The 113,661-nt window shown below is 36.3% G+C and carries 132 protein-coding genes, 2 pseudogenes, 2 riboswitches and 1 other annotated feature (1 of these 137 only partly in view); of the genes and pseudogenes, 96 read left to right on the top strand and 38 right to left on the bottom strand.

What is annotated here, in order from left to right; genetic code table 11:
• The coding region (locus tag MKO96_RS09665) for an RNA-guided endonuclease TnpB family protein (protein ID WP_240587395.1) at positions 1–446 on the bottom strand (446 nt) is incomplete at its 3' end.
• A gap of 260 nt (positions 447–706) precedes the next feature.
• On the opposite strand from MKO96_RS09665, the gene MKO96_RS09670 reads away from it, so the two are divergent.
• Complete coding sequence (locus MKO96_RS09670) at positions 707–907, top strand: YqzE family protein (RefSeq protein WP_000106081.1); 201 nt, start codon at positions 707–709, stop codon at positions 905–907.
• Between the two features lie 67 nt (positions 908–974).
• Here MKO96_RS09670 and MKO96_RS09675 read toward each other — a convergent pair whose 3' ends face one another.
• Both MKO96_RS09675 and MKO96_RS09680 read right to left on the bottom strand, forming a co-directional pair.
• Positions 975–1,607 carry a VC0807 family protein gene (locus MKO96_RS09675; protein WP_001073110.1) on the bottom strand — a complete coding sequence of 211 codons (633 nt, stop codon included), beginning with the start codon at positions 1,605–1,607 and terminating at the stop codon, positions 975–977.
• 140 nt (positions 1,608–1,747) lie between these two features.
• Positions 1,748–1,864: a GTP pyrophosphokinase gene (locus tag MKO96_RS09680; protein ID WP_083322864.1), complete on the bottom strand. Its 117-nt coding sequence runs from the start codon at positions 1,862–1,864 to the stop codon at positions 1,748–1,750.
• 73 nt (positions 1,865–1,937) lie between these two features.
• Between MKO96_RS09680 and MKO96_RS09685 the strand changes: the two genes are divergently transcribed.
• Complete coding sequence (locus MKO96_RS09685; RefSeq protein ID WP_000032702.1) at positions 1,938–2,165, top strand: hypothetical protein; 228 nt, start codon at positions 1,938–1,940, stop codon at positions 2,163–2,165.
• 96 nt (positions 2,166–2,261) lie between these two features.
• Positions 2,262–2,393 (top strand): hypothetical protein, encoded by a 132-nt coding sequence (locus MKO96_RS29370; protein ID WP_000064668.1) that lies wholly within the window; start codon positions 2,262–2,264, stop codon positions 2,391–2,393.
• 37 nt (positions 2,394–2,430) lie between these two features.
• Here MKO96_RS29370 and MKO96_RS09690 read toward each other — a convergent pair whose 3' ends face one another.
• Both MKO96_RS09690 and MKO96_RS09695 read right to left on the bottom strand, forming a co-directional pair.
• Positions 2,431–3,225, bottom strand: coding sequence for a YqhG family protein (locus tag MKO96_RS09690; protein ID WP_098208621.1), 795 nt, complete (start codon positions 3,223–3,225; stop codon positions 2,431–2,433).
• Positions 3,212–4,894, bottom strand: a complete 1,683-nt coding sequence (locus MKO96_RS09695; protein ID WP_240587396.1) for a DEAD/DEAH box helicase — start codon at positions 4,892–4,894, stop codon at positions 3,212–3,214. The genes MKO96_RS09690 and MKO96_RS09695 overlap by 14 nt, the downstream gene beginning before the upstream one ends.
• Before the next feature lie 392 nt (positions 4,895–5,286).
• Here MKO96_RS09695 and gcvT point away from each other — a divergent pair, with 392 nt between their 5' ends.
• From gcvT to MKO96_RS09755, 12 genes are all read left to right on the top strand, one after another.
• Positions 5,287–6,387: a glycine cleavage system aminomethyltransferase GcvT gene (gene gcvT / locus MKO96_RS09700; protein ID WP_240587397.1), complete on the top strand. Its 1,101-nt coding sequence runs from the start codon at positions 5,287–5,289 to the stop codon at positions 6,385–6,387.
• 20 nt (positions 6,388–6,407) lie between these two features.
• The gene (gene gcvPA / locus MKO96_RS09705) at positions 6,408–7,751 is read left to right on the top strand and encodes an aminomethyl-transferring glycine dehydrogenase subunit 1 (protein ID WP_000903245.1); all 1,344 of its coding nucleotides are present in this window, start codon (positions 6,408–6,410) and stop codon (positions 7,749–7,751) included.
• Complete coding sequence (gene gcvPB, locus MKO96_RS09710) at positions 7,748–9,223, top strand: aminomethyl-transferring glycine dehydrogenase subunit 2 (protein ID WP_000795689.1); 1,476 nt, start codon at positions 7,748–7,750, stop codon at positions 9,221–9,223. Before gcvPA ends, gcvPB begins: the two co-directional genes overlap by 4 nt.
• 293 nt (positions 9,224–9,516) lie before the next feature.
• On the top strand, positions 9,517–9,720 hold the full coding sequence (locus tag MKO96_RS09715) for a DUF3929 family protein (protein ID WP_000639158.1): 204 nt from the start codon (positions 9,517–9,519) through the stop codon (positions 9,718–9,720).
• 70 nt (positions 9,721–9,790) lie between these two features.
• Positions 9,791–9,982 (top strand): hypothetical protein, encoded by a 192-nt coding sequence (locus tag MKO96_RS09720; protein WP_240587398.1) that lies wholly within the window; start codon positions 9,791–9,793, stop codon positions 9,980–9,982.
• Positions 9,983–10,098: 116 nt separating this feature from the next.
• On the top strand, positions 10,099–10,473 hold the full coding sequence (locus MKO96_RS09725) for a GntR family transcriptional regulator (protein WP_240587399.1): 375 nt from the start codon (positions 10,099–10,101) through the stop codon (positions 10,471–10,473).
• Between the two features lie 3 nt (positions 10,474–10,476).
• Positions 10,477–11,349, top strand: coding sequence for an ABC transporter ATP-binding protein (locus MKO96_RS09730; protein ID WP_240587400.1), 873 nt, complete (start codon positions 10,477–10,479; stop codon positions 11,347–11,349).
• Positions 11,330–11,998, top strand: coding sequence for an ABC-2 transporter permease (locus tag MKO96_RS09735; RefSeq protein WP_240587401.1), 669 nt, complete (start codon positions 11,330–11,332; stop codon positions 11,996–11,998). The genes MKO96_RS09730 and MKO96_RS09735 overlap by 20 nt, the downstream gene beginning before the upstream one ends.
• A 14-nt stretch (positions 11,999–12,012) precedes the next feature.
• On the top strand, positions 12,013–12,645 hold the full coding sequence (locus MKO96_RS09740) for an ABC-2 transporter permease (protein WP_240587402.1): 633 nt from the start codon (positions 12,013–12,015) through the stop codon (positions 12,643–12,645).
• Between the two features lie 31 nt (positions 12,646–12,676).
• Positions 12,677–13,300 carry an ABC-2 transporter permease gene (locus MKO96_RS09745; RefSeq protein WP_240587403.1) on the top strand — a complete coding sequence of 208 codons (624 nt, stop codon included), beginning with the start codon at positions 12,677–12,679 and terminating at the stop codon, positions 13,298–13,300.
• A 17-nt stretch (positions 13,301–13,317) separates the two neighbouring features.
• On the top strand, positions 13,318–13,911 hold the full coding sequence (locus tag MKO96_RS09750; protein WP_240587404.1) for an ABC-2 transporter permease: 594 nt from the start codon (positions 13,318–13,320) through the stop codon (positions 13,909–13,911).
• A 249-nt stretch (positions 13,912–14,160) separates the two neighbouring features.
• Complete coding sequence (locus MKO96_RS09755) at positions 14,161–14,346, top strand: hypothetical protein (RefSeq protein WP_048531110.1); 186 nt, start codon at positions 14,161–14,163, stop codon at positions 14,344–14,346.
• Positions 14,347–14,362: 16 nt separating this feature from the next.
• On the opposite strand, the gene MKO96_RS09760 is transcribed toward MKO96_RS09755, so the two are convergent.
• From MKO96_RS09760 to MKO96_RS09780, 5 genes are all read right to left on the bottom strand, one after another.
• The gene (locus tag MKO96_RS09760) at positions 14,363–14,620 is read right to left on the bottom strand and encodes a DUF3975 family protein (RefSeq protein ID WP_240587405.1); all 258 of its coding nucleotides are present in this window, start codon (positions 14,618–14,620) and stop codon (positions 14,363–14,365) included.
• Positions 14,621–14,635: 15 nt separating this feature from the next.
• Entirely contained in the window at positions 14,636–14,950 is a 315-nt protein-coding gene (locus MKO96_RS09765; RefSeq protein WP_046956356.1) for a DMT family transporter, read from the bottom strand.
• Between the two features lies 1 nt (position 14,951).
• Positions 14,952–15,284 carry a DMT family transporter gene (locus MKO96_RS09770; RefSeq protein WP_000312344.1) on the bottom strand — a complete coding sequence of 111 codons (333 nt, stop codon included), beginning with the start codon at positions 15,282–15,284 and terminating at the stop codon, positions 14,952–14,954.
• 71 nt (positions 15,285–15,355) lie between these two features.
• A complete protein-coding gene (locus tag MKO96_RS09775; protein ID WP_002107720.1) occupies positions 15,356–15,937 on the bottom strand; it encodes a TetR/AcrR family transcriptional regulator in 582 nt (193 codons plus the stop codon).
• A 98-nt stretch (positions 15,938–16,035) separates the two neighbouring features.
• Complete coding sequence (locus MKO96_RS09780; RefSeq protein WP_087981885.1) at positions 16,036–17,013, bottom strand: LacI family DNA-binding transcriptional regulator; 978 nt, start codon at positions 17,011–17,013, stop codon at positions 16,036–16,038.
• Positions 17,014–17,333: 320 nt separating this feature from the next.
• On the opposite strand from MKO96_RS09780, the gene MKO96_RS09785 reads away from it, so the two are divergent.
• A complete protein-coding gene (locus tag MKO96_RS09785; protein WP_240587575.1) occupies positions 17,334–17,870 on the top strand; it encodes a DNA polymerase III subunit delta in 537 nt (178 codons plus the stop codon).
• 39 nt (positions 17,871–17,909) lie between these two features.
• Here the strand turns inward: MKO96_RS09785 and MKO96_RS09790 are convergent, their stop codons facing one another.
• The gene (locus MKO96_RS09790; protein WP_000108656.1) at positions 17,910–18,293 is read right to left on the bottom strand and encodes a rhodanese-like domain-containing protein; all 384 of its coding nucleotides are present in this window, start codon (positions 18,291–18,293) and stop codon (positions 17,910–17,912) included.
• Between the two features lie 171 nt (positions 18,294–18,464).
• Between MKO96_RS09790 and MKO96_RS09795 the strand changes: the two genes are divergently transcribed.
• Positions 18,465–19,301 (top strand): lipoate--protein ligase family protein, encoded by an 837-nt coding sequence (locus MKO96_RS09795; protein ID WP_000514071.1) that lies wholly within the window; start codon positions 18,465–18,467, stop codon positions 19,299–19,301.
• A 27-nt stretch (positions 19,302–19,328) separates the two neighbouring features.
• On the opposite strand, the gene MKO96_RS09800 is transcribed toward MKO96_RS09795, so the two are convergent.
• The 4 genes from MKO96_RS09800 to MKO96_RS09815 all read right to left on the bottom strand — a co-directional run bounded on the left by MKO96_RS09800 (position 19,329) and on the right by MKO96_RS09815 (position 22,053).
• Entirely contained in the window at positions 19,329–20,168 is an 840-nt protein-coding gene (locus MKO96_RS09800) for a hypothetical protein (RefSeq protein WP_240587406.1), read from the bottom strand.
• Positions 20,169–20,367: 199 nt separating this feature from the next.
• Positions 20,368–21,036 (bottom strand): DUF1129 family protein, encoded by a 669-nt coding sequence (locus tag MKO96_RS09805; RefSeq protein WP_240587407.1) that lies wholly within the window; start codon positions 21,034–21,036, stop codon positions 20,368–20,370.
• 7 nt (positions 21,037–21,043) lie between these two features.
• Positions 21,044–21,730, bottom strand: a complete 687-nt coding sequence (locus MKO96_RS09810) for a DUF1129 family protein (protein WP_240587408.1) — start codon at positions 21,728–21,730, stop codon at positions 21,044–21,046.
• Between the two features lie 5 nt (positions 21,731–21,735).
• Positions 21,736–22,053, bottom strand: a complete 318-nt coding sequence (locus MKO96_RS09815; protein WP_000556083.1) for a PadR family transcriptional regulator — start codon at positions 22,051–22,053, stop codon at positions 21,736–21,738.
• 156 nt (positions 22,054–22,209) lie between these two features.
• Here MKO96_RS09815 and splB point away from each other — a divergent pair, with 156 nt between their 5' ends.
• The 3 genes from splB (at position 22,210) to MKO96_RS09830 (ending at position 24,525) form a co-directional block, all read left to right on the top strand.
• Positions 22,210–23,235, top strand: coding sequence for a spore photoproduct lyase (splB, locus tag MKO96_RS09820; RefSeq protein ID WP_240587409.1), 1,026 nt, complete (start codon positions 22,210–22,212; stop codon positions 23,233–23,235).
• A gap of 144 nt (positions 23,236–23,379) precedes the next feature.
• Positions 23,380–23,808, top strand: coding sequence for a transcriptional regulator MntR (mntR, locus tag MKO96_RS09825; RefSeq protein WP_001143071.1), 429 nt, complete (start codon positions 23,380–23,382; stop codon positions 23,806–23,808).
• Between the two features lie 54 nt (positions 23,809–23,862).
• Positions 23,863–24,525, top strand: coding sequence for an HAD family hydrolase (locus MKO96_RS09830; RefSeq protein ID WP_240587410.1), 663 nt, complete (start codon positions 23,863–23,865; stop codon positions 24,523–24,525).
• Here the strand turns inward: MKO96_RS09830 and MKO96_RS09835 are convergent.
• Complete coding sequence (locus MKO96_RS09835; RefSeq protein ID WP_001014467.1) at positions 24,522–24,923, bottom strand: SA1362 family protein; 402 nt, start codon at positions 24,921–24,923, stop codon at positions 24,522–24,524. The two genes, MKO96_RS09830 and MKO96_RS09835, sit on opposite strands and share 4 nt — an antisense overlap.
• Before the next feature lie 79 nt (positions 24,924–25,002).
• On the bottom strand, positions 25,003–25,923 hold the full coding sequence (locus MKO96_RS09840) for a DUF1385 domain-containing protein (RefSeq protein ID WP_000807116.1): 921 nt from the start codon (positions 25,921–25,923) through the stop codon (positions 25,003–25,005).
• A 244-nt stretch (positions 25,924–26,167) separates the two neighbouring features.
• Between MKO96_RS09840 and MKO96_RS09845 the strand changes: the two genes are divergently transcribed.
• From MKO96_RS09845 to efp, 4 genes are read left to right on the top strand one after another with little or no spacing between them, the layout of a single operon-like run.
• Positions 26,168–26,656, top strand: coding sequence for a YqhR family membrane protein (locus MKO96_RS09845; RefSeq protein WP_240587411.1), 489 nt, complete (start codon positions 26,168–26,170; stop codon positions 26,654–26,656).
• A 52-nt stretch (positions 26,657–26,708) separates the two neighbouring features.
• The gene (aroQ, locus tag MKO96_RS09850) at positions 26,709–27,149 is read left to right on the top strand and encodes a type II 3-dehydroquinate dehydratase (RefSeq protein ID WP_087981872.1); all 441 of its coding nucleotides are present in this window, start codon (positions 26,709–26,711) and stop codon (positions 27,147–27,149) included.
• A 4-nt stretch (positions 27,150–27,153) separates the two neighbouring features.
• Complete coding sequence (pepQ, locus tag MKO96_RS09855; RefSeq protein ID WP_240587412.1) at positions 27,154–28,215, top strand: Xaa-Pro dipeptidase; 1,062 nt, start codon at positions 27,154–27,156, stop codon at positions 28,213–28,215.
• A gap of 21 nt (positions 28,216–28,236) precedes the next feature.
• Positions 28,237–28,794: an elongation factor P gene (efp, locus tag MKO96_RS09860; RefSeq protein ID WP_000626521.1), complete on the top strand. Its 558-nt coding sequence runs from the start codon at positions 28,237–28,239 to the stop codon at positions 28,792–28,794.
• A 35-nt stretch (positions 28,795–28,829) separates the two neighbouring features.
• On the opposite strand, the pseudogene MKO96_RS09865 reads toward efp, so the two are convergent.
• Positions 28,830–29,149 (bottom strand): annotated as a pseudogene (locus MKO96_RS09865) (hypothetical protein).
• A gap of 292 nt (positions 29,150–29,441) precedes the next feature.
• Between MKO96_RS09865 and MKO96_RS09870 the strand changes: the two are divergent.
• The 9 genes from MKO96_RS09870 to MKO96_RS09910 are packed head-to-tail and all read left to right on the top strand — an operon-like array spanning position 29,442 to position 34,963.
• The gene (locus MKO96_RS09870) at positions 29,442–29,723 is read left to right on the top strand and encodes a YqhV family protein (RefSeq protein WP_000816054.1); all 282 of its coding nucleotides are present in this window, start codon (positions 29,442–29,444) and stop codon (positions 29,721–29,723) included.
• Positions 29,724–29,750: 27 nt separating this feature from the next.
• Positions 29,751–30,677 (top strand): stage III sporulation protein AA, encoded by a 927-nt coding sequence (spoIIIAA, locus tag MKO96_RS09875; protein ID WP_240587413.1) that lies wholly within the window; start codon positions 29,751–29,753, stop codon positions 30,675–30,677.
• The gene (gene spoIIIAB, locus MKO96_RS09880) at positions 30,671–31,186 is read left to right on the top strand and encodes a stage III sporulation protein SpoIIIAB (RefSeq protein WP_240587414.1); all 516 of its coding nucleotides are present in this window, start codon (positions 30,671–30,673) and stop codon (positions 31,184–31,186) included. The genes spoIIIAA and spoIIIAB overlap by 7 nt, the downstream gene beginning before the upstream one ends.
• Positions 31,187–31,200: 14 nt before the next feature.
• Positions 31,201–31,404, top strand: a complete 204-nt coding sequence (gene spoIIIAC / locus MKO96_RS09885; protein ID WP_000020914.1) for a stage III sporulation protein AC — start codon at positions 31,201–31,203, stop codon at positions 31,402–31,404.
• 14 nt (positions 31,405–31,418) lie between these two features.
• Positions 31,419–31,811 carry a stage III sporulation protein AD gene (gene spoIIIAD / locus MKO96_RS09890; protein WP_240587415.1) on the top strand — a complete coding sequence of 131 codons (393 nt, stop codon included), beginning with the start codon at positions 31,419–31,421 and terminating at the stop codon, positions 31,809–31,811.
• A 10-nt stretch (positions 31,812–31,821) separates the two neighbouring features.
• Entirely contained in the window at positions 31,822–32,994 is a 1,173-nt protein-coding gene (gene spoIIIAE, locus MKO96_RS09895; protein ID WP_000943696.1) for a stage III sporulation protein AE, read from the top strand.
• Positions 32,995–33,006: 12 nt separating this feature from the next.
• Positions 33,007–33,639: a stage III sporulation protein AF gene (spoIIIAF, locus tag MKO96_RS09900; protein ID WP_240587416.1), complete on the top strand. Its 633-nt coding sequence runs from the start codon at positions 33,007–33,009 to the stop codon at positions 33,637–33,639.
• A complete protein-coding gene (gene spoIIIAG, locus MKO96_RS09905) occupies positions 33,629–34,291 on the top strand; it encodes a stage III sporulation protein AG (RefSeq protein ID WP_240587417.1) in 663 nt (220 codons plus the stop codon). The genes spoIIIAF and spoIIIAG overlap by 11 nt, the downstream gene beginning before the upstream one ends.
• 15 nt (positions 34,292–34,306) lie before the next feature.
• Complete coding sequence (locus MKO96_RS09910; RefSeq protein WP_016086323.1) at positions 34,307–34,963, top strand: SpoIIIAH-like family protein; 657 nt, start codon at positions 34,307–34,309, stop codon at positions 34,961–34,963.
• An 86-nt stretch (positions 34,964–35,049) separates the two neighbouring features.
• Here the strand turns inward: MKO96_RS09910 and MKO96_RS09915 are convergent, their stop codons facing one another.
• On the bottom strand, positions 35,050–35,244 hold the full coding sequence (locus tag MKO96_RS09915; RefSeq protein WP_240587418.1) for a DNA recombination protein RecO: 195 nt from the start codon (positions 35,242–35,244) through the stop codon (positions 35,050–35,052).
• Positions 35,245–35,713: 469 nt separating this feature from the next.
• On the opposite strand from MKO96_RS09915, the gene accB reads away from it, so the two are divergent.
• The 15 genes and pseudogenes from accB (at position 35,714) to MKO96_RS09990 (ending at position 51,110) form a co-directional block, all read left to right on the top strand.
• Positions 35,714–36,202: an acetyl-CoA carboxylase biotin carboxyl carrier protein gene (gene accB, locus MKO96_RS09920; RefSeq protein ID WP_097808956.1), complete on the top strand. Its 489-nt coding sequence runs from the start codon at positions 35,714–35,716 to the stop codon at positions 36,200–36,202.
• 16 nt (positions 36,203–36,218) lie between these two features.
• Positions 36,219–37,571 carry an acetyl-CoA carboxylase biotin carboxylase subunit gene (gene accC, locus MKO96_RS09925; protein WP_000592872.1) on the top strand — a complete coding sequence of 451 codons (1,353 nt, stop codon included), beginning with the start codon at positions 36,219–36,221 and terminating at the stop codon, positions 37,569–37,571.
• Positions 37,572–37,593: 22 nt separating this feature from the next.
• Positions 37,594–37,986 (top strand): Asp23/Gls24 family envelope stress response protein, encoded by a 393-nt coding sequence (locus tag MKO96_RS09930; protein ID WP_000807630.1) that lies wholly within the window; start codon positions 37,594–37,596, stop codon positions 37,984–37,986.
• A gap of 347 nt (positions 37,987–38,333) precedes the next feature.
• Positions 38,334–38,726 (top strand): N utilization substance protein NusB, encoded by a 393-nt coding sequence (nusB, locus tag MKO96_RS09935; protein ID WP_000830249.1) that lies wholly within the window; start codon positions 38,334–38,336, stop codon positions 38,724–38,726.
• A 23-nt stretch (positions 38,727–38,749) separates the two neighbouring features.
• Entirely contained in the window at positions 38,750–39,610 is an 861-nt protein-coding gene (gene folD / locus MKO96_RS09940) for a bifunctional methylenetetrahydrofolate dehydrogenase/methenyltetrahydrofolate cyclohydrolase FolD (RefSeq protein ID WP_087981864.1), read from the top strand.
• A 26-nt stretch (positions 39,611–39,636) separates the two neighbouring features.
• The gene (gene xseA / locus MKO96_RS09945) at positions 39,637–40,995 is read left to right on the top strand and encodes an exodeoxyribonuclease VII large subunit (protein WP_240587419.1); all 1,359 of its coding nucleotides are present in this window, start codon (positions 39,637–39,639) and stop codon (positions 40,993–40,995) included.
• Positions 40,985–41,215: an exodeoxyribonuclease VII small subunit gene (gene xseB / locus MKO96_RS09950; protein ID WP_000428423.1), complete on the top strand. Its 231-nt coding sequence runs from the start codon at positions 40,985–40,987 to the stop codon at positions 41,213–41,215. Before xseA ends, xseB begins: the two co-directional genes overlap by 11 nt.
• A complete protein-coding gene (gene ispA, locus MKO96_RS09955; protein WP_087981860.1) occupies positions 41,215–42,105 on the top strand; it encodes a (2E,6E)-farnesyl diphosphate synthase in 891 nt (296 codons plus the stop codon). The genes xseB and ispA overlap by 1 nt, the downstream gene beginning before the upstream one ends.
• 302 nt (positions 42,106–42,407) lie before the next feature.
• Positions 42,408–44,300 carry a 1-deoxy-D-xylulose-5-phosphate synthase gene (dxs, locus tag MKO96_RS09960; RefSeq protein ID WP_046956368.1) on the top strand — a complete coding sequence of 631 codons (1,893 nt, stop codon included), beginning with the start codon at positions 42,408–42,410 and terminating at the stop codon, positions 44,298–44,300.
• Positions 44,301–44,303: 3 nt separating this feature from the next.
• Complete coding sequence (locus MKO96_RS09965; protein ID WP_001274751.1) at positions 44,304–45,143, top strand: TlyA family RNA methyltransferase; 840 nt, start codon at positions 44,304–44,306, stop codon at positions 45,141–45,143.
• Between the two features lie 142 nt (positions 45,144–45,285).
• Entirely contained in the window at positions 45,286–45,735 is a 450-nt protein-coding gene (gene argR / locus MKO96_RS09970; RefSeq protein ID WP_001032581.1) for an arginine repressor ArgR, read from the top strand.
• A gap of 267 nt (positions 45,736–46,002) precedes the next feature.
• Positions 46,003–47,742 (top strand): DNA repair protein RecN, encoded by a 1,740-nt coding sequence (gene recN, locus MKO96_RS09975; RefSeq protein WP_240587420.1) that lies wholly within the window; start codon positions 46,003–46,005, stop codon positions 47,740–47,742.
• A 118-nt stretch (positions 47,743–47,860) separates the two neighbouring features.
• Positions 47,861–49,159: a SpoIVB peptidase gene (spoIVB, locus tag MKO96_RS09980; RefSeq protein ID WP_240587421.1), complete on the top strand. Its 1,299-nt coding sequence runs from the start codon at positions 47,861–47,863 to the stop codon at positions 49,157–49,159.
• A gap of 287 nt (positions 49,160–49,446) precedes the next feature.
• Positions 49,447–50,241, top strand: coding sequence for a sporulation transcription factor Spo0A (gene spo0A / locus MKO96_RS09985; RefSeq protein WP_033656399.1), 795 nt, complete (start codon positions 49,447–49,449; stop codon positions 50,239–50,241).
• Positions 50,242–50,541: 300 nt separating this feature from the next.
• Positions 50,542–51,110, top strand: a pseudogene (locus tag MKO96_RS09990) (PRK06770 family protein).
• A 238-nt stretch (positions 51,111–51,348) separates the two neighbouring features.
• On the opposite strand, the gene MKO96_RS09995 reads toward MKO96_RS09990, so the two are convergent.
• Positions 51,349–51,495 (bottom strand): YycC family protein, encoded by a 147-nt coding sequence (locus tag MKO96_RS09995; protein WP_001247671.1) that lies wholly within the window; start codon positions 51,493–51,495, stop codon positions 51,349–51,351.
• Positions 51,496–51,545: 50 nt separating this feature from the next.
• On the opposite strand from MKO96_RS09995, the gene MKO96_RS10000 reads away from it, so the two are divergent.
• Positions 51,546–52,274, top strand: coding sequence for a glycerophosphodiester phosphodiesterase (locus tag MKO96_RS10000; protein WP_087981851.1), 729 nt, complete (start codon positions 51,546–51,548; stop codon positions 52,272–52,274).
• 48 nt (positions 52,275–52,322) lie between these two features.
• On the opposite strand, the gene MKO96_RS10005 is transcribed toward MKO96_RS10000, so the two are convergent.
• Complete coding sequence (locus MKO96_RS10005) at positions 52,323–52,556, bottom strand: DUF2627 domain-containing protein (protein ID WP_240587422.1); 234 nt, start codon at positions 52,554–52,556, stop codon at positions 52,323–52,325.
• Positions 52,557–52,692: 136 nt separating this feature from the next.
• On the opposite strand from MKO96_RS10005, the gene MKO96_RS10010 reads away from it, so the two are divergent.
• The 19 genes from MKO96_RS10010 to MKO96_RS10100 all read left to right on the top strand — a co-directional run bounded on the left by MKO96_RS10010 (position 52,693) and on the right by MKO96_RS10100 (position 71,384).
• Positions 52,693–54,765: a sigma-54 interaction domain-containing protein gene (locus tag MKO96_RS10010; RefSeq protein WP_087981850.1), complete on the top strand. Its 2,073-nt coding sequence runs from the start codon at positions 52,693–52,695 to the stop codon at positions 54,763–54,765.
• Between the two features lie 195 nt (positions 54,766–54,960).
• Positions 54,961–55,860, top strand: coding sequence for a phosphate butyryltransferase (gene yqiS / locus MKO96_RS10015; protein ID WP_088048131.1), 900 nt, complete (start codon positions 54,961–54,963; stop codon positions 55,858–55,860).
• A 34-nt stretch (positions 55,861–55,894) separates the two neighbouring features.
• Positions 55,895–56,995 carry a leucine dehydrogenase gene (locus MKO96_RS10020; RefSeq protein WP_000171359.1) on the top strand — a complete coding sequence of 367 codons (1,101 nt, stop codon included), beginning with the start codon at positions 55,895–55,897 and terminating at the stop codon, positions 56,993–56,995.
• Between the two features lie 87 nt (positions 56,996–57,082).
• On the top strand, positions 57,083–58,186 hold the full coding sequence (gene buk, locus MKO96_RS10025) for a butyrate kinase (RefSeq protein ID WP_060632217.1): 1,104 nt from the start codon (positions 57,083–57,085) through the stop codon (positions 58,184–58,186).
• Positions 58,187–58,190: 4 nt separating this feature from the next.
• Complete coding sequence (lpdA, locus tag MKO96_RS10030) at positions 58,191–59,612, top strand: dihydrolipoyl dehydrogenase (protein WP_000090438.1); 1,422 nt, start codon at positions 58,191–58,193, stop codon at positions 59,610–59,612.
• Positions 59,613–59,639: 27 nt separating this feature from the next.
• A complete protein-coding gene (gene bfmBAA / locus MKO96_RS10035) occupies positions 59,640–60,641 on the top strand; it encodes a 3-methyl-2-oxobutanoate dehydrogenase subunit alpha (RefSeq protein WP_000852549.1) in 1,002 nt (333 codons plus the stop codon).
• Between the two features lie 13 nt (positions 60,642–60,654).
• The gene (gene bfmBAB, locus MKO96_RS10040; protein WP_000290073.1) at positions 60,655–61,638 is read left to right on the top strand and encodes a 3-methyl-2-oxobutanoate dehydrogenase subunit beta; all 984 of its coding nucleotides are present in this window, start codon (positions 60,655–60,657) and stop codon (positions 61,636–61,638) included.
• A 15-nt stretch (positions 61,639–61,653) separates the two neighbouring features.
• Positions 61,654–62,970, top strand: coding sequence for a dihydrolipoamide acetyltransferase family protein (locus MKO96_RS10045; protein ID WP_000257676.1), 1,317 nt, complete (start codon positions 61,654–61,656; stop codon positions 62,968–62,970).
• 340 nt (positions 62,971–63,310) lie between these two features.
• Positions 63,311–64,489: an FtsW/RodA/SpoVE family cell cycle protein gene (locus MKO96_RS10050; RefSeq protein ID WP_087981842.1), complete on the top strand. Its 1,179-nt coding sequence runs from the start codon at positions 63,311–63,313 to the stop codon at positions 64,487–64,489.
• A gap of 107 nt (positions 64,490–64,596) precedes the next feature.
• Positions 64,597–65,301, top strand: a complete 705-nt coding sequence (locus MKO96_RS10055; RefSeq protein WP_240587423.1) for a DUF421 domain-containing protein — start codon at positions 64,597–64,599, stop codon at positions 65,299–65,301.
• Between the two features lie 69 nt (positions 65,302–65,370).
• Positions 65,371–65,835 carry an NUDIX hydrolase gene (locus MKO96_RS10060; protein WP_098274540.1) on the top strand — a complete coding sequence of 155 codons (465 nt, stop codon included), beginning with the start codon at positions 65,371–65,373 and terminating at the stop codon, positions 65,833–65,835.
• A 122-nt stretch (positions 65,836–65,957) separates the two neighbouring features.
• On the top strand, positions 65,958–66,365 hold the full coding sequence (locus tag MKO96_RS10065; protein ID WP_002073035.1) for a YjdF family protein: 408 nt from the start codon (positions 65,958–65,960) through the stop codon (positions 66,363–66,365).
• 143 nt (positions 66,366–66,508) lie between these two features.
• Complete coding sequence (locus MKO96_RS10070) at positions 66,509–66,922, top strand: BrxA/BrxB family bacilliredoxin (RefSeq protein WP_002008492.1); 414 nt, start codon at positions 66,509–66,511, stop codon at positions 66,920–66,922.
• Between the two features lie 253 nt (positions 66,923–67,175).
• Complete coding sequence (locus MKO96_RS10075; RefSeq protein ID WP_000735475.1) at positions 67,176–67,955, top strand: transporter substrate-binding domain-containing protein; 780 nt, start codon at positions 67,176–67,178, stop codon at positions 67,953–67,955.
• A 36-nt stretch (positions 67,956–67,991) separates the two neighbouring features.
• Entirely contained in the window at positions 67,992–68,651 is a 660-nt protein-coding gene (locus tag MKO96_RS10080; protein WP_001046922.1) for an amino acid ABC transporter permease, read from the top strand.
• On the top strand, positions 68,644–69,366 hold the full coding sequence (locus MKO96_RS10085; protein ID WP_000590214.1) for an amino acid ABC transporter ATP-binding protein: 723 nt from the start codon (positions 68,644–68,646) through the stop codon (positions 69,364–69,366). The genes MKO96_RS10080 and MKO96_RS10085 overlap by 8 nt, the downstream gene beginning before the upstream one ends.
• Before the next feature lie 100 nt (positions 69,367–69,466).
• Positions 69,467–70,435: an aromatic acid exporter family protein gene (locus MKO96_RS10090; protein WP_240587424.1), complete on the top strand. Its 969-nt coding sequence runs from the start codon at positions 69,467–69,469 to the stop codon at positions 70,433–70,435.
• 15 nt (positions 70,436–70,450) lie between these two features.
• Positions 70,451–71,011, top strand: a complete 561-nt coding sequence (locus tag MKO96_RS10095; protein ID WP_120341528.1) for a L,D-transpeptidase — start codon at positions 70,451–70,453, stop codon at positions 71,009–71,011.
• A gap of 133 nt (positions 71,012–71,144) precedes the next feature.
• Positions 71,145–71,384 (top strand): DUF3894 domain-containing protein, encoded by a 240-nt coding sequence (locus MKO96_RS10100; RefSeq protein ID WP_000281162.1) that lies wholly within the window; start codon positions 71,145–71,147, stop codon positions 71,382–71,384.
• A 77-nt stretch (positions 71,385–71,461) separates the two neighbouring features.
• Here MKO96_RS10100 and prli42 read toward each other — a convergent pair whose 3' ends face one another.
• On the bottom strand, positions 71,462–71,554 hold the full coding sequence (gene prli42, locus MKO96_RS10105; protein WP_000549040.1) for a stressosome-associated protein Prli42: 93 nt from the start codon (positions 71,552–71,554) through the stop codon (positions 71,462–71,464).
• 189 nt (positions 71,555–71,743) lie between these two features.
• Here prli42 and MKO96_RS10110 point away from each other — a divergent pair, with 189 nt between their 5' ends.
• Both MKO96_RS10110 and MKO96_RS10115 read left to right on the top strand, forming a co-directional pair.
• Positions 71,744–72,289 (top strand): GNAT family N-acetyltransferase, encoded by a 546-nt coding sequence (locus MKO96_RS10110; RefSeq protein WP_141525341.1) that lies wholly within the window; start codon positions 71,744–71,746, stop codon positions 72,287–72,289.
• Positions 72,290–72,416: 127 nt separating this feature from the next.
• Positions 72,417–73,535: a tripeptidase T gene (locus MKO96_RS10115; protein ID WP_000609806.1), complete on the top strand. Its 1,119-nt coding sequence runs from the start codon at positions 72,417–72,419 to the stop codon at positions 73,533–73,535.
• 44 nt (positions 73,536–73,579) lie between these two features.
• Here the strand turns inward: MKO96_RS10115 and MKO96_RS10120 are convergent, their stop codons facing one another.
• Positions 73,580–73,780 carry a hypothetical protein gene (locus MKO96_RS10120; protein WP_046957503.1) on the bottom strand — a complete coding sequence of 67 codons (201 nt, stop codon included), beginning with the start codon at positions 73,778–73,780 and terminating at the stop codon, positions 73,580–73,582.
• A 143-nt stretch (positions 73,781–73,923) separates the two neighbouring features.
• On the opposite strand from MKO96_RS10120, the gene MKO96_RS10125 reads away from it, so the two are divergent.
• Positions 73,924–75,162 carry a DNA polymerase IV gene (locus MKO96_RS10125; protein ID WP_240587425.1) on the top strand — a complete coding sequence of 413 codons (1,239 nt, stop codon included), beginning with the start codon at positions 73,924–73,926 and terminating at the stop codon, positions 75,160–75,162.
• A 41-nt stretch (positions 75,163–75,203) separates the two neighbouring features.
• On the opposite strand, the gene MKO96_RS10130 is transcribed toward MKO96_RS10125, so the two are convergent.
• The 3 genes from MKO96_RS10130 to MKO96_RS10140 all read right to left on the bottom strand — a co-directional run bounded on the left by MKO96_RS10130 (position 75,204) and on the right by MKO96_RS10140 (position 79,656).
• Positions 75,204–75,905: an MgtC/SapB family protein gene (locus MKO96_RS10130; protein ID WP_141530040.1), complete on the bottom strand. Its 702-nt coding sequence runs from the start codon at positions 75,903–75,905 to the stop codon at positions 75,204–75,206.
• A 111-nt stretch (positions 75,906–76,016) separates the two neighbouring features.
• Positions 76,017–78,722, bottom strand: a complete 2,706-nt coding sequence (mgtA, locus tag MKO96_RS10135; RefSeq protein WP_240587426.1) for a magnesium-translocating P-type ATPase — start codon at positions 78,720–78,722, stop codon at positions 76,017–76,019.
• Between the two features lie 328 nt (positions 78,723–79,050).
• Positions 79,051–79,218, bottom strand: a riboswitch (M-box (ykoK) riboswitch).
• 186 nt (positions 79,219–79,404) lie between these two features.
• Positions 79,405–79,656: a DUF3932 family protein gene (locus MKO96_RS10140; RefSeq protein WP_000656495.1), complete on the bottom strand. Its 252-nt coding sequence runs from the start codon at positions 79,654–79,656 to the stop codon at positions 79,405–79,407.
• 189 nt (positions 79,657–79,845) lie between these two features.
• On the opposite strand from MKO96_RS10140, the gene rnz reads away from it, so the two are divergent.
• The 4 genes from rnz to sdaAA all read left to right on the top strand — a co-directional run bounded on the left by rnz (position 79,846) and on the right by sdaAA (position 83,070).
• Positions 79,846–80,769: a ribonuclease Z gene (rnz, locus tag MKO96_RS10145; RefSeq protein WP_098274546.1), complete on the top strand. Its 924-nt coding sequence runs from the start codon at positions 79,846–79,848 to the stop codon at positions 80,767–80,769.
• 561 nt (positions 80,770–81,330) lie between these two features.
• The gene (locus MKO96_RS29585) at positions 81,331–81,468 is read left to right on the top strand and encodes a hypothetical protein (protein WP_483298322.1); all 138 of its coding nucleotides are present in this window, start codon (positions 81,331–81,333) and stop codon (positions 81,466–81,468) included.
• Between the two features lie 45 nt (positions 81,469–81,513).
• Complete coding sequence (sdaAB, locus tag MKO96_RS10155) at positions 81,514–82,173, top strand: L-serine ammonia-lyase, iron-sulfur-dependent subunit beta (RefSeq protein WP_087981826.1); 660 nt, start codon at positions 81,514–81,516, stop codon at positions 82,171–82,173.
• An 18-nt stretch (positions 82,174–82,191) separates the two neighbouring features.
• Complete coding sequence (gene sdaAA, locus MKO96_RS10160) at positions 82,192–83,070, top strand: L-serine ammonia-lyase, iron-sulfur-dependent, subunit alpha (protein WP_087981824.1); 879 nt, start codon at positions 82,192–82,194, stop codon at positions 83,068–83,070.
• A 52-nt stretch (positions 83,071–83,122) separates the two neighbouring features.
• Here sdaAA and proI read toward each other — a convergent pair whose 3' ends face one another.
• Positions 83,123–83,962, bottom strand: a complete 840-nt coding sequence (proI, locus tag MKO96_RS10165; protein ID WP_240587427.1) for a pyrroline-5-carboxylate reductase ProI — start codon at positions 83,960–83,962, stop codon at positions 83,123–83,125.
• 165 nt (positions 83,963–84,127) lie between these two features.
• Here proI and MKO96_RS10170 point away from each other — a divergent pair, with 165 nt between their 5' ends.
• Both MKO96_RS10170 and MKO96_RS10175 read left to right on the top strand, forming a co-directional pair.
• A complete protein-coding gene (locus MKO96_RS10170; RefSeq protein WP_064474854.1) occupies positions 84,128–85,081 on the top strand; it encodes an MBL fold metallo-hydrolase in 954 nt (317 codons plus the stop codon).
• A 9-nt stretch (positions 85,082–85,090) separates the two neighbouring features.
• Complete coding sequence (locus MKO96_RS10175) at positions 85,091–85,885, top strand: SDR family oxidoreductase (RefSeq protein ID WP_087981819.1); 795 nt, start codon at positions 85,091–85,093, stop codon at positions 85,883–85,885.
• A gap of 29 nt (positions 85,886–85,914) precedes the next feature.
• On the opposite strand, the gene MKO96_RS10180 is transcribed toward MKO96_RS10175, so the two are convergent.
• The gene (locus MKO96_RS10180; protein ID WP_087981818.1) at positions 85,915–86,100 is read right to left on the bottom strand and encodes a YqzH family protein; all 186 of its coding nucleotides are present in this window, start codon (positions 86,098–86,100) and stop codon (positions 85,915–85,917) included.
• A gap of 224 nt (positions 86,101–86,324) precedes the next feature.
• Here MKO96_RS10180 and argC point away from each other — a divergent pair, with 224 nt between their 5' ends.
• From argC to MKO96_RS10215, 7 genes are all read left to right on the top strand, one after another.
• Positions 86,325–87,362 (top strand): N-acetyl-gamma-glutamyl-phosphate reductase, encoded by a 1,038-nt coding sequence (gene argC, locus MKO96_RS10185; protein ID WP_240587428.1) that lies wholly within the window; start codon positions 86,325–86,327, stop codon positions 87,360–87,362.
• Between the two features lie 10 nt (positions 87,363–87,372).
• Entirely contained in the window at positions 87,373–88,596 is a 1,224-nt protein-coding gene (gene argJ, locus MKO96_RS10190; protein ID WP_240587429.1) for a bifunctional glutamate N-acetyltransferase/amino-acid acetyltransferase ArgJ, read from the top strand.
• 11 nt (positions 88,597–88,607) lie between these two features.
• On the top strand, positions 88,608–89,375 hold the full coding sequence (argB, locus tag MKO96_RS10195) for an acetylglutamate kinase (protein WP_240587430.1): 768 nt from the start codon (positions 88,608–88,610) through the stop codon (positions 89,373–89,375).
• Positions 89,372–90,532 carry an acetylornithine transaminase gene (locus tag MKO96_RS10200; protein WP_240587431.1) on the top strand — a complete coding sequence of 387 codons (1,161 nt, stop codon included), beginning with the start codon at positions 89,372–89,374 and terminating at the stop codon, positions 90,530–90,532. Before argB ends, MKO96_RS10200 begins: the two co-directional genes overlap by 4 nt.
• Before the next feature lie 12 nt (positions 90,533–90,544).
• Positions 90,545–91,495, top strand: a complete 951-nt coding sequence (gene argF, locus MKO96_RS10205; RefSeq protein WP_240587432.1) for an ornithine carbamoyltransferase — start codon at positions 90,545–90,547, stop codon at positions 91,493–91,495.
• Between the two features lie 179 nt (positions 91,496–91,674).
• The gene (locus MKO96_RS10210; protein ID WP_087982726.1) at positions 91,675–92,235 is read left to right on the top strand and encodes a DUF2062 domain-containing protein; all 561 of its coding nucleotides are present in this window, start codon (positions 91,675–91,677) and stop codon (positions 92,233–92,235) included.
• Positions 92,236–92,293: 58 nt separating this feature from the next.
• Positions 92,294–92,503 (top strand): hypothetical protein, encoded by a 210-nt coding sequence (locus MKO96_RS10215; protein WP_240587433.1) that lies wholly within the window; start codon positions 92,294–92,296, stop codon positions 92,501–92,503.
• Positions 92,504–92,527: 24 nt separating this feature from the next.
• Here the strand turns inward: MKO96_RS10215 and MKO96_RS10220 are convergent, their stop codons facing one another.
• Together MKO96_RS10220 and MKO96_RS10225 are read right to left on the bottom strand one after the other, a co-directional pair.
• On the bottom strand, positions 92,528–92,974 hold the full coding sequence (locus tag MKO96_RS10220; RefSeq protein ID WP_087981810.1) for a MarR family winged helix-turn-helix transcriptional regulator: 447 nt from the start codon (positions 92,972–92,974) through the stop codon (positions 92,528–92,530).
• Between the two features lie 72 nt (positions 92,975–93,046).
• Complete coding sequence (locus tag MKO96_RS10225; RefSeq protein ID WP_087981809.1) at positions 93,047–93,826, bottom strand: GDSL-type esterase/lipase family protein; 780 nt, start codon at positions 93,824–93,826, stop codon at positions 93,047–93,049.
• Positions 93,827–94,188: 362 nt separating this feature from the next.
• Here MKO96_RS10225 and cpdB point away from each other — a divergent pair, with 362 nt between their 5' ends.
• Complete coding sequence (gene cpdB, locus MKO96_RS10230; RefSeq protein ID WP_240587434.1) at positions 94,189–96,510, top strand: bifunctional 2',3'-cyclic-nucleotide 2'-phosphodiesterase/3'-nucleotidase; 2,322 nt, start codon at positions 94,189–94,191, stop codon at positions 96,508–96,510.
• A gap of 48 nt (positions 96,511–96,558) precedes the next feature.
• Here cpdB and nhaC read toward each other — a convergent pair whose 3' ends face one another.
• Positions 96,559–97,932 carry a Na+/H+ antiporter NhaC gene (nhaC, locus tag MKO96_RS10235; protein ID WP_097993698.1) on the bottom strand — a complete coding sequence of 458 codons (1,374 nt, stop codon included), beginning with the start codon at positions 97,930–97,932 and terminating at the stop codon, positions 96,559–96,561.
• Positions 97,933–98,209: 277 nt separating this feature from the next.
• Positions 98,210–98,430 (bottom strand) — a binding site (T-box leader).
• Positions 98,431–98,572: 142 nt separating this feature from the next.
• Between nhaC and MKO96_RS10240 the strand changes: the two genes are divergently transcribed.
• From MKO96_RS10240 to MKO96_RS10275, 8 genes are all read left to right on the top strand, one after another.
• On the top strand, positions 98,573–98,929 hold the full coding sequence (locus MKO96_RS10240) for a hypothetical protein (RefSeq protein ID WP_141474862.1): 357 nt from the start codon (positions 98,573–98,575) through the stop codon (positions 98,927–98,929).
• Positions 98,930–99,051: 122 nt separating this feature from the next.
• Positions 99,052–100,440, top strand: a complete 1,389-nt coding sequence (gene bioA / locus MKO96_RS10245) for an adenosylmethionine--8-amino-7-oxononanoate transaminase (RefSeq protein ID WP_097993695.1) — start codon at positions 99,052–99,054, stop codon at positions 100,438–100,440.
• On the top strand, positions 100,440–101,132 hold the full coding sequence (gene bioD, locus MKO96_RS10250; protein WP_097915900.1) for an ATP-dependent dethiobiotin synthetase BioD: 693 nt from the start codon (positions 100,440–100,442) through the stop codon (positions 101,130–101,132). The genes bioA and bioD overlap by 1 nt, the downstream gene beginning before the upstream one ends.
• Before the next feature lies 1 nt (position 101,133).
• Positions 101,134–102,321: an 8-amino-7-oxononanoate synthase gene (bioF, locus tag MKO96_RS10255; protein ID WP_097915902.1), complete on the top strand. Its 1,188-nt coding sequence runs from the start codon at positions 101,134–101,136 to the stop codon at positions 102,319–102,321.
• Positions 102,318–103,058, top strand: a complete 741-nt coding sequence (locus MKO96_RS10260; protein WP_097915904.1) for an alpha/beta fold hydrolase — start codon at positions 102,318–102,320, stop codon at positions 103,056–103,058. The genes bioF and MKO96_RS10260 overlap by 4 nt, the downstream gene beginning before the upstream one ends.
• Positions 103,024–103,833, top strand: a complete 810-nt coding sequence (gene bioC, locus MKO96_RS10265; RefSeq protein ID WP_088059602.1) for a malonyl-ACP O-methyltransferase BioC — start codon at positions 103,024–103,026, stop codon at positions 103,831–103,833. Before MKO96_RS10260 ends, bioC begins: the two co-directional genes overlap by 35 nt.
• A 1-nt stretch (position 103,834) precedes the next feature.
• Complete coding sequence (bioB, locus tag MKO96_RS10270; RefSeq protein WP_097915906.1) at positions 103,835–104,833, top strand: biotin synthase; 999 nt, start codon at positions 103,835–103,837, stop codon at positions 104,831–104,833.
• A 181-nt stretch (positions 104,834–105,014) separates the two neighbouring features.
• Positions 105,015–105,335, top strand: coding sequence for a hypothetical protein (locus MKO96_RS10275; RefSeq protein WP_000549786.1), 321 nt, complete (start codon positions 105,015–105,017; stop codon positions 105,333–105,335).
• Between the two features lie 29 nt (positions 105,336–105,364).
• Here MKO96_RS10275 and ribH read toward each other — a convergent pair whose 3' ends face one another.
• The 5 genes from ribH to MKO96_RS10300 form a co-directional block, all read right to left on the bottom strand.
• Complete coding sequence (ribH, locus tag MKO96_RS10280) at positions 105,365–105,826, bottom strand: 6,7-dimethyl-8-ribityllumazine synthase (RefSeq protein ID WP_000230900.1); 462 nt, start codon at positions 105,824–105,826, stop codon at positions 105,365–105,367.
• An 18-nt stretch (positions 105,827–105,844) separates the two neighbouring features.
• Positions 105,845–107,038, bottom strand: a complete 1,194-nt coding sequence (gene ribBA, locus MKO96_RS10285; protein ID WP_240587435.1) for a bifunctional 3,4-dihydroxy-2-butanone 4-phosphate synthase/GTP cyclohydrolase II — start codon at positions 107,036–107,038, stop codon at positions 105,845–105,847.
• A gap of 12 nt (positions 107,039–107,050) precedes the next feature.
• Positions 107,051–107,695, bottom strand: coding sequence for a riboflavin synthase subunit alpha (gene ribE / locus MKO96_RS10290; RefSeq protein WP_098092728.1), 645 nt, complete (start codon positions 107,693–107,695; stop codon positions 107,051–107,053).
• Positions 107,677–108,789: a bifunctional diaminohydroxyphosphoribosylaminopyrimidine deaminase/5-amino-6-(5-phosphoribosylamino)uracil reductase RibD gene (gene ribD, locus MKO96_RS10295; RefSeq protein ID WP_240587436.1), complete on the bottom strand. Its 1,113-nt coding sequence runs from the start codon at positions 108,787–108,789 to the stop codon at positions 107,677–107,679. Before ribD ends, ribE begins: the two co-directional genes overlap by 19 nt.
• Positions 108,790–109,098: 309 nt before the next feature.
• Positions 109,099–109,242: riboswitch (FMN riboswitch) on the bottom strand.
• Between the two features lie 189 nt (positions 109,243–109,431).
• Complete coding sequence (locus tag MKO96_RS10300) at positions 109,432–109,638, bottom strand: CDGSH iron-sulfur domain-containing protein (RefSeq protein ID WP_001151582.1); 207 nt, start codon at positions 109,636–109,638, stop codon at positions 109,432–109,434.
• Between the two features lie 287 nt (positions 109,639–109,925).
• On the opposite strand from MKO96_RS10300, the gene MKO96_RS10305 reads away from it, so the two are divergent.
• Positions 109,926–110,171, top strand: a complete 246-nt coding sequence (locus tag MKO96_RS10305) for a DUF2552 family protein (RefSeq protein ID WP_000360793.1) — start codon at positions 109,926–109,928, stop codon at positions 110,169–110,171.
• 10 nt (positions 110,172–110,181) lie between these two features.
• Here MKO96_RS10305 and MKO96_RS10310 read toward each other — a convergent pair whose 3' ends face one another.
• On the bottom strand, positions 110,182–111,105 hold the full coding sequence (locus tag MKO96_RS10310) for an alpha/beta hydrolase (RefSeq protein ID WP_240587437.1): 924 nt from the start codon (positions 111,103–111,105) through the stop codon (positions 110,182–110,184).
• 81 nt (positions 111,106–111,186) lie between these two features.
• Here MKO96_RS10310 and MKO96_RS10315 point away from each other — a divergent pair, with 81 nt between their 5' ends.
• A complete protein-coding gene (locus MKO96_RS10315) occupies positions 111,187–111,669 on the top strand; it encodes a GNAT family N-acetyltransferase (RefSeq protein ID WP_240587438.1) in 483 nt (160 codons plus the stop codon).
• 99 nt (positions 111,670–111,768) lie between these two features.
• Complete coding sequence (locus MKO96_RS10320; RefSeq protein ID WP_240587439.1) at positions 111,769–112,632, top strand: LacI family DNA-binding transcriptional regulator; 864 nt, start codon at positions 111,769–111,771, stop codon at positions 112,630–112,632.
• Positions 112,633–112,655: 23 nt separating this feature from the next.
• Here the strand turns inward: MKO96_RS10320 and MKO96_RS10325 are convergent, their stop codons facing one another.
• Positions 112,656–113,661: the 3' portion of a Na+/H+ antiporter family protein gene (locus tag MKO96_RS10325; RefSeq protein ID WP_240587440.1), read on the bottom strand. It continues 314 nt past the right edge of the window; the window shows 1,006 of its 1,320 coding nt (coding positions 315–1,320); its start codon lies off the right edge, out of view — the gene reads right to left on this strand; it ends in the stop codon at positions 112,656–112,658.

The raw sequence follows: 113,661 nt of genomic DNA on the forward strand, positions 1-113,661 counted from the left end.
GCATTTAAAATACGTCCCTTTACTTCACGACTTTTGGCAAATCGAACAAGACCTAGTTTCGGCAATTTCATTTTGTTCCCCACAACAGCGATGTTTTCATTTGTTTGTTTTGTGGTATAAGATTGTACGTTGTTCTTTTTAGATTTGAAACGCGGGGCGCTGTTTTGTTTTTTAAAAAAGCGCGTATAAGCATCCGCAAGGTTGCGAACAGACGATTGAATAGCAATACTATCCACTTCTTTTAGCCAAACAAATTCTTTCTTCATGGCAGGAAGTTTGGCAGAGCATGTACCATATGTCAAACCTTTTCCTGTTTCTTTGTATGCATTATCCCATAGAGATAGGAAGTGATTGAATACAAAACGAGAACAACCAATCGTTTTATTGATCAGGATCGCTTGTGCTTTATTTGGATAGATACGAAATTTATACGCTTTATTGATCATCCTTCGTTTCACCTCCATTTCGATATATGTCTATTATACAACAAACATACATTCGATTGATAGTGAAGTGATTATGACAAATTGTCCGGTAACACTTTACATATGTCGAACAATTAAGATGAATTGCCATCTCTTGTTCGATGCCAATTCATCTCCCACCTACTCGCTGGGCTACGTCCTTCACGCTCCTTGAGGAAGGAGTCTTCTTGGCTAAATTGATAAAAAAGTGGACATACTAATCAAGTAGAGGTGATGATAATATGTCTACTAATGATTATGTTCGCTTTGTGACACAGCAGTTTGTGTCGTATATGGATGCTCCAAAAGAAGATCGTAAACAAAAGAAAGAACAACGCCGTGCTGAAAAAGAGCCATTTATGAATAAGTGGTTTGGTGTTATGCCGCTTAGTGCTGCTTTGTTTTATCGAAACGTAAAAAATAAAAGAAAAAAATCAAGTTAACGATTTCGTAATATGTGTAGCGAAATGAAAATCCCCTAGTAGTATGATGCTACTAGGGGATTTTCATTTACTGCACGGATTCTTTTTCTTCTGTAACGGCATGTATTTTATTGTTTACCCAAACAAATCCAATTCCGATACAAATGGAAATGCCCCACCCAACAGCGGTCATAATTGCTCTCATTTCACCATAGCCATCTACACCGAAAACAGAGATGAAATAAATTTTTAAGAAGCTTTTTAATATGAATTGTAGGCCGAAAAATAGCGTTAAGTATTGTAGTGCTGGATAGATACGACTATCACGATACAGTTCACGACTTTTATCACGGTCATGGCCTTGCAATGCGGCAATATCTGCTGCGAAATATAACATAAGTGGTTTTTTTATAAAAATTGTACATATGACGATAATACCGAGTACGATGTGATAATACGCATCGTTCCACAACATTCGTTCAGCTGATCCAGATAATAGGTCTACTGTTGTATTAGAAATGAGTGTAATTAAAATAAAGAACCCTGTCACGTTAAACTGTTTTTCTTTTTTAAAGGTATACAGTGTATAAATAATCCCTGGAACAGAGGAAAGTAACATCGCGTAATAAGGATCGATATAAGGTTTTGCAAATTTCCAAATGAGGAATGGGATTACGAGATAAAAGACAAGATCTAATATAGCTTTTTTATTTTGATTCATATAAATCCTCCTTAAGTCATACATATATTTTATAATATAATTTCTGAAAATTGTATAAGGTTTAATGGGAAAAGAAAAAATATATTACTTTTTGAGGGATTAGTAGATTAAAAAAATTGCCCCTAGCGTAGTAAGTTTTTTTAGTATATAATAAAGGAAACGCTTTCATTTTTGGTTTGTTCACAAAATGGACGGAAAATCACATATTTACTATTGATATGTTGCTTTATAATGAAACTAATTAAATATACATGCATACAATATTGTGAAATAAATAACATAAATAATCTATATAAATGTAAACGTTATCAAAATAGAGAGGTGGAGACAATGAGTAAATTTTTCTTCAATCATAATCCAGCAACAGTAGAGGATGGAAGGCTTGTTAAGTATGCTGAAATTATTTATGGAGAAGGTGGCCGTTCTGTATTAGAAAATTTAATGGTGAAGGCATCTATCAGATTGCGTGATCGTTATCCGAATAAATCTGACGAGCAGATCTCGAACCTAGTAAATAAAGGCATCCATGATATGTTTCAAAAATACGTGAGTGAGTAAGAGTAGCCAATGGCTGCTCTTATTTTTTTGTATAAGGATTGTATCTCTTGCTGAAAATAAGGGGGTATTTTGAAAGATATAAAAAGGGGTGAAAAGATGAGCAATGGAATTGGCCGTTCAAAAGAAAATCTTCCAACTGATGCAAATCATGTGAGTGCAAAGGATCGTGCGTATCAAAAACGTATGGCAAAGCAAAAACAACAAGAGCGTAATGAAGATAGAGAGTAACTCAAAATAAAGCTCCTTCTAAAACAGAAGGGGCTTTTTAAGAAAGAAAATGATTCGCGGTAACATAAAAGAGTCCGCCGTTAATAATTTGCACTGTAATGCGGGGTTCATATTGTTCTTGCAAGGCTTGTTTTTCAATTTCATAGCTTTCAGGAAGTTCATCACTTTCTTCATAAAAACGATTTAAAAGGTCTAAATCGTGATTCCAGCGCACTCTTGCTTCTTTCGCCCACGTATGGTCATCTTCTGCAATTATATTCTTTAAAGCATCCTCTATACGTTGTAAACCGCTTTGCGGTTTAATGATAGGCGAGAGCGTAAAACAAAAGTCAGGTATTTTTGGTGTAAGTTTAATTTTAGCTAATGTTTCATGAAAGTTTGCAATCATTGTGCCAGAAATGAGATGAATACCAATAGAGTGAAGAATGTCTTTTTTTCGATCACATTGATAGGAAACTTTAATATTTACACCGAGCCAAGGATGGAGTGGTGTATGCGTTGCCCCGCTATGCCGTACTTCCTCATATAAACGTATGTAAGAGCCTAATTCTTTTGTCGTTTGGAAAATTTGATGAAGACGTGGTGAACCGTAGTGAATAAGCTCACCATCGCTTTCTTCACTTTCTGGATTTGTAAGAAGAGTAAGGCGCATCGGATTCGGTACGCCTCCTGTTTTCTCAAGATAGTGCCAATAAAAAGGGCGATTCATTAATAATTTATCCATCTCAATTGTTAACTGTACGTCTAATAGATGAGGGGAGCGCTGCAAAATTTCACAGTTATTCGCCTCGAAAAAATTGTATAAGTAATTATGAATTTCATGTTGCTGCATAGCCTTGCACCTCAGCTTCATTTCGTTTCGCGAAGTCGATAATAGATGTTAAGTTTTCCATCTTAATTCGGATTTCTCCTTCGCTTTTTGACTGCGCAAATATTTCTTGAATATGCGCGTCGATGTTTTTCATATTAATTCTCGTTAAAATTTCATCTAGTTCACCGATAACACGCTCGAATAAATTGATTTTTTCGTATAACAATTTCAAAATATGTTCTTCAACAGTATGCTTTGTAGCTAAGTTATAAATATGAACATCATTCTTTTGACCAAGACGGTGAATACGTCCGATTCTTTGCTCAAGGCGCATTGGGTTCCATGGTAAATCGTAATTGATCATATGGCTACAAAATTGTAAGTTAATTCCTTCACCACCAGCTTCCGTTGCGATTAACACTTGAGCACGGTTTTGGAAAAGCTCCTTCATCCAATCTTTTTTCCCGCGTTTAAACCCACCGCGGAATGGTACGGAAGAGATACCATGTTGTTGTAAAAACCATTGTAAATACATTTGCGAAGCTCTGTATTCCGTGAAGATGATGACCTTATCGTCAATTTCTTTTATAAGCTCTAGAGCTTTATTCGCTTTTGAGTTAAAAGGAATATGATTAATTTTGTCCATTAGCACATCAATATGCGGGTCTTTTATGTAATGTTCATTTTCCTTCTGTCGTTTTTCTACATGTTTTTTTAATGAATAGTAGACAGCCTCACGACTACTACACGCTTCCCGTTTTAAAGTTAACGATGAGAAAGCGGATGTGAAGGCGTCTTGTCCTCGCCAATTTTCAATCCCGTTATATAAAGCTTGCTCTTCTTCATTAAACTCAACGAAAATTGTACGTACATGTCTCTTTGGCCAATCAATTCCGGTATTATGACGTCGATTTCGGACCATCACTTTGTTAATAAGAGCTTTTAAATCTTCATCAGATTCGGCTGAACGATTTTTTGAAGCGTAATATTCTTCAAAGTTGGATTGATTGCCTAAATGTCCTGGCTTTAATAAAGAAACGAGGTTGAAAATTTCATCAATCTTATTTTGAACAGGCGTAGCAGTTAATAATAAACAAAATTTCTTTTTTAATCGCTGTGCAAATTCATAGTTTTTTGTTTTATTATTTTTAAGTTTATGTGCTTCATCGATAATAATAAGGTCATATTCTAAGTTCAAAACGATATCACGATGCGGTGAACGTTTTGCAGTATCAATTGATGATACAATCACATCGGCTTGTTCCCACGAGTAGCTTTTCTTTTGGGCTATAGCTGGAATAAAAAACTTTGTATTTAATTCGTATGCCCATTGTGATACGAGAGAGGCAGGGACGAGTATAAGTACTTTTTTCACAAGGCCGCGGACCATATATTCTTTTAAAATAAGCCCAGCTTCAATTGTTTTCCCAAGTCCCACTTCATCTGCTAGTATCGCTTTACCATTCATTTGTTCAATAACATTTTGAGCGACTTCTAATTGATGCGGAAGTGGTGTGAAATGAGATAAATGTTTCGGTGCTTGTAATCCATCGAAAGTAGGAACAAGTAATGATTTTTCTGTTTTATAAGCTAAATGATATAAATCCCAGTTTGTCCAAGGACCATCTTCGTTAATTCTATTTAAAAAATTGTTTTGCCACGTTCGATCTACGGAAATATCGACATTCATTACGACTCTCCCACCTTCTATAAACTAAAGTAATTATTAGAAAAATCTTTATTATATAAGCCTTGTAATAAGGCGCTATTACACATACTGAAAGTTAAAGAATAGGCAAAGATAAAGGGCTAAATTTTGAAAGTTGTATTTAATAAGATTAAGAATGAAAAATTCTAAATTATTTTTTATGCTAGAATATTGATGAAATATAGCGAATGATGTTAGGATAATGGTGTGAAATGTGTGGAATCTTTCGTATTTTATCCAAGAAAGTGATTTTTTATTTACGCTTTCATAAAAAAATATAATGAGATTCCGTATATCCTATCTTTTCAGAGTGAAAATGTTTAGATATGGCGAGCAACTTTTATTGATTTGTCAAAGCATAAGGGGGAGAGAGCATGATTACATTACAACGTACACCGTTATTTGATGTATACGCGAAGTATGGTGGAAAAACAATCGACTTCGGTGGTTGGGAATTACCAGTTCAATTTTCAAGCATTAAAGAAGAACATGAAGCTGTACGTACGGCTGCAGGTTTGTTCGATGTGTCTCATATGGGAGAAGTTGAGATAAAAGGTGTAGATAGTTTAGCATTTTTACAACGTGTTGTTACAAATGACGTTTCTACTTTAAAGGTAGGAGGCGCACAATATACAGCTATGTGCTACGAAAATGGTGGTACAGTAGATGATTTATTAATCTACAAACGTGGTGAAGAAGACTATTTATTAGTAATCAATGCATCAAATATCGAGAAAGATTACGAATGGTTAGCTAGCCATGTAATTGGCGATGCGACAGTAGTCAATGTTTCTAGTGAAGTTGCACAGCTTGCAATTCAAGGTCCAAAAGCAGAAGGCATTTTACAAAAAGTTGTGTCAGAAGATTTGAAAGAAATTAAGTTCTTTAAATTTAAAAACGATATTCTTGTAGATGGAATTCCAGCACTTGTATCTCGTACAGGTTACACAGGTGAAGATGGATTTGAAATTTACTGTAAGAGTGAAGATGCTGCAAAACTTTGGGAGAAACTTCTTGAAGTTGGAGCAGAAGAAGGCTTAAAAGCATGTGGTTTAGGTGCTCGTGATACACTTCGCTTCGAAGCAACATTACCACTTTATGGTCAAGAATTATCAAAAGATATTACACCGATTGAAGTTGGCATTGGCTTTGCGGTAAAACCAAATAAAGAAGCAGACTTCTTTGGAAAAGAAACGTTAAAAGAGCAAAAAGAAAACGGTGCGCCTCGTAAGTTAGTTGGCATCGAAGTAATCGAACGTGGAATTCCTCGTACACATTACCCTGTATTTATTGGAGAAGAAAAAATCGGGGAAGTAACGAGTGGTACACAATCTCCAACGTTAAAGAAAAGCATTGGTTTAGCACTAATTGATGTAAAATACGCAGCAGTTGATACAGAAGTAGAAATTGAAATTCGTAATAAACGCGTCAAAGCAGTAGTTGTTCCAACACCATTTTATAAACGTTCAAAGTAACGGGGAGAGGGGTAGATTTCATGTTGCATCGTTATCTTCCAATGACAGAAGAAGACAAAAAAGAAATGTTACAAACGATCGGCGTTCAAACGATCGATGAGTTATTCTCTGATATTCCAGAGAGTGTTCGTTTTAAAGGGGATTTAAAAATTAAAGAAGCAAAATCAGAGCCAGAGCTTTTAAAAGAGTTAACTCAAATGGCTAGTAAAAATGCTAACTTAAAAGAGTACGCTTCTTTCTTAGGAGCAGGCGTATATGATCATTACGCTCCAGTAATTGTAGATCACGTTATCTCTCGCTCAGAATTTTATACAGCTTACACACCATACCAACCAGAAATTTCACAGGGGGAATTACAAGCAATCTTTGAATTCCAAACAATGATTTGTGAATTAACAGGAATGGATGTAGCAAACTCTTCTATGTACGACGGAGGTACAGCTTTAGCTGAAGCGGCGATGCTAGCAGCTGGCCATACTCGCAAAAAGAAAATTCTTGTATCTAGTGCAGTTCATCCAGAATCAAGAGCAGTACTTGAAACGTATGCAAAAGGTCAACATCTTGAAGTTGTTGAAATTAATCATAAAGATGGTGTAACAGATTTAGACGTATTACAAAGTGAAGTAGATGATACAGTTGCTTGTGTAATCGTTCAATATCCAAACTTCTTCGGACAAGTTGAAAAATTAGCTGATATTGAAAAAATCGTTCATCAACAAAAATCATTATTTATCGTTTCTTCAAATCCATTATCATTAGGCGCATTAACACCACCAGGGAAATTTGGTGCTGATATTGTAATCGGTGATGCACAACCATTTGGTATTCCAACGCAGTTTGGTGGACCACACTGTGGTTACTTTGCAACAACGAAAGCATTTATGCGTAAAATTCCAGGACGTCTTGTTGGACAAACTGTAGATTCAGATGGTAAACGTGGGTTTGTATTAACGTTACAAGCACGTGAACAGCATATTCGCCGTGACAAAGCGACGTCTAACATTTGTTCAAATCAAGCGTTAAATGCATTAGCGGCATCAGTTGCAATGACCGCACTTGGTAAACAAGGTGTGAAAGAAATGGCACGTCAAAATATTTCTAAAGCACAATATGCAAAACGTCAATTTGAAGCGCAAGGCTTCACAGTTACATTTGCTGGACCATTCTTCAATGAGTTTGTTGTAGATTGCAAGCGTCCAGTGAAAGAAGTAAACGATGCATTATTACAAAAGAATATTATCGGCGGTTACGATCTAGGCCGTGATTATAAAGAGCATGAGAACCATATGCTTGTAGCAGTAACTGAGCTTCGTACAAAAGAGGAAATTGACACACTTGTAAACGAAATGGGGGCTATCCAATGAAGAACCAAGACCAAGCACTTATCTTTGAAGTGAGTAAAGAAGGACGCATAGGATATAGCCTACCAAAATTAGATGTAGAAGAAGTGAAACTAGAAGATGTGTTTGAGAGCGATTATATTCGAGTAGAAGATGCTGAGCTACCAGAAGTATCTGAACTTGACATTATGCGCCACTATACAGCACTTTCAAACCGTAACCACGGTGTTGATTCTGGATTCTATCCACTTGGATCTTGTACGATGAAATATAATCCGAAAATTAATGAGAATGTAGCTCGTTTCGCAGGATTTGCAAATATTCATCCATTACAAGATGAAAAGACAGTACAAGGTGCAATGGAATTAATGTACGACTTACAAGAGCATTTAATTGAAATTACAGGTATGGATACCGTTACATTACAGCCAGCAGCTGGTGCACACGGAGAATGGACAGGCTTAATGTTAATTCGTGCATACCATGAAGCAAATGGTGACTTTAACCGTACGAAAGTAATTGTTCCTGACTCTGCTCACGGAACGAATCCAGCATCTGCAACTGTAGCTGGTTTTGAAACAATTACAGTAAAATCAAATGAACATGGTCTTGTTGACTTAGAAGATTTAAAACGTGTTGTAAACGAAGAAACAGCAGCACTTATGTTAACAAATCCTAATACATTAGGTCTATTCGAAGAAAATATTTTAGAAATGGCAGAAATCGTCCATAACGCAGGCGGTAAATTATACTATGATGGTGCAAACTTAAATGCGGTATTAAGCCAAGCGCGCCCAGGAGATATGGGATTTGACGTTGTGCATTTAAACCTTCATAAAACATTTACAGGTCCTCACGGCGGCGGTGGCCCAGGTTCGGGTCCAGTAGGTGTGAAAGCTGATTTAATTCCGTACTTACCAAAACCAATTTTAGAGAAAACGGAAAATGGCTATCACTTTAACTATGATCGTCCAGAAGCAATTGGGCGCGTAAAACCATTCTATGGTAACTTCGGAATTAACGTTCGTGCATACACATATATTCGTTCTATGGGTCCAGATGGACTACGTGCAGTAACGGAGTATGCGGTATTAAATGCGAACTATATGATGAGAAGATTAGCACCATTTTATGATCTTCCATTCGATAGACATTGTAAGCATGAGTTTGTATTATCAGGTCGTCGTCAAAAGAAACTTGGTGTACGTACATTAGATATCGCAAAACGCCTGCTTGATTTCGGTTACCATCCACCAACAATTTACTTCCCATTAAATGTGGAAGAATGTATTATGATTGAGCCGACAGAAACAGAATCAAAAGAAACATTAGATGGTTTCATTGATAAGATGATTCAAATTGCTAAAGAAGTAGAAGAAAATCCAGAAGTTGTACAAGAAGCGCCACATACAACGGTAATTAAACGTTTGGATGAAACATTGGCTGCACGTAAACCAGTTTTACGTTATGAAAAGCTAGCTCCTGTACAAGTTTGATTAGCATAACAAAGGAAGAACTCGCTATATGCGGGTTCTTTTTTTTGTATGGAGAATTTGTGCAGAATTAGTGAATAAAATGTTAAAAGTTTATATTTTTTGTTTCATAATGGCGTAAAGAAGCAGTTTCATAGGTGATTTTGTTGAAAAAGTCGGTTTGATAAAAGTATTTATTTTTGTTAGAATTTTATTGAAATTAAGAAGATGTAATGAGATAGAAATGACTCATTTTTATGTATATGTGAAAAAACGAGCAAGATGGGGGTGGAAATGTGGGATATCGGTGTTATAGAATGATATACCATTTAGAAAACGGAAAAACGATTAAAGATGTAAAAGAATTTTGTTATCGAGATCAAGGAAAAGTATTAGAAAGAGTAGCACATCGTGTAATGGATAATAGAGAAGTGACGGCAATTGATAAGAAAGGAACAATCATTTCAATAGCATGTGAGGACATTGTAAAGGTGGAACTTGATTACATAACAGAAAGTTAACCTTGAGTCATATCGAATTATTCGATACAATATACTGTTGAATGGTGACGAGAGAAGAGAGGAGTTTATTATGGGTAGTACAAGACACTTTTATATGTTTATCTTAGCGTTTGTTCTTGTTGTAGCATTAACGATTTATTTAATTATTGATAGCACTTGGTACAATACAGTTCATCCGGCGTTCCTTCTGTTTATGTATGTAGGAATTGCGGTAGTGAGTTTTGGAATGAGAGATGAGATGTTAGATCGCTTTGAAAAGTGATACATATATGAAAGACCAACAGGAAAATGTTGGTCTTTTTTTCTTGCCAAAAATAGGATGTCGTGTATATACTGTATATATAAGATATACACAGTATATACACACTGGAGGAAAACATGAATATTATTATTTCGAATTCTTCCCAAGACCCTATTTATGTGCAAATAAGAAAACAATTAAGCCAGCTTATTTTAAATGGTGGTTTAAAGGGCGGAGACCAATTACCGTCTATTCGTAGCTTAGCGAAGGAATTACAAATTAGTGTAATTACAACGAAGCGTGCGTACGAGGAGCTTGAAAAAGAAGGATATATAGAAACTGTTGCTGGGAAGGGGACTTATGTTTCACGTAAAAATAATGAAATACTAAAAGAACAAAGGCTACATCTATTGGAAAGTAAAGCGGAAGAGATTGTAAATGAAAGTAAAGCGTTGCAGCTTTCACTTGAAGATTTACAGCAGATGATTGCGTGTTTATATGAGGGGGAATAAGAGATGTTAGAGCTAAAAAACGTTTGTAAAAGTTATCAAGATTTTGCAGTGAAAAATATAAGTTTTACATTACCACGAGGATATATTATGGGATTTGTTGGACCAAATGGAGCCGGGAAAAGTACGACGATCAAAATGATTATGAATTTAATTAGAAAAGATAGTGGCGATATAAAAATTTTTGGTAAAGACAATAAGAAATCCGAGAAGGAAATAAAACAAAATATTGGTTTTGTATATGATGAAAATCATTACTATGAAGATTTAACGTGTGAACAAATGAAACGTATTATTGCACCGTTATATAAAAAGTGGGACGAAGAGCAATACAAATCGTATATGCACAGATTACAAGTTCCGAAGTATAAAAAAATTAAAGAACTCTCAAAAGGGATGAAAATGAAATTTGCGATTGCCATTGCACTTTCACATCACGCGGAGTGTATCATTATGGATGAACCGACAGCAGGGTTAGATCCAGTTGTTCGAAGTGAATTACTTGATATGTTGCAAGAAATTGTAATGGAGGATGAAGTATCCGTATTATTCTCAACGCACATTACAACAGACTTAGAACGCATCGCAGATTATATTACGTTCATCAATGATGGAGAAATTATATTTACTGGTGAGAAAGATGAACTAATGGAGCACTACATAATTGTAAAAGGAAGTAATGATTTATTAGACCGAGAAGGAAAAGAGCTATTGGTTGGATTACGAAAAAATAAATTTGGTTTCGAAGGTTTAGCGAAGGATAAACAAGCAATTATCGATTGGTTTGGAAATGAGGTTGTACTAGAAAAGCCTACATTAGATGATATTATCGTTTACACCGCGAAAGGGAGAGGTGCTTATGCGTCAGCTCGTATATAAAGATTTGTTCTTTTTTCGGGTAACGTGGTTAGTGAATTTTGTTATGCCCCTTGTGTTATTTATGTTAGATCCAAGTGGTGAAGGGTTATTTCCGATGAGTTGTCTATTTATAACACTTTCTTCGGTTATGACGTTAATCTTTATGGATGAAAGGAATAAAAGTGACATTATTATAAATAGTTTACCGGTAAATCGAAAGGATATCGTCATTGCTAGATATATTTCCTGTGCAATATTCATTGTAGGTGGCATGCTCTCTACGATGTTAGTTGTTTTTCTTATAAGAGGCATTGTGGTCATTGGTGATATCGGTGCCTATCATCCTAATTTATACATTGAAATTCCATGGTATGAAGTAATAAATGGAGCTATTTACGCCTTGTTTTTTGTTGTGATACTTTTCCCTAGTTATTACGGTACAAAATCGAAGGTAGTAAGAAGTATAGTATCAGCAGCATCAATGGGAGTGGGTGTAATTTTTTGGATGTTTATTAGTGATGGGCTGAATGAAACAGCACCTTCATTCATTGAGTGGATTATGAATCCTATGCATATTGGTGTATTTATAGTTGGATTCATAACATTAGTTAGTATTTATATCGCTTCTATGTTTCTTACAATTAAAATTTATGAAACGCGTGATTTATAGAGAGGGGAATTCATATGCAACAGTTGATTTTGAAGGAGTTTTTCTTACAGAAGAAGATGTTTCCTTTCTATTTTTTAATACCTATTTTATCTGTTTTTAGAAATTCCGTAGAACCGATGGGGATTGCAATAGGATTATTTATAACATGTAGTACGATTATATATATTTCTTTTTATTATGACGAGAAAAGTAAAATAGAAAAAGTGTTAGTGAGTTTGCCGATAATGAGAAAAGAGATAGTTATAGCTAAATATATTTCAAGCACATTATTTATTATAGTCGGTTTGAGCATAACTTCTATAGTCGTAATATTAGGAAATATTTTGTTGAACAGAGATATAGTTATTCCTGGATATGCAATATTTTCAGCAATAGTAGCAACTTTGATTTATTGTGTAGTAACGATACCTACTAATTACATTGGAGGATATAAAGCTATTACTGTCTTGAATGTGATTATGATTTTTCCTTTAATGGGTATGATTGGCCTTATGTGCAATATTTTTGGTGATGAAATAATTATGTTAAAAGTACTCCACTCTCAAGAGGCTACACTAGCAATGAGTTTTCTTGGTATCGGAGTGTTAGTAAGTATAGTCATATCAATGTTTCTCTCAATGAAAATGTTTCAGGAGGCAGAGTTATAGAAGGGACATTTTCATATTAGGAGGGTAAAGCATGATCAAGCAACTAGTTTTAAAAGATATGATGTTGCAAAGAAAGTTAGGATTTGTTGGTTTTATATGCTTGCTTTTCCTTTTAATTGTTGATTTTGGTAGCGAAAATTTTCTTATGACGCTTAGTATAACTATACCTATCCTTGGAACAATTTGGTCGACGAGTTATGAGGCTAGAAATAAGAGTGAAAAGATATTAAATAGTTTACCACTTCAACGTAAGGAAATTGTCATAGCAAAGTACATATTTGTAAGTATTTTAGTTGTTTTAGGTGTGATTTTCTCACTTTTGGTTGGTCTAATTCAGTTGCAAAATGAACATATAACTGGATTTATGCTGTGGGGAGCAATTCTCGGCGGAATAACGGGAGGATTGGTTTATAGCATGATCGTACTTCCAATTGAATTTTCGGTAGAATATGGCAGTTCGAAACAGGCTGCTTATTTTATGGGAATTATAGTTGGTGGATTAAGTGGAGTGATTGTAAGTAGTGTATGGTTAGATGTAGAGAATGCTTGGAGCACGAGTTTAGTCGTAAATGTTTGTTTTATAGCTGGGCTGCTTCTTTTATATATCATATCTATGTTATTTTCAATTAATTTGTATAGTGAGCGTGATTTGTAGGGGAGAGGAGAATAGTTTTGAAACAATTAATTTTAAAGGATTTTATTATTCAATGGAAATTTTTAATGTGGTACATACTATATCCTATTCTCTTTTATATGGCCTTCAAAGATACGGAAAATGTATTCATAATTATGTCGGTTATTTTTACAGTTATGGCAACGATAAAAACGTTTGAAGCCGATGGGAAAAATGAGAGTGAATTAATAGTAAATAGTTTACCGATATTGAAAAAAGAAATTGTATTTGCAAAATATGTCGTATCGATTATTATTCTTTTCATAAGCGTATCAATTGGTTGTTTTACGGTGGGGATGAAGAATGGGACTAATATATTTGAATTTATTGAAACGACAATGGTTGCTAGTATTAGCTTTATTTTAGTGTATTTAAGTTTGGTTTTACCGCTATCGTTTTGGCTAGGGTATAAGAAAACTATTTTTATTACGATAGTAATATTCATGGCAACGATTGTTGTTTTAGAAGCTTTGTTTCAAATCAACCTAGAACAAATTCAACTATATAACAGCGTGTTATTCGTTAGTTCAATATGCATGTTCATAGCATCTGTCTTCGTTTCAGTGAAATTGTATGAGAAGAGAGAATTTTAAAAGGTGCCCTATAAAAGGCACCTTCTTCAATAACGACAATATGAAAGTAAGAGTTTATAAACAGAGAGGCTATTCGGTACAACATCTTTTGGAGTATGTAATATAAAGCTGAAAACGATAACGAGAATGAGAAAGAGGAAAAATAAAAATAGGATCTGCTTATGTATAGAATTTTGCATATTATCCACTCCTTTTTTAGGTAGTATGTCCAAAAGAAAGGAGGGTATGAAAAATTTTAGGGGGAGAATGATGAACAAAAGAAAATGGTTATATAGAATAGGGATATTTTTATTTTCAATCGGTCTCATATTAGCAAATTTTTATTCAGATATACCATCGCCATTTCCTAATTTGCATAAGGGAATTGGTATAAGTATTGTCATAGTTGGTCTTCTTTGTCTTATCACATCAAACTTCTACAGAAAGTCTGAATGAATATAAAAAAGGACAGTTACTCTTTTTCAGAAGTACTGTCCTTTTTAAATAATGTATTCCATAGTTTGGCGATACTCCATATAATGACGATTGCAATGGAGGCAATAACTGACCAAACAATAGATGCAATTTCAAGTGCCATGTTAGGAAGAAATGTAAGAATGGATACGACTCTATGAAACAACCATTCTATTATATGAAAACTGATTTGCAATAGAATGACGATCCCGAGTGTAATCCATGCTAACATTTGTTTTCCTTTTTCTTTCCACATGACATTCACCTCACGTTAGCTTAATAGTTTTAAGCCAACAGCGCCACATAGAATGCAGCTTAAGAAGGCAAGACGACGCCAATCCGCTGATTCACGGAAAATAAGAATACCTAGAAGTGCACTTCCGGCAGTTCCGATTCCAGTCCAAATCGCGTAAGCAGTTCCCATCGGTAATGTGTTCATCGCGAGAGATAAGAAGAAGAAGCTTACGCCGAAGTTAGCGATTAAAATAACTTTTGGTGCCCAGCCTTTCTTTTCAGTGGCTACTTTCATAAAGAGTACACCAATAATTTCACAAATACCAGCTAGAATTAAAAATAACCAAGCCATTTTATGCGGCCTCCTTCGCTTCTTTTTCTTCTGTTACTCGTTTTAGCCCAATTACTCCGAAGAAGATTAAACCGATTAATAAAACTTTTACAATAGAGAAAGGTTCTCCGAAGACGAAAATTTCTGTAAGAACGATCCCACCAGCTCCAATTCCTGTAAAGACTGCGTATACAGTGCCGACAGGTAAATCTTTATAAGCTCTAAATAATAAGACGAAACTAATTGTAATTAATAACGCAACACCAGCCCATTCAAGTGGTGCCTCCGCTTTTTTAAGTCCAATGACCCAAAAGATTTCAATAATGCCAGCTATGATTACATAAATCCATGCCATATGTCATTTCTCCTTCCTACCAGTCGTTAGGTAAAGGGCTTAAAAACGACGCATTGCAAAGGAGCAATCCGTCAGTTTGAAAGACCTCGCCAAAATACTTGCCAAGAGGCGTTTAAACGAGTCTCAAAGCGATTTAAACCTGCAAATAGTAGTTCAACCATAAGTCCGTCCAGTAAGCATAGAAAAGCTTCTAGAGCGTCTTTTACTTCAATGTTATGCAGTTCACTTTGCTCGTTTGCCTGTTTAAATATAGGGAATAAAAGTTTTCCGACGTTTTCAATGTGAGCATTCGCTTTTTCGATAATTTGTACGCGGAATGCATCAGGCGGAAAATAGGAAGTTCGTAACCAAAACATTGATTCTTCACTTTCACCAAATCGTTTTGCGTAGCCCTTTAGTAACTGTAAGAGCAATTCTTCAGTAGACGAATTTGAAAACTTTTCGATATCGTCTGTGAAGCTCTGTAAATCTTTTTGAAGAGCGGATTCTAAGCATATAAAATATAGCTCTTCTTTTCCTTTAAAGTGTGCGTAAATCGATGGTTTTTTAATCCCGACTTCTTGAGCAATATTTGCCAATGAAGTTCCTTCATAGCCGTAGCGTGCGAAATGAGAAAGTGCTACAGCTTTAATGCGGTTTGCTGTCATTTTCATCCCCTACCTACCGTTCGTTAGGTTCATTATATGAGATGGAAAATATAAAGTCAATAGGTGAAGAGCTGAAAAAGAGCGCTATAGGTAACGCTCTTTTTTCAGACAGTATCTCGCTCAATTAAATGGAATGAAAGCTCTTCTGCGTTCCCGGCAATTTGCTCGCTTTGGATTTGTTTATGGAATAAAGAAAAAGCATGTGAGCCCATTGTAAGGCCGGGATGCTCAATTGTTGAAATTTCTAACGCCTTTGAAATTTCATGATTATCAAATCCAAGGATAGCAAGTTCTTCAGGGACTCGAATTCCATGTTTTCGCGCCTCTGTTAATAAACCAGCTGCAACTTGATCGTTCGCTGTAAAAATAGCGGTTGGGCGATTTTTCATGTTTAAAATGCGATGAAGTATTTTTGCACCATCCTGCATCGTATAGCATTGATGAAAAATCCAATCTGGATGTACCGTTTTACCTTCGTTATGAAGCGTATCAGCAAATGCTTTTTCGCGCTCCATAGAATTTGCACTCGTTTTTCTTGCTAAACAGATTCCAATTTTTTCATGGCCTTTACTGAGTAAATAGGCAGTGCCGAGACGGAAGCCTTCATAGTGATCTACGTAGACGGATGAAATGAGGGGATGCTTCATCTTTTCACATGAAATAATAGGGGCAAATTTTGCGAAAGGTTCAATTTGTTCCCAAGAACTCGTTCGAGAGCAAATAATCATTCCATCGAATTGTTTCATTTTCATCATTTCAAGAACACGAATCTCTTCGAGGCTATCGTAATTTGTTTGACATAAATTAATGTGATATCCAGCTGCTAACGCTTCGTTTCCGATTCCTTCAATAATGGTACTGAAGTATGGAAGATTAATGAAGGGGAGCATAACCCCGATTGTATATGTTTTTCCCTTTATTAAATGAATAGCATTTATATTTTTGGCATAGTTCAATTCTTCAACAGCATCTAGAACACGCTTACGTTTTTCTTCTTTTACGTAAGGGTGATTATTAAGGACGCGGGAAACAGTTGATATGGATACACCAGCGGTTTTTGCAATTTGTTTTATATTGGCCATATGTATCACCTCTTTCTCTTATTATAAGGGGAAAATAATAAGAATGAAAAAATCTTGACCTGAAAAGCTTTTCACAAACTATGTTATAAACATGACCTCTGTTATTCGCGTAACCTTTTTATTTGGGCGTGAGAATGATGGGGGGCTTTTTTGCGTCTATAATAGAGTTTTTGTCAAAATGTGTGAGAATAACGTAGAAAGTTTTCAAAGGGGGAGTTTGTTAATGAAGCGAATATGAATAGCATATAAACGCTTCATTCGTAAAGATAGCGGTATGAAGAAAGGGCGGAAACAAATTGAAAAAAAGAATCATTTGTTTCGTGTTTTCTAGTCTAGTACTAAGTTCATGTTCGTTTCAGCAAACGATGCAAGAAGAAAAAAATTTTGTGGGAACAACAGGGGGAGTGATGGATCGTGTTACGGATCCTATGCCGCTAAACGAGCTTCCGAAATATTTTCCAGTGAAATTTAAAGTTCCGGCGTTTTTACCGTATGACATTACGAGTGATGTGAAGGGGGAAGTCAGAACGATTGGGAAAAAGAACGCTGTCTTAATGATTAAATATAAACAGCGGGAGCCAGGTAGAAATGAGTATATTGAGTTAAATGTTGCGAACTTTCCTTATAGTTTTCCGGATCTCGTGGAAGAGAAGCGATTTCAAGAACAAATGAAATTGAATAGTGGAGCATTCGCTTATTTTAAAAATAAGGATGACTCTGGGCGAGGAGATGAATTTGCTACGCTTATTTGGAAAGAGAAAGGACTTGAATATCAGCTGCTGTATCGTAATGCACAAGAGAATGATAAAGATGTGATTAAGCAAAATTTATTATACATTGCGAATAATATGGAATGAAAAAACTAGCTGAATGATTCAGCTAGTTTTTGTATGTTATTATTTCTTTTTAATTTTTCCAGTCCACGTTTTGAATCCACCTTGTAATTGGTAGAAATCTTTGTAGCCTTGTTTTTTTAAGTATTGAGCTGCACGACCAGTACGGAATCCGCTTTGGCAGTATAAGTAAACTGGTTGATCTTTGCGAAGTTCTTTATGACGAAGGCGAATTTGTGATAACGGAATGTTACGTGCGCCTAAAATATGTCCTGCAGTATATTCGTCTGCTTCGCGAATATCGATAAGCTGTGCTTTACGGTAGCCAGCGCGAAACTCTTCTTCTGAAAGTGTTTTAATTAATTTTCTCTGATAGAAATACATCCATACAGTGTAGCCGATGAACGCTACGATTACGGCTAATAAAATAATCCAAGTTGTTGACACGATTCTATCGCTCCCTTTTTTCTTATCCTACTTTCAATATTATAATGACCGTATGTATTTATGCAACAGATTCATTTGCATAATAAGAAGAAATTTCGTATTCTTTCACAAATTTTGTCGAATTTGGTAGACTAGAGAATGTGAAAAATAATTGGTTATATGAGGTGCAGGATGGGAAAAGAAAAATGGTGTTATATTAACTCTGGTCAATGTTCGCCGGCATTTAATATGGCGTTAGATGAATGTTTATTAAATTGGCAAAGTGAAAAGAAAATGCCACCAACCATTCGTTTTTATGAATGGGAAGTACCAACATTAACAGTTGGGTATTTCCAGCGTGTTGAAAAAGATATTAATATGGATGTAGTTAACGAAAAGAAATATGGATTCGTTCGTCGTCAAACAGGCGGCAGGGGTGTACTACATGATAAAGAATTAACGTACAGTGTTATTGTGTCTGAAGATCATCCAAATATGCCAAAAACAGTTACAGAAGCGTATCGTATTATTTCGCAAGGTTTATTAGACGGTTTTAAGGCATTAGGATTAGAAGCATATTATGCAGTTCCAAAAACAGAAGCAGACCGTGAAAATTTAAAAAATCCACGTTCAGGCGTATGCTTTGATGCACCGTCTTGGTATGAAATTGTAGTAGAAGGAAGAAAAATCGCAGGTAGTGCTCAAACACGTCAAAAAGGTGTGATTTTACAGCACGGATCGATTCCGTTAGAAATAGATTTAGATGAATTATACGATCTGTTTTTATTCCCGAATGAACGTGTAAAAGAGCGTATGAAGAGTATGTTCTCTTCTAAAGCGGTAGCCATTAATGAATTAACAGACCGTACGTTTACAATCGAACAGTTAATTAAAGCGTTTGAGGTTGGGTTTGAAAAAGGATTAGATGTAGAGCTTGTTCCGTATGAATTAACAGAAGAACAGTTACATGAAGTGCAAACATTAGCAAAAGAGAAGTATGAAAGTAAGGAATGGAATTATAAAAAATAAGAGGTGGCAATTGCCACCTCTTATTTTTTATAGTAAATTAAGTACTTTTTCTACTTTGATTCCTTTATCTTGTAAAGAACGAAGGCGATTTACAACGTCCATAATTTCTTTGTCAAATGTAACGCTAATACCTTGGCTTTGTAGTTCTTTTTTTAAGCTTTCAATAGAATCATCTATGTCGATGCCAAGCTCGTAATCTTGACAAACTTCAATTGTCTTTTTCACGAGTTTCACATAATTTTCTTGTAGTTTTGTATTTGTTTCAGTCAAAGCAGGTTGCTTCGGTTTTGCAGGAGCGACCGGTGCTGTCTCTTGCTTTGTAACTGGAGTTGGTACTGCTTTTTTCATAGGTGCTGGAGTAGATAATTCCACAGCTGCTCCTACACTTACTGGCTTCGGTGTTGGTACCGGAGTAGGTTTAGGTGTTGCAGGTGTTTCTACTCGCGTAACAGGTTTTGGAGCAGGTGTAACTGCTTTTGGAGCTTCTACAACTACTTCTTTTTTCGGAGTAGGTTCTACAACTGTTTCTTCTTGCTCAGCAGCTTCTTTATTTTCTTTGCTCCACATAACGCGTTCAACTTCTAGAGAAACATTGTTTTTGTTCATCGCTGTTAATGTAACTTTACCAACTTCAGCGTTTCCAGTGAAATCAACAATTTTATAAATAACACTCTTGTTCCAATCCACGTTTCCGCTCAAAAATAATTCTTCGTTACATTTCGGCGTTAAGCCCTCGATTTTAATTTCTGCGTTTACACCGTTTTCACTATATACCATAATTAGCGAAGCATTTACATCTTCGTCTGCTAACATTAGTTCACGTACCATTTTGCCGGTGCGTACTTGCGTTTTCTTCTTAACTGACATCTAATTTCTCCTCTCAAAAATTCAGTAATATAAAAAAATCGTATAACGAAAAATAATTGCTCACGAAGATTTATGATACCGATAATAAAAGCATCACGTCAACAATTAACTTTAATTATTTTGCATTTTTCTTATTTTCTTTATGAAATTTTTCAATTTGTAAAATTAGACAGAAGAAAAACAGCCTTTTGAAAGGCTGTTAAAATTTAGATGTTTTATATAAAAATTTGTACAAAATATAAAAAGAAAGTGTAATAAGAGCACCTTGCCAAATAGATAAATTATAAAATAAGTACGGTTTCGTTTTAAAAAATACGTTTGAAAAAACTGATAAGACAAAAGGTACGAATATTGATAATAAGAGAATTGCTTTTTGTTTCCAGGAAACCAGTATTGTAAAAGAAAAACGTCTAAACAAGGAAAAAGTTATGAAAGTACCAATTGTTAAAACGATAGCAGATAATATTGTTCCAGGAATACTAAATGGAATTCCTGAAGTGTTTGTATCTGAAAATAGTTTTTGCATAAGAGTAGTGAATGTATCGTATCCAATTTGAATAGCTAATAATAAACTAACTGCAAATCCAATAACGGCAGCTTGTTGGAGAGAATTTTGATGTTCTGAAGAGCTAATCAATTCATCGCAGTAAGTTTTTAAATCTTCTCCGAAAATATCATGTGCATTTTTCCCGTTTTTTTGCGCTTCTAAAAGATGATCCAATATTTCTAAAAGTAATTCCTCCATTTGCTTTTGCGGGACGCTAGTAAGGCGTAAATAAATAAGCATATCACCATAAGCAGCTTCGTTTTCAGCTGTTAATAACTTTCTTTTTTCATTGTTTAACTTAATCAATTCTTTTTCAGTCATCGTATCGTCACTCCTTTTTAAAGGCTAAATATTCTTTTTTGAAGAAGATTTTGTATAGTGCATAGCAAGAGATGGCAAGTAAAGTGCCGATCCAAGGTGAGATTTGTAATGTAGTATAGGGCTGTTTAATAAATAAAAAGGAAATACCGATTAATAGTATCCATAGGCTATGGCGTATTAAAAAACTGCCTATATGCCTCCAAATAGTTGTTTTGTTTTTAAATAAATCAATGTTAATAAAGTCGAAAACAAAACGTATGATGAGATGTATGGACAGTATAAATGCAAGCAGATAAATGAAATCAATGTGTACAAATTTAAAACGTGTTTCATTTGAAAATAAGGGTAATACCAATGCAATTACGGAAGAAACAGCAAAGTATATCGCTAAAAGATAACTAGTTATAAATAAAGGAATCGATAATTGTTCCCATAAACTTTGCTTCGGTAGAGCTGCAATTATTTCATCACAGTATGCCTGTAAATCGTCGCCAAAAATATCATAAGCATTTTTTTCTTCTTGTTGGGCTTCAATGAGGTGATCTAGAATTTCAATTAGCAGTTCTTCCGCTTGGTATTCGGGCACTTTAGCTAAGCGAATGTATATTAACATGTCGCTATAGGCGTTTTCATTTTCCGTAGTTAATAATTTACGCTTTTGGTTATTTAGTTCGATTAAATCTTTCGCCTTCATTCCTATCACTCCCCTTGTAATAAGTTGTTTACGGTTGTTGAAACCATTCCCCAGCTTTGTTTAAATTCTTCAAGTTGTTCTAATCCTTTATCGGTTACGTGATAATATTTACGTTTCGGACCGAGTGAGGAGGCTTTTAACGTTCCTTCAATCAATTTTTCTTTTTGCATACGTAACAATAATGGATATATGCTTCCTTCGCTTACGAATGTAAATCCGTGTTTATTTAATTTTGTACTCAGTTCATATCCGTACACTTCTTCTTGTGAAATGATGTATAAGATGCAACCTTCGAGCACACCTTTTAACATTTGGCTGTGCATGATTTCACCACCTTTTACTCAGGTAACTTGCGTTGCAAGGTAGCTGTTATCCAAATTATAACATCCAGTAACTTGCAACGCAAGTTACTGAAGTGGAAAACTTTAATGAGTGTTAATTTTTCATCGTTTCCCATACTAACGAGAGGAGGGGAAACGATGAAACCATTTATGCCAAAACTCGTTTACTTTGAACCGAAGGCACTCGAATATCCGCTTGGAAAAGAGCTGTATGAGAAGTTTACGAAGATGGGATTAGAAATTCGTGAAACGACATCCCATAATCAAATTAGAAATTTGCCAGGTGAAAATGATTTACAAAAGTATCGTAATGCAAAGGCAACACTTGTCGTTGGGGTGAGGAAAACATTAAAGTTTGATACTTCAAAACCGTCAGCTGAATATGCAATCCCGCTTGCAACGGGGTGTATGGGACATTGTCATTATTGCTATTTGCAAACGACACTTGGGAGTAAGCCTTACGTTCGCGTGTATGTCAATCTTGATGAAATATTTGAGAAGGCAAAGCAGTATATGGATGAAAGAGCACCAGAAATAACAAGGTTTGAAGCGGCTTGTACATCGGATATCGTTGGAATTGATCATTTAACACATGCATTAAAGCGGGCGATTGAATTCATTGGAGAAAGTGAGTATGGGCGTTTACGTTTCGTTACGAAATATTCGCACGTTGATCATTTGTTAGATGCAAAACATAATGGGAAAACTCGTTTTCGATTTAGTATTAATTCAAGGTATGTAATTAAAAATTTTGAGCCGGGGACGTCACCGTTTGAAGAACGCATTGAGGCGGCTCGTAAAGTAGCAGGAGCTAATTATCCACTTGGCTTTATAGTTGCGCCACTTTATATGCATGAAGGATGGGAGGAAGGATACCGTGAACTATTTGAGCGACTATACAATGCACTAAAAGATTTGTCGATACCGAATTTAACATTTGAATTAATTCAACATCGCTTTACAAAACCGGCAAAAAAGGTCATTCAAGAGCGTTATCCGAGTACGAAGCTTGAAATGGATGAGGAGAAGCGCAAATATAAATGGGGACGATATGGCATCGGGAAATACGTATATAAAAAAGATGATGCAGAAGTATTGGAAGAAACGATTAGAGGATATATTCATCACTTTTTTTCTAACGCAGAAATTCAATATTTTACATGAAAAGAACTTGTATTGGAATGCAAGTTCTTTTTTCTTTTAAATATTTAGGCTTGTTTTCAACTTGTCACGTTATTCTTTCTGGTGTATCATTTTATTGATTGCTTCGTACGGAATGAGCAAAATGAAATTGGATGGAGGAAACCGATGCCTACCCCTAGTATGGAAGATTATATTGAACAAATTTATTTGTTGATTGATGAAAAGGGTTATGCCCGCGTATCTGATATTGCTGAAGCGCTGAGTGTACATCCATCCTCTGTAACAAAAATGGTGCAAAAATTAGACAAAGATGAATATCTAATTTATGAAAAATATAGAGGGCTTGTATTAACATCAAAAGGTAAAAAAATCGGAGAACGTCTCGTATACCGTCATGACTTGCTAGAGCAATTTATGCGTATTATCGGTTTGGATGAAAGTAAAATTTACAATGATGTAGAAGGAATTGAACATCATTTAAGTTGGGAAGCAATTGACCGCATTGGTGATCTAGTGCAATATTTTGAACAAGATGAGGTTCGAGTGGAAACACTTCGTGGCGTTCAAAAAGCAAATGAAGAGAAAAGTAATTAAGGGGGAACGTATGTCGTTTCCTTTTTTATTTCAACCGAAAAGGATGTGGAAATTATGAAAGCAATTATTTTTGATTTTGATGGATTAATTGTGGACACAGAAACAATATGGTTTCACTCTTTCAGAGACGCTGTTCGTGAGTACGGTGGGGAGTTACCTTTAGCGGAGTTTGCGAAATGTATTGGAACGACAGACGATGTGCTTTACGCATATTTAAATGAGCAATTAAAAGAGAAGTTTAACAAGGATGCATTAAAAGAAAAAGTGAAAACTTTACATAAAGAGAAAATGAAAATACCAGAAGCTCGTGACGGGGTAAAAGAATATTTAGAGGAAGCGAAAGAAATGGGATTGAAAATCGCATTAGCTTCCAGTTCATCTAGAGAATGGGTTACTTCTTTTTTGGAAGAGCTACAAATTCGAGATTATTTTGAAGTCATTAAAACAAGGGAAGATGTTGAGAAGGTAAAACCGGACCCAGCACTTTATCGAATTGCGATAGAAGATTTAGGAATTGATCCGTCTGAAGCTGTTGTATTTGAAGACTCGTTAAACGGATTAAAAGCAGCGATTGCAGCAGGATTAAAGTGCGTTGTTGTACCTAATGATGTGACACGGAATTTACCATTTGAAAATCATCACCTTCGAATTGAAAGTATGAAAGATAAAAGTCTGAAAGAAGTACTGCAAAATGTAAAAAAAGACCGTATTTCCTAAAAGGAAGCACGGTCTTTCTTTTTGTTTTTTTTGCCTTCAATGACAGTTAAATGAGATTGTTTTCTTTTTCGCTTCAAAGTGGAAGGAGCGCCTTTCTTACCTTTGTCATTAGAAGCGTTTGATTTTAAGAAAGAATTGCTTAGGGGTGCTACATTTTGTTTCCCATGTTTGCGGTTCGATTGTTTCGCTGCACGCTTATAAGAGCTTTGCGAATTTGCAGAACCACTAGAATTTGTAAACATCTTGTATAGCAAATAAAAGATACCGACAACAAGTAACATGTACCCGATATTTCTTAATACACCCATTGGATTTGTAATGACAGATGAAACAAGGCCGAATATTGCTAATCCGATAATAAGCATAACTATAGCGAATGTAAACGAACGACCGTTCATAAGGGACACCTCCTAAAAACATATATTAAAATTAGTATATTAACGATGAGGAAAGGAGTTGAACACCAATTTTAAATAATTATTGTTTGTTTTCTAAACGTAATAATTCTTCAAACGATGCAATGGCTACTTCCACTTGATCATCTGTTGGTTCTTTCGTTGTTAATAGTTGCAGCCATAATCCGGGATATCCAAGTATGCGTAATACTGGAATATCGCGTAATCGATTTGTAAATTGTAACACTTCAAAAGAAATGCCGAGAACGACTGGAATTAATAAAATTCGGTTTACGACTCTGGCCCAAAGTGGATCTGTAGGGACAAGGAAATAAACAAACATTCCAATAATGACTGTAAATATAATAAAGCTACTGCCACAGCGATAATGAAGGCGAGTTTGTTTTTGAACATTTTCTACAGTCATTGGAAGATTATTCTCATAGGCATTAATTACTTTATGCTCCGCACCATGGTACTGAAATACCCGCTTAATAAGTGGGGTTAAAGAAATAAAGTATATATAGCTCAATAATAGCATGAGCTTAATGACACTTTCGACAATGATTTGCCCTGTATGAGAAGGGAAAATCGGTCTCGTTAATTCAGCTAGTAGTGCAGGAACTGCTGTGAAAATGACTTTACCGAATATGAAAGATAAAACGCCAACTGCTGCAACTCCTAATACCATCGTTAATTTCGATTGTTCTTCTTTGTTATTTGCAATTTGTTCGTCTTCTTCTGGGTGGACATCAAATCGTTCTGAAGCAAAGTTTAAATGTTTTGCTCCATTCGCACTTGCATCCACAATAGCGGCAATCCCTCGTAAAAATGGAATTTTTTTCAGGATAGATAATGCTTTATTACGAACGCGTGGTAATCGATAAAATTCAATCGATTTATCTTTACGACGAACCGCTGTAACAGTATATTCTCTACCGCCAAACATAACTCCTTCTATGACTGCTTGCCCGCCATATATTTGTTTTGACTCTTCTGCCATGTTAACACCAACCTGTATTTGTTTCTCTCTTATGTAGAAAAAGAGGCAATTGTCATACTGGGTTCTGTCATTTTGAAATAAGACAATCACCGAGTTTCCTTTATTTTATCGACAAATACAAGTATATGACAAGGAAAAATGTTACGAGAGTCGGACATTTCTTATTCTTTTTATAGACAAATTTCGCAGTATTTAAACATGGTTCAAAATAGTTTCGGGCATACTATTGAGTGGAGGTGTCGATGTGAGTCAAGAACAATTAGGAACAAGGAATTTTGTACAAATTGGTTTATTTGGTGGAATCTTTTGGGGGGGGATATGGTATTTCCTTCATATATTTTCATTTACGGAAGCGGGACCGAACTATTTACTTTTACCATTTGCCTTTGGAAGCTGGAAAGAAGGGGTATGGGGAAATGTGTCAGGAATTGTTTGTATGGGACTACTTTCGATTTTAATTGCCTTTTTGTATAAAGCGTTTTTGGCAAAGTTTGAAGGGATTATTGCAGGGATGATTTATGGGCTATTTTGGTGGGCGTTACTGTTTTTCGGAATGGGATTAATAGCGCCTGCTATTAAAAGTGCACTCCATTTACCGAAAGAAACAATTGTGACGACGATATGCATTTTTATATTGTATGGTGTGTTTATAGCATACTCTGTTTCCTACGCAGTCAATACGAATAAAGCTGAGCGAGAAGGGGAAGAGAAGACGAACTATTCAAATAAGTAACTCCTATGTTAAAATGTTGTATAGATATTTAATATTAAGGAGTTTTAAGCATATGAAAAAGGTACTCCTCGTAAACGGTCCTAACCTAAATCGCCTCGGTGTCAGGGAGGTAAATGTATATGGAAAGGGCACGCTAGCGACACTTGAAGCAGATATGAAGCAAGAAGCAGAAACAATGGGAGTGGAGTTAGAATGTTTCCAATCGAATCATGAAGGTGCGATTATCGATCGTATTCATGAGGCGGAAGATATATATGAAGGGATCATTTTAAATCCTGGAGCATTTACGCATTATAGCTATGCGATTCGAGATGCAATTGCGAGCATTTCGATTCCTGTTATTGAAGTACATATTTCTAACATTCACCAGCGTGAGTCGTTCCGTCACGAATCTGTGACGGCAGCTGTTTGTACGGGACAAATTGTTGGATTTGGTTTTTATGGCTATAAGTTAGCGTTATTTGCATTAATGGAGAAATTGAGGGAGGCATAAAGTAATGGAGAAAATCGAAAGAGTAAGAAGCGCATTTGATCAGGCTGGTATTGACGGTATTTTGTTAACAAATGAACATAGTCGTAGATATATGGCGAACTTCACAGGAACAGCTGGTGTTGTACTGATTTCGAAAAATCGTGCTCAATTTATTACAGATTTCCGCTATGTAGAGCAGGCTAGTAAACAAGCGGTTGGATACGAGATTGTACAGCATGCAGGATTAATCATTGATGAAGTTGCAAAGCAAGTGAAGGAACTGGGAATTCAAAAGCTTGGCTTTGAGCAAGATACTCTTACATATAGTTCTTATTCAGCACATAAAGAAGCGATCGATGCTGAATTTATCCCAACTTCTGGGCTTGTAGAAAAGTTACGCTTGATAAAGACTGATTCAGAGATTAAGATATTAAAGGAAGCTGCACAGATTGCAGATGCTGCCTTTGAACATATTCTATCATTCATTCGCCCGGGAGTATCTGAAATTGAAGTGTCAAATGAACTTGAATTTTTCATGAGAAAACAAGGAGCAACATCTTCTTCGTTTGATATTATCGTTGCTTCAGGTCTTCGTTCGGCATTACCGCACGGCGTGGCATCTGAAAAAGTGATAGAAACAGGAGATTTCGTTACATTAGACTTCGGCGCTTATTACAAAGGATATTGTTCTGATATTACTCGTACGATTGCAGTTGGTGAACCATCTGATAAATTGAAAGAAATTTATAATATCGTTTTAGAAGCACAATTACGTGGTGTGAACGGTATTAAAGCTGGTTTAACAGGCCGTGAAGCGGATGCGTTAACGCGCGATTACATAACGGAAAAAGGATATGGTGAATACTTCGGACACTCTACTGGTCATGGAATCGGTCTTGAAATCCATGAAGCACCAGGTTTAGCGTTCCGTTCTGATACAGTACTTGAACCAGGAATGGCTGTAACAGTAGAACCAGGTATTTATATTCCAGGTATTGGCGGCGTACGTATTGAAGATGATATCATTGTAACAAGTGAAGGTAATGAAGTAATTACGAAATCACCAAAAGAACTTATTATTTTGTAATATACAGGAGGATTTTTTTACATGATTTCAGTAAACGATTTTCGTACAGGTTTAACAATTTCAGTGGACAATGCCCTTTGGCAAGTAATGGATTTCCAACACGTAAAGCCAGGTAAAGGTGCTGCATTTGTTCGCTCTAAACTACGTAACCTTCGCACAGGATCTGTTCAAGAGAAAACATTCCGTGCAGGTGAAAAAGTAGAAAAAGCACACATCGAAAACCGTCGTATGCAATACTTATACGCGAGCGGTGAGTCTCACGTATTTATGGATAACGGAACTTACGAGCAAATCGAACTTGGTGAAAACCAAATCGAGCGCGAACTTAAATTCCTAAAAGAAAACATGGAAGTATCTATTATGACATACCAAGATGAAGTACTTGGTGTTGAACTTCCGAACACGGTTGAATTAAAAGTGTCAGAAACAGAGCCTGGTATTAAAGGCGATACAGCTTCTAACGTAACAAAACCAGCTACATTAGAAACTGGTCTTGTTGTACAAGTACCAATCTTCATTAACGAAGGCGAAATGCTTATCATCAACACTGGTGAAGGTAAATACGTTTCTCGTGCATAGTAGAAAAGCACTCGTGATTATCACGAGTGCTTTTTTTATAGGAAATAGGGTAGATAGTAAATAGCAGTGATAATAAAACTAACTAAAACAAGTGAAAGAGTACCCGCCATATATGGAGTGAAAATAATTTGAAATGGTTTTATTTCGCCAGTCTCAACGCCAGTCAGTGTTTTACTGATTGCGTGATCTGTAATGTTGTTTCTATGAGTATTCATAATAATTAACCACATAATTGCAAATATCGCTAAACCTCCAAGGAAAAAGGTCTCCATAAATGACCAACCGACCAATTTTGAAAAAGATAAATAAGAGCTAATTCTACTACAATTGTTAAACTAATTTTTAATACCTTCATATTTTCCCCCCTCATTTTGCACATATAGTCAATTTTTTTAAAATGGGCGATACGATATGTAGTACACGAGATGACGTTAGTTCTATCTCTCATGCTGCATCGTTTATACTCCCTATCACCATTAAATATACCATAATACCCCATTGGATAATGCGAATATTCGGACTACGGATAGACGATAGAGAAATATTATGTTTTTACTTCTGAAATAGACAACCCCTGCATATGGTTGTACAAATATATTCTTTTTTGGAATGTAGCAATAGTAACCGTTATGGGAGAAGGTGGGAGAATGAAACAGTGGCTAGCGGCAATGGAAACATCCGTGCTTGTAATGGGGTTACTTCGGTTGTTTTCAGGTAGCGCGGAAATATTCGCCGCTTTGCTTATGCTTTATGTGAATGATGCGAAGAAAGCATTGTTTATAAATGGTATGTTGGCGTTTGTTGGACCGACCGTATTAATTTTAACAATGACAATAGGCATAGCGAGTGTGGCAAGTGAGATTTCTTTCTTGAAACTCTTTTTTCTAGCGCTTGGAATTGGCTGCATTTTTATCGCGTTGTTGAAATAGTAAGTCGAGTATAGTGGGGAGAAGCTGATGAAAGAAGTATTAGAAGTTTTACCGAAAACGATGAAGCATCTAGTGGAAAGTTGTAAGCAATATGATGCTCTAGAGGAAATTCGTGTTCGAATTGGAAGACCGCTAGAGTGTATTGCTCATGGCGAAGTGTTTTTTTATGACTATATCGTTACAGCAGAGGATGCTATTTACTTATTGAATAAGTTAAGTCAATTCTCAATTTATACGATGGAAGAGGAATTAAAACGTGGGTATGTGACACTTCGAGGAGGACATAGAATCGGTTTAGCGGGAAAAGTTATTACAGAAAAAAGCGCAGTGAAAATGATTCGAGATGTCTCTTCGTTTAATATTCGTATTGCACGTCAAAAAATAGGAATTGCTGAACCACTTTTGCCGTATTTGTATGAGTCAAGATGGTTAAACACGATGGTAATTGGCCCGCCGCAAACGGGGAAAACAACACTTTTAAGAGATGTAGCACGTTGTATGAGTCAAGGTGTAAGTGCTTCGAAAATACCTTCTTGTAAAGTCGGGATTGTAGATGAACGGTCAGAAATTGCAGGTTGTGTGAAGGGCATCCCGCAATATGACTTTGGCACACGAGTAGATGTGTTAGACGCATGTCCAAAAGCTGAAGGAATGATGATGATGATTCGTTCTATGAGTCCAGATATTTTGATTGTAGATGAAATTGGGCGTAAAGAAGATAGTGAAGCAATTATGGAGGCGGTGCATGCAGGGGTTCAGCTGTTTATAAGCGCACATGGATTTTCTTATGATGATGTTGTGAAACGCCCATCACTAAAGGCGGTGCTGGAGCTCGGCATATTTGATAGGTTTGTGGAGCTATCAAAAGCAAGAGGGCCAGGAACAGTTATGCAAGTGAAAGATAAATATGGAAAATCGGTATTACCTCATAGAAAGGCGCAAAGCGTATGGTGAAAATATTTGGTGCAGTGTTAATCGTTGCGGTCAGCACCTTTTTCGGATTTTCATACGCTAAAAAATACAGTGAGAGACCAAGGCAACTTAGATTATTAAAAGCGGCACTTCAATCATTAGAGGCAGAAATTATGTATGGGCACACACCTTTGTCTGAGGCTGCCGAGCGATTAGTGAAACAAATGCCGAAGCCGTTAAATTGGATATTTCAAAGTTTCGCTAGAAGGCTAGAAAGCGGAGAACAAACAGTAAGAGAAGCTTGGATAGATAGTTTGAAAGAAAATTGGAAGCTAACAGCATTTCAAAAAACTGAGTACGAGATTTTGCAGCAATTTGGTGAAACACTTGGACAACATGATCGTGAATCACAACAAAAACATATTCGTTTATGCATTACACATTTAGAGAGAGAAGAAGAAGAAGCGAAAGCATTACAACTGCAATACGAAAAAATGATCAAGAGCTTAGGGGTACTAGCGGGGCTACTTATCGTAATTTTACTGCTATAGGAGGGAGAAAGGCGATGTCCATTGATGTTGGATTAATATTTCAAATCGCCGGAATCGGCATTGTTTTAGCTTTCATTCATACCGTACTAAAAGAATTAAAGCGAGAGGATATTGCAAATTGGGTTATCCTTGTCGGTTTTGTCGTTATTTTATTTCATGTGGCATTTTTAATTAATACGCTATTTGACAAGATTAAGAGTGTCTTTCTCTTCCAGTAAAGGAGGCGGTTCGAATGGAAATTATACAAATTGTCGGATTAGGCCTCGTTGCTACGTTTTTAGCAGCTGTATTGAATCAGCATAAATCTAGCATTACGTCGTTATTTATTGTGTTCGTAGGTAGCGTGATGTTTCTTCTTTTAATTGATCAAATTCACTCTATTTTACAAATGATTGAGAGGGTAGCGAGTGAAGCGAAAGTTAGCAATGTATATGTAGAAACGTTGCTAAAAATTATTGGGATTGCTTATATTGCTGAGTTTGGAGCACAAATTACAAAAGATGCAGGGCAGGGAGCAATCGCTTCAAAAATAGAATTAGCTGGAAAAATCTTAATTTTAGTAATGGCGATTCCCATTTTGACGGTTGTCATTGAAACTATTCTCGGATTTTTACCGACGGGATAAGGGGGAGTGAATGTTGAGGGGGTTTGGAGCTAAGCTGCTATTTGCTTGCTTCCTTTTCTTTTCTTTACCGGTTGTTGTACAAGCTTCTCCTGTAGAAACAAACGTCGTTGATCAACAATTGGATAAGCTCGGAATTGAAGATGTGAAGCAATTTTGGGACGGGCTTGTTACAAAATATGGAGGTTATTTACCAGAGAGTCAAAAAGGTAGCTTTATGGAGTTTGTAAAGGGAGAAAAAGAAATTTCTATAAAAGAGTGGATGCTAGGTTTATTAAAGTATCTATTTCACGAGCTTGTTGCAAATGGGAAGCTGCTAGGAACGCTCATTATGCTTACAATTTTTAGTGCATTGTTGCAATCACTGCAATCTGCATTTTCAAAGAGTAGTGTAAGTAAAATTGCGGATGCAGTTGTATATATGGTACTTATTATTTTCGCTTTAAATAGTTTTTATGTCGTTATGACATATGCAAGAGAAACGATACAAACAATGGTAGATTTCATATTAGCGCTATTGCCAATCTTGCTTGCACTCATAGCAACTGGAGGTGGTGTTGTATCTGTATCATTTTTTCATCCGATTATCATCTTTTTAATGAACACGAGCGGGCTTTTGATGAATTATATCGTTCTACCACTTTTATTACTTGCAACGATATTAAGTATTGTAAGTACGATGAGTGATCAATATAAAGTTACGAAATTGTCCAAGCTTTTGCAAAACGTTAGCGTTGGGATTATCGGTATTTTTTTAACGATTTTTTTAGGGGTATTATCTGTACAAGGAACAGCGACAGCTGTTGCTGATGGAATCGCTGTGAAAACTGCTAAATTTGTAACAGGGAACTTTATTCCCGTAGTAGGAAGAATGTTTACAGAGGCGGCGGATACTGTTATTAGTGCATCGGGATTATTAAAAAACACAGTCGGAATTATCGGGCTCGTCATTCTATGCTTAATTGTTGCTTTTCCAGCGATTCAAATTTTTTGTATCGCGTTTATTTATAAATTCGCAGCAGCAGTATTACAGCCAGTTGGCAGCGGAGCAATTATTCAATGTTTAGATATTATCGGGCGAAGCATCATTTATGTATTTGCTTGCTTAGCTATCGTATCATTTATGTTCTTTTTAAGTATTACAATTATTATTGCTGCGGGGAACATTACACTTATGATGCGGTAGGAGGTGAAGGGTATGCAATTTGTTACAGAGTGGATTAGAAATATTATCGTATTTTTACTCTTAGCGACAATGCTTCATCTTATTCTTCCAAATTCAAATTTGCAAAAGTACGTTAAATTCGTTGTAAGTCTATTATTAGTTGTTTTAATCTTAACGCCCCTTTTTAAACTACTGCAAACAGATGTGAATGAAGTAATCGCAAATTTTAATGAAGAGAAGTACGTAGCAGAAGGATCTGTAAAAAATTCAATAGATTCGAAGAAAAAAGAAATACAAGCTCTAACACGTGCATATAGTTTAGAAGAGATGGCTACCAAAATGAAAAAAGAAGTAGGAAAAGAATTCGAGAAAAAGTATGGTATGACAGTCTCTGAAATACAAATAGTCGCAGCGGAAAGTACAGCGGAAGTAAAGTCAGCAAAAGATATTCAAACTGTTGTTGTGACGTTGAAAGAAAAAGAACGTGGTAAAAATGATGCAATCGAAACAGTAAAACCAGTTGAAATTAACACGAAGGAACCTCCGAAAAAAGTAGAAGAAACGAATGTGGAAATGAAAGATTTCTTTTCAAGCAGGTGGCAACTAGAGAATAAACAAATCCAAGTTCAAATGGAAGGGAGGACAGGTAGAGTAAATGGACAATAAAGATAAAAATTCGAAGTTCTCATTTTTTCGAAACTTATTGAATGGGGATGAAAAAGAACGCAATGAGAAGGGAAAAAAGGTAACACCTAAGTTTTTACTTGTCCTACTCATACTTGGGATTTTGCTTATGTTTTCTAGTAGTCTTTTTTCAAGTAAAAAGGAAGAAGTACCTGTATTTAAAGAACAAAAAACTCAAAACCAAGAAAAAGACGTACCAACTTTTGGACAAAAAAATAACGATAGTATGTCAAATGTAGAAAAGTATGAAAAAGCGTATGAACAAGAATTAAAAGCAGCCTTAGAAGAAATAGCGGGAGTAAAAAATGTAACGATTAAAGTAAATTTAGATTCATCTGAAGAAAAAATATTAGAAAAAAATACAGTGAAACGTTCACAAACAACAGGTGAAACAGATAAGACAGGTGGTAAGAGGGAAGTAGAAGATGAGTCTCTTGATGAAAAGACAGTCATTATACGTGAAGGTGATAAAGAAACTCCCGTTGTTTTACGAACAGAGAAACCGAAAGTACGAGGTGTTCTTGTCGTAGCAAAGGGAGTGGATAATATACAAGTTAAAGCGATGGTAAAAGAAGCTGTAATACGACTGCTAGATGTACCAGCCCATCGTGTTTCAGTTTCGCCGAAAAATTGATAGGGAGGAAATAAAGTGTTAAAAAAACAAACGGTTTGGCTATTAACGATGTTAAGTTTAGTTGTTGTACTATCTGTTTATTACGTAACAACTCCTGACAAGATGAATACAGCATCGCCGGCAACAGGTGAAAAGATTGGACAAGAAAAACAAGGTACTGATAAAGCAGTAACAAATGAAGCACCGAAAGAAACGCCAAAAAAAGAAAATACAAGCAAGGAAACATCAAATAAAGAAACAAATAAAGAAACAGACAAAAAAGAGAGTGCTAACAAAGAAACAAGTAAAAAAGATGCTAACGTAACAGTTCAATCAAGTGATGAAAATTTCACAGCGTTACGTATGCAAATGGAAGATCAGCTAAGTGAACAAAAATCAAGATTACAAGAAGTGATGAATTCAGCAAAATCTTCAGCAACAGAAAAGAGTAAAGCGAAAGATAATTTTGATGCAATTACTACAATGGAAACGAAGCAAGAATTACTTGAGACAGTGATTAAGTCTCAAGGAGGATATAAAGATGCCCTTGTAAGAGCTGATGGAACAGACATTAGAGTAACTGTGAAAGCAGCAAAGCATTCACAAAAAGAAGCGAATAAAATTATACAGCTTGTAAGAAGTGAAGGCGGATCAAAAGATGTAGGTGTGAAATTTGATCCACCAACAAAATAAAAACTAATAATTCGCGAGGAAATCCTTCGCGGATTATTAGTTTTTACGAATCGGATTGTTTGAAAATAATTATAGAAAAAAAGCTATCATTTTCGATAGCTTTTTTCTGTTTCGTCTTTGTAGTTGTTTTTACTATGTTCAACTTGGAAGGGAGAAATACGTTGTGAGTAAAAGATTAGCGGTTCATGGTAACGATGATTGCTTTTTCCGGATTTGACGTGGATGAAGAGAACGAATGCCCAGACCATTACGGCAGGTAAGAAGAGAATGAGCCATATCATGTGTCCACACCTCGATACGATATATTTTCTACACTTTGAACATACTATTCTTATATGAAGGAATGATGAACGGTGTGTAAACAAAAAAATAATATTTGGTAAAAATATGTTGTTGACTATAGATGAGCTGAAGAGTGGAGCGGTAATGATCTGTTTATTGTGTAGCATTTTGAAAAAGTAAGGAATGTTTTTTAGGAAGTGGTCTTGCCAATTTTGTGTGAAACTTGGTATTATTACTAGGTAATAAATTTTTATTGAAATAATATTTTTACAGGAGTTTCGATTTATTATAAAGAAATATAAATTGGAATGTTTAAAAAATTTATCGTAAGATGGAAATAGCAATTATTTCTATTAGTAAATGAAATGCATTTTCTAATAGAGTACATCGTATTTTTACAGTCAATCTAGTTTTAGTGACGATAATCTGTAAAAACGGGACAAACAAGAGTATGGGAGTGGATTTTACATGTTTAAAATTCAAGAAGTTCGTGAATTAATTAAATTAATTGATAGCTCTAATATTGATGAATTTGAATACAAAAAAGATGGTACGACAATCAAAATGAAAAAGCGTGGCAACGAAGTTGTTGCGGTGCAAGCACCTGTAGCAAAACAAGTCGTGCAACCAGTAGCACCTGTTGAAGTTGAAACAACGGTAGCGGCAGCACAAGTGGAAGTACCAAAACAAGAAGAGCAAAAAGTGGCTCAAAATGAAAACCTACATAAAATTACATCACCGATGGTAGGTACATTCTATTCTTCATCTTCGCCTGATACACCTGCATATGTAAGTGTAGGAGACAGAGTATCGAAAGATTCTATCGTATGCATTGTCGAGGCTATGAAGTTATTTAACGAAATCGATGCAGATGTAGATGGTGAAATTGTTGAGATTCTTGTTAATAATGGACAGCTTGTTGAGTATGGACAACCGCTATTTCTTGTAAAAGCGTAATAAGGGAGTCTTTGTGATGATAAAAAAAGTATTAATAGCCAATCGTGGGGAAATTGCTGTACGAATTATTCGTGCTTGTAAAGAAATGGATATTGAAACGGTCGCAATTTATTCAGAAGCAGATAAAGAGTCACTTCACGTACAAATTGCCGATGAGGCGTATTGTGTAGGGCCAACGATTTCGAAAGAAAGCTATTTAAATTTGACGAACATTATTAGTGTTGCGAAGTTAACAGGCTGTGATGCTATTCATCCGGGATACGGATTTTTAGCAGAGAATGCAGATTTTGCAGAGCTATGCCGTGAATGTAACTTGATTTTTATCGGTCCAAGTCCAGAAGCTATTTCAAAGATGGGCACAAAAGACGTTGCTCGTGATACAATGAAAGAAGCAGGGGTTCCGATTGTACCAGGTTCACAAGGGATTATTAAAAATACCGAAGAAGCGATCGAGCTTGCTAATCAAATTGGATATCCAGTTATTATTAAAGCGACTGCAGGTGGCGGTGGAAAAGGTATTCGTGTTGCACGCCATGAAGAAGAGCTTGTAAAAGGAATTCAAATTACACAGCAAGAAGCTAGTACCGCTTTTGGGAACCCTGGTGTATACTTAGAAAAGTACGTTGAAGATTTCCGCCATGTTGAGATTCAAATAATGGCAGATACACATGGAAATGCCATTCATTTAGGAGAGCGTGATTGTACAATTCAGCGCCGCTTGCAAAAATTACTAGAAGAAAGTCCGTCACCTGCACTTGATGAAAATGTTCGCAAGCAGATGGGTGATGCGGCAGTTAAAGCGGCGGTAGCGGTTGATTATACAGGTGCTGGTACGGTTGAGTTTATTTATGAATATAGAACGAAAAGCTTTTATTTCATGGAGATGAATACGAGAATTCAAGTTGAACATCCAGTTACCGAAATGGTAACAGGGATGGATTTAATTAAAGAACAAATTCGTGTTGCTTCTGGAGAAAAGTTATCGTTACAGCAAGAAGAAGTACAATTTAATGGTTGGGCAATTGAATGCCGAATTAATGCGGAAAACCCTGCCAAAAAATTTATGCCATCTCCAGGTAAAGTAGAAATGTACTTGCCACCAGGCGGATTTGGTATTCGCGTCGATTCAGCTGTATATCCGGGATATTCAATCCCACCTTTCTATGATTCGATGGTTGCTAAATTAATTGTTCACGGAAAAACACGTGAAGAGGCAATTGCAAAAATGAAGCGTGCACTCAGTGAGTTTGTCATTGAAGGCGTACATACAACAATTCCGTTCCATTTGCAATTGCTAGATCATCCTGATTTTGTAAAAGGTGAGTTTAATACGAAATTTTTGGAAGAGCATGAACTTGTGACGCAGTGATACATTAAAGGAGGTTTTTTTCATGGCTGAACATATGTTAGATATGGGTCAAGATACAACTCTTGGTAAAGTAGAAATTGCACCAGAAGTAATTGAAGTAATCGCAGGTATTGCAGCTGCTGAGGTAGAAGGTGTAGCGGCAATGCGTGGCAATTTTGCTACAGATGTTGTTGAGAAGTTAGGTAAGAAAAATCATGGTAAAGGTGTAAAGGTTGAGTTAGCAAACGAAGATATTATCGTTGACCTTTATGTTGTGATGTATTTTGGCGTAGCAATTCCAGTTGTTGCACAAAAGATTCAAGACAACATCCGCCAGGCACTCTTTACAATGACAGGGCTTGAGCCAAAAGAAGTGAATGTTCACATCGTTGGCGTAACATTCGAAACACAGAAAACAGAAATCGAACCAGTGTAAGAATGAAAAAGGTGCCTAGTAACATAGGCATCTTTTTTATCGTTTCATTTCTTCACAAATTAAAATCCTCTAATTATTATACTATTTCAAAAAATAAGAAATCAAAAAGAAGATGTTTCGTTTTTCCAAAAAACGTACATTGTGATAAGATATGGAACTTGAAGTTAATCTTTTTATTATTTTTCAGCCTTGTAACCCGTGTGTGAAACGATAAATTGTGTTATTATCATTGTATTATAAGGTTGGAAAATCAATGAAAACTGTAAGAGTAAGTGAATTGACGGCTTATAAATTATAATAATATAACAAAGCATAAGGAAAGACTTGAAGCATAAAGGAGAGTTACAATGAAACGTAGGACGGCTAGAGAAAGAGCTATGCAAGCATTATACCAAATGGATATTACAGGTGAATTAGAACCGAAAGTAGCGGTGGAAAACACGCTAGATGAAGGTGAAGAAACAAATGAGTTTCTAGAATCACTTGTAGTAGGTTTTGTAGAAAATAAAGAAGTAATTGATGAAGCGATTCGTCAAAACTTAAAAAAATGGAAGCTGGAGCGTATTAGTATTGTTGATCGCAGTATTTTACGTGTAGCTGTGTATGAAATGAAATACATGGAAGAAATTCCACACAACGTAACAATTAACGAAGCGATTGAAATTGCTAAAACATTTGGGGATGAGGAATCTCGTCGTTTTATTAACGGCGTTTTATCTAATATAAAAGATACACTGTAATTTCTTTAAGGGGGAATCTTAAAATGGTAGCAGTAATCATCAAAGGAAATGAAGTTGCGGAGAAAAAACGAGCACAATTAACAGAAGAAGTTGTGAAGTTGAAAGAGCAAGGGATTGTACCAGGATTAGCAGTTATTCTAGTTGGAGAAGATCCAGCATCTCGTTCTTATGTAAAAGGAAAAGAAAAGGGCTGTGAACAAGTAGGAATCTATTCAGAGCTAATTGAATTTCCTGAAACAATTACTGAGGAGCGTTTGCTTGCTGAAATCGATCGCTTAAATGCCGATGACCGCATTAATGGCATATTAGTGCAATTACCTTTACCAAAACATATTGAAGAAAAAGCTATCATTGAAAGAATTTCACCAGAAAAAGATGTAGATGGATTTCACCCAATCAGCGTGGGACGTATGATGACGGGACAAGATACATTCCTTCCATGTACACCGCACGGTATTGTAGAATTAGTAAAAGAAACAAATCTTGATATCTCGGGAAAACATGTCGTAGTAATTGGAAGAAGTAATATTGTCGGCAAGCCAGTGGGACAATTGTTCTTAAATGAAAATGCAACTGTCACATACTGTCATTCTAAGACGCAAAATATGAAAGAGTTATCGAAGTTAGCTGATATTTTAATCGTAGCAGTTGGACGACCAAAGATGATAACAGCTGATTATATAAAAGAAGGAGCGGTTGTAATCGACGTTGGTGTAAATCGTTTAGAAACAGGCAAACTTTGTGGTGATGTTGATTTTGACAACGTGTTAGATGTTGCGGGTTACATTACACCTGTGCCAAAAGGCGTTGGTCCAATGACGATCACAATGCTTCTTCATAATACTGTTGAATCTGCTAAACGTGCAGGTGTCGTTTGTAAATAATTTGAGTCGGCTATGAGGAGAGAGAAATGGAAAAACAATATTTAACCGTTACAGCGTTAACACGCTATATAAAAACAAAAATAGAATATGATCCGCATTTGCAGTCTGTTTGGTTAAAAGGTGAAATTTCCAACTTTAAAAATCATAGTCGTGGCCACATGTACTTTACATTGAAAGATGAAAATGCAAGAATCGCAGCGGTTATGTTTGCGGGTCATAATCGTAATATTAAATTCAGACCTGAAAATGGGATGAAGGTACTTGTGAAAGGGAAAATTTCCGTTTACGAGGCGAGTGGTTCTTATCAAATTTATATTCAAGACATGCAGCCTGACGGAGTCGGAAACCTGCATTTAGCTTACGAACAATTAAAGGTTCGTTTAGAGGAAGAAGGTTTGTTTTCTCAAGTTTATAAAAAAACAATTCCTCCTTATGCTAAAACAATAGGTGTGATTACGTCGCCAACAGGGGCAGCGATTCGTGATGTTATAACAACAATTAAACGTCGTTATCCAATTGGAAATGTTATTGTGTTTCCGGTACTTGTACAGGGGGAGTCAGCAGCTCCCTCAATCGTACAAGCGATTCGTACAGCGAATGAAATGGGAGAGATAGATGTCCTAATCGTTGGGCGAGGGGGAGGCTCTATTGAAGAGTTATGGGCTTTCAATGAAGAAATGGTAGCGAGGGCAATCTTTAAGAGTGAGATCCCTATTATTTCGGCAGTAGGCCATGAAACGGACTTTACAATCGCGGATTTTGTTGCCGATTTACGTGCGCCAACACCGACTGCAGCAGCTGAGCTGGCAGCACCTAACATTATAGAGTTACAAGAAAAGGTATTACAAAGAACTCTAAGATTGCAAAGAGCAATGAGAGAGTTAGTACATAAAAAAGAAGAAAAACTACAAGTATTGCAAAAATCGTATGCGTTCCGTTATCCAAGACAAGTATATGAGCAAAAAGAAGAGCAATTAGATAGAGCGTTAGAACAGCTTGTTTTAGCGAAAGAGCGCTATATGGATAAAAAGGTAAATCAGTTAAAACAGCTTTCATTTTATTTAGAGAAGCACCACCCAGCTCAAAAAATTATGCAAACGAAGGTAGCGGTTGAAACATTGCAAAAGCAATTGCAACGTGAAATGCAAACATTACTTCAAACGAAAGAATTTGCCTTTGTAAGAGCTGCTCAAAAACTTGAAGCGTTAAGTCCGCTTAAAGTAATGATGAGAGGGTACGGGCTTGTATATGATGAAGAGAAGCAAGTGTTAAAAAGTGTGAGAGATGTCAGCCTTGGAGATGCTGTTTCAGTTCAATTACAAGATGGAATACTAGATTGTAGCGTATCAGGCATAGAGGAGCGTGAATTGAATAATGGAAAATAAATTAAGCTTTGAAGAGGCAATTTCGCAACTTGAGCACCTCGTTTCTAAGCTAGAGCAAGGTGACGTACCTTTAGAAGAAGCAATTTCTTATTTTAAAGAGGGTATGGAATTATCTAAGCTTTGTGATGAGAAGTTGAAGAACGTACAAGAACAAATGGCAGTTATTCTTGGGGAAGATGGAGAGCTTGAACCGTTTACTGCTTTAGGAGATGAAGCATAGTGACTATTGCTTTTGATACTTTTTTGAAAGAAAGTAAAACTTTCGTAGAAGAGAAGCTTGTAAGCTATGCAAATGAATTACAATGTCCAAATGTACTTCGTGAAGCGATGGCATATTCTTTGGAAGCGGGTGGAAAGCGTCTCCGCCCGTTACTTTTATTTGCGACATTACAAGCGTTTGGTAAAGACAGAAATCTTGGAATAGGTGCAGCTTGTGCTCTTGAAATGATACATACATACTCGTTAGTTCATGATGATTTACCTTGTATGGATGATGATGATTTAAGAAGAGGGAAGCCCACAAATCATAAAGTATTCGGTGAAGCGATGGCAGTTTTAGCAGGCGATGGTTTGTTGACGTATGCTTTTCAAGTTATTATGGCATATGAACAAAAGGAAATCTCTGCTGAAAAAAAAGTAAGACTTGTACTTGAGCTTGCAAAAGCGGCAGGACCAGAAGGAATGGTTGGCGGGCAAGTGGCAGATATGGAAGCTGAAGGGAAACAACTTACGATTGATGAGTTGGAGTATATTCATAAGCATAAGACTGGGAAACTACTTGAATTTGCTGTACTTGCAGGGTCGATACTTTCTGATGCCACAGAAGAACAAGAAGAAAAGTTACTTGCGTTTGCAAAATATATCGGCCTAGCTTTCCAAATTCGAGATGATATTTTAGATGTGGAAGGAACCGAAGAAGAGATTGGAAAACCGATTGGTAGTGATGTTTCCAACGAAAAGAGCACATATACGACGTTATTTACTGTAGATAGAGCAAAGGATATTTTAGAAGAAACAATTGCAAAAGCAAAAGGTGCTATTGGTTCCTTGCAATTACAAGATGAATATTTACTATCTATTTGCGATTTGATTGCAAAACGTAATAACTAATATAACAGCGTTTCCATTTGTTGAGTCATTCATCATTTTATGATATAAATGTAGGAAAAGGTTTTTCTTTTCTTGTTATTGGCAAAAATATATGTAGATTACATTGCCGTTATCACTTCGTGTTAGCGGCTATTTTTTTCATCGCCTAAAGAAATATGGTTTATAATAGGATTAGGGCGCAATAGACTGGTTAATTGCAGGACAAGGTGAAAAATAAAAAAAGATAATTTCTTGTTTTGTGTAAATGTTTTTTATAATATTTGACATGTTGACAGATTATGAAATGAAAGTGAGTGATCCATGTGGATCTAACGCAAATTCAAAACCCTAGTTTTTTGAAAGATATGTCTATCGGTGAACTAGAGGGATTGAGTGAGGATATTCGTAAGTTTTTAATTGAAGAGCTCTCTCAAACAGGTGGACATATTGCACCAAATTTAGGTGTAGTAGAACTCACAATTGCTCTGCATAAATTATTTGATAGTCCGAAAGATAAATTTTTATGGGACGTAGGACATCAATCCTATGTACATAAAATTTTAACAGGACGTGCAAAGGAATTCGGTACATTAAGGCAATATCAAGGTCTATGTGGTTTCCCAAAACGTTGCGAGAGTGAGCACGATGTATGGGAAACTGGCCATAGCTCGACATCATTATCAGCTGCAATGGGAATGGCTCTAGCACGTGATTTAAAGAAAACGAAAGAATATGTTATACCAATCATTGGAGATGGTGCTCTAACAGGCGGAATGGCTTTAGAGGCATTGAACCATATTGGACATGAAAAAACAGACATGATTGTTATTTTGAATGATAATGAAATGTCAATTGCACCAAACGTTGGTGCGCTTCATAATGTACTTGGACGTCTACGTACCGCAGGGAAATACCATTGGGTAAAAGATGAACTAGAGTATATATTAAAGAAAATCCCAGCAGTCGGTGGGAAAGTTGCTGCGACAGCAGAGAAAATAAAAGATAGTCTTAAATATTTACTAGTATCCGGTGTCTTTTTCGAAGAATTAGGCTTTACATATTTAGGCCCAGTTGATGGGCATGATTATGAAAAGTTATTCGAAACGTTGCAATATGCAAAGAAAACAAAAGGCCCAGTGCTCGTTCATGTTATTACGAAAAAAGGAAAAGGTTATAAACCAGCTGAGAGTGATGTTATTGGAACTTGGCATGGAACAGGACCTTATAAAATTGAATCAGGTGACTTCGTTAAACCGAAAGAAGTTGCACCAGCATGGAGTGCTGTTGTTAGTGATACAGTACTTAAGCTAGCGAGAACGGATGAGCGTATCGTTGCAATTACACCTGCAATGCCTGTTGGATCGAAACTTGAGAAATTCCAAAAAGAATTCCCAGATCGTATGATTGATGTAGGTATTGCAGAACAGCATGCTACAACAATGGCAGCGGGTATGGCAACGCAAGGAATGAAGCCATTCTTAGCGATTTATTCAACATTTTTACAAAGAGCATATGATCAAGTTGTTCATGATATATGCCGCCAAAATTTAAATGTCTTCATCGGAATCGATCGCTCTGGTTTAGTAGGAGCAGATGGTGAAACGCATCAAGGTGTATTTGACATCTCATTCTTACGTCATTTGCCGAATATGGTACTTATGATGCCGAAAGATGAAAATGAAGGGCAACATTTAGTATATACGGCGATGCAATATGAAGATGGACCAATCGCATTACGTTATGCGCGCGGTAATGGACTTGGTGTTCATATGGATGAAGAATTAAAGGCGATTCCAATCGGTACTTGGGAAACGTTAAAAGAAGGTACACAAGCGGCTATTTTAACATTTGGTACGACAATACCAATGGCAATGGAAGCAGCTGAGCGTCTTGAAAAGGCTGGAGTTTCAGTGAAAGTAGTGAACGCTCGCTTTATTAAACCGATGGATGAAGCATATTTACATGATCTCTTAGGGAAAAATATACCGATTTTAACGATTGAAGAAGCTTGCTTAATTGGTGGTTTTGGAACGGGAGTAGTTGAATTTGCGTCTGAGAACGGGTACCATAGTGCGTTAATTGAACGAATGGGTATTCCAGACCGTTTCATAGAGCACGGTAGTGTAACAAAATTATTGGAAGAAATTGGTTTAACGACAGATGCTGTTGTAGACCGTATTCATACAATGATTCCATCAAAACAAAAAAGGGCGTAACAAATGAGTGCAAAAAAAGAAAGAGTAGATGTACTATTAGTAGAGCGAGGACTTATAGAAACACGTGAAAAAGCAAAACGCGCCGTTATGGCCGGACTTGTATATGCGAATGAGATGAGACTTGATAAGCCAGGAGAGAAGATCCCACAAGATACAGAGATTACGGTGAAGGGACAAGTTATGCCGTATGTAAGCCGTGGTGGTTATAAACTTGAAAAGGCATTGGAGACATTTCACCTGGATTTACAAGATAAAGTTATGATAGATATTGGTTCATCAACTGGTGGCTTTACAGATTGTGCGCTTCAAAACGGAGCGAAATTATCTTATGCATTAGATGTAGGATACAATCAACTTGCGTGGAAATTGCGTCAAGATGAGCGTGTTGTCGTAATGGAACGGACAAACTTCCGTTACGTGACACCAGCAGACTTAGAACGTGGTTTACCGCAATTTGCTAGTATAGATGTTTCGTTTATATCATTAAAGCTTATACTGCCGGTTTTAAAAACAATGCTTATGCCTAATGGGGATGTAGCAGCGTTAATTAAACCACAGTTTGAAGCTGGAAGAGAGCAAGTTGGGAAAAAAGGTATCGTTCGTGATCGAAAAGTACATGAGGCTGTCGTAGAAATGATTGTCGACTTTGCTATAAAAGAAGGATACGACGTAGAAGGTTTAACATTCTCACCAATTACGGGCGGGGATGGTAATATTGAATTTTTAATTCACCTGAAATGGCATGGTGAACGTGAGAATGGCGAAAATCATTCTCCAGTTTCTGTTGAGCAAGTAGTTACAGAGGCGCATGATGTCCTAAAACAAAAAGGAAAAGGGGAATAACATATGTTGTTCCTCTTTTTGTTGTAATTGTATAATGATTGTAAAAACAATTGTGTACAAGCAACGAATTATAAGTTAACATAAATAAGTGAAGTATACCAATGTTTAAACTATGGTAAGAGATAGTGTGAGGTGCAAATGTATGAATAAAGGTCAGCGCCATATTAAAATCAGGGAAATTATTGCGAACAAAGAAATTGAAACACAAGATGAATTAGTTGATATTTTACGTAATGAGGGATTTAATGTAACGCAAGCAACAGTATCGCGCGATATTAAAGAACTGCACTTAGTGAAAGTGCCATTACATGATGGGCGCTATAAATATAGCTTGCCAGCAGATCAACGATTTAACCCGTTACAAAAATTAAAACGCAATCTAGTGGATTCATTTGTAAAATTAGACACGGCAGGACATATGCTTGTGCTAAAAACACTGCCTGGTAACGCTCATTCACTTGGAGCACTTATTGATCATTTAGAGTGGGATGAGATCATCGGAACCATCTGTGGTGATGATACTTGCTTAATTATTTGCCGTACACCTGAAGATACAGGTGTTGTCTCTGATCGTTTCTTAAATATGTTGTAAAAAAAAATCTTGTTTGCTTTCCTCTGTAAAGTGGAAAGTGAACAGGATTTTTTTATTGGTTAAAAATGTGAATTCTTAATTGTAATATAATATTTTCTTTGCATAAAATTAGAAAATAGGTGGATTGACCCGTAAAACGAATGTTTGGTACAATGGAGCGGTTAGAACAGTAATTTATACATACAAACATATAAGTATGACTATTTGAATGAAGAACTGAGAAAAGCCCTTAATAGGGGATTAGTTTATAACGAGGTGAATGGGGCATTGTTATCGGAATTATCGATTAGAAACTTTGCTATTATTGAGGCATTAAATATTTCTTTTCAAAAAGGGTTAACGGTTTTAAGTGGTGAAACAGGGGCCGGAAAATCGATTATTATTGATGCGATTAGTTTACTTGTAGGTGGCCGTGGTTCAGCGGAATTTGTTCGATACGGAACAGAAAAAGCTGAGATAGAAGGGCTATTTTATGTAGAAGATGATAAGCATCCGTGTATTGAAAAGGCAGAAGAGCTGGATATAGAAATAGAAGACGGCATGATTATTTTGAAGCGTGATATCGCTGCGAACGGAAAAAGTGTATGTCGTGTAAATGGGAAACTGGTCACCCTTAGTATATTAAAGGAAATTGGAAAAACACTTGTTGATATTCATGGGCAGCACGAAACGCAAGATTTAATGAATGAAGAGCGTCATATGTTTATGCTTGATCATTTTGATGGAGATCGCATTGTTAAACAATTGGGTATATATCAAAATGTATACGCTGACTATGAGAAATTAAAAAAACAGTTAAAATCGTTAAGTGAAAATGAACAACAAATGGCGCATCGCTTAGATTTAATTCAATTCCAGCATGAAGAAATCAGTAAGGCGGATTTAAAGATGGATGAAGAAATTGAATTAACTGAAGAACGATTGCAAATTTCTAATTTCGAAAAAATTTACAAAGCATTAGGCGATGCATATCGCTCGTTAAGTGCTGACGGACAAGGGTTAGATAATGTACGAAGCGCAATGGGACAAATGGAGAGTATTACACATTTAGATGAAGTGTATCAAGAAAATCATGATTCAATTGCAAATAGCTACTACTTATTAGAAGAAGTTGCATATCAACTTAGAGAAAAGCTCGATATGATGGAATATGATCCGAAGCGTTTAGACGAAATTGAAACGCGTTTAAATGAAATTCGTATGCTAAAGAGAAAATATGGAAATACTGTAGAAGAGATTTTAGCGTATGCTGATAAAATTGAACAAGAAATTTTTACGATTGAAAATAAAGACGTTCATATTGAAACGACGAAGAAGCAATTAAAGGAATTAGAAAGTGTTATTCTGCAAGAAGCAACTTCGTTAAGTAATATGCGTCATGAGCTTGCGGAGCATCTTACAAATGCCATTCATCAGGAATTAAAAGAATTATATATGGAGAAAACAAAATTTGAAGTGAGAATCATGAAGAGAGAAGGAAATGCTGAAGAGCCTCTTGTTGAGGGTGCCCCAGTAAGACTTACGGCGGATGGCTACGATCTTGTGGAATTTTATATTTCAACAAATCCAGGTGAGCCGCTAAAACCACTTTCAAAGGTCGCTTCTGGCGGAGAGTTATCTCGTATTATTTTAGCTTTAAAAAGCATTTTTTCTAAGCACCAAGGTGTTGCATCTGTTATTTTTGATGAAGTGGATACTGGTGTAAGTGGTCGAGTTGCACAGGCTATTGCGGAAAAAATTTATCGAGTATCAGTAAACTCGCAAGTACTTTGTATTACGCACTTACCTCAAGTAGCTTCAATGGCGGATTCACATTTATTTATTCGAAAACAAGTAGCGAATGATCGGACAATTACATCAGTTACCGTTTTAACTATGGAGGATAAAGTAACAGAAATAGCTCGAATGATTTCTGGTGTGGAAATTACAGATTTAACGACAGAACATGCGAAAGAATTACTTACGCAAGCGCATCATTTTAAACAGACAGCAGAGGCTATCCAGTAATGGATAGCTTTTTTTCTCAAATAATGATTTCTTAATTCTTCCGGTTATAAATAAAGCACTGCAAGGAGAGATTAAAAAGTGTAGCCAAGAGGCTGAATGTGGGGTAGGAGCGAGGAGAGTGAACAAATTGAGATTAGAAAGATTTCGCAAAATAATAGGTCTTTGCCTCCTTGTTTCTTTAGTTTTTATTGGGTGTTTTAAACCGCTTCGGACATTTATTTCATCCCCGAAGCAACTTGTTGTTTTTGAAGGGCAACAATCAGAAATAGCTTCATTACCAGTTTTTCAAGCTTCATCTACAGATCATCATGTGTTTACAGTAAGTTCCAATGAACAAAAACAAGGACTTATGGTAAATCCTCATCAAAATGGTGAAGCAGATATGGTGTTTCAGCTTGCTGGTTTTCCAGTGAAAAAAGTAAATGTGAAAGTATTGAAAGATTTTAAAGTTATTCCAGGTGGACAATCAATTGGTGTGAAGTTAAATACAAAAGGGGTACTTGTTGTAGGCCATCATTTAATTCAAACTGAAAAAGGGAAAGTATCTCCTGGTGAAACAGCTGGTGTGCAAATTGGAGATATGATTACTGAAATTAATGGTAAAACAATTGAAAGAATGAGTGATGTAGCACCATTTATTCATAATAGTGGTGAAACGGGTGAACCGCTTAATCTTGTTTTGTTAAGAGATGGAAAACATATCCGCACTAAGTTAACACCACAAAAAGACAGTGGAGAATCGTCTTATCGCATTGGTTTATATATTCGTGATTCGGCAGCTGGAATCGGAACAATGACATTTGTGCATCCTGATTCTATGAAATATGGGGCACTTGGTCATGTCATTTCTGATAACGATACGAAAAAGCCGATTCAAGTCGAAGATGGACAAATTATGCGTTCGACAGTTACATCAATTGAAAGAGGTAGTCATGGGAATCCAGGAGAGAAATTAGCGAGGTTCTCACCAGATCGTGAAGTGATTGGTAATATTACAATAAATAGTCCATTTGGTATATTCGGGGAATTAAATACAAATATACCAAATGGCGTAATGGATAAAGCGATGCCGATTGCACTATCTCATCAAGTGAAAGAGGGACCGGCAAAAATATTAACAGTTATTGATAAAGATAAAGTGGAAGCGTTTGATATTGAAGTTGTAAGTACAGTACCGCAAAAGTTTCCAGCGACAAAAGGCATGGTAATAAAAGTAACAGACAAACGTTTATTAGCGAAAACGGGTGGTATCGTACAAGGCATGAGCGGAAGCCCAATTGTGCAAAACGGGAAAGTAATTGGTGCTGTTACACATGTATTCGTAAATGATCCAACATCAGGATATGGTGTTCATATTGAATGGATGTTACATGAGGCTGGAATTAACATTTATGAACAAGAAAGAAAAGCGAGCTAATTATTAATTAGCTCGCTTTTCTGTTGAAAAATTCGTTGAAATTTTGTAAAAGCTCCGCAAGAGGTGTTTTTTGTTGTAAAATAAAAGAAAAGGGTTGAACGTTTCGTTGTATTTCTATGATGGAATGTGTTGCGAAAGGGAATAAATGAACGATAAACATATTTTTTTGTGATTTTATCGGAAAGTAACAAACTTTAAAAGGGAATTTTCACACAATTGTCGAACAATTCATGTAGCCTAGAAGGATACACATGTCGGAGAATCGATTCGGTAAGGGAGGAAAAGCTGTGGAGAAAATTAAAGTATGTCTTGTGGATGATAATAAAGAATTAGTATCAATGCTAGAGAGTTACGTAGCTGCTCAAGATGATATGGAAGTAATCGGTACTGCTTATAATGGTCAAGAGTGTTTAAATTTATTAAATGATAAGCAGCCGGATGTACTTGTTTTAGACATTATTATGCCACATTTAGATGGTTTAGCTGTACTGGAGAAAATGCGACATATTGAAAGGCTAAGACAGCCTAGCGTAATTATGTTGACAGCATTTGGACAAGAAGATGTGACGAAAAAAGCAGTTGACTTAGGTGCTTCATATTTCATATTAAAACCATTTGATATGGAGAATTTAACGAGTCATATTCGTCAAGTGAGCGGTAAGGCGAACGCTACCATTAAACGTCCACTTCCATCTTTCCGTTCAGCAACTACAATAGATGGAAAACCGAAAAACTTAGACGCGAGCATTACGAGTATCATTCATGAAATCGGTGTGCCTGCTCATATTAAAGGGTATATGTACTTAAGGGAAGCAATCTCTATGGTGTACAATGATATTGAATTACTTGGATCTATTACGAAAGTATTGTATCCAGATATCGCGAAGAAATATAATACAACAGCAAGCCGAGTCGAGCGTGCGATCCGTCACGCAATTGAAGTAGCATGGAGTCGTGGGAATATTGATTCTATTTCGTCCTTATTCGGTTATACAGTATCCATGTCAAAAGCAAAACCTACGAATTCCGAGTTCATCGCAATGGTTGCGGATAAGCTAAGACTTGAACATAAGGCTAGCTGAGAGTAAAGATAGTAAGGGATTTAGGTTTTAGTAAGGCTTAATTATTCTTTAAATTTATACTCGATATTAAATGTAAAACCAATGAACTTTTTATTTAATGACCAATGAATTTTAGAATTCGTTGGTCTTTTTATTTTGCTGAGAAAAAGAGGGGGAAGTAATATCAATTTTATCGAAATTATTTGGATAGATGAAAATGGCTTGTTTGATATTGTAGAAATAAACCCTGTTTTTAGTAATATTACATATAAGTGAGTTTTTTATAAGACAATTAAATAGGTATGGATAGGGAGAAGGGGAATGAAAAATAAAATATTAACTTGGCTAGGAATAGTAGCAGCTATGGGAGTCCTTGCTGTTGCAGTTACATTTACATTTGGAATGTTAGAACTTGCCGATAATCCAGTAGATAAAGAAGTGAATGCTCAAATAGATAAAAAAGAAGATCCAACGATAGTAGGTAGAGAGGTAGATGGAGTCTTTGTTGATGTGTATGTTACTGAAAATTCTACTGAAAGCGAAGTTATTACAGTGATGCATCACATGACTCATCAAAAAGTAGTGGCAGAACGAAAATCAGAATCCATTCCAATGATTCAAAATAATGCTGAAAAATTAAAAAAATCATAAATAAGAGTAGCTTTGCGAAAAAAAATGAGCTTTTAGAGATTGCTGATAGATGGGCGAAAAAAGATTTTGGTCAAATTGTAGAAGATCACAATTATTTCTCGGATGCCCAAGAAGGTAGCACTTGTAAAGCCACTAGAGCGATGGATGCGGTAGAAGAGCAATATTATATTTTAACTACATTCGGGGAGGAAAAAGCGAAAGAACTATACGATTCAGGAGATGCTCCGCACGTTCAATAAAAAATAATATGAAGGGCTTCTAGTTTTATTATTACCTTGCTTTAAGGGCGCAATGGGTACTTGTGAATAAATATTTTTCTTTCTTTATGAATTGTAACAAAAAAGAAGATATATCATCATTATTAAATGATGAAGTGAAGGCCAAATCGCATCGTAGTACATCTGTTAAAGGATTTTAGCAGGGAAGTCATCCGTGATATAATAGAAATAATAAAAAGCCCTGCAAAACAGGACTGTATTATTCTTCGTCTTTATTTTGTTTTTCTAATTCAACTAACTTTTGAATTAAAATGTGCTGCGGCATATGCATAAGTTGTTCAAGTGGAACACCTAATGCTTTTGATAGGCGGACTGCAGTGTCTGGAGAAATTTGTAATGGTCTCATAGAAGTACCTCCTTTTTCGTATAGTATAGCATAAGATTGGGGGAGTGAGGATGACTCTTATATTTGCACATCGTGGTGCAGCGGGAACGTACCCAGAAAATACAATGATTTCATTTGAAGCAGCTGAATCTTTTAGAGCAGATGGAATTGAGCTCGATGTTCAATTAACGAAAGATGGAAAAGTTGTCGTCATTCATGATGAAACAGTGGACCGGACAACAAATGGAAAAGGTGCGGTTCGTAATTATTTATATGAGGATTTATGTAAATTAGATGCGAGCTATAAATTCGGTGATAAAGTAGGTTTTTGTAAAATACCTCTTTTAGAAGAGGTGTTAGAATGGATTGATAAAACAGAGTTGCTACTTAATATTGAACTTAAAAATAATAAAATTCCATACAGAGGTTTAGAGGAAGAAGTTATAACGTTTGTACGGAAATATAATCTAGAAGATCGTGTTATATTTTCCTCATTTAATCACTACAGTATGAAAAGGTGTCATATGATGGCTCCTGATATTCAAACAGCGATTTTATATCGCGAAGGTTTGCATAGTCCATGGGCATATGCGAAAAAAATGGGCGCTACAGCAGTGCACCCTAATTATCGTTATCTTCAAGATGCTGTTGCTGAATTAACGATGGAAAGTGGTGTAGAGGTTCGGCCCTATACAATAAATGAAGAAACGCTTATGCGTAAATATTTTGATATGAATATTTCGGCGATTATTACTGATTACCCCGAAACAGCAAGAATGTTATTGCCAATAAAAAAATGAGACCGCGTGTAACGGTCTCATTTTTTATTTATAAATAGTGGGACCTTCCTACCTTCTAAAGCGAGCTTGTACTTTATTTCGTTTACGGTCTCGGTGTAAGACGAAGCCTCCGAAGATATAAAACCCAAGCCCGAAGCAGAGAGCGCCAATTAAAAATTGTAACCACAGTATAGAGAGTGGAGGGAATAGAATCCCGAATACAGTATCTCTCATTAACTTAATGCCAAACACAGCTAATGAAACAGGGATGAGTGCTAATGATAGAGCAAGGTAACGCTGCATATAAACGCTCCTTTTCGGATTATTTTGTTTATTTCAATGATGTTATATGAAAAGGGGGTTTGTCAAGAGGGGGCTGAACGAGTAAGATAAGGGTGTGAAAAATTTTGCAGAGATACTTCGAGAGGAAGTGTAATATATGAAACAAAAAGTTTTAATTGTTGGTGCAGGTGAAGGTGGCAGTACACTGCTGAATCTGTTGCAAAGTTCGAATATATTTCAAATTATAGGGATTATTGATATAAATCCGATAGCGAAGGGATTACAAATGGCTAAGGAATACGGGGTTACGATTGGAGAGAGTGTAACGCCGTTTCTTTCTATGCATATTGATGTAATGTTTGATATGACGGGTGATGATGATTTACATAAAGTTTTATTAAAGAAAAAGCATAAAGATACTCTTCTTATACCGGGTGACATTGCGAAAATTGTTACGAGATTAGCGCATGAGAAGGAAGGTTTAATTGGAAAGTTAGAAGAACAGACGCAGCAAGGGGATTTAATTTTAAATTCTACGCATGACGGTATGATTGTGATTGATCGAGAGGGACAAGTACGCCTATTTAATAAAAGTGCAGAGCGTATTATCGGATATAAAAAAGAAGATGCGGTAGGGAAATATATTTTAGAAGTTATTCCGACTAGTAAGTTGCTTCGTATTATACGTACGAAACAAATAGAAGTAAATTATGAACTGACATTAGAGAATGAAAAGAAAATTATTACAACTCGTATTCCAATATTAAAAGAGGGAGGAGAGGTACAAGGGGCATTTGCGATTTTTAAAGATATAACAGAGGTTGTAGATCTTGCGGAAGAAGTTACAGATTTAAAGGAGATTCAAACGTTACTTGAGGCGATTATCAACTCGTCTGAGGAAGCAATTTCGGTCGTGGATGAAAAGGGAAGAGGGTTAGTAATTAACCCTGCGTATACGAAATTAACAGGTTTAACAGAAGAGGACATTATTGGGAAACCGGCTACAACTGATATTGTAGAAGGTGAAAGTATGCATATGAAAGTACTTCGAACGCGTAGGGCGGTACGCGGAATACATATGAAGATTGGACAAAAGAAGCGTGATGTAATTGTAAACGTAGCGCCAGTTATAGTGGATGGGATATTGAAAGGAAGCGTTGGTGTAATTCGTGACGTATCAGAAATTCAAAAGTTAACAAATGAATTGAATAGGGCAAGGCAAATTATTCGAACGTTAGAAGCGAAATATTCATTTGATGACATTGTCGGAAATTCAGATGAAACAACGGCTGCTATTGAGCAGGCGAAACTTGGGGCGAATACACCAGCAACAGTATTACTACGAGGGGAATCTGGAACTGGTAAAGAATTGTTTGCACATGCAATTCATAATGGAAGTAATCGAAAATATAATAAATTCGTCCGGGTAAACTGTGCTGCTATTTCCGAGACTTTATTAGAAAGTGAATTATTCGGTTATGAGGAAGGTGCATTCTCAGGAGCAAAAAGAGGCGGAAAACGAGGTTTTTTTGAGGAAGCGAATAACGGTAGTATCTTTTTAGATGAAATAGGAGAATTGTCTGCAAATACGCAAGCGAAACTCCTTCGCGTGTTGCAAGAAAAAGAAATTGTAAAAGTGGGTGGAACGAAAGCGATACCTATAAATGTCCGGGTAATTGCAGCAACACATGTGAATTTAGAAAAGGGCATTCTAGAAGGAGAGTTTAGAGAGGATTTATATTATCGATTAAATAAAATTCCAATTCAAATTCCGTCTCTTCGTCAGCGAAAAGGAGATATACCGGCAATTGCAGACAGATTGATTCAAAAAATTAACCAAGATTATGGCCGGAATGTAGAGGGGCTCACTGATTCGGCTATTTCATATTTACAATCATATGAATGGCCAGGGAATGTGAGGGAGCTTGAAAACATTTTAGGACGAGCTATTATCTTTATGAATTATAACGAAATATATATTGATGTCCATCATTTACCACCTTTACATACAGAAGAGCAGACTGAGGTAAAACAAAATAACTTATTACCTGAATTAGAGGAAAAGCCACTTGAACATTTAGTGACAGAGTTTGAAGGGCATATCATTCATGAATGTTTAGAGAGGTTTGATGGAAATAAAACAAAAACTGCAAGAGCGTTAGGAATTTCGGTTCGAAATTTATATTACAAGCTAGAAAAGTATGAGTGTGCAAAAAATAGCATGCAATAAATTGCGTACCGTGCAATTTATTGCATGGTATACAAAATGCGACAAAATAAGACAGAATGTTTTGTTATTTTCCAAAGTATTGATTTTACTGCATTTTGAATGCGTTTTCATTATTGGTAAGACCACTTTTAAAAGTTGGCACGGTATTTGCTTTATAAATAGACGAGGGACGACGGAAAGGGTTGATTACAAAATATGAAGTTAGAACACTTAATTGATCAAGCAGCAGGACAGCCTAAAAAAACTGTGGCTGTAGCAGTAGCTGAAGATCATGAAGTAATTGAAGCTGTAGCGAAAGCAATTAAATTACAGCTAGCTCAATTTCGTCTATATGGAAATCAAGAAAAAATAATGGGGATGCTACAAGAACATGGTTTACAAACTTCAGAACACATTGAAGTGATTGCAGCAGCGTCAAGTGCTGAGGCTGCAGAACTTTCTGTTAAAGCTGTAAGAAATGGCGAAGCAGATGTTCTTATGAAGGGAAACATCCCAACAGCAAATATTTTGAAAGCTGTATTAAATAAAGAGTGGGGACTTCGTAAAGGTAGCGTACTTTCACACGTTGCAGCATTTGAAGTTCCAAATTACGATCGTCTTATCTTTGTTACAGATGCAGCGATGAACATTGCACCTGATGTAACACAAAAAGCTGCTATTATACAGAATACTGTAGAAGTTGCCCAGGCAATAGGAATAGATTTGCCAAAGGTAGCACCAATTGCAGCGGTAGAGGTTGTGAATCCTGCGATGCAAGCGACAATTGATGCAGCGATGTTAACTCAAATGAATCGCCGCGGACAAATTAAAAATTGTGTCGTTGATGGACCACTTGCTTTAGATAATGCAGTATCACAAATTGCAGCAGAACATAAAGGCATAGTAAGTGATGTAGCAGGTAAGGCAGACATTTTACTCGTCCCAACGATTGAAGCTGGAAATGTGCTATACAAATCACTCGTATACTTTGCGGATGCAAAGGTAGGAGCTATGATTGCTGGCGCAAAAGCACCGATTGTTTTAACATCTCGTGCTGATTCAGCAGAAACAAAAGTATATTCATTAGCATTGGCAGTTACGACTGCTTCAAAATAAACCAAACAGGGTAAAACACTAGGGGGAAACGACAATGACATTAGAAATCTTCGAATACTTAGAAAAATATGATTATGAGCAAGTAGTATTTTGTCAAGATAAAGAATCTGGTTTAAAAGCAATCATTGCAATTCATGATACAACACTTGGACCAGCTCTTGGTGGAACAAGAATGTGGACATATGATTCTGAAGAAGCGGCGATTGAAGATGCATTGCGTCTTGCAAAAGGGATGACATACAAAAACGCAGCAGCTGGCTTAAACTTAGGTGGTGCGAAAACAGTAATTATCGGTGATCCACGTAAAGATAAGAGCGAAGCGATGTTCCGTGCATTAGGACGATACATTCAAGGACTAAACGGACGTTACATTACAGCTGAAGATGTTGGTACAACAGTAGATGATATGGATATTATTCACGAAGAAACTGATTTTGTAACAGGTATTTCACCATCATTCGGTTCTTCTGGTAACCCATCTCCAGTAACCGCATACGGTGTTTATCGTGGTATGAAAGCAGCGGCGAAAGAGGCTTTCGGTACTGATAATTTAGAAGGAAAAGTAATTGCCGTTCAAGGTGTTGGTAACGTAGCGTATCACCTATGCAAACATTTACATGCTGAAGGAGCAAAATTAATCGTTACAGATATTAATAAAGAAGCTGTACAACGCGCGGTAGAAGAATTCGGTGCATCAGCAGTTGAGCCAAATGAAATTTACGGTGTTGAATGTGATATTTACGCACCATGTGCATTAGGCGCAACAGTTAATGACGAAACTATTCCACAACTTAAAGCAAAAGTAATCGCAGGTTCTGCAAATAACCAATTAAAAGAAAATCGTCACGGCGACATGATTCATGAAATGGGTATTGTATACGCACCAGACTATGTTATTAATGCTGGTGGTGTAATTAACGTAGCAGACGAATTATATGGATACAATAGAGAACGTGCACTAAAACGTGTTGAGTCTATTTATGACACAATTGCAAAAGTAATCGAAATTTCAAAACGTGATGGCATAGCAACTTATGTAGCAGCAGATCGTCTAGCTGAAGAGCGCATTGCAAGTTTGAAAAACTCTCGTAGCACATACTTACGCAACGGTCATGACATTATTAGCCGTCGCTAATCATTCATATATAACTTTTACAAAAGGTGTGGTTACCTCTTATGAGGTTTCCACTTCCTTTTAAATTTATTAGTGGAGGTAGCAACATTGTCTGTAAATCGAATTCTTGTTATTAACCCAGGTAGTACATCCACAAAAATTGGTGTTTTTGATAATGAAAGACCTGTTCTAGAAGAAACGATTCGTCATGACGTAGAACAGATTGGAAAATATAAGCGAATTATTGACCAATATGAGTTTCGTAAAGAAACAATTTTAGAAGTTCTACATTCTCATGGTATTAACATTTCAAAATTAAACGCTGTTTGTGGGCGTGGTGGATTACTTCGTCCAATCGAAGGCGGTACGTATACAGTAAACGATGCGATGTTAGAAGATTTAAAAAATGGGTTTAGTGGTCATCACGCTTCAAACCTCGGAGGCATTTTAGCCTATGAAATTGCTTCTGGATTAAATATTCCTGCATTCATTGTGGATCCTGTCGTTGTAGATGAAATGGAGCCAATTGCTCGTATAAGTGGTATTGCTGGCATGGAACGCAAAAGTATCTTCCATGCATTAAATCAAAAAGCAGTTGCTCGTAAAGTAGCTGACCAATTAAATCACAAATACGAGGATTTAAATTTATTAGTTACACATATGGGCGGCGGTATTACAGTTGGTGCTCATAAAAAAGGAAAAGTTATCGATGTAAATAATGGCTTAAACGGAGAAGGACCATTTAGCCCAGAGCGTGCTGGTACAGTACCAGTAGGACAGCTAGTTGAAATGTGTTTCTCTGGTGAGTATTACCGAGACGAAATGGTGAAACAGCTTGTCGGACAAGGTGGACTTGTAAGTCTAATCGGTACAAATGATGCGATTAAAGTAGAACAAATGGTTGAAAAAGGTGATCCTGAAGCAACTCTTATTTATAAAGCAATGGCATATCAAGTTGCAAAAGAAATTGGCGGAGCTAGCGCTGTGCTTCACGGGAAAATCGATGCAATCGTATTAACTGGTGGACTTGCGTACAGTAAAATTCTTGTTGATGAAATAAAAGAACGAGTGGACTGGATTGCAGATGTTATCGTACATCCAGGGGAAGATGAGTTAGAAGCGTTAGCAGAAGGGGCACTTCGTGTATTACGTGAAGAAGAAGCGCCGAAAGAGTATGTTGTAAGAGAAAAACAAACAGTAGCTAGGGGTTGAGATAATGGCAAGAGAATATGATTTAGTCATCGTTGGCGGTGGTACAGGTGGATATGTTGCTGCTATTCGCGCATCACAACTAGGATTAAAAACAGCACTTGTTGAAAAAGAAAATCTTGGTGGTACTTGTTTACACAAAGGATGTATTCCTAGTAAAGCTCTTTTACGTAGTGCGGAAGTATACGCAACTGCTAAAAAAAGCGAAGAGTTCGGAGTTATTGCAAGTAATGTAGAACTAAACTTTGCGAAAGTGCAAGAGCGTAAAGAGAAGATTGTAACGCAACTTCATAAAGGTGTTCAACACTTAATGAAACAAGGTAAAATTGATGTGTTTGAAGGTATCGGCCGTATTCTTGGCCCATCTATTTTCTCTCCAATGCCAGGGACAATTTCAGTTGAACTTGCAAGTGGAGAAGAGAATGAAATGTTAATTCCAAAAAATGTACTTGTTGCAACAGGTTCTCGTCCGAATTCATTACCAGGTTTAGAATTAGACGGAGAGTATGTAATGTCTTCCGATCATGCCCTAAAAATGGAAACGCTTCCTAGCTCAATTATTATCGTTGGTGGCGGTGTAATCGGTATTGAGTGGGCATCTATGCTTGCAGACTTCGGTGTAGAAGTTACAGTACTAGAGTATGCGAAAACGATATTACCACTAGAAGATCAGGACGTTTCAAAAGAAATGCAACGTCTATTCAAGAAAAAAGGTATTAAAGTGGTAACTGGTGCAAAAGTATTACCAGAAACATTGGTAAAAGATAATGGAGTAACAATTCAAGCTGAACATAACGGTGAGAATAAAGAATTTAAAGCAGAAAAAATGCTTGTATCTGTAGGAAGACAAGCCAATACGCAAAATATTGGTTTAGAGAATACGGATATCGTTGTGGAAAAAGGATACATTCAAACAAATGAGTTTTATCAAACGAAAGAATCTCATATTTACGCAATCGGAGATGTAATCGGTGGCTTACAACTTGCTCACGTTGCTTCTCATGAAGGAATTGTTGCAGTAGAACATATTGCTGGTAAAGAAGTTACACCAATTGATTACTCTATGGTATCAAAATGCGTATATAGCAGTCCGGAAGTTGCTTCTGTCGGTTTAACAGAACAAGAAGCGAAAGAAAAAGGCTATAAGTTAAAAGTAGGTAAGTTCTCATTCCGTGCAATCGGAAAAGCACTTGTATACGGCGAATCAGATGGTTTCGTAAAACTTGTAGTTGATGAAGAAACAAATGACATTCTTGGTGTTCATATGATTGGACCACATGTAACAGATATGATTTCTGAAGCTGGTCTTGCAAGAGTACTTGATGCAACACCGTGGGAAGTAGCACATACAATTCATCCGCATCCATCATTATCTGAGGCGATTGGTGAAGCAGCATTAGCTGTAGATGGAAAAGCGTTGCACGCATAAAAATGTGGATTTAGGAGGTTATGAAAAATGGCAGAAGTAAAAGAAAAGCGCCATGAAGAGCTTGGCTTAAGTGATGAGCAAGTATTAGAAATGTTCCGTACGATGTTACTTGCACGTAAAATCGACGAACGTATGTGGTTATTAAACCGTGCGGGTAAAATTCCATTCGTAATTTCTTGTCAAGGACAGGAGGCTGCACAAGTTGGAGCAGCATTCGCTCTTGATAGAGAGAAAGATTATGCATTACCATACTACCGTGATATGGGTGTTGTACTAGCGTTCGGTATGACAGCTAAAGAGCTTATGTTGTCTGCTTTCGCGAAAGCTGGAGATCCAAACTCTGGTGGTCGTCAAATGCCTGGTCACTTCGGTCAAAAGAAAAATCGTATTGTGACAGGATCATCTCCAGTAACAACGCAAGTACCACATGCAGTTGGTATTGCATTAGCTGGAAAAATGGAAAAGAAAGATTTAGTAACGTTTGTTACATTTGGAGAAGGTTCTTCAAACCAAGGTGACTTCCATGAAGGGGCAAACTTTGCTGGTGTACACAAACTACCTGTTATTTTCATGTGTGAAAATAATAAATACGCAATCTCTATTCCAGTTGAAAAACAATTAGCATGTAAAAACGTATCAGATCGTGCAATTGGTTACGGTATGCCTGGATATACAATAGACGGAAACGATCCGCTTGCAGTATATAAAGCTGTAAAAGAGGCAGCAGACCGCGGCCGTCGTGGTGAAGGCCCAACTTTAATTGAAACAGTATCATATCGTTTAACAGCACATTCTAGTGACGACGATGATCGTGTTTATCGTGATAAAGAAGAAGTAGAAGAAGCAAAGAAAAAAGATTCAATTATAACATTTGCAGCTTATTTAAAAGAAGCTGGCGTGTTAACTGAGGAATTTGAAAAACAAATGTTAGACGAAATTATGCATATCGTAAATGAAGCAACAGAATATGCAGAAAATGCTCCGTATGCAGCACCTGAAGATGCATTGAAGCACGTATACGCAGAATAGGGGGGAACGTTTCATGGCTGTAATGTCTTATATTGATGCTATTACATTAGCAATGCGCGAAGAAATGGAACGCGATGAGAAAGTATTTGTTTTAGGTGAAGATGTTGGTAAAAAAGGTGGCGTATTTAAAGCGACACACGGATTATATGATCAATTTGGTGAAGATCGTGCGCTTGATGCACCGCTTGCAGAATCTGCAATTGCTGGGGTAGCAATTGGTGCGGCAATGTATGGTATGCGTCCAATCGCTGAAATGCAGTTTGCTGATTTCATCATGCCAGCAGTAAACCAAATTGTTTCTGAGGCAGCAAAAATTCGTTATCGTTCTAACAACGATTGGACTTGTCCAGTTACAATTCGTGCGCCATTTGGCGGCGGTGTTCACGGTGCATTGTATCATTCACAATCTGTGGAAGCGATGTTTGCGAACCAACCAGGTTTAAAAATTGTTATTCCTTCTACACCATATGATGCAAAAGGTTTATTAAAAGCAGCAATTCGTGATGAAGATCCAGTATTATTCTTTGAGCATAAGCGTGCATATCGCTTAATTAAAGGTGAAGTGCCAGAGGATGATTACGTATTACCAATCGGAAAAGCAGATGTAAAACGCGAAGGTGATGATATTACTGTTATCACGTACGGATTATGTGTTCACTTTGCTCTTCAAGCAGCTGAAAAGTTAGCGCAAGATGGCATCTCTGCACATGTTCTTGATTTACGTACTGTATATCCATTAGATAAAGAAGCAATCATTGAAGCAGCTTCTAAAACAGGTAAAGTTCTTCTTGTAACAGAAGACAATAAAGAAGGAAGTATTATAAGTGAAGTGGCAGCAATTATTGCTGAAAACTGTCTGTTTGATTTAGATGCGCCAATCGCACGTCTTGCAGGTCCAGACGTTCCAGCAATGCCATATGCACCAACAATGGAAAAATTCTTTATGGTAAATCCAGATAAAGTTGAAAAAGCAATGCGTGAACTTGCGGAATTTTAATCGGGGGGACTATACATGGCTGTAGAAAATATCACAATGCCTCAGCTCGGGGAGAGCGTTACAGAGGGTACAATTAGTAAATGGCTCGTTAATGTTGGCGATCACGTAAACAAGTATGATCCGCTTGCAGAAGTAATGACTGATAAAGTAAATGCTGAAGTACCATCTTCTTTCACTGGTATTGTGAAAGAATTAATTGCTGGTGAAGGTGAGACGTTAGCTGTAGGTGAAGTAGTTTGTGTTATTCAAGTAGAAGGCGCAGATGAAGTAGCAGCGACAGCTGTTGAGGAAAAAACAAAAGAAGAACCAAAGGCAGAAGTAGCTACACCTGAAAAAGCACCGAAAGCAAAACAACCAACTGATGGAAAACCACGTTTTTCACCAGCTGTTTTAAAACTTGCAGGTGAGCATAATGTTGATTTAGATTTAGTAGAAGGTACGGGAGCAAATGGCCGTATCACTCGTAAAGATATTTTAAAGCTAGTGGAATCTGGAAATATTCCGCAAGCAGGTGCGAAGAAAGAGGAAGCGGTAGCAGCAGTAGTAGAAGCGCGTCCAGAAGCACCAAAAGCAGCGCCAGTAGCACAAAAAGTAGAAGCTGCAAAACCAGTTTCTGTACCAACAATGCCTGGCGATATCGAAATTCCAGTAACAGGTGTGCGTAAAGCAATTGCAGCGAACATGTTACGTAGTAAACACGAAGCGCCACATGCTTGGATGATGATTGAAGTAGATGTGACAAACCTTGTGTCATACCGTAATTCAATTAAAGGTGATTTCAAAAAGCGCGAAGGCTTTAATTTAACGTTCTTTGCTTTCTTCGTAAAAGCAGTAGCGCAAGCGTTAAAAGAGTATCCTCAAATCAATTCAATGTGGGCTGGCGATAAGATCGTTCAGAAGAAAGATATTAACCTTTCTATCGCTGTTGCAACAGAGGACGAACTATTTGTACCAGTAATTAAACATGCGGATGAGAAGACGATTAAAGGTATCGCTCGTGAAATTACAGAGCTTGCAGGAAAAGTACGTACGAAATCGTTAAAAGCGGACGAAATGCAAGGTGGAACATTTACAATTAATAACACAGGATCATTTGGTTCTGTTCAATCTATGGGTATTATTAATTACCCACAAGCGGCTATTTTACAAGTTGAATCAATTGTAAAACGCCCAGTAATTATGGATAATGGTATGTTCGGTGCTCGCGACATGGTTAACTTATGTTTATCACTTGATCACCGTGTACTAGATGGCTTAATTTGTGGTAAGTTCTTAGGACGTGTAAAAGAAATTTTAGAAAATACGTCAGAAAATAATACATCTGTATATTAATAAAAAGCTCGCTTATGCGAGCTTTTTATCATCTTATTTCTTCAGCTACATCCTACTATATGTATAATATCTTTCCCAGTAATCTTACAATGAACGATTATGTATTAGGAATTTATGAAAATACATTGCTGATATATGGTATATGGATATAAAATAAGAAAAGAATAATTTTTTTGGCAAATCTTACTGATGAAACTGTAGTATAATATATTGTATTGTATGAAAAAGAGAGTTATTCTATATAAGTGTTTTATAGATAATGTGTAATCAGTCGTCAAAACATGAAGAATGTTGACTCCTGGTTTTTTATTTTGCTGTAACAATGTTTCAGGAGGATGTCATGAAAAGAAGTACCGAGTTTCTAAAAAGTTTAGATGTAAAATTAATATTAATTTTGTTAGCATTATGTGTTACGAGTATAGCTGCTATATATAGCAGTCAGCAAACTGGCCAATATGGAGAGGCAAACTTTGCGATGAAACAGGGTTTGAACTACATAATTGGAGTTGTATTGTTATTGCTTGTTGCAAGCATCGACTTAGATCAATTACAAAAATTGTCTTGGCCACTTTATATCGTCGGATTTGGTTCACTTATTCTTTTGAAAATACTACCGGTTTCCACTTTCACACCTGAAAAATTAGGTGCAAAAAGATGGTTTGTATTTCCGTTAGTTGGACAAATTCAACCATCTGAGTTTTTCAAAATTTCATTGCTTCTCGTAGTAGCAAGTATAGCAGTGAAACATAATGCACAGTATATGGCAAGGACATTCCAAACGGATTTACAATTAGTAGGTAAAATTGTGCTTGTATCCCTTCCGCCTATGGCTGTTGTATATAGCCAACCGGATACAGGGATGGTGTTCTTATATGCTGCTGCAATTGCATGTATTTTATTTATGTCAGGTATTCAGAAGAAATTGATAGCGTTATGTACAGTTATTCCGGTGACCGTATTATCTACGTTAATATTTATTTACGTAAGGTATGAGGATTTCTTCTTTAATAAGTTAGTTACGTTACTAAAACCTCACCAACAATCACGTATTGTAGGTTGGTTAAATCCATTTGAAAATGCAGATCAAGGTTATCAAACACAGCAATCGATTTTAGCTGTAGGTAGTGGCGGTATGGAAGGGAAAGGCTTTGGTGAAGGGAACGTCTATATCCCTGAGAAGCATACTGACTTTATTTTTGCTACAATTGCCGAAGAAGGTGGATTTATCGTAGCAGCGTTAGTTGTATTCTTGTTCCTATTACTACTATATAGAACAATTATTATTGGTTATTCTGCTGATAATTTATTCGGCACATTATTATGTGCTGGATCAATTGGGATATTAACGGTTCAAATATTCCAAAACATCGGTATGATCGTTGGATTAATGCCTGTAAAAGGGATTGCATTACCGTTCTTATCATATGGGGGAAGTTCCTTATTCTCAAATATGATTATGATGGGTCTCATATTATCCGTACGAAAAACGTATAAAAAGTATATGTTTTCCGTCAAGTAAGAAAAGCTGATTCGTTTAAAAACGAATCAGCTTTTTTACATATATGTTCTTAAACGTTGCAAACTAAAACAAAGTAGCAGTTTGAGACGGGTAAGGAGTGCAAAGTGATGCATATGCATATTTTTGAAGGGGCACGGCATCTTTCTAATAGTGAATGGGTTATTCGAGCTATCATAGCATACATATTTTTAATATTAGTTGCGAAAGCGATGGGGCAAAGGTCCATCGCGCAACTTCGTTTTTTAGATGTTGTATTAGTGTTATTGCTTGGTGGGAATATTTCTAACGCATTATCTGATGAAAAAGTGGGATTACTCGGCTCGATGATTACAACGTTCATACTCGTTGTACTTCACATTATAAGCTCAGTCTTAATGTTGAAATGGGATAGATGGAGACGCTTTTTAGAGCCAGCACCTATTATTCTTATACACAATGGTTCCATTGATTTTAGCAATTTGAAAAAAGCGAGAATTACGGTGGAATATTTATTTTCGGAACTTCGCATGCGAAATGTGAGTGATATTCAAACGATTAAATTAGCATTATGGGAAGCGAATGGTGTTGTTTCTATATTTCGGTATCCAGAATATGAAGCAGTTTCGCGGCTTGATCTGAAAGTGGCGGGAAAAAAATCTCGAGTTTCTTTTATATTAGTAAAGGATGGGACCATTCAGCAAGATGTTCTTGCTTTATTAGGAAAAACAGAAGAGTGGGCGAGAGAATTTCTAGAGAAGAGTGCAGAAGTTGAATCCATTATGTTAGCTACAGTAGATGAAGCTCATAAAATAAATATTTTGTTAAAAAAATGAAAAATATACGCATTTTGTCGTTTCATACATATGATACAATAGTGTGGACAACGAAAAAGGAGGGATACGATGGGATATGTAGAGGAGTTACGAAAAGTAGTTGGTCATCGCCCTTTAATTTTAGTTGGTGCTGTTGTACTCGTTATAAATGAACATGGATATGTATTATTACAGCAAAGAACAGAGCCTTACGGAAAATGGGGGTTGCCTGGCGGGTTAATGGAGCTTGGCGAATCACCAGAAGAAACAGCTTGCCGTGAAGTATATGAAGAGACAGGAATAGAAGTGAAGAACCTACGATTAATTAATGTATTTTCTGGAGCGAACTATTTTACAAAACTAGCAAATGGTGATGAGTTTCAATCTGTCACAACAGCTTATTATACGGATGAATACGAAGGGAACTTTGTTATGAACAAAGAAGAAGCGGTTCAGCTTACATTCTTCCCGCTAACAGAACTACCTGACTATATTGTAGGATCGCATAAAAAAATGATTGGTGAATATATGAAGATTATGGAAAAAGAGATATAATAATAGTGAAAGAAATACAAAAACACAGTTCTGGTCGGTAGTCCAGACGCATGATTACATGTCAGTAACCTTCCCCTCCGGGATGTCCAGTATTTCTAATTTTTTTAAAGGAGGGGCTGTCAATGGATTTGACAGTATATCACGATGGTCAATTTTTCGTAGGAATTATTACGCATAAAGAAACAGGGAAATTGTATGGAGCGCGGTATATTTTTGGAATGGAACCTTCAGATGAAGAAGTACTTATATTTGTGAATGGTCCAATGTTAGCATATTTCCAGCACGTTGCAAAATGCGGTGTGGAAGTGAAAGAAAAACAGCGTCCAAAAAATATAAAACGTATCATACGACAAGCGGCAAAAGAAGTAAATGTAAAACGTTTCACTAAGGCACAAGAGGCAATTAGCTTATCTTATGAACTGCATAAACAAGAAAAAAAAGTGCAGTCTAAAGAGAAGCGAGAAGCAGAAAAACAAAGAAGACGTTTAATTAAAGTACAAAAAGCAAAGCAAAAGCATCGTGGCCATTAAGAAAAGGTGTTAGAGCAAGAGCTCTAACACCTTTTCTATACCCAAATACAAGTAAACTTACTTGTATTTCATAAACATTAACTGGTAAGATACAAATAGGTAGTTTTAGAGGAGGGAAAAGATTGATTAATTTTAACTTTTTTATGAATGATGTTGTCCGCCAAGCGCGTGAAGAGATTGTCTCTGCTGGATATACAGAATTGACGACGCCGGAAGCAGTAGAAGAAGCGTTTAAAAGAAATGGAACAACACTTGTAATGGTAAACTCTGTATGTGGTTGTGCAGGTGGTATTGCTCGTCCTGCTGCTGCGCATTCCGTACATTATGATAAACGTCCTAACCATCTTGTAACGGTGTTTGCAGGTCAAGATAAAGAAGCAACAGCAACAGCTCGTGAATATTTCGAAGGATATCCACCTTCTTCTCCATCATTCGCTTTATTAAAAGATGGAAAAATTGTAACGATGGTAGAACGTCATGAAATTGAAGGTCATGAACCAATGCAAGTTATTGCAAAACTACAATCTTATTTCGAAGAGAATTGTGAAGAACTATAAAAATAAACGAAAAGGCGGTACGTCCACAATGAAGTGGATGTACCGCCTTTTTTTTATTTAGTATTAAAATTTATGGGACATGCATAGTTATGTTGTTTTATACATTATTTTATACATTATAAACGTTATCTATATTATCATTTTGTTTATTTTTATTTTGTATATTGCATAAAAATGAAAGTGCTGATACAATACAAACATCGAATAAATATTCTATTAAACTTTTAAATATACATTATTAGGGGGAAGAAAGATGAAGAAGTTATTATCAATATCGTTTGCACTTATTTTAATTGTAAGTATGTTCAGTGCTTGTAGTAATGGGGAAGAAAAGGCTACTGGAAAAAATAAGAAAGTACTGGTTATGGGGACTTCAGCAGATTATAAACCATATGAATACGTAGAAGCCTCAAAAAGTGATGAAATTATCGGCTTTGATGTTGATGTTGCTAAATATATCGGAAAAGAACTTGGTTATGAAGTGAAAGTGAAAGATATGGATTTTGGTGGTTTATTAGCATCTCTTAGCTCAGGAAAAGTTGATTTCGTAATGGCAGGTATGACGCCAACGGCAGAGCGTAAAAATAATGTTGATTTTACAGATATTTATTTTGTTGCTAAAAACATGGTCGTTTCTAAAAAGGATTCTAATATTCAATCTGTAGAGGATTTAAAAGGGAAAAAAGTAGGGGTACAAACAGGATCTATCCAAGAAGAGAAAGCAGCAGAATTTAAAAAACAAGTAGATTTCAAAGTTGAGGGACGTGACCGTATACCAGAAATCGTACAAGAAATTAAAGCTGGTCGTTTTGACGCTGCAATTATAGAAGACACAGTTGCTAAAAATTATTTAGAAAAAATGAAAGAATTACAAGGAATTGAAATTAAAGAAGCACCAGAAGAAGTAGGAGCAGCAATTGCCCTTCCGAAAAACAGTGATAAAACAGCAGAATTTAATAAAGTAATTAAAAAAATGCAAGAAAATGGAGAAATGGATAAATTAGTGAAGAAATGGTTTGGCAGCGAAAAATAAGCTGCCTTTCACTTTTCTGTGAGGGGAATGAAAAGAATGAACTTAGATTTTTCGGCGATTACGCCTTCGATACCATATATACTAAAAGGCCTAGAAGTTACTTTAAAAATTGTAGCAGTATCAGCGTTAGTTGGGTTTATTTTAGGAACGTTATTAGCGCTTTGCAAAATTGCTAGAATACGAGCATTAAATATAGCGGCAGATTTTTATACATCAATTTTCCGTGGTACACCACTTGTATTGCAATTAATGATTATTTATTTCGGTGTCCCGCAAATAATTGGTTATGAAATACCAGCATTCGTAGCAGCTGTATTAGCATTTAGCTTAAATTCAGGTGCATATATGTCAGAGGTAATTCGTGCCGGCATTCAAGCGGTTGATAAAGGACAAACAGAAGCAGCGATGGCTTTAGGGATTCCTTACGGGAAAATGATGCGAAATATTATTTTCCCTCAAGCATTAAAAAATATATTACCAGCGCTTGTGAACGAGTTTGCGACACTTACGAAAGAATCGGCTGTAGTAACAGTAATAGGAGCGACCGATTTAATGCGCCGTGCTTACATTGTAGGCGGTGAGACGTTTAAATATCTTGAACCATTACTTTTTGTTGGACTAATTTATTATATGCTAGTCATTATTCTTACATTAGTCGGGAAGGCAATTGAAGGGAGAATGAAGAAAAGTGATTAAAATTGAAAACCTTCATAAATCATTTGGAAAAAACGAAGTATTAAAAGGGATTACAACAACGATTGAAAAAGGGGAAGTAGTAGCAATTATTGGACCGTCTGGATCAGGGAAATCAACATTTTTACGTTGTATGAATGTGCTAGAAGCACCGACAAATGGTCACATTTGGATTGGAACGGAAGAAGTAACGAATCCGAAAACGAATATTATGCACGTTCGTGAAAATGTCGGAATGGTATTTCAGCATTTTCACCTATTTCCTCATATGACTGTATTAGAAAATATTACGTATGCCCCTATCAATGTAAAAGGAGTAACGAAGCAAGAAGCTGACAAGAAAGCCGAGAAACTTTTAGAAAAGGTCGGTTTATTAGATAAAAAAGATACGTATCCCAATCGTCTTTCGGGAGGACAAAAGCAACGTGTAGCAATTGCGAGAGCGTTGGCGATGGAACCAGAAGTTATGTTATTTGATGAACCAACATCGGCACTAGATCCAGAGATGGTAAAAGAAGTGTTAGAAGTTATGAAATCATTAGTTACGACAGGAATGACAATGGTGATTGTTACACATGAAATGGGATTTGCAAAAGAAGTAGCAGATCGTGTTCTCTTTTTAGATGGTGGAAAGCTTGTAGAAGATAGTGCGCCAGCAGAATTTTTTGTAGCACCGAAAAGTGAACGTGCGCAACAATTTTTACAAAAAATATTGTAATATGTAAAGGTTGCGTGAATAATAAGTAGAAAAGGATGACATTGTGTCATCCTTTTTTTATACTAACTTTAAATACGTTTATACATATAGGAGCAGTGCTATGTTCAAAATTGGATACCGTACAGTAAAAACAGCAATAGGGACAGGCGCAGCAGTTTTTATTGCGCAGTTATTAGGATTAGAATTTTATAGTTCAGCGGGCATTTTAGTTATATTATGTGTACAAAATACGAAACGTAAATCACTTCAAGTGTCGTTACATCGTTTTTTAGCTTGTGTATTATCAATGGTATTCGCGTTTTGTATTTTTGAAACAATTGGATATACACCACTTGCAATTAGTATATTATTACTTACATTTATTCCGACTGCAGTTATGCTTAAAATTCAAGAAGGTATTGTCACGAGTTCAGTTATTGTGATGCATCTATATTCATTGAAACAAATTACATGGCTTATTGTTGGGAATGAAATTGCGATATTAACCATAGGAATTAGCGTGGCTTTATTAGTGAATATGTATATGCCAAGTAGTGAAAATAAGCTAAAAGAGTATCAGGATACAATAGAAAGTAATTTTAAAACAATTTTGTTTGAAATGGTCGTGTATTTACGAAACAGAGAAAGTAGCTGGAGTGGGGCAGAACTTATTGAAACTGAAAATATGCTAAACGAAGCAAGAGATTTATCGTTTAAGAAACTTGAGAATGCATTTATGCGAGAAGATAGCTATTACTATCGTTATTTTAATATGCGCATGCAACAATTCGAAATTTTAGAACGGATGATACCATTAGCAGCTTCTTTATCATGGACATATGAACAAGCTGATATGATTGCGGATGTCGTTGAAAACATTGGAAATGCTATTAGCCCTGAGAGTACTGGGGTTATTTCCTTAAGACAGCTTCAAGAAATGAGAGAATTATTTAGAGACATGCCATTGCCCGTTACACGTGAAGAATTTGAGATACGTGCGAAGCTTGTTCAACTTGTATATGAAATGGAACAATATTTACTCATTAAAAGCCGTTTTAAGGGAAAGGATAATATAAAAGAACTTATATAGAAGGTAGGAATTATTATGCCGTATCTTCTCTCTTTCATATTATGTCTTTCTTTATCGCCTATTTGGCCTCTTGGTGATAACCCACGTGCCGGAGATCCTTTTATTATTGTAAATAAAGCGACGAATAAACTAGCTTATATTGATGATGGAAAGATTCAAAAGGTTTTTCCAGTAGCGACAGGGAAAACAAATGAATTAACTCCAGAGGGAACTTTTGATGTTGTAATGAAAGCGAAGGATCCGTATTATATCGCGAAGGATATTCCAGGTGGGTCACCGAAAAATCCACTTGGGTCAAGGTGGATTGGATTTAATGCAAGAGGAACTGATGGAAGTAAATATGGAATACATGGAACAAACCAACCTAGTTCAATTGGAAAGTATATTTCACAAGGATGTATAAGAATGAAGAAAAACGATGTGGAGTATTTATTTGATCGCATTCCAATTGGAACGAAAGTATGGATTGTGAAGTCGAAAAAATCATTTCAGCAATTGGCAAAACAAAAAGGAGCCATTGCATATGAAAAAGCCAACGAAAAGGTTGGCTTTTTCATATGTAATAAGTTGTCTTGACATGTGTACATAACCATGAGTTAATGAGAGTATAGAAAGATAAAGTGAAACTTTAATCAGTGGGAGGTTTTTTACCCGCGGATTATCAGCCCTCACCAATCGGGATAAAAAATTAGATAAAGGGGTTGCTCATATGTACTTGAATCCAAAAATTTCGTATATGCAATTTTTTATGGGATTTCTATTTGTTATTACATTCATATTGGCAACTTTTAATATATGTTCTTATCTTGTAGCAATTGTATGTATGGCATTACTCAATCTTACTTTTGTTATTGGAGCATTTCAGCAGAAACAATATACAAGTTTTATAACAGCACTTGTAATGTCATTTTCCTTTAGTATTGTAGCGATTGTGCTTTATATAAAATAAACCATCTCGATATCGAGATGGTTTATTTTATTATGTTATGTGTAAAAAGTAAAAAAAGGACGAATACATCGTCCTTTTTACCAAAACATACTTGCGCCAGCAAGTAATGTTGTTACAAGCATAGAAATTAGCATTACATAAACCATAACTTTTTGAGCTTTTTTATGCATCGTTAAACCTCCTTGCAAATCAGTACAATATCATTGTAACGAGAAATGATATTGTGGACAAGGGGAGAGAAGTGACAAAATTCGAGAAGTGCGTGTAAAGTATAACAGGAAATTTGTATGTATGTAGAGAATATATAGTAATGATAGAGTATAAGTTTTTTGTTATGCAAGCTGAAGAATGGAGATACGATGATGAAAATATATGAAACAAATCGTTTGCATTTAAGGGAAATTGATGAGTCGTATGCTGAAAAAGTTCTTCAATATTACGACAGAAATCGTGAATTTTTAAAAGCTTGGGAAGAGTATAGACCGGATGATTTTTTTACGTTAGATTATCAGAAGAAAAAGTTACAAAAGGATAGAAAAGAGTTTGCGGAAGGTAAAATCATCAGGCTTTGGATTTTTAAAAAGGGTGATAATACAAAAATTATTGGGTGTATCTCATTTAATCTAATCGTTCGCGGTATTTATCAATCTTGTGTGCTCGGCTATAAATTAGATAAGGCAGAGTTGAATAAAGGTTACACGACAGAAGCGCTTAGGAAAGCTATTCAAGTTACTTTCGAAGAATTTCAGTTACATCGTATAGAAGCACCGATTATGCCACGAAATTTAGCATCTATACAAGTAGTGACGAAGATAGGCTTTCAATATGAGGGCGTGTCTAGGAAGATGTTAATGGTAAATGGAGTATGGGAAGATCATATGCGCTGGGTATTGTTAAATGAGTAATAGAAAGCAGATGGTTATCTAGACATATAAACCGTCTGTTTTTTGTCTTGAATTTCGAAACTTTTGCGAAATTCTGTTATAATTAATAGTGTTACATACATAATGGTAGTGCAGGAGGCGCAGTCTTATGATTAATCAAGAACGTTTAGTAAATGAATTTATGGAATTAGTACAAGTAGATTCTGAAACGAAATTTGAAGCAGAAATTTGCAAAGTATTAACAAAGAAATTTACAGATTTAGGTGTAGAAGTATTTGAAGATGACACAATGGCTGTTACTGGGCATGGTGCAGGTAATTTAATTTGTACTTTACCAGCAACAAAAGATGGTGTTGATACAATTTACTTTACTTCTCATATGGATACAGTAGTTCCTGGTAATGGAATTAAGCCTTCTATTAAAGATGGATATATCGTATCAGATGGTACTACGATTTTAGGTGCGGATGATAAAGCTGGATTAGCATCAATGTTCGAAGCAATTCGTGTTCTAAAAGAGAAAAACATCCCTCATGGTAAAATTGAATTTATTATTACAGTTGGAGAAGAATCTGGTCTTGTTGGTGCAAAAGCATTAGATCGTGAGCGCATTACAGCGAAATACGGTTACGCATTAGATAGCGATGGAAAAGTTGGTGAAATCGTTGTTGCAGCTCCAACGCAAGCGAAAGTGAATGCAATTATTCGTGGGAAAACAGCTCACGCTGGTGTAGCACCAGAAAAAGGTGTATCTGCAATTACTATCGCAGCGAAGGCAATTGCGAAGATGCCACTTGGTCGTATTGATTCTGAAACAACTGCAAATATTGGACGTTTTGAAGGAGGTACACAAACAAATATCGTTTGCGATCATGTACAAATCTTTGCAGAAGCGCGTTCTTTAATCAATGAGAAAATGGAAGTACAAGTTGCGAAAATGAAAGAAGCATTTGAAACAACTGCAAAAGAAATGGGCGGTCAAGCAGACGTTGAAGTAAACGTTATGTATCCAGGATTTAAATTTGCTGATGGCGATCACGTTGTAGAAGTTGCAAAACGTGCAGCTGAAAACATTGGTCGTACACCTTCTCTTCACCAAAGTGGTGGCGGAAGTGATGCAAACGTAATTGCAGGACACGGTATCCCGACAGTTAACTTAGCGGTTGGTTATGAAGAAATTCATACAACAAACGAAAAGATTCCTGTTGAAGAATTAGCGAAAACAGCAGAATTAGTTATAGCAATTATTGAAGAAGTAGCGAAGTAATGTAATAGAAAAAGCGTGTAAATCATAATTGATTTACACGCTTTTTATTTTGATTCAATTGCTTTTACAAGGCGGATCAGCCAATATAAGAAAATCCATGGCAATATATAAGTTGTTGCTATATGTACTAGGCGAGGGAAGAATCCAAACGTATTAATATTGAAAATAGGAAGCAGTAAATAATTAATGGCTATGATTAATATAATCACAAGGAACGTATAGTTGAGTTTATTAGTTGATTTCATCATAATCACCCCTTTTCGTAATTTGATACATTTTATGTAAATTGTATCAAATGTATAAAAGGAAAAGAACAAGTAATTATTATAACTATTATGCAAAATTTGATATAATGAAGGAACAAATGTTCTTTGGAGGGGTGAGTACTATGCGAGAAATGTATCCGAAAAATGGTCGTGTTATTTTGCATGTAGATATGAATTGTTTTTTCGCATCTGTTGAAATTGCTCATGACCCATCATTACAAGGGAAGCCGTTAGCAGTTGCTGGAAATGAAAAAGAAAGAAAAGGAATTATCATAACATGTAGTTATGAGGCGAGAGACTATGGAATACGTACAACGATGCCTCTTTGGGAAGCAAAAAGGTTATGTCCACAATTAGTTGTAATGCGTCCTAATTTTACATTATATCGTGAAGCTTCATTTCAAATGTTTCAAATCCTTTCCCGTTTTACAGAAAAAATACAACCAGTCTCAATAGATGAAGGATATTTAGATATTACAGATTGCTACGCACTCGGTTCGCCTCTTGAAATAGCAAAGATGATCCAGCAGGCGTTATTAACAGAGTTACAGCTTCCGTGTAGCATCGGAATTGCTCCTAACCTTTTCCTAGCAAAAACAGCTTCTGATATGAAAAAGCCTCTCGGTATTACTGTGCTTCGAAAACGAGATATTCCAGAAATGATTTGGCCACTTCCAGTTGAAGCGATGCATGGAATTGGAGAAAAAACAGCTGAAAAATTAAATGATATTCATATAAAAACAATTGAGCAGTTAGCAAAAGGAAACGAACATATCATTCGCGCTAAAATTGGAAAGCATGGTGTTGATTTAAAGTGGCGGGCAAAAGGTATGGATGATAGGGAAGTTGACCCGAGTCAAATGGGACAACATAAAAGTGTCGGTAATTCGATGACTTTTTCAAAGGATATGGATGAAGAGAAAGAATTACTTGATATGTTAGAACGGCTATCAAAATCAGTAAGTAAAAGATTACAAAAGCGAACTCTTGTCACCTATAATATTCAAATTATGATTAAATATCATGATAGGCGGACAGTAACGCGGAGTAAGCAATTGAAAAATGCCATTTGGGAAGAACGAGATATTTTTCAGGCAGCCTCTCGTTTATGGAAGCAACATTGGGACGGTGATTCCGTTCGTTTATTAGGTGTTACAGCTACTGAAATAGAGTGGAAGACAGAAGCGGTGAAACAATTAGATTTGTTTTCATTTGAAGAAGATGCGAAAGAAGAGCCGCTACTTGCTGTCATCGATCAAATTAATGATAAGTATGGAATGCCGATTTTACAACGAGGTAGTCAATTATTACGTAAGCAAGAAAAGTCTTTTCAGCAAAAATTAGAAAATAAGTTTATGTAGAAGGTGTCATGAAGCTGTAAATATCATGACACCTTTCATTGTTAACTTGCTTCTAAATCCAATGAAGTTTTCCATCCAGCTGCAGTAACGTCAGATTCTAATAGCATTCTACCTACTACTTTTTCAATTAAGACTGCTGCATTTGTACTGCAATGTAATGTAGCTTGTATACACACTTTTTGATTAGAATCTACGTCTTCGCTATACAATTCTTTTAAACCGATGCCTTCAGAACTTACCATGTGCATAAGTAAAAAACGAATATGGGATTCATGTTCCTCTGAACAAGTAAGAGAAAGTAAGTAATTCGTTTGTTCAGGTGATTCTTCTTTTGATTTCTGATTCATAAAGAGAGCGATTGGGCGAAGTAGTATATTTGCTAGTAAAACGCCGGCTGCACCTAATATAGCTGCAACGAGGAAACCAGCACCTGTAAGAGTACCAACAGCAGCTGCGCACCATAGAGTAGCTGCTGTATTAAGCCCTCTAATACTAAAACCATCGCGGATAATAACGCCGCCTCCTAAAAAACCAATCCCACTAACGACTTGAGCAGCAATACGTGAGGGGCTAGCATCGTGATCAAGCATGACGGATAATAAAACAAATATACAGGCACCAAGTGATACGAGAGCATTTGTCCGTAATCCAGCCATCCTGTGTCTCCATTGCCGTTCCATTCCGATGCAAGCACCTACAATAATTGCGATAAATAATCTTAATACAATGTCGTACCATACCATCATGGTCACCTCCATACATATAAGTCCATGTTATGTTTTTGAGAATGAGTGGGGAGTACCTGCTCATTCTCATTTTTATCTCGCTATTTGTGGGCTGATGAAAGCTTCACTTTATAACCAGCTATGAAACTTTTTAATATAAACTTTTTTTAGGAACTGTGTTAAGAAAGCATAGCCTAATAGTATTCCTATTAACCAAGGGAAGTAGCTAAGTGGTAATGCTTGTAATCCAACGGCTGCTCCGAGTGGTGAGAATGGAATATAAATTCCGATTGCCATAATACAAGCAGTTAATAAAAGAACCGGTATTGATGCAGTACTTTGAATGAACGGAATCTTCTGTGTTCTTATCATGTGAACAATTAAAGTTTGTGTTAGTAATCCAACGACAAACCAACCAGATTGGAATAATGATTGTTCGCTAGCTGTATTTGCACCGAAGACGTTCCACATGACTACGTATGTGATAATATCAAATATGGAACTAATTGGACCGATGCAAATAATGAAATTTCGTAAGTTGGCAGTATCCCATTTTCTTGGTTTTTCTAAAAACTCTTTATCCATTTTGTCCCATGGAATAGACAGTTGTGAAATATCATAAAGTAAGTTTTGAATTAAAAGGTGAATGGCAAGCATCGGCAAGAAGGGGATGAAAGCACTTGCTACTAACACACTAAATACATTTCCAAAGTTAGAGCTAGCTGTCATTTTAATATATTTTAAAATGTTTCCGAATGTAGTGCGTCCTTCTAAAATACCTGCTTCTAATATTATTAAGCTTTTTTCAAGTAAAATAATGTCGGAAGACTCTTTTGCAATATCGGTAGCAGTATCAACACATATGCCAACATCAGCTTCATGTAACGCTACGGCATCGTTAATGCCATCTCCCATATAACCTACAGTGTGTCCGTTTCCTTGTAATACTCGTATAATGCGAGATTTTTGCATTGGATTTAGTTTAGCAAATACAGTTGTTTCTTCGGCTAATTTTGCTAATGCTTTATCAGGTAAAGAGTCGATTTCGTAACCAAGGACAGGCTCACCGATATTTAATCCGACTTCTTTGCAAACTTTTCTTGTCACAATTTCGTTATCGCCAGTTAAAATTTTCACTTGTACGCCATGTTTCTGTAATGCTTGAATGGCAGTAGCTGCAGATGGTTTCGGTGGATCTAAAAAGCCAATATATCCAGCGAGAATCATATCATTTTCATCTTGTACCGCGTACTCTGTATCATTTATTGGTCTATCTTTTTTATAAGCTACAGCAATAACACGCATACCTTCACTATTTAATGTCTCACTTAGTTGTTTTACATTTGAGCGCATGTCATCGGTAAGAGAAACAACTTTTCCATCTACTTCAGTGTAGTTACAAATAGATAAAATTTCTTCTACTGCCCCTTTACAAACCATTGTATGTTCACCTGAAATATCTTTCACGATGACGGACATACGCCGGCGAGCAAAATCAAATGGAATTTCATCTAGTTTTTGAAAAATGGATGGATTAAACTTCTGGTTTTCTTCTGTATGTTTCATAACGGCTTTATCTATTAAATTTTTCAATCCTGTTTGATAGAAGCTATTTAAATAGGCAAAGTGTAATACACGATTACATGTATTACCGTTAGGATCTAAATGGCGGACAAGTACAACTTTATCTTCTGTTAAAGTACCTGTTTTATCGGTACAAAGAATGTTCATAGCACCTAAGTTTTGAATAGAATTCAGTTGTTTTACAATTACTTTTTGTTTAGACATGTTAACGGCACCTTTTGCTAAATTAGCAGTTACAATCATTGGTAACATTTCAGGTGTGAGACCAACAGCAATTGCGATAGCGAAGAAGAAAGCCTCTTGCCAATCCCCTTTTGTGAATCCGTTAATGAGAAGAACGATAGGCGCCATAATAAGCATGAATGTAATTAAGAGCCAGCTTACTTTGTTTACACCTTTATCAAAGCTTGTTTCTACTCGTTTGCCGATTACCTTTTTTGCTAAAGAGCCGAAATACGTATCAGTACTTGTGGAGATGACAACAGCTTTTGCACTACCACTTACAATATTTGTACCCATAAAACAAAGGTTTTCCATATCGAGTGGATTGTAATTTTTTTTCATGTTTTTCGGTAAGATATGTTTATGCTCTGTATGATAGCAGTTTTCGTACTTTTCCACAGGCAGTGCTTCCCCAGTTAAAGAAGACTGATTCACAAATAAATCTTTAGCTGATAAAATACGCACATCAGCCGGAACGATATCACCCGCAGAAAGTGAAATAATATCACCAGGAACAAGTTCTTCAATTGGAATTTCCATTGAATCATTTTGCTTCAAACTCATTACGTTTTTTATTTCGTGTACAAATCCATTTATTCTAAAGACACTTGCTGTTGTTCGAACCATAGCTTTTAACTGATCCGCAGCTTTCTGAGAACGAAATTCTTGTAGAAAGCGAATCGTTGCACTTAGCATTACCATTACAGATACAACAAGGGTTCCTTGTATGTCATCTGTGAAAAAAGAGAGTGCGCCAAGAGCTAATAAAACAAAAATAAATGGATTTTTAAATGCCAGTAGAAATTGAATGTACCACGGTGCTGTTTTATTATGAGCTATTTCATTCGGGCCATATAAAGTAAGTCTACGAGCCGCTTCTTGTTTAGAGATTCCATTTTGTGTTGTTTCTAGAAGTTGTAACGCCTTGTTTGCATCTTGTGTTGCGATTTCCACCAATAATTCATTATTTGTTTTCATACGATCTTGATCGTAAGAATGTTTTGTTTCTTGTCTTTGTAAATTTAACATCGGTAGTTCCTCCTTTTTCATGAAGGAGGAAACAATCTGTTACTCGACTATTTAAAATTAGGAGGAACAGCTTCTTTCCTACCTACATGATGAAATATTAACGTAAAACATATGGGTATCTGGGCCGAATCATCAATTGCCAACTGTTCCTCACCTCCGTACAATTTAGTAGTTTCTGAATATGCTATGTTTGTTTCATTGTAAGGTGCATATATAAAAAGACCTTTACTCAAAACGAGTAAAGGTCTGAATTCGCAGTTAAAAGAGTCCACAACAAAGACTGTTAGTAAACATAGATAAAAACAGTTTTTGTGTATGACAAAAATACATGCACCTCTCCCTCGTTGAGTTTTAGCACTGTATAGCATAGGTACTGAAACCAGCTACGTTAAGAAAGGCCTTCATTCCGACCTTTCCTGTTGACCCATTGGCGTCTCTCGACATTTTTGGGCAGCAGCGTTTCTCTATACAGGAGCCTCACCTAACAGAGACCATATTCAATTACAATTTGAATGTTAGCACTGTAAATTTATAGTGTCAATATCTTTTTTTGAAAAATCAAATAGGTTTATGATGGCTATATAGTAGGAAAAAAGAGGAGTTTTGTTGAAATAAGGCTGGAAAATAAATATTGTAATGAACATAAATAAAAAGCACTGATTACAGTGCTTTTTATTATAGATTATGAGATTGTAGCATTTTCAAAAATAACAATTTCTGAGCTGTTTGTTGTTGAAACGCGTTGTGCGTAATATGTTAAAGCTGAAGAAATATATGTTGGTAATGAATCATTTGTATGTGTTGTTGTATATTCATGGATTAATTCTTTCAAAGTCGTCCATTCTAATTGTGCTGGGTGATCAGACACGAAAGAACTTACCCAGCGATCAAATGAAGATGAAAAATCAGTTTGTAAACGAAATGCTTCTTTCATAATAAAACGCTCCCTTAAAATGTAGTATAATCATTTTAACATAAAACACGAACGATTACTAAGTTTTTTGAGTATAATGTTCGTGATATATAGTTGTCTAGATGATTGGTTATGTAAATTCGATTTGCCATTTGAAATAACATTCCGTAAGATGAAAGGTAGATTATATAAAGAGCTGGAGGAAAGAAAGTGGAATTTGTATTTTTAGGAACTGGTGCAGGTGTTCCTTCGAAAGGAAGGAACGTTTCGGCAATTGCTTTGCAATTGTTAGAAGAACGAGGACAGACTTGGTTATTTGATTGTGGCGAGGCGACGCAACATCAAATATTACATACATCAGTACGCCCACGCCGCATTGAAAAAATATTTATTACGCATTTACATGGTGATCATATTTTTGGATTGCCAGGTTTATTAGGAAGCCGTTCGTTTCAAGGAGGGACTACACCTTTAACTGTGTATGGACCAAAAGGAATTAAACAATTTATTGAAGTGGCATTATCAGTAAGTACGACACATGTGAAATACCCACTTGAAATTGTGGAGATAACAGAAGAAGGTACTGTATTTGAAGATAATGAATTTCACGTGGAAACGAAAAGATTGTCACATGGTATTGAATGTTTTGGGTATCGTATTGTAGAGAAAGATATACAAGGTGCTCTTTTAGTCGATAAATTGCTGGAGATGGGTGTGAAACCCGGTCCACTTTTTAAACGTTTAAAAGATGGAGAAATAGTTGAATTAGAAAATGGTACGATACTAAATGGAAAAGATTTTATTGGTCCGCCTCAAAAGGGGAGAATTATTACCATTTTAGGTGATACAAGATATTGTGAAGCGAGTAGAGAGCTGGCACAAGACGCTGACGTACTTGTTCATGAGGCAACTTTTGCAGCAGAAGATGAACAACAAGCGTATGATTATTTTCATTCCACATCTAAGCAAGCTGCGAGTATTGCACTTCAGGCAAATGCAAAACGATTAATATTGACTCATATTAGTTCTCGTTATCAAGGGGATACATATAAGGAATTATGGAAAGAGGCAAGAGAGCTATTTTCTAATACAGAAATAGCTACAGACTTGAAAATATTTCCGGTAGAAAGATAATAATGGTGTGAAAAAATGGTGACGACAGGTTGCCATTTTTTTATTTCTAAAAAAAATTTAAAATAAAACTGTTATCATTTTATGTTTATATTGGATGAAACAGAAAGTTTTAATGATGTGAAGAGATAGGATAAAAACACATAGTACCAATTGTTTAGAAAAACTGTTATATAAGTCAGACGACATACGAGTGGTACAAATAGCAAAAACGGATCGTTATTCAGAACTTTTAAAATTCATTAAAAGTAAGCGTTTTATTAAAAACGAGCTATAATGAGGGCAGATCAAAATTTATTGTAGGCTACATGTGTTTTAGCCGTTTGTCGTAATAAGTGAAGTTGACTAAATCGTGAGAGAGCAACATGGAATTTATAATAGGAAAGTTATTACTATTATTTGTATGAAGTCTTTTTTTACTTTTTAGCTTTAAAGCACGAAAAGGTATGAAAGCAATGGGCGTTTCACTTGTTTATGCTATGCTTGTAAGGGGTTCTGTGTTAAACTTTGGATTGCTACAAGACTTTATTGTGGATTATCTTATATTATTTTTAAATGAAGGTAATGCTAAGTTTCTTATATATTATGATAGCTGGTATTATTTCAGGATATATTGTTTCACTGTTATTCAAAAACTATCCAATTCGTACAGCGGAAAAAATTCGTCGTACAACTGGAAAAGCAACCGATTCGGTAGCTTAATAGAATAGTAAAAATTTTTTTCATAGAGGTTTAGGGGGAGTTATGATGAAGTATCGCTCAGTATTTGATATTATTGGTCCAGTTATGATTGGGCCATCAAGTTCACATACAGCAGGCGCAGCAAGAATGGGGCAAGTTGCTCGCCAGCTGTTTCGTCATGAACCAGAAAGAGTAAGCATTTCATTATATGGATCATTTGCAAAGACGTATCGAGGGCATGGTACGGATGTAGCACTGATCGGTGGAATATTAGGGTTTGAAACAGATGACTTACGTATTCCAGAGGCGCTAGACATAGCAAAAGAGCGCAAAATCGAAGTAGAATTCATTGAAGAAGATGCAAATGCACCTCACCCAAATACAGCGAGAATTCGTTTGTATAAAGGTGAAGAAGAAATTGAAGTTGTTGCTTGCTCAATTGGTGGCGGTAAAATTGAAGTTGTAGAATTGAACGGATTCGATCTTCAATTAACAGGCACGAGTCCAGCACTACTTATTGTAAATAACGATCGCTTCGGTGCTATTGCAGCAGTAGCTTCAATCCTTGCGAAACATGAAATTAACATTAGTACAATGAGTGTTTCTCGTAAAGAAAAAGGAAGAAGAGCGCTTATGGTTATCGAAACAGATGACTTATTAGCAGATGAAGTGATTGAAGAAATAAACGCGCAACAAAATATTTGTCAAGTAACTATTATGGAATAATTGCAGGGGGGACACACCATGTTTCGGAACGCAGCGGAACTAGTGGCGCAAGCTAAAGAACAAAATGTAAAAATCGCAGAAATTATGATTCAATGTGAAATGGAAACAAGAAATATTTCACGTGAAGAAGTAATTGCTGGTATGGAAAAGAACTTAGTCGTGATGGAGCAAGCAGTAGAACGTGGTATTCGCGGAGTGAAATCACCAACTGGTTTAACTGGCGGAGATGCTGTAAAAGTTCAGGCGTATATGAATAGCGGAAAAGGCTTATCTGGAGATACGATCTTGGACGCGGTGAGTAAAGCTGTTGCAACAAATGAAGTAAACGCAGCGATGGGAATTATTTGTGCAACACCAACAGCAGGGTCTGCTGGAACAGTGCCAGGTGTACTGTTTGCACTGCAAGAAAAATTACAGCCGACACGCGAAGAGATGATCGAATTTTTATTTACAGCAGGAGCTTTCGGTATGGTTGTTGCGAATAATGCTTGTATTTCCGGTGCGGCAGGAGGTTGTCAAGCTGAAGTAGGTTCAGCAAGTGGAATGGCAGCGGCGGCAGCAGTTGAGATGGCTGGTGGAACACAAGATCAAGCAGCTACAGCGATGGCGATTTCATTAAAGAATATGCTTGGTTTAGTATGTGATCCTGTTGCAGGGCTTGTAGAAGTACCTTGTGTAAAACGTAATGCAGCAGGAGCTGCGAATGCGATGATTTCAGCTGATTTAGCATTAGCTGGCGTAACGAGTACAATTCCATGTGATGAAGTGATTGAGGCGATGTTTAGAATCGGACAAACGATGCCAGTAGCACTTCGTGAAACAGCTGAAGGTGGACTTGCAGCAACACCAACTGGTCGCCGTCTGCAAGAAGAGATTTTTGGGAAGACTAATAACTAAACAATATATGTTAATAAAAAAATGGAGCTCAAGTAAGATTGAGCTCCATTTTTTATTTTTCTTTTGTTAGTTGTTCTAATGTTTCCCCAAGATTATGTGATCGTTGTGTAGCCTGTGTAATACAAGAAATAAGTGCTTGTTGAAATTTATGTTCTTGTAATACTTCAATGCCTGCTTCGGTCGTTCCGCCAGGAGAAGTAATTTCCTTTCGCAAAACAGAAGGGTGTTTTTCACTTACTTTTAGCATTTCAGCAGCACCAATCATCGTCTGAAGAATAAGTGACTTTGCAACATCTTCTTTTAAACCAATTGTTTTTGCGGCTTCTTCCATCGCTTCCACTACGTAATAAATATAAGCAGGCCCACTTCCAGATAATGCAGTGACGGCATGCATATCTTCTTCCTCTACAACAGAGACGAGACCGATTGTTTCAAATAAAGCTATGGCAGTCTGAATATGTTCCGCTGTTGCATGTTTTGAAGGCGAGATAGCAGTAGCTGATTTTAAAATAGCTGCAGATGTATTTGGCATCGCACGAATAATCGGAACATCTTTTTGAAGTAGGTTTCTAATCGAGTGAGTAGAAACACCTGCTAATAGTGAAATAATAAGTAGGTTATTATGTATATCTTCTTTAAAAGGAGTAAGTGCTTCTGCAACATCCTTTGGTTTCATTGCTAGAAAAAGAATAGTTGTATCAGTAAGTAGCTCTTTTTTATTATGCGTACCTTTGACGCCATATTTTTTATGTAGCTCCTGCAATCTTGTCTCGTTAGAACGATTACTTACGGTAATTTGTTCGCCTTTCACAACATTTGCATGTAACAAGCCACCAATAATAGCTTCAGCAATAGAGCCTGCACCGAGAAAGGAAATGTTTTGAATAGACATGATGTTCCTCCTTTAAATTTGGTTAGAAATTCTTATAAATGTACATACATTCGTTTTTTTATAGGAAACACCTCTTTTTATCTGAAAATAATGACAAATATATATAGAAGTTGTAAACTGAAGAAGTATTCATTTTTGAACCGGAAAGAGACAGGGGGGCTAAGCATGACGGCGATTCACCGAATGGAGATTCCTGTGCCATTTGCAGTTGAAACTGTGAATGTGTTTTTAGTTGAGGGGGAGACATTAACATTAATTGATACAGGGACGAATACAGAAGAGGCAAGAAGTGCGTTAGAAAGGCAATTAGGTACATTAGGATATGCGATAGAAGATATTAAAACAGTAGTCATTACGCATCATCATGCGGATCATTGTGGGCTTTTAAATATATTTTCTGAGAAAACGAACATTATTGGACATCCTTGGAATGAGCCTTGGATCACGCAAAATCCAGAATTTTTAAAGTGGTATCATGAGTTTTTTAGAGAGACAGCTTTGCAATTTGGTGTTCCAGCAGCATTTTTGAAAGACGAGGCGTTATTGACGACGAAGACACTTAAATATTCTTGTAATAGATCGTTAACGCATACTGTGAGAGAGGGAGATCGTATTGATTCTTTACCTGGATTTACAGTAATCGAAACACCAGGTCATGCTTCCACTCATATTTCATTATATAGAGAATCTGATGGAATATTAATTGGCGGGGATGCTCTCATTAGTCATATTTCTTCGAATCCCATATTAGAACCACCATATGAAGGACAAACAGAAAGGGCGCGCCCATTATTACAATATAATCAAACATTAAAGCGTTTAAGTGAAATGAATATTTCGCGCATTTTATCAGGACATGGAGAAGATGTTCTAAATGTGAAACAACTTATTGAAACGAGATTACAAAAGCAAGAAACACGTGCGTTTAAAGTGCTTGAGTTATTAAAGGAAAAACCAATGACAGCATTTGAAGTATGTGTAAAACTATTTCCGGTATTATATAAGGAGCAATTGCCGCTTACTATTTCAGAAACTGTTGGACAATTAGACTTTTTAGCATATAATCAACAAGTGATGATTGATGAATCTTCGCAACAATTGATTTATTATGCAAAGTAGGTGACAGCAATGACGGGACGTTTACAAAATAAAGTAATCGTCATTACAGGTGCTTCTAGTGGAATTGGAGAGCAAGTTGCAATGCAAGTTGCAGAGCAGGGGGCGACTCCAGTATTAATGGCTAGAACAGAAGAGAAATTAAAAGCGTTAGCAGAGAAAATTAAAGAAACTTATAATACGCCTTGCTATTATTATGTATTAGATGTAAGTGAAGAGACGGAAGTACAATCTGTTTTTTCAAAGGTATTACAAGAAGTGGGACGTATTGATATATTAGTAAACAATGCGGGATTTGGTATTTTTAAAACGTTTGAAGATGCGTCAATGGATGAAGTGAAAGATATGTTCCAAGTAAATGTATTTGGATTAGTAGCTTGTACGAAAGCGGTACTACCTTATATGGTGAAAAGAAACGAAGGGCATATTATTAATATTGCTTCACTTGCTGGGAAAATTGCAACTCCGAAATCGAGTGCGTATGCAGCGACGAAACATGCAGTACTAGGATTTACGAATAGTTTACGTATGGAGTTGTCTAGTACAAATGTTTTCGTAACAGCAATTAATCCAGGTCCGATAGATACGAACTTTTTTGAAATAGCTGATCAATCCGGTACATATGTGAAAAATATGGGACGTTATATGTTAAAGCCGACGTATGTAGCAGAGCAAATTGTAAAATCGATACAAACGAAAAAGCGTGAAGTAAACTTACCGAAATGGATGGGCATTGGTCCGAAACTTTATGCTCTATTCCCAGGTATATTTGAGCGTGTTGCAGGCAAATCATTAAGTAAAAAATAGGAGATTTCCATATGGAAATCTCCTATTTTTTATTTTCCAGTCACATAATCGTAAACGATATCCTCAACTGCCTCGTATACATCAATTTCAGTATTTGAATGAATTATCGTTTGAATATGTTTAATTAGCATTTCCAGATCCTCATTTGACATAGGATTACATTGATATTGCTGAAAACTTTTTATGATCATTTTCTCAATTAATTTCTCATTCATGTTTTTCCCCGCCTGTATGTATACATGTATTGTTTTATTGTACTTGAAGTGAAATGAAAAAACTACTATACACTATTTTTGTATAAAAATTCGGTTGTGTATATTGTTTTTCTAGTAAAATTAAGTTTTTTAAGTTTATAAAATTTATAAATATTTAATTGACTCTATAAATATACAATATTATAATCATACTTAATTTAAAGAATCGATATGAGGAGGAGCATATGAAAGTCGCAATTATTGGAGCAACTGGGTATGGAGGTATTGAGTTAATTCGGTTATTAGAGCAACATCCATATTTTTCGATAGCATCTCTTCATTCTTTTTCGCAAGTTGGCGAATGTATAACAAATGTATATCCGCATTTTCAAAATGTTCTTGTTCATACGTTACAAGAAATTGATACGGAGGAAATAAAGAAGAAAGCAGAAATTGTATTTTTAGCAACCCCAGCAGGAGTGTCGGCAGAGTTAACACCAAAATTATTAGCAACAGGTTTAAAAGTAATTGACCTATCTGGAGACTTTCGTATGAAAGATCCTTCGACATATGAACAGTGGTATAAAAGGACAGCTGCAAAAGAAGAGGTCCTTGGGGAAGCTGTATATGGGTTAAGTGAATGGAAAAGGTCCGAGATTCAAAATGCAAATTTAATTGCAAACCCAGGATGTTTTGCTACAGCCGCATTATTAGCGATATTGCCGTTAGTACGTAGCGGCATGATTGAAGAAGATTCCATTATTATTGATGCGAAATCAGGAGTATCTGGAGCGGGCAAAACGCCAACAACGATGACTCACTTTCCTGAGTTATACGATAACTTGCACATTTATAAAGTAAATGAGCATCAACACATTCCTGAGATTGAGCAAATACTTGCAGAATGGAATAGGGAAACGAAGCCAATCACGTTTAGTACACATTTAATACCAATATCACGGGGGATTATGATTACACTTTATGCGAAAGTAAAACGAGAAATGGAAATAGAACAACTTCAAAAATTATATGAAGAAGCATATGAACAATCGGCTTTTATTCGAATTCGCACGCAAGGAGAGTTTCCAAGTCCGAAAGAAGTGAGGGGCTCAAATTATTGTGATATGGGGATAGCTTGCGATGAAAGAACAGGAAGAGTGACAGTCGTTTCGGTTATAGACAATATGATGAAAGGTGCGGCTGGGCAAGCGATTCAAAATGCAAACATAGTAGCGGGACTAGAAGAAACAACAGGTTTACAACATATGCCGCTTTATCCATAAGGGGGACATGATGATTAAAGTAGAGTCTATAACAAAATTAGAAAATGGTTCAATTGTAACGCCAAAAGGCTTTTCGGCAATCGGTACTGCAAATGGTTTAAAAAAAGAAAAAAAGGATCTAGGTGTAATCATTTGTGAAGTGCCAGCATCATGTGCCGCCGTTTATACAACGAATCAAATACAAGCAGCCCCGCTGCAAGTAACGAAAGACAGTATAGCAGCTGAGGGGAAATTACAAGCGATTATCGTCAATAGTGGAAATGCAAATGCTTGTACAGGAATGAAAGGATTACAAGATGCTTACGAGATACGTGCATTAGGGGCCGAACATTTTGGAGTGAAAGAAAATTACGTTGCAATAGCTTCAACAGGTGTAATTGGTGTTCCTTTACCGATGGATATAATCCGAAAGGGAGTTGCAAATCTTATCCCGACGAAGGAGGTAAGTGAAGCTCATTCTTTTTCTGAAGCGATTTTAACGACGGATCTTATAACGAAAGAAACGTGCTATGAGATGATGATTGATGGGAAGAAAGTGGTGCTTGCTGGTGTTGCTAAAGGTTCAGGGATGATTCATCCGAATATGGCAACGATGCTGAGTTTTATTACGACAGACGCTCATGTAGAGCATGATGTATTGCAAATAGCATTATCACAAATAACGAATCATACATTTAATCAAATTACGGTGGATGGAGATACTTCTACGAATGATATGGTCATCGTTATGGCAAGTGGATTATCAGAAACGAAACCAATCAATATGGAACATGCAGATTGGGAAACTTTCGTATTTGCTTTACAGAAGGTATGTGAAGATTTAGCAAAAAAAATTGCACAAGATGGTGAAGGTGCTACGAAGTTAATAGAAGTAAATGTGCTAGGAGCTCGAACGAATGAAGAGGCAAAGAAAATTGCAAAGCAAATAGTCGGTTCGAGTCTTGTGAAAACAGCAATACATGGTGAAGACCCAAATTGGGGGCGAATTATTAGCAGTATGGGACAAAGTGAAGTAGCGATTCATCCGGATACAATTGATATTACTCTGCAATCTATCGCTGTGTTAAAAAATAGTGAGCCTCAAATGTTTTCTGAAGAGGAAATGAAAAGGAAATTAAAAGAACATGAAATTATGATTAATGTGTATTTACATTTAGGAGAAGAGACCGGATCAGCTTGGGGCTGTGACTTAAGCTATGAATATGTGAAAATAAACGCTTGTTATCGTACATAAGGAGAGGGAAGATGAGCGATTATATTGTAGTGAAATGCGGCGGTAGTATGTTGGATCAATTAAATGATGTGTTTTTTGACTGTATAAAGAAATTGCAACAGAAGTATAAAGTAGTGATTGTCCATGGTGGCGGCCCAGAAATTGATGCAAAATTAAAAGATTGTAACATCAAAGTAGAAAAAAGAGATGGGTTACGAGTAACACCAAAAGAAGTTATGGATATTGTTCAAATGGTGCTATGCGGAAGTACGAATAAAAAATTTGTAATGAAGTTGCAAAGGCATAATTTACTTGCGGTAGGTTGTTCAGGGTGTGACGGAAATTTACTTCAAGTTCAACCTGTCAGCGAAGAAATAGGATATGTGGGAGAAGTAAGTTATGTCGAAACAGCCTTATTAAAAGGATTGATAAATTTGAATTATATTCCCGTTATTGCTCCGGTTGGGATAAATGATAATGAGATTTATAACATAAATGCGGATACAGCTGCAGCTGGAATTGCGGCCGCGTTATCCGCAAAAGAACTCATTTTTATTACGGATGTAGATGGGATATTACATGAAGGAAAATTAGTAAAGAAAACGGATGAATTTGAAATTGTTACTTTTATAGAAAAAGGAGTTATTACAGGCGGGATGATTCCGAAAGTACAGGCGGCACTAGCGTCATTAAAAATGGGAGTGCAAAAGATAAGTATTGTGAACGGTACAAAAGATTTTACTGAAGTTACGGGAGATTGTATCGGAACGACGGTAACGAAAGGAGTAAGTATCGTATGACAAGTCATCTTTTTCAAACGTATGGGAGAAGAAATATTGAGTTTGTAAAGGGAAGTGGAACGGAAGTCTTTGATAAGAATGGTAAGCAATATTTAGATTTCACATCAGGAATTGGCGTATGTAATTTAGGTCATTGTCACCCTACTGTTATGAAAGCTGTACAAGAGCAACTTAATGATTTATGGCATATATCTAACCTGTTTACAAACAGCTTACAAGAAGAGGTCGCATCATTATTAACAGAAAATATAACATTAGATTCTGTTTTTTTCTGTAATAGCGGGGCAGAGGCGAATGAAGCTGCGTTGAAGCTAGCTCGTAAGCATACTGGAAAATCTCTCGTCGTAACATGCCAGCAGTCTTTTCACGGTAGAACATTCGCAACGATGAGTGCGACGGGTCAAAATAAAGTGAAAGAAGGGTTTGGTCCGCTCCTTCCGTCTTTTTTACATACCCCTTTTAACGATGTGAAGGCGTTAGAGGAAGTAATGAATGAAGAAGCCGCGGCGGTAATGGTAGAAGTTGTTCAAGGAGAGGGAGGAGTCATACCTGCTAATCTATCTTTTTTGAAAGCAATTGAAACATTATGCAATAAATTCGGTTCCTTATTTATTATTGACGAGGTACAAACAGGGATTGGAAGAACAGGGACATTATTTGCTTATGAACAAATGGGAATACATCCTCATATTGTTACTACTGCTAAGGCGCTTGGCAATGGCATTCCCGTTGGAGCGATGATTGGCCGGAAAGAACTTGGAACATCGTTTACTGCAGGATCACACGGTTCAACGTTTGGCGGGAATTATATTGCAATGGCTGCAGCGAAAGAAGTATTGCAAGTAAGTAAGAATCCATCATTTTTAAAAGAGGTAAAGGAAAAGGGCGAGTACGTATTAGAGAAGTTGCGAGAGGAATTACGACATGTTGAATGTATTCAAAATATACGTGGTAAGGGACTTATGATTGGGATTGAGTGTAAGCATGAAGTTGCAAGTTTTATAGAAAAACTAGAGAAAGAAGGGCTTCTCGTATTACAAGCAGGGCCTAATGTGATAAGACTATTACCACCACTTATTGTAACGAATGAAGAGCTAGAACAGGCAGTATATATGATAAAAAAAGTAGTTTGTACAAAAAACGTATCAATCATATAAGGGGGAAATTCCATGTCAACTGTACAAGTACCGAAATTAAATACGAAAGATCTGTTAACATTAGAAGAACTGACGCAAGAAGAAATCATTTCTTTAATTGAGTTCGCTATATATTTAAAAAAGAATAAGCAAGAGCCTTTATTACAAGGAAAAATATTAGGGCTTATCTTTGATAAACATTCAACTCGTACTCGCGTATCTTTTGAAGCAGGAATGGTACAGCTTGGAGGACATGGCATGTTTTTAAGTGGGAAAGAGATGCAAATTGGAAGAGGGGAGAGCGTTTCAGATACTGCGAAAGTATTATCTCATTATATTGATGGGATCATGATACGTACATTTTCACATGCCGATGTAGAAGAGCTTGCAAAAGAATCGAGCATTCCTGTTATTAATGGATTAACGGACGATCACCATCCTTGTCAGGCGTTGGCAGATTTAATGACAATATATGAAGAAATAAATACATTTAAAGGAATAAAATTGGCTTATGTAGGTGACGGGAATAACGTATGTCATTCATTGTTGTTAGCGAGTGCAAAAGTTGGAATGAATATGACTGTTGCGACGCCTGTAGGATATGAACCGAATGAGGAAATTGTAAAAAAAGCGTTAGTGATTGCTGAAGAAACAGGAGCTGAAATTGAAATTTTGCATAACCCTGAATTAGCAGTGAGTGAAGCAGATTTCATTTATACTGACGTTTGGATGAGTATGGGGCAAGAGGGAGAAGACGAGAAATATACTTTATTTCAACCTTACCAAATTAATAAAGAACTTGTTATGCATGCGAAGCAAACATATCGTTTCTTACACTGTTTACCTGCCCATCGTGAAGAAGAAGTAACAGGAGAAGTTATAGATGGACCACAGTCTATCGTATTTGAGCAAGCTGGTAATCGATTGCACGCGCAAAAAGCATTATTAGTAAGTTTATTTAAAAATGTAGAAGAACTTTCCTGAATGATGTGCACCCCAATTGTTAGGTACGAATAACAATTGGAGGTGTGCTTTTTTATATTGAAATGTCGTATGTATATTTGGTTAATCATCTCTATATCATTTATAATAAAAAGAGTAAACTACATTTGTTTTTCATATCATGTAAGGACATACTAGATAGAAAAAATATAGTTAAAGAGATGATGAATTTGAAAACAACTAAGAAAACATATTCGTTTTTTCAGCGGATGTGGAGAATATTAAAGTTTCAATATTATAAGTTGCTTCGATCGCCAGAAGGAGCGAAGAAAGTATCATTAGGTTTTGCGATTGGTTTTGGTTTAGAGATGTTGGTTATATATACGGCATCGCTCGTATATGTAATATTTTATCCGATCGTTCGATTAGCAAAGGGATCTTTTCCTGCTGCGGTTATTGGCAATATTATTGGGAAAATATCGTTTCTACCGATATTTTTATTTCCATTTGCTTATGCGTTAGGAAAAATGATATATCCATTTCATGTACAAAAAATACATCATGAACCATTTACGATATCTGACTTGTTTTCGAGTCATATTTTTACGATATTAAAGGGTTTATTGCAAAGTGAAGTGTATGTATTAATTGGAATGACGATTTTAGGAGTTGTGTTTGGGGGAATTTCATATTTCGTTGTGCATTATTTATATGAAAAGAACCGTAAGCTACGCTTGAAGAACAGAAAGAAACGAGTGAGAGAACCACTCGTGCAAATATAAAGAGTGTCACATTCATTTTCTCCTTTGAATATGTTTAAGAAAAAGGGGGAGAGAATGAATGTATTATTATTACGTACCGCAAGTATACCCATATGTAAATTATTATCCGGTTTATGATATGAGTAGACAATACGAAGAATTATATCGACAACAACAATTACAGCAATTATCACAAATACCACAACAACAGCCTACGCAAGAACAAAAACCATATTTAATGACATGGCCATATTCAAATGTGTACTACGGTAATTATTACGAATCATAAAGCTGCTTCTATGTAGAAGCAGCTTTATGCGTTTGTTTTCAAAATTAAATTTTGAATGGTTTGAAGAGAGTGAATGAGCTTTTCGCGCTCTTCCTCAGATAATGTTTGGAAATTTTCTTTTAATTTGTCTAAAATGAATTGTTGATACTGATTTACTAACAATTTCCCTTCAGGTGTTAGGGAAATTAAAATGACCCGTCGATCTTTTTCGCTATAATGACGCTCTATTAGTTCTTCTTGAATTAGTTTGTTTAATAGAGGTGTCATGTTAGGCCGTGAAATCGCTAGCCGCTTGCCGATTTCGGAAACTGCTAATGTGCCATTTTCATGCAGAAGCAGCAATACTTGTGTATGTGATGGCGGCATATGTCTTTGAGAAGAAAATTCTCCAGGAAGCATAAATTTGCGATAAAAAAGAGGCACTAGCGAAAGAAGATGATCAACAATACGTTCCCACTCGCGTGATTCCATATAAAGGCCCCCTTCCACTATCATTGTAACAAAAAAGACAGGGTATAAAAATAGAATTGTTTCATGACCGCTTTAATATTTGTAGGATAACACTTGCTTTGTAAACGCATTAGCAATAATCGCATAGCCGTTATCATTTGGGTGTACTTGGTCAAAGAGTAAATCTTTTTTATCATTCGATATTAATTTACGAACTGGCAAAACGATAGATGGTTGATTTGCTTTTGAAATGGAATAAACGGATTCATTCCAGCCATCTAAAAACATATCTGCATAACTGGCGATGGAGTCATCGAGTTGTAACGGGTTATAGAGTTCTGAGAGAATGAGTAAAGCGTTCGGATTTTGATCGCGAACTGTCTTTACAATAGTTTTTATATCCGCTTCAAAATGAGCTTTTTCTTTATTTAACATTTTAATACCGTCTATAACACCGACATCACGATTTAAGCGAAATAAATTATTTCCTCCAATATTAATCGTAATGATATTTGCTTCTCTAATCTTTTGCTTTACATCTTCTGATTGCACTTTTTTAGCGAGACGATCTGTTGTAAGACCGTTTATCCCAAGATTTTCTACGGTAATTGGTTTATGAATTTGTGCTTCTATTTGTCTAGAAGCTAATTCAGCAAATCCCCCTTGTGTCGACCCATATCCTTTGGCGAGTGAATCACCTAATACGAGATGATAAAAGGAATCGTTTGTTTGCCTATCAATCCAACTTGGAGTAGATGTTTTTTCTGTTTTTTCTTCGGGTTCATTTTGTTTTGTCTCATCGTTCTTTTCAAAATAAGAATAAGAAATGATTAGAAGGAGGAGACAAACAATCGTTAAGATGACTTTTTTCATAAATTCATCCTCCTTGTAATTGGTAATTGTATCATATTCAGCAGTATTAACAATGTAAGGGCATATTATATGTTTATGAAAAGTTTACAACAACTTTACAGAAAATTTGTAGAAGTATGTCAAAAAATATTGACGATATGAAAGTACATTATATATGATAATGTCAGATAAGGTGAAATTTTAATGAGTAGGGCTTTATTTCCAACTAATTAAAGTTTCACTAATCGGGCGTTTAAGGGGACTACTCATTAGCGCAGGATGAAATGGAAATCTTGTCTCTAATAGAAGAAAAAAGGTATGTGGTTAGAGGCAAATAGAGGTTTATTTCATTATTTTTGGTAATTGTATAAGGGGGATTTTTTGTGAAAAAGTCAAAAAAAATGCTAGCTGGAGCAACTCTTGCTATTGGTGTAATAGCACCACAAGTGTTGCCAACAACAGCTCATGCGGATGAAAACAATGGGGAGAGTACGGTTAACTTACGAATTCTAGAAACATCAGATATTCACGTTAACTTAATGAATTACGATTATTATCAAACGAAAACAGATAATAAAGTAGGTCTCGTGCAAACGGCAACACTTGTTAATAAAGCACGTGAAGAAGCGAAGAACTCTGTCCTATTCGATGATGGGGATGCATTACAAGGGACACCGCTTGGAGATTATGTAGCGAATAAAATAAATGATCCGAAGAAGCCTGTGGATCCTAGTTATACACATCCATTATATCGTTTAATGAATTTAATGAAGTATGACGTCATCTCTCTTGGGAATCATGAATTTAACTACGGTTTAGACTATTTAAACAAAGTAATTAGTAAAACAGAGTTCCCGGTTATTAACTCGAACGTCTATAAAGATGATAAAGATAATAATGAAGAGAATGACCAAAATTACTTTAAACCATATCATGTTTTTGAAAAAGAAGTAGAAGATGAATCAGGGCAAAAACAAAAAGTGAAAATTGGCGTAATGGGATTTGTTCCACCTCAAGTTATGAACTGGGATAAAGCGAATTTAGAAGGAAAAGTGAAAGCGAAAGATATAGTTGAAACAGCGAAGAAAATGGTGCCAAAAATGAAAGCAGAAGGTGCAGATGTTATCGTTGCACTAGCGCATTCGGGCGTTGATAAGAGTGGATACAACGTTGGCATGGAAAACGCGTCGTATTATTTAACAGAAGTTCCTGGTGTAGATGCAGTATTAATGGGACATTCACATACTGAAGTGAAGGATGTATTTAATGGTGTTCCAGTTGTAATGCCTGGTGTCTTTGGAAGTAACTTAGGTATTATTGATATGCAATTGAAAAAGGTAAACGGAGAATGGGAAATACAAAAAGAGCAATCGAAGCCGCAACTTCGTCCGATTGCTGATAGTAAAGGGAACCCATTTGTACAATCTGATGAAAAATTAGTTAATGAAATTAAAGATGATCACCAAGCGACAATTGATTATGTGAATACAGCTGTAGGGAAAACGACAGCACCAATTAATAGTTATTTCTCATTAGTACAAGATGATCCTTCTGTACAACTTGTAACAAATGCACAAAAATGGTATGTAGAAAAGTTATTTGCTGAAAATGGACAGTATAGCAAATATAAAGGAATTCCAGTTTTATCTGCAGGCGCACCATTTAAAGCAGGTGGCCGAAACGGTGCTACATATTATACGGATATTCCAGCTGGAACGTTAGCGATTAAAAACGTCGCAGATTTATATGTATATCCAAATACGTTATATGCTGTAAAAGTAAATGGTGCACAAGTGAAAGAATGGCTTGAAATGTCTGCAGGTCAGTTTAATCAAATTTATCCAAAGAAAACAGAAGAACAGCCGTTAGTAAATATAGGCTATCCTACATATAACTTCGATATTTTAGATGGCTTAAAATACGAAATTGATGTAACACAACCAACGAAATACGATAAAGATGGAAAAGTTGTAAATGCAAATACGAATCGTATTATAAATATGACATATGAAGGTAAGCCAGTAGCTGACAATCAAGAGTTCATCGTCGCTACAAATAACTATCGCGGAAGTAGCCAAACGTTCCCAGGTGTAAGTAAAGGAGAAGTTGTATATCAATCGCAAGATGAAACACGTCAAATCATTGTAAAGTATATGCAAGAAACGCCAGTTATTAATCCAACAGCTGATCAAAATTGGGCGTTTAAACCGATTGTTGCAGATAAATTAAATACAACATTTGATTCTTCACCAAATGCACAAAAGTATATAAAGGAAGATGGGAAGATTTCATATGTTGGACCATCTGAAAATCAATTTGCTAAATATGCAATTGATATAACGAAGAAGAATGATGATAAAGAAACTGGTGAAGGAAATCCAACGATACCACCGAAAGGTGATGGGGGAAATCCAACGACACCGCCAACAGGTAATGGAGAAAACCCAACACCGCCAACAGAAGAAGGTAATAATGGTAATGAACCAAAGCAAGATGGAAACACTACTGGATCTGGACAAACTACAACAGATGATCAAAATACAAAAGAAACAACAACAACTGTAAGTGAAAATAAAGAAGCTGAAAAAGATGAACGTGATTTACCGAAAACAGGTACAAGTGTTGCTTCTACAATTGGAGCAGGCTTGGCGTTTGTTGGAGCGGGATTACTTCTGTTATTTAGAAGAAAGAAAGCAAATAGATAGTGGAGAAATATAAAAAGGATTACCGATTCAGGTAATCCTTTTTATATATTATGAAAGTGTTACAGCTTTTTCTTTCTTCCATGAAAGGCCAAATCCAGTGAAACCAACAATAATTGTTAAGACTGGGCAAGCTAAACAGAAAATTGCGAATGGAAGGTAATCGAATGTTGGAACGCTAAGGACGTTTGTTAAGAATACGCCACTTACACCCCATGGTACGAGCGGGTTAATAACTGTACCTGCATCTTCTAATACGCGTGATAAATTACGACGCTCTAAACCGACTTCATCGTATTTGTTAGCAAATGCTTGTCCTGTTAAAACGATTGATAAGTACTGCTCACCAAGTAAGAAGTTTACACCAATTGCAGTTGAAGCAGTAGAAATAATTAAGCGTGTGCTATTTTTTACAAAGCTAGAGATGATATTCATGAGCTGCGTGATAATACCCATTCCTTGTAATAATCCTCCCATACAAAGTGCTAGGAAAATAAGCGCAATCGACATCATCATGCTTTGTAGACCACCGCGAGATAGTAAGCTATCAATATCTTTAATACCAGTTTTAGAAACGTAGCCGTCTTGCATAATTTTCATTAAATCAGCTAAAGAAGTGCTAGGTTTAAAAATAAAGAGAATAATAATTCCTACCACAATTCCTGCAAGCAATGTTGGAACTGCTGGAACTTTTTTAAATGCAAATAGGAACAGTAATAAAATTGGAATAAGTGTAACGATAGAAATCGTTGCATTTTTCTCTAATGTGCTAATAAAGTTTGTGAAGTCAACGTCTCCACTCGTACCGCTTCCTAAAATAAAAAATGCGATAAAAGAAATGATGAAAGCTGGAACTGTTGTCCAAAGCATGTTACGAATATGCTCAAATAAATCTACACCCGTTACAGCAGGAGCTAAGTTTGTTGTATCAGATAAAGGAGACATTTTATCTCCAAAGAATGCGCCAGAAATAATTGCACCAGCGATTAGAGCCGGATCGTATCCGAGAGCACTACCCATACCCATAAAGGCAAGTCCTACAGTTGCGGCAGTTGTAAAGGCGCTACCGATACTTGTTCCAACAATTGCACAAACTACAAAAACAGTTGGAACGAAAATTTTAGGAGATACAATCTGGAAGCCGTATACCATTAAAGTTGGAATTGTTCCAGCAGCGATCCAAACACTAATTAATACGCCTACAAGTAAGAAAATAAAAATAGATGGAATACCAGCTGAAATACTACTGATCATCCCTTTTTCCATAGTAGACCAAGAGATTTTTTTCATAAACCCAAATGCTAATAAAAGAACGATACCAAATAAAATTGGGATGTGTGGTGAAACTTCTAATTGGATAACACTAAAGCCAATACAGAAAAAGATAAATAATGTTAAAAGAACAGATTCAATTTTTGAAACCATTGTTTTTCCCTCCTAAGTAATCTAAAATAGCTCTTTTTTATATAAAATTCGCCAATATTGTTTATTTCCTTCTAAATTTTAGGATTTTGTGACAAATTACCGGTAATTGTTGATCCTTCAATATGATACGGAAATGATTGGATAAAAAAACGTCCCTGCATATAATTATGCAGGGACGAAGAAATCGCGGTACCACCCTAGCTTGTGAAATGAATGTATCACAAAATAAAGGGGCGTATGATATGCGCTAATAAAATAAAAACGCCCCTGCAATATATGCAGGGACGAAAAAATCGCGGTACCACCCTAAATTGTGAAACAGTTTCGTTTCACCACTCTTTAGATATAACGGTCTATAACCGTCTTTCACTACTCCTTACGTTTCGCAAAAGAAGCTCCAGGGGGTAATTCATAATTCGCTCTGTACTGGTTCGCACCGACCACCAGCTCTCTGAAATCAGAAACCGAAATACTACTAAATCCTATCAATGCCGATTCATATGATGTTAGTTAAATTTTTATCACATTTTCATCTTATATGTCAATAAAAATGTTCAATATTTTTTTAGGGGAATAAAGGTTAAATGTTTTTAATGTTCTAAATTTGTACGTTATAATGAATTTGAAAGGGGAGGAAAGAGTGAAGAAAAAAATAATTCTTTTTACCACCTTACTAGTCATTGGCGGAAGTGCTGGAATTTACACAGCTTTTGCAGCTGAATCAGAGCAGGCGAAACAAAAGCAAATACAGCAGTCAGAAGTGAAGAAAGTGAAAGAAGCTGAAGAGAAGAAGTCGATGGAAAAAGCAGCTGAGAAACTAGGAGTTTCTACTGAAGAGAAAACAAAAGAAGAGGTTACGAAAGAAGTAAATACCGCAAGATTTGAGAAGCGCCATGATTTATTAATTGAACATGCAAAACAACGTGGAATAGATACAGAAGGAAAAAAAGATGAAGAGATTATTTTAGAAATAGGAAAGATACAACATGGAAAGTAGAACAACTTATCGTATGATAAGTTGTTCTTTTTTAAGAACTATTTGATTTAAAAATAATTGACAGTCATTTAAATTTAATGTTAACTTTATCTATAAAATAGTTAACATTAGGGGTGACAATTGTGACTGTTAATAGTAATACGACTGAAAAATCGTCTTATACATATGAAGAATTATCGGAGAAAAATAAAGCTTATGTATGGCATCCGTTTACACAAATGAAAGATTATTTAGAAGAAGATCCTGTCATTATTGAACGTGGAGAGGGAAGAAAGCTATACGATGTAAATGGAAATGAATATTGGGATGGTGTTTCATCTATTTGGTTAAATGTTCACGGACATCAAGTACCAGAATTAGATGGAGCAATTCGTGAGCAATTAAATAAAATTGCCCATTCTACTATGTTAGGACTTGCTAACGTTCCATCTATTTTATTAGCAGAAAAAATAATTGAAGTTGTGCCAGAAGGTTTGAAGAAAGTATTCTATTCAGACTCCGGTTCTAGTGCCGTTGAAATTGCAATTAAGATGGCCTTTCAATATTGGCAGCATAAAGGAAAACCGAAGAAACAAAGATTTGTTACATTAAAAGAAGCGTATCACGGTGATACAATTGGAGCTGTTTCAGTAGGAGCGATAGACTTGTTTCACCAAGTGTATAGTTCACTTTTATTTGAGGCAATTAAAATGCCGTATCCATATACATATCGTTCTCCTTATGGAAATAATAAGGAGGAAATTGTGAAAAAACATTTAGAAGAAATGGAAGAGCTGCTGAAAGAAAAGCATGAAGAAATTGCGGCGATTATTGTAGAGCCTTTAATGCAAGGTGCTGGCGGTATGATTACAATGCCAAAAGGATACTTAAGAGGGCTCCGTAATTTATGTACAAAATATAATGTTTTATTTATTACAGATGAGGTAGCGACTGGATTTGGGCGTACCGGGAAAATGTTTGCATGTGAACATGAAAATGTAACACCAGACATTTTAACAGCCGGAAAAGGTTTAACAGGTGGATATTTACCAGTTGCAATCACCGTAACGACAGATGAAATTTATAATGCCTTTTTAGGAGACTATGAAGAACAAAAAACGTTTTTCCACGGTCATAGTTATACAGGGAATCCGTTAGGGTGTGCGGTAGCCATTGCGAATCTAGAGCTATACGAGAAAACAAATTTAATAGAAGAAGTGGCACGTAAGACAGAATATGTGGCGACGCAATTAGAATCGCTCTTTACGTATAAACATGTAGGTGATATTCGTCAGTGCGGGTTAATGGTTGGAATTGAACTTGTGAAGAATAAGGAAACGAAAGAAGCGTTTGAATGGACAGAGAGAGTCGGTGTTCAAGTATGTAAACGTTCAAGAGAGCTGGGCATGATTTTGCGACCACTCGGTAATACGATTGTATTTATGCCTCCTCTTTCTTCTACAATTGATGAGATTGATGATATGTTACGTATTTTGTATAAATCAATCTCGGATGTTACGGAGGGAGAATAATGGGCGGTTTTTTTGTTACAGCAACGGATACTGAAGTGGGGAAAACTGTAGTTGCCGGTGCATTAGCAGGTGTATTTAGAGAATTGGGATATAACATAGGGGTATATAAACCGTTGCAAAGTGGACATGTTGCATCAAATCCAGAGGGAGATGCAGCAAGGTTAAAAGCATTATCAGGTGTACCGACAAAAGAAGATGAAATTTGCCCTTATTCTATTGAAGAGCCTCTTGCTCCGAGACTTGCCATGAAAAGAGCTGGAAGAGTAGTACATTTAAAAGACATTATGGATCACTATAATGAACGATTGAAAGAGTTTAATAGCCTATTTGTAGAAGGAGCAGGTGGACTGGCTGTTCCATATACAGAAGACGCTTTAGTAATTGATTTCGCAAAGGAATTACAGCTTCCTCTTATTATAGTCGCACGCCCTACATTAGGAACAGTAAATCATACAGTTTTAACGATTGCTTATGCAAAGGCACATGGCTTAACGGTAGCAGGTGTAATTTTATCCGGCTGCAAAGAATGTGAAATGGAAAGAGTACAAGAAAATAAAGAAATGATTGAAGAGCTAAGTGGAGTACCGGTTTTAGGTTTATTACCATTCTTTGAAGGTGCGTTTACAGAAGAAGAAGTCTTGGAATCTGCAAAAGAGTATATAATGATTTCAAAATTAGAGGAGTTCATCTGAAATGAATCAAACGTGGCGCACACATCTTCAATCTAAATTGCAACAATTAAATAAGCAAGGGCAGTATCGCAATTTGCATGTAACAGAACAAGCAGAAGAGACATGGCTTATTCGAGATGAAAAAAGGATGCTAAATTTAGCGTCAAATAATTATTTAGGGTTAGCTGGAGATGAGAGGTTAAAAGAAGCTGCTATTGCATGCACAAGAAAATATGGAACTGGAGCGACAGCATCAAGGCTCGTTGTAGGAAATTATTCACTGTATGAAGAGGTTGAGAGAAGTATATGCGATTGGAAAGGCACCGAAAAAGCCTTAGTTGTAAATAGTGGATATACCGCAAATGTTGGAGTGATTTCTTCATTAGCCTGTCGTCACGATATTGTGTTTAGTGACAAATTAAATCACGCAAGCATCGTTGATGGGATTATATTAAGCGGAGCAGAGCATAAAAGGTATCGTCATAATGATTTAGATCATTTAGAGAAGCTGTTGCAAGTAGCACCGCCAAAAAAGAAAAAATTAATCGTAACAGATACTGTTTTTAGTATGGATGGTGATACTGCATATTTAAGAGATTTAGTGCAAATGAAAGAGAAATATGGAGCAATGATTATAGTCGATGAAGCACATGCGAGTGGAATATATGGAATTGATGGAGCAGGGTTGTCTCATATAGAAAAAGATATTGCTCAAAAAATTGATATACATATGGGGACGTTTAGCAAAGCTCTAGGGTGCTATGGTGCGTATTTGACAGGTGATGCAATTTATATAGAGTATTTACAAAATATGATGAGAAGCTTTATTTTTACAACAGCTTTACCACCAGGAACGTTAGGAGCAGTGCAAAAAGCAATTGAAATTGTGAAAGAAGATAATGAAAGAAGAGAGAGACTTATAGCGAATGGAGCATATTTTAGGACACATTTGCAAGAAGCTGGTTTTGATATTGGGAATAGCTCAACTCATATTGTACCGATTGTAGTCGGTTCAAATGAAGCAGCTTTACGGTTTAGTAGAAGGCTGCAAGAGGTAGGTATTGCAGCAATTGCAATTCGTCCACCAACGGTTCCGGTTAATAGTTCACGGGTCCGTTTTGCAGTTACGTCCCAACATACAATAGCTGATTTGAAATGGGCTATTCAGCATATTATACGCATTGATAAAGAAGAGGGGTTTTTCGTATGAAAGAGCTAAAGGTTATTTTTATTCCTGGATGGGGAATGGAAGAAGGTGTTTGGACTTTAGTTCTGCCGTATTTTAAAGGATATTCTGTTCAATGTATCAATTGGCGTAATGTGAAAGAACAAAGTGAATTTGCGGGGCGAATAATAGATGTAGCAAAAGATGAAAATGTAATTTTAGTTGGATGGTCACTAGGAGCGTTAGCAGCAGTTCAAGCTCATAAAAAGGTTAAGGCAAAAGGTATCGTACTAATTGGTGGTACTACCAAATTTACAAATACGAGCGATTATACGAGTGGATGGAATACTCTGCATGTAGAACGGCTGAAAAAGAATTTAGCGAGAAAGAAAGAAGATACGCTCAAGCGGTTTTATGAAAATATGTTTACAAAAGATGAGCTGAAAGAGAATAAAAGGTTTGAAGATATGATAAAACGCTTTAAAGGTGATTCTATTCAGTCTTTGCAATTAGGTTTGGAGTATTTAATAGAAGCAGATATGAGAGAAGAACTGAAAGAAATTAAAGTCCCTATCCTACTTATTCATGGAGAGCAGGATGTAATTTGTCCATTGTCTGCAGCGCGTAGTATGGCGGAGAATGAGACTGCCACGCTCAAGGTAGTAAGTGAGGCTGGACACGCATTATGCGTAATGAATTTCGAATATTGCGGAAATGAGATAATTCAATTTGTAGAGGGGATACGACATGATCAACAAAACGTTACTTCAAAAACGGTTTAACGTGGCAGCTGTATCCTACGATCAATATGCAAATGTACAAAAAAAGATGGCACATTCATTACTTTCTACATTGAATCGGCGATATAGTGCAAATTCAACGATACGTATTTTAGAACTTGGATGCGGGACAGGATATGTTACAGAGCAATTATCAAACTTATTTCCGAAAGCGCATATTACAGCCATTGATTTTGCTGAAAGTATGATTGAGGTTGCGAAAACTAGACAAAATGTGAAAAATGTAACGTTTTACTGTGAGGATATCGAAAGATTACGACTAGAAGGAACGTATGATGTCATTATTTCGAATGCTACATTTCAATGGCTAAATGATTTAAAACAAGTGATAAGAAATTTATTTCATCATTTGTCTATAGATGGGATATTACTCTTTTCAACGTTTGGACATGAAACATTTCAAGAATTGCATGCTTCATTCCAGCGGGCGAAAGAAGAAAAAAATATACAAAATGAAACATCGATTGGGCAACGTTTTTATTCGAAAAATCAGTTGCGCCATATGTGTGAAATAGAAACAGGGGATGTGCATGTATCTGAAACATGTTACATAGAGAGATTTACAGAAGTTAGGGAGTTTCTACACTCTATTCGAAAAGTAGGAGCGACTAATAGTAATGAAGAATCCTATTGTCAAAGTCCCTCACTCTTTCGTGCGATGCTTCGCATATACGAAAGAGACTTCACGGAAAATGAAGGGATAATGGCGACGTATCACGCTTTATTTATGCATATAACAAAAGAGGGGAAGAGATGAAATGAAACAAGTACAAACAAAAAGGGACTGGAAAAAACTTGCACATGACGTAGTAGAAGAGAAAATGATTACGAAAGAGGATGCAATTGCAATATTAGAAGCTGATGATACAGAAGTGTTAGAAATTATGAATGCAGCTTACATCATTCGCCATCATCACTTTGGTAAAAAAGTAAAATTAAATATGATTATTAATACGAAATCTGGATTATGTCCTGAAGATTGCGGATATTGTTCACAGTCTATTATTTCAGAGGCGCCGATTGATAAATATGCATGGCTAACACAGGAAAAGATTGTAGAAGGAGCACACGAAGCAATTCGCCGTAAAGCGGGTACATATTGTATTGTAGCATCTGGTCGTCGTCCGACGGATAAAGAGGTGAATCACGTAATTGGAGCAGTTAAGGAGATTCGTGAAACGACAGATTTGAAGATTTGTTGTTGTTTAGGTTTCTTAAACGAAGATCAAGCAGGACGTTTAGCAGAAGCGGGTGTACATCGTTATAACCACAACTTAAATACACATGCAAATAATTACGAAAGTATTTGCTCAACTCATACGTATGATGATCGTGTTGATACAGTTCAAAAAGCGAAACAAGCAGGCATTTCACCATGCTCTGGGGCGATTTTTGGAATGGGAGAGACAATAGAAGAACGTGCTGAAATTGGATTTGAATTACAACGTATAGATGCAGATTCAATTCCATGTAATTTTCTTGTTGCTGTAAAGGGTACGCCGCTTGAAGGACAAAAAGAATTAACGCCGATAGAATGTTTAAAAGTGCTGGCGATGATGCGTTTTGTAAACCCAACGAAAGAAATTCGCATTTCAGGGGGACGTGAAATCAATTTACGTTCTGTACAGCCAATTGGATTATTTGCAGCAAATTCTATTTTTGTTGGAGATTACTTAACGACAGCTGGACAAGAACCGACTGCAGACTGGGGTATGATTGAAGATTTAGGGTTTGAGATTGAAGAATGTGCATTATAAGATAGATAAAAAGCAAACTTGTAAAAGAGTTTGCTTTTTTTGTAAATAAAATGTAATAAATAGTTGTGAAAGCTTGATACTATTGGTTTTTGAGCGGAAAAAAGAGTTTTGGTGGACGAATTTTCCAAGCCCCAATTGTACATAGTAAATATGTAATTTATATTGGGTTGGAGGATTTTACATGCACAAATATATATTAGCGATTATGACTTGTCTAATTTTACTAAAAGCAATAAGTGCTGATCCAGTTAAGGCTACCGAAAATCCTGAACAAAAAGAAATGCAACAACGAATTGAACAACATTTTCGAACGAAAGCTGAACATTTTGGATTGAAAACAGAAGGGAAAGATTTAAAGGAAGTGCGAAAAGAAATTACTATTATAGAAGAAGCGAAGAAAAGAGAGAATGTATGGAGAACAGCACAAACGCTTCGTATACAAACAGAAGGAAAAACAATGGATGAATTAATAAAAGATGTACGGAAAAAAGTAAAAAAATAAAAAAGAGGCCGCAGCCTCTTTTTTATTTTTTATGCCCATTGTTTTGATAAATGAGCCATTTCAATCGCAGCAACGGCAGATTCATAGCCTTTATTACCTGCTTTCGTGCCCGCGCGTTCAATCGCTTGCTCGATCGTTTCAGTCGTTAATACACCGAAAATAACTGGGATGTCTGTTTGTAGTGATAAAGATGCAACTCCTTTTGCTACTTCATTACAAACGTAATCGTAATGTGTTGTAGCACCACGAATTACAGTACCTAACGTAATTACAGCATCATACTTTCCGCTATTAGCCATCTTTTTAGCGATTAAAGGAATTTCGAATGCGCCAGGAACCCAAGCAACATCGATATCAGTCTCTTCTACACCGTGACGCTTTAATCCATCTAAAGCTCCGCCGAGTAACTTACTTGTAATAAATTCATTAAAACGTCCAACAACAACCCCAACTTTTAATCCTGTACCAACTAAATGACCTTCGAATACCATAATAAATCTCTCCCTTAATTATAAGTTTAGTAAATGTCCTAATTTGTTTACTTTCGTTTGTAAATACGTTTTATTCTCTTCTTTTGTTGGCATTTGCAATGGTACACGCTCGATTACTTCTAAATCGTAACCTTGTAAGTCAGCAATTTTTCGTGGATTATTCGTTAATAATCGTAAATGTTGTAAACCTAAATCTTTTAAAATTTGAGCACCAATACCGTAATCACGCAAATCAGCTGGGAACCCAAGTTTTTCGTTTGCTTCTACAGTATCGAAGCCTTCTTCTTGTAACTTATAAGCGCGAAGCTTATTAAGAAGGCCAATGCCTCGTCCTTCTTGTCTCATATAGAGAAGAACGCCTTTTCCTTCACGCTCAATTTGAGCAAGTGCAGCATGGAGTTGTGGTCCGCAATCACAGCGGCAGGAGCCAAATACATCTCCTGTTAAGCACTCTGAATGAACGCGTACAAGTACAGGCTCTCCTGTTGAAATATCACCTTTTACGAGTGCGATATGTTCTTTCGTATCTAATGAATTAGAATAGCCAATTGCATGGAAAGTACCGAAATCTGTAGGTAATGTAATTTCCACTTCTCGCGTCACTAATGTTTCATGGTGGCGGCGATAAGCAATTAAATCTTCTATTGTAATCATTTTTATATCAAATTGTTTTGCACACTGTAGCAAATCGGGTACGCGTGCCATCGTACCGTCCCCATTGATAATCTCGCAAATGACTCCAGCTGGTTCTGCTCCGCAAAGTCTGGCTAAATCGACAGCAGCTTCTGTATGACCAGCTCGGCGTAGGACACCGCCTTCTTTCGCGATTAATGGAAAGATATGTCCAGGACGATTGAAATCAGCACCTTTTGATGCAGGCTTTAATAATTCTTGTATTGTAGTTGCCCGTTCGTGAGCGCTAATTCCTGTTGTTGTAGAAACATGATCAATGCTCACCGTAAATGCAGTATGATGCGAATCTGTATTATGAGCTACCATTGGTTCTAATTGTAGACGTTCTGCGTATTCTTCCGTAATCGGTACACAAACGAGACCACGCCCGTGTGTAATCATAAAGTTAATCGTTTCTGGCGTAATATACTCTGCTAAAGCGATAAAGTCGCCTTCATTTTCACGGTTTTCATCATCGCATACGATAACGACTTTTCCTTGTTTTAAATCTTCTAGAGCTTCTTCAATACGATGAAACATAATGCTTCCCCCTTATAGAAATCCGTTTTCTTGTAAAAAGCTTTCGCTCATTGAACCTGTTCGTTTTACAGGTTTAGAAATAAAGCGTTCGATATATTTACCGATCATGTCACACTCAATGTTTACGATGTCACCAGCATTCTTTTCTCCGATAACAGATTCACTTACTGTGTGCGGGATGAGTGAGATTGTGATGGAAGATTCATCTATATCAAATATTGTTAAACTCGTTCCATCAACAGCAACGGAGCCTTTATGCAAACAATAGCGCAGCAATTCATCAGCAATAGCTATTTTGTAATAGACGGCATTATAGTGTTGTTTTTTGTTTAATATCGTTCCAATGCCATCAATATGTCCTGAAACGAAATGTCCACCGAATCTTCCGTTTGCAGCCATCGCCCGCTCTAAATTTACTTTAGAGCGGGGTTTAAGCATGCGAAGTGATGTTGATTGCATCGTTTCAGGCATTGCGTCCACTGTGAATGAAGTTGTTGTGAAACTCGTTACAGTTAAGCAAATACCGTTAACCGCGATACTATCACCTAAGTGAACATCTGATAAAATATTATTTGCATGGATCGTTAACTTCATCGCTTCTCCGCTTTGTTGCATGTTTGCAATCGTTCCTAATTCTTCTACAATTCCTGTAAACATTCCGTCACCTCACTTTGGGCATTGGCAATGATTTTGATATCATTGCCAACTTGTTTCATCTCTTGAATTTCCAAGGAAAGTGCATCTTGCAATGCTGCGAAACCATTTCCACCAAATAAAGTAGGGGCATCTTTCCCACCAATTAATTTTGGGCTTATATAAGTTACAATTTCATTGAGATGCTTTGTTTGTAAGAAGCTTGCATGAATTGTTTGACCACCTTCAACGAATAGAGAAAGAATTTGCTTCTCTCCAAGAAAGAAAAGGAGGTCCTTGATTTCTATATGTTTTGTTTTCATTTGGAATATAGCTATATTTTCAGATTCATAAGAAGCTATTTTCTCTTTATTTACATCCTTACCGACAAAAATCCATGTCGGTGCTAAACCATCTGTTATGACATGAGAAGATGGTGGTGTTCGTAAATGGGTATCTAAAATGACGCGTATAGGATGTTTACCCCCGTTAGGAATTCTTGTCGTTAAATGCGGATTATCAGCTATAACTGTATTTACTCCAACGAGAATTGCATCATGTGTATGGCGATATTGGTGAACATCAGCTCGTGCTTCTTCACCTGTAATCCACTTACTTTCACCAGTGACAGTTGCTGTTTTCCCATCTAAGCTCATCGCTGTTTTTATTGTTACAAATGGACGTTTCGTTTTCATGTAGTGAAAAAAGAAACGATTTAATAAGGTGGCTTCTGCTTCAAGAACACCGGTAGTTACTTCGATGCCAGCTTCTTCTAATCTCCTTTTTCCATTACCAGAAACGAGAGGATTGCAATCAAGAGTAGCAATTACAACCCGTTTGACTCCTTTTTTGATGAGCAATTCACAGCAAGGTGGTGTTTTTCCAAAATGGCTACACGGTTCAAGTGTTACATAAACGGTAGCTCCTTTTGCTTTTTCGCTAGCCATATGAAGCGCGTGAACTTCTGCGTGTTCTTCACCAGCACGTAAATGAGCGCCAATACCGACGATGTTTCCATCTTTTACAACAACAGCACCAACCATAGGATTTGGACTTGTTTGTCCGGATGTTCCTTCTGCTAACTGTAGGGCAATCCTCATATATTCTTGATCTGTCATTCTCTTCACCTCTCCTGAAAAAATCAAAAAACCCCAAGGATTTTATATCCTTGGGGTTTGGGAGACGTGATTTCTAGAAATATAGTTCGAATACGAAAGTATAGGAAAGAAACCTAACGATGATTGATATTTTTGCATAAGGAAAAAACCTAGCAAAATATCGAATTTTTCAAACGCTAGTCGTATCTTTTTATTTCAGTATAGAAACATAAGTATACAAAATAAAACATATATAAAGATTCAAAACGAAACTTCAAAAATATGCATACTGAAATAAAAGTGTATTCGCTATATAAAATTACTAGAAAACATATCCTTCTCCCATCCAGACTATACTGTCGGCCCTAGAGTTTCACTAGATCCACCGTTTTCGAGTTGAAAACGGGTCACGGACTTAGAAGTTTGCACTTCATCACCGCCGGTTGGGAATTTCACCCGACCCCGAAGGATGTTGTTTGCTCAAATTATAGCACAAAAAAAATAAAAGGCTAGAAAAAAATATTCGAATGTGAAGAATTGTGTGAAAATACATGTAAGTTGGAATGAGGACAAAAGTATGAGAAATGTTGTAAGGAAAAGGGGGGACGAGAGTTAATGAAAAGAAAAAACATGCACAAAAAAATGTGCATGTCACATGTAAAATTATTCTGCCTCTGGTGCTCTAACGACAGACTCGAATTTCCCTTTATGCGAAGCATCGCAATAAGGCATATTTTTTGATAAACCACAACGGCATAAAGAAAATGCCGGTTTTGCTGGGAATACATTCCCTTGTGAATCGACTAATTCCACGTCCCCTGTAACGCGAAAAGAGCCATTATCATTTACTTTAATTTGTACTTTCGCCAACGCTATCCCTCCTTCCCAAACGCTTAATTTCATCATATAATTAAGAGAAGTACTTGACAATATAAAGTGAAACTTTAATTAGTGGGGGAGGTATCCCCCACTAATTATTAGTTGAACCAATCGGGCTTTTAGGGGCAGTTAATCTCCCACCTAACTTCTTTGTTTTAGCTGAGTTTTGAGGTGGGAGTTTTACTGCCCGTTAATGCGGGGTAAAATGAGCACTTTCTTTGGGAGAGAAGAGAGTGTTATAATGTTTTTTATAACTGACTAGAGTAAGGTGACGAGAGATGGATAAACAATTACATACATTACGAAACATTGCAAATGAGCGCACGTGGGCATCATTTTTGAATGATAATCATCCATATAGTTTGTTACATTGGTCCATTGCAGGTGTAGGGCAAGAGGCAAAGGATGTTTGGTTACTTCAAGATGAAGTAACATTTCAAACGACAGAATTTCCAACGTTAGACGATGCAATGCAATGGATTTCTGAAAATATGGAACAAGTTACAGACGTTTTAGCGCAATAAAAAAACAGGCTTATGCAAGCCTGTTTTTTGCTTCTTTTACATATGAGTTTAAAAATTGATCAACGGCTGCTTCATACTCTTCTTTATTTTCGTTATAAGAGCAAGCGTGTGCACCGCGTTCTGCAATATAAAGTTGTTTATTGTTTTCTTTTGCTTCATATAGTGCTTTCGTCATATCAGCTAAAATATAATCATCGTCTTTACTATGAATAAAGAGGATGGGATTGTTAATATTTTTTATACAATCGATTGGTGAAACTTCGCGAATCGTATAACCGTCACGCACTTTTAAAAAAGCATTTGCTAAAGGTAATAAAGGCCATTTAGGTAAATGGAATTCAACCTTTAAACGGTGTTGTAATTGTCCGTAGAAATCAGAAAAAGGACAATCTGCAATATAGAAATCAGCACCATCTTCTACAAGTCCTGCGTATTGAAGAAGTGTTGCAGCTCCCATAGATTCACCATGAATACCGAGTGTTATATTTGTTCCAAAGCGACTTTTTAGCCAGTCAACTACAGATTTTAAATCATGTTTTTCATAGTATCCATAGCTTGTTGTTTTTCCGCCAGTTTTACCATGACGACGATGATCATAAATAACGACATTATATCCTCTGTTTAAAAATAACCTTGCATATTTTACAGAGTTCATTTTATTTACAGTTACGCCGTGACAAAAAATCATAAACTTATTGGATTGACCAGCAGGGATGTAATATCCGTGAAGATCATATCCGAATTGCGAAGGAATATGAATTTCTTCTTTATGAAGAGCATCAAAATCCTCTAAACGAAAATGTTTTTTCGTTTCTCTTTCGAGTACTTCTTCCTCTGTTTTTTTCTTTAAGTACATCACTTTATTTGTAAAGAAAATCCCAAGGGCAGTTATCGCACCTAGTATAGTAAACAATGCTGCAAAAAAACGTTTCATACTTTACCTCATCCTCCAAATACCGTTACATGTGATACACTTACATTGTATCACAATGATATAAAAGGGGAGAAATAGGAAATGGTGTATATACAAAAAATTACGCCAGCAATGAAAGCAACAATCCGAATGTTCATGTGTGAGAACTGGGGGAGTTCATTGATGGTTTCACGTGGTAAGGGGCATCAGTTAGAAGAGTTGTCAGGATTTGTTGCGCTCTTAGATGACAGAATAATTGGAATTATAACGCATGAATTGATCGGAAATATGTGTGAAATTGTATCTTTAGATAGCTTTGAAGAAAGAAAAGGAATAGGGACGAAACTTGTAGATTGTGTTTTACAAGTTGCAGAAGAAGAACGGTGCGGGCGGGTTTGGCTCATAACAACAAATGATAATATGAATGCGTTACGTTTTTACCAAAAACGTAATTTTGTGATGACTAATTTATATGTGAATGCAGTGGAAGAGGCACGAAAAATAAAGAAAGAAATTCCGCGTATCGGATATGATAACATCCCAATTTTACATGAAATACAGTTGGAGTATCGTTTAATAAATTGATGTAACAATTTTCAGAAATATAAGTTATTAACCTTGACGAATATTGTAATTTAGGTTACCGTAAAATTGTAATCTATTACCATATTAAGGGGTGACGATGTGGCAACTATACGTGATGTTGCAAAATTGGCAGGTGTTTCAGTCGCAACCGTTTCACGAGTTATTAATGAAAAAGGATACGTTCATGAGGACACAGTAAAACAAGTAAAGGAAGCAATTGAGGAATTACGTTATAGGCCAAATAGTGCAGCAAAGCCATTATTTAAAGAGAATTCAACGATAATTGCATTACTTGTAGATAATCTATATGACCCATCAAACATCACTTTGCTACATTGTATTGAGGAAATAGCATATAAAGAAGGATATCAAATCATTGTTTGTAATATAGAGAATAAAGATAGATACATACATATGTTGAAGGAAAATAACGTTGCAGGTGTTATTTTAACAAAATCAGTTTTTAAAAGTATAGGAGAAATTCCACTTCCGTTTGTTGTGATTGATGAAAAAAAATCCGATGCAAATTATTATGAAAGTGGACAAAGAACGGTTTCTTTATTAAAAGAAAAAGGCTGTCAATTTCTTGCTTATTTCGATGAGGGAGAAGATAGTGAAGAAATGGAAGAGCACATATCAGGATTTTTAGACGCTGTTTGGGAGGAAGGGATCTCTTATCGAGAAGTATGTGTACAAGGGTATACGAATAAACAGTTTATTACATTCTTGCAAACTTACCCGTATATAGATGGAATTGTAACTTCAAGTGAAAAGGTTACTTTTGAGTTAATTCAAGCAGCGAAAAATTTCAATATTCGTATACCGGACAAGTTGAAAATGATTGGACCGAACGGGAGCATAGACAGTGAATGGATAGGCCCGTCACTCATGAAATTTGAAAGTTGTGCCGAAGAAAATGGGAAAATAGCTTTACAACAATTAAAAGAAAAAATAAAAAAGTAAAAGGTGCGTATAAAACGCACCTTTTATAATGTAATTGCGGCAATAAATCCGAATATAAGTAGCGGTATATTATAATGCAGAAAAGTTGGTACACATGTATCCCATATATGATGGTGTTGACCATCAGCATTTAAACCAGATGTTGGTCCGAGTGTACTATCTGATGCTGGTGATCCTGCATCGCCTAGTGCTCCGGCTGTACCGATAATTGCAATTGTGGCCATTGGACTAAATCCGAGCTGCATGCAAAGGGGTACAAAAATAGTTGTTAAAATAGGGATGGTTGAAAAGGATGAACCAATTCCCATCGTAACGAGAAGTCCAATCACAAGCATAAGAAATGCAGCGAGTGGTTTGTTATTTCCAATTATATGTGCACTTGTTTGCACAAGAGATTCAACATGTCCTGTTTTTCGAAGAACAGCGCCAAATCCGGCGGCAGCGATCATAACAAAACCGATAAAGGACATCATGCGCATTCCGCTTGTTAATATCGCATCTGCTTCTTTAAGAGGTAGACTACCACTTACTGATAAGACGATAATCCCTGCTAAAGCACCGAAAATCATTGATTCTGTTGCTAATTGAACAGTTAATGTGGCTATGATAGATAATAATCCGAAAGTAATGCTACGTTTTGTATAGGGAACGATTTCATTTGCGGTAGTATGAACTTGTTCCGTTTCATACGTACGAGGTTTCCGGTACGTAATGAATACCGCTACACATAATCCAATAATCATACCGATTGCTGGAATAGTCATTGCTTTTGGAATAAGTGTGACATCAAATGTAAGACCACTTTGCGCAGCATTTGTTTGCAATACGTCATGATAAATTTTTCCGAACCCTGCTGGAATCCACATATAAGGAGTAATCAATCCGAATGTAATAATACATGTAACAAGTCTGCGATCCACTTTCAGCTCATTTAATACTTTTAAAAGTGCTGGAATTAAGATGGGGATGAAAGCGATATGAACAGGAATCACATTTTGTGAGAAACAAGCCATCGTTAAAATGATGAAT

This window comes from Bacillus sp. ES1-5, from assembly GCF_022487605.1.
Lineage (GTDB): Bacteria > Bacillota > Bacilli > Bacillales > Bacillaceae_G > Bacillus_A > Bacillus_A wiedmannii.

Bases quoted from the DNA above. Each gene is read 5' to 3' on its own strand.
- MKO96_RS09805 (WP_240587407.1), bottom strand. From the start codon at position 21,036: ATGACTGAAAAAGAATTGATTAAGTTAAACAATGAAAAAAGAAAGTTA.
- MKO96_RS09675 (WP_001073110.1), bottom strand. From the start codon at position 1,607: ATGAATCAAAATAAAAAAGCTATATTAGATCTTGTCTTTTATCTCGTA.
- MKO96_RS10310 (WP_240587437.1), bottom strand. From the start codon at position 111,105: ATGAAACGTTTTTTTGCAGCATTGTTTACTATACTAGGTGCGATAACT.
- MKO96_RS09870 (WP_000816054.1), top strand. From the start codon at position 29,442: ATGAAACAGTGGCTAGCGGCAATGGAAACATCCGTGCTTGTAATGGGG.
- MKO96_RS10020 (WP_000171359.1), top strand. From the start codon at position 55,895: ATGACATTAGAAATCTTCGAATACTTAGAAAAATATGATTATGAGCAA.
- MKO96_RS10260 (WP_097915904.1), top strand. From the start codon at position 102,318: ATGAAAGAGCTAAAGGTTATTTTTATTCCTGGATGGGGAATGGAAGAA.
- MKO96_RS09780 (WP_087981885.1), bottom strand. From the start codon at position 17,013: ATGGCCAATATAAAACAAATTGCAAAAACCGCTGGTGTATCCATATCA.
- MKO96_RS09965 (WP_001274751.1), top strand. From the start codon at position 44,304: ATGAGTGCAAAAAAAGAAAGAGTAGATGTACTATTAGTAGAGCGAGGA.
- MKO96_RS10225 (WP_087981809.1), bottom strand. From the start codon at position 93,826: ATGAAAAAAGTCATCTTAACGATTGTTTGTCTCCTCCTTCTAATCATT.
- bfmBAA (WP_000852549.1), top strand. From the start codon at position 59,640: ATGGCAGAAGTAAAAGAAAAGCGCCATGAAGAGCTTGGCTTAAGTGAT.
- MKO96_RS10090 (WP_240587424.1), top strand. From the start codon at position 69,467: ATGTTCAAAATTGGATACCGTACAGTAAAAACAGCAATAGGGACAGGC.
- gcvPA (WP_000903245.1), top strand. From the start codon at position 6,408: ATGTTGCATCGTTATCTTCCAATGACAGAAGAAGACAAAAAAGAAATG.
- mntR (WP_001143071.1), top strand. From the start codon at position 23,380: ATGCCTACCCCTAGTATGGAAGATTATATTGAACAAATTTATTTGTTG.
- MKO96_RS10210 (WP_087982726.1), top strand. From the start codon at position 91,675: ATGATGAATTTGAAAACAACTAAGAAAACATATTCGTTTTTTCAGCGG.
- mgtA (WP_240587426.1), bottom strand. From the start codon at position 78,722: ATGTTAAATTTACAAAGACAAGAAACAAAACATTCTTACGATCAAGAT.
- accC (WP_000592872.1), top strand. From the start codon at position 36,219: ATGATAAAAAAAGTATTAATAGCCAATCGTGGGGAAATTGCTGTACGA.
- MKO96_RS10315 (WP_240587438.1), top strand. From the start codon at position 111,187: ATGGTGTATATACAAAAAATTACGCCAGCAATGAAAGCAACAATCCGA.
- ribH (WP_000230900.1), bottom strand. From the start codon at position 105,826: ATGGTATTCGAAGGTCATTTAGTTGGTACAGGATTAAAAGTTGGGGTT.
- MKO96_RS10060 (WP_098274540.1), top strand. From the start codon at position 65,371: ATGGGATATGTAGAGGAGTTACGAAAAGTAGTTGGTCATCGCCCTTTA.
- MKO96_RS10120 (WP_046957503.1), bottom strand. From the start codon at position 73,780: ATGAAATCAACTAATAAACTCAACTATACGTTCCTTGTGATTATATTA.
- ribE (WP_098092728.1), bottom strand. From the start codon at position 107,695: ATGTTTACAGGAATTGTAGAAGAATTAGGAACGATTGCAAACATGCAA.
- MKO96_RS09725 (WP_240587399.1), top strand. From the start codon at position 10,099: ATGAATATTATTATTTCGAATTCTTCCCAAGACCCTATTTATGTGCAA.
- sdaAB (WP_087981826.1), top strand. From the start codon at position 81,514: ATGAAGTATCGCTCAGTATTTGATATTATTGGTCCAGTTATGATTGGG.
- argJ (WP_240587429.1), top strand. From the start codon at position 87,373: ATGATTAAAGTAGAGTCTATAACAAAATTAGAAAATGGTTCAATTGTA.
- MKO96_RS09995 (WP_001247671.1), bottom strand. From the start codon at position 51,495: ATGAGACCATTACAAATTTCTCCAGACACTGCAGTCCGCCTATCAAAA.
- MKO96_RS09760 (WP_240587405.1), bottom strand. From the start codon at position 14,620: ATGTGGAAAGAAAAAGGAAAACAAATGTTAGCATGGATTACACTCGGG.
- bioB (WP_097915906.1), top strand. From the start codon at position 103,835: ATGAAACAAGTACAAACAAAAAGGGACTGGAAAAAACTTGCACATGAC.
- nhaC (WP_097993698.1), bottom strand. From the start codon at position 97,932: ATGGTTTCAAAAATTGAATCTGTTCTTTTAACATTATTTATCTTTTTC.
- MKO96_RS09800 (WP_240587406.1), bottom strand. From the start codon at position 20,168: ATGTCAGTTAAGAAGAAAACGCAAGTACGCACCGGCAAAATGGTACGT.
- gcvT (WP_240587397.1), top strand. From the start codon at position 5,287: ATGATTACATTACAACGTACACCGTTATTTGATGTATACGCGAAGTAT.
- MKO96_RS10215 (WP_240587433.1), top strand. From the start codon at position 92,294: ATGTATTATTATTACGTACCGCAAGTATACCCATATGTAAATTATTAT.
- MKO96_RS29585 (WP_483298322.1), top strand. From the start codon at position 81,331: ATGCTAAGTTTCTTATATATTATGATAGCTGGTATTATTTCAGGATAT.
- spoIIIAA (WP_240587413.1), top strand. From the start codon at position 29,751: ATGAAAGAAGTATTAGAAGTTTTACCGAAAACGATGAAGCATCTAGTG.
- MKO96_RS09685 (WP_000032702.1), top strand. From the start codon at position 1,938: ATGAGTAAATTTTTCTTCAATCATAATCCAGCAACAGTAGAGGATGGA.
- MKO96_RS10075 (WP_000735475.1), top strand. From the start codon at position 67,176: ATGAAGAAGTTATTATCAATATCGTTTGCACTTATTTTAATTGTAAGT.
- MKO96_RS10180 (WP_087981818.1), bottom strand. From the start codon at position 86,100: ATGAATGAGAAATTAATTGAGAAAATGATCATAAAAAGTTTTCAGCAA.
- MKO96_RS09680 (WP_083322864.1), bottom strand. From the start codon at position 1,864: ATGCATGTATATTTAATTAGTTTCATTATAAAGCAACATATCAATAGT.
- MKO96_RS10100 (WP_000281162.1), top strand. From the start codon at position 71,145: ATGTACTTGAATCCAAAAATTTCGTATATGCAATTTTTTATGGGATTT.
- MKO96_RS10065 (WP_002073035.1), top strand. From the start codon at position 65,958: ATGGATTTGACAGTATATCACGATGGTCAATTTTTCGTAGGAATTATT.
- MKO96_RS09770 (WP_000312344.1), bottom strand. From the start codon at position 15,284: ATGGCATGGATTTATGTAATCATAGCTGGCATTATTGAAATCTTTTGG.
- xseA (WP_240587419.1), top strand. From the start codon at position 39,637: ATGGAAAAACAATATTTAACCGTTACAGCGTTAACACGCTATATAAAA.
- MKO96_RS10170 (WP_064474854.1), top strand. From the start codon at position 84,128: ATGACGGCGATTCACCGAATGGAGATTCCTGTGCCATTTGCAGTTGAA.
- prli42 (WP_000549040.1), bottom strand. From the start codon at position 71,554: ATGCATAAAAAAGCTCAAAAAGTTATGGTTTATGTAATGCTAATTTCT.
- MKO96_RS09840 (WP_000807116.1), bottom strand. From the start codon at position 25,923: ATGGCAGAAGAGTCAAAACAAATATATGGCGGGCAAGCAGTCATAGAA.
- MKO96_RS09795 (WP_000514071.1), top strand. From the start codon at position 18,465: ATGGGAAAAGAAAAATGGTGTTATATTAACTCTGGTCAATGTTCGCCG.
- MKO96_RS10110 (WP_141525341.1), top strand. From the start codon at position 71,744: ATGATGAAAATATATGAAACAAATCGTTTGCATTTAAGGGAAATTGAT.
- yqiS (WP_088048131.1), top strand. From the start codon at position 54,961: ATGAAGTTAGAACACTTAATTGATCAAGCAGCAGGACAGCCTAAAAAA.
- spoIIIAG (WP_240587417.1), top strand. From the start codon at position 33,629: ATGGACAATAAAGATAAAAATTCGAAGTTCTCATTTTTTCGAAACTTA.
- MKO96_RS09835 (WP_001014467.1), bottom strand. From the start codon at position 24,923: ATGAACGGTCGTTCGTTTACATTCGCTATAGTTATGCTTATTATCGGA.
- MKO96_RS09715 (WP_000639158.1), top strand. From the start codon at position 9,517: ATGATATACCATTTAGAAAACGGAAAAACGATTAAAGATGTAAAAGAA.
- MKO96_RS10125 (WP_240587425.1), top strand. From the start codon at position 73,924: ATGCGAGAAATGTATCCGAAAAATGGTCGTGTTATTTTGCATGTAGAT.
- MKO96_RS09815 (WP_000556083.1), bottom strand. From the start codon at position 22,053: ATGCACAGCCAAATGTTAAAAGGTGTGCTCGAAGGTTGCATCTTATAC.
- MKO96_RS09915 (WP_240587418.1), bottom strand. From the start codon at position 35,244: ATGATATGGCTCATTCTCTTCTTACCTGCCGTAATGGTCTGGGCATTC.
- nusB (WP_000830249.1), top strand. From the start codon at position 38,334: ATGAAACGTAGGACGGCTAGAGAAAGAGCTATGCAAGCATTATACCAA.
- MKO96_RS10115 (WP_000609806.1), top strand. From the start codon at position 72,417: ATGATTAATCAAGAACGTTTAGTAAATGAATTTATGGAATTAGTACAA.
- MKO96_RS10000 (WP_087981851.1), top strand. From the start codon at position 51,546: ATGACTCTTATATTTGCACATCGTGGTGCAGCGGGAACGTACCCAGAA.
- argC (WP_240587428.1), top strand. From the start codon at position 86,325: ATGAAAGTCGCAATTATTGGAGCAACTGGGTATGGAGGTATTGAGTTA.
- MKO96_RS09830 (WP_240587410.1), top strand. From the start codon at position 23,863: ATGAAAGCAATTATTTTTGATTTTGATGGATTAATTGTGGACACAGAA.
- MKO96_RS09695 (WP_240587396.1), bottom strand. From the start codon at position 4,894: ATGAATGTCGATATTTCCGTAGATCGAACGTGGCAAAACAATTTTTTA.
- MKO96_RS09670 (WP_000106081.1), top strand. From the start codon at position 707: ATGTCTACTAATGATTATGTTCGCTTTGTGACACAGCAGTTTGTGTCG.
- MKO96_RS10045 (WP_000257676.1), top strand. From the start codon at position 61,654: ATGGCTGTAGAAAATATCACAATGCCTCAGCTCGGGGAGAGCGTTACA.
- MKO96_RS09755 (WP_048531110.1), top strand. From the start codon at position 14,161: ATGAACAAAAGAAAATGGTTATATAGAATAGGGATATTTTTATTTTCA.
- xseB (WP_000428423.1), top strand. From the start codon at position 40,985: ATGGAAAATAAATTAAGCTTTGAAGAGGCAATTTCGCAACTTGAGCAC.
- MKO96_RS10305 (WP_000360793.1), top strand. From the start codon at position 109,926: ATGGATAAACAATTACATACATTACGAAACATTGCAAATGAGCGCACG.
- MKO96_RS09690 (WP_098208621.1), bottom strand. From the start codon at position 3,225: ATGCAGCAACATGAAATTCATAATTACTTATACAATTTTTTCGAGGCG.
- spoIIIAE (WP_000943696.1), top strand. From the start codon at position 31,822: ATGTTGAGGGGGTTTGGAGCTAAGCTGCTATTTGCTTGCTTCCTTTTC.
- MKO96_RS10175 (WP_087981819.1), top strand. From the start codon at position 85,091: ATGACGGGACGTTTACAAAATAAAGTAATCGTCATTACAGGTGCTTCT.
- lpdA (WP_000090438.1), top strand. From the start codon at position 58,191: ATGGCAAGAGAATATGATTTAGTCATCGTTGGCGGTGGTACAGGTGGA.
- MKO96_RS10070 (WP_002008492.1), top strand. From the start codon at position 66,509: ATGAATGATGTTGTCCGCCAAGCGCGTGAAGAGATTGTCTCTGCTGGA.
- argB (WP_240587430.1), top strand. From the start codon at position 88,608: ATGAGCGATTATATTGTAGTGAAATGCGGCGGTAGTATGTTGGATCAA.
- MKO96_RS10055 (WP_240587423.1), top strand. From the start codon at position 64,597: ATGCATATGCATATTTTTGAAGGGGCACGGCATCTTTCTAATAGTGAA.
- MKO96_RS09765 (WP_046956356.1), bottom strand. From the start codon at position 14,950: ATGGCTTGGTTATTTTTAATTCTAGCTGGTATTTGTGAAATTATTGGT.
- MKO96_RS10130 (WP_141530040.1), bottom strand. From the start codon at position 75,905: ATGGTATGGTACGACATTGTATTAAGATTATTTATCGCAATTATTGTA.
- splB (WP_240587409.1), top strand. From the start codon at position 22,210: ATGAAACCATTTATGCCAAAACTCGTTTACTTTGAACCGAAGGCACTC.
- MKO96_RS10220 (WP_087981810.1), bottom strand. From the start codon at position 92,974: ATGGAATCACGCGAGTGGGAACGTATTGTTGATCATCTTCTTTCGCTA.
- bioD (WP_097915900.1), top strand. From the start codon at position 100,440: ATGGGCGGTTTTTTTGTTACAGCAACGGATACTGAAGTGGGGAAAACT.
- argR (WP_001032581.1), top strand. From the start codon at position 45,286: ATGAATAAAGGTCAGCGCCATATTAAAATCAGGGAAATTATTGCGAAC.
- aroQ (WP_087981872.1), top strand. From the start codon at position 26,709: ATGAAAAAGGTACTCCTCGTAAACGGTCCTAACCTAAATCGCCTCGGT.
- MKO96_RS10005 (WP_240587422.1), bottom strand. From the start codon at position 52,556: ATGCAGCGTTACCTTGCTCTATCATTAGCACTCATCCCTGTTTCATTA.
- MKO96_RS09775 (WP_002107720.1), bottom strand. From the start codon at position 15,937: ATGAAAATGACAGCAAACCGCATTAAAGCTGTAGCACTTTCTCATTTC.
- bioF (WP_097915902.1), top strand. From the start codon at position 101,134: ATGAATCAAACGTGGCGCACACATCTTCAATCTAAATTGCAACAATTA.
- MKO96_RS09735 (WP_240587401.1), top strand. From the start codon at position 11,330: ATGCGTCAGCTCGTATATAAAGATTTGTTCTTTTTTCGGGTAACGTGG.
- MKO96_RS09745 (WP_240587403.1), top strand. From the start codon at position 12,677: ATGATCAAGCAACTAGTTTTAAAAGATATGATGTTGCAAAGAAAGTTA.
- gcvPB (WP_000795689.1), top strand. From the start codon at position 7,748: ATGAAGAACCAAGACCAAGCACTTATCTTTGAAGTGAGTAAAGAAGGA.
- MKO96_RS09730 (WP_240587400.1), top strand. From the start codon at position 10,477: ATGTTAGAGCTAAAAAACGTTTGTAAAAGTTATCAAGATTTTGCAGTG.
- ribD (WP_240587436.1), bottom strand. From the start codon at position 108,789: ATGACAGATCAAGAATATATGAGGATTGCCCTACAGTTAGCAGAAGGA.
- MKO96_RS10095 (WP_120341528.1), top strand. From the start codon at position 70,451: ATGCCGTATCTTCTCTCTTTCATATTATGTCTTTCTTTATCGCCTATT.
- MKO96_RS10140 (WP_000656495.1), bottom strand. From the start codon at position 79,656: ATGAAAGAAGCATTTCGTTTACAAACTGATTTTTCATCTTCATTTGAT.
- MKO96_RS09810 (WP_240587408.1), bottom strand. From the start codon at position 21,730: ATGAAGGCGAAAGATTTAATCGAACTAAATAACCAAAAGCGTAAATTA.
- folD (WP_087981864.1), top strand. From the start codon at position 38,750: ATGGTAGCAGTAATCATCAAAGGAAATGAAGTTGCGGAGAAAAAACGA.
- MKO96_RS10050 (WP_087981842.1), top strand. From the start codon at position 63,311: ATGAAAAGAAGTACCGAGTTTCTAAAAAGTTTAGATGTAAAATTAATA.
- MKO96_RS10010 (WP_087981850.1), top strand. From the start codon at position 52,693: ATGAAACAAAAAGTTTTAATTGTTGGTGCAGGTGAAGGTGGCAGTACA.
- bioC (WP_088059602.1), top strand. From the start codon at position 103,024: ATGATCAACAAAACGTTACTTCAAAAACGGTTTAACGTGGCAGCTGTA.
- bfmBAB (WP_000290073.1), top strand. From the start codon at position 60,655: ATGGCTGTAATGTCTTATATTGATGCTATTACATTAGCAATGCGCGAA.
- efp (WP_000626521.1), top strand. From the start codon at position 28,237: ATGATTTCAGTAAACGATTTTCGTACAGGTTTAACAATTTCAGTGGAC.
- MKO96_RS10275 (WP_000549786.1), top strand. From the start codon at position 105,015: ATGCACAAATATATATTAGCGATTATGACTTGTCTAATTTTACTAAAA.
- MKO96_RS09720 (WP_240587398.1), top strand. From the start codon at position 9,791: ATGGGTAGTACAAGACACTTTTATATGTTTATCTTAGCGTTTGTTCTT.
- MKO96_RS09930 (WP_000807630.1), top strand. From the start codon at position 37,594: ATGGCTGAACATATGTTAGATATGGGTCAAGATACAACTCTTGGTAAA.
- MKO96_RS10200 (WP_240587431.1), top strand. From the start codon at position 89,372: ATGACAAGTCATCTTTTTCAAACGTATGGGAGAAGAAATATTGAGTTT.
- spoIIIAB (WP_240587414.1), top strand. From the start codon at position 30,671: ATGGTGAAAATATTTGGTGCAGTGTTAATCGTTGCGGTCAGCACCTTT.
- proI (WP_240587427.1), bottom strand. From the start codon at position 83,962: ATGTCTATTCAAAACATTTCCTTTCTCGGTGCAGGCTCTATTGCTGAA.
- MKO96_RS10080 (WP_001046922.1), top strand. From the start codon at position 67,992: ATGAACTTAGATTTTTCGGCGATTACGCCTTCGATACCATATATACTA.
- MKO96_RS29370 (WP_000064668.1), top strand. From the start codon at position 2,262: ATGAGCAATGGAATTGGCCGTTCAAAAGAAAATCTTCCAACTGATGCA.
- accB (WP_097808956.1), top strand. From the start codon at position 35,714: ATGTTTAAAATTCAAGAAGTTCGTGAATTAATTAAATTAATTGATAGC.
- argF (WP_240587432.1), top strand. From the start codon at position 90,545: ATGTCAACTGTACAAGTACCGAAATTAAATACGAAAGATCTGTTAACA.
- spoIIIAD (WP_240587415.1), top strand. From the start codon at position 31,419: ATGGAAATTATACAAATTGTCGGATTAGGCCTCGTTGCTACGTTTTTA.
- ribBA (WP_240587435.1), bottom strand. From the start codon at position 107,038: ATGTTTCATCGTATTGAAGAAGCTCTAGAAGATTTAAAACAAGGAAAA.
- pepQ (WP_240587412.1), top strand. From the start codon at position 27,154: ATGGAGAAAATCGAAAGAGTAAGAAGCGCATTTGATCAGGCTGGTATT.
- spoIIIAF (WP_240587416.1), top strand. From the start codon at position 33,007: ATGCAATTTGTTACAGAGTGGATTAGAAATATTATCGTATTTTTACTC.
- spoIIIAC (WP_000020914.1), top strand. From the start codon at position 31,201: ATGTCCATTGATGTTGGATTAATATTTCAAATCGCCGGAATCGGCATT.
- sdaAA (WP_087981824.1), top strand. From the start codon at position 82,192: ATGTTTCGGAACGCAGCGGAACTAGTGGCGCAAGCTAAAGAACAAAAT.
- MKO96_RS09740 (WP_240587402.1), top strand. From the start codon at position 12,013: ATGCAACAGTTGATTTTGAAGGAGTTTTTCTTACAGAAGAAGATGTTT.